Origin of the sequence: Serratia sp. BFP-2025, from assembly GCF_050880365.1 — a bacterium.
Classification (GTDB): domain Bacteria; phylum Pseudomonadota; class Gammaproteobacteria; order Enterobacterales; family Enterobacteriaceae; genus Serratia; species Serratia surfactantfaciens.
The window spans coordinates 1,383,334-1,498,676 of the sequence record NZ_JBPAFV010000001.1 but is presented as its reverse complement, the minus strand read 5'-3'; the positions used below and the strand labels follow the sequence as shown (position 1 = coordinate 1,498,676).

The following is a 115,343-nucleotide window of genomic DNA, read 5'->3' as shown; positions in this document are numbered from 1 at the left end:
AACCATCACCCGAGAAGGGTTGAAAATATCACCACCGGGCAAGAGCAGAATTATATCGAGATAACGGCTCAGGGCGACGACGGGCAACTATTTGGCATCACGGCCAGTATGGGGCACCCTTTCGTCACGGCAAACGGCATACTGACAGCCCGTGAATTAACGACGGGCATGCGCCTGAAAACATTACACGGGGAGTGTGAAATCACCGCCGTTTTAAATAAATCCGGTGAACTGCAGGTTTATAACCTGCAATTGAGCGCCGACCTGCCCTTGCAAAAAATACAGTGCAGCGTCAATACCTTTTACGCTAACGGCGTGCTGGTCGGCGACGCACTGGTGCAGCATCTTTATGAGGATGAATATCATCAACGCCCTCAGAATATCCTGCAGGCGCTGCCGGCCGAATGGCATACGGATTTCCACAATATGAACAGCAGAACGGGAAAATAAAATTATGTATGAGGGCCGTCCTGACTTTCAACACATTATGATTTTTGATAATCACCGCTTCGTCGCCGCCTATTTGCAAGACGACGCATATTATTTATACCCGGATGCGCTCAGCATTTTGGCCGCCGATCCCTTGGCCTTTTCGTTGGATATCGTCCGCAGCTACAGCACCGAAAGCCTGTATGGCTGGCTGAATTTCACCACGCAGCTGCAGTTCGCCGGCGAACAGAGCCTGAACGCCTTCAAACAGCAGTACCCGGATTGTGCGGTGAAAGCCCTGCCCGTTTTGCCAGGCAGCCTGGGGTTTGACGTGCCTATCGATTATCACAGCGACCTGTACGGGCAGCATTACGACGCCACCTGGTATACGACGCAGGATATTCAATTTATCATTTTACTCAATGCGCAGAGCACGCAGCTGATCGAACGTACCCTGCTCGACGACACGCTGGGCTTCAACGCGCGCATGGATGGCTTCGTCGAAGGCGTATCACCGCGCCTGGTCTATATGGCGGAGTGCGATGCGCGCGCCCTTATCCTGGCGCTGGCGGCCGGAGTGGACGGCGCACACCCGACGGATGACGGCGGGATCGCGTTTCCCTACGACGGGTTGACGATTTACCTGAGCCGCAATCTCTCCCGCCTGCCGCTGGAAATCAGTCCGCCGCTGCCGGTGAACGATCCCGCCAGCGATCTGCTGTTCAGCCAGACATTGCTCGACCGGCTATACAATCTGTACGGTGCGCCTTATGCCGGCCCTGCCGCCAGTAACGTCGCGCAAATCCGTCTGACACCGCCACCCAGCAGCGGGCGGACTCGTGTTGACCTGGCCGCGATCGCGCTGGCCCAGCGGCCGCTTTGTTTTATTTTGGATCCGTTCGCCGCCGCGCAGCAGATCGCCAAAGTGTCGCCCGACACCATCATCCACCGCACCACCACTCCGCCGCTGCCGTCGGGAGAGCGAGCGATCAACGTCTTTTACGCTTATCCGTTGGGCTTGCAGGCCGGTGTCTCGATCGATATACAGCTGACCGTGCCGCCCGGCAATCTCTATCCCATCGAGCAAACGCAAACCCAGGCGCTGCAGCCCGACCGCTCCTGGCTCACGTTCAAGTTCCGCAACAGCGCGCTAAACGCGCAGCCCTTTTTTTACCAGCTGCGCGTGAACTATCCGCATGACGGCGTCTATCGCACGCTGCCGGGCGATAGACAGCCAAGCGAAGAAGACCAACTGCTGTTGGACTATACCGCCTTACCCTGCCGATTCCTGACGCTCAATATCGACCCGGGGTTCGCGCAGCAAAGCCGGCTTGGCGGCATTTACCACTCCGCCGACTGGCGTCAGACGCTGGCGTTAACCGCCTCGGCGCCCTATTTCAGCGCGCCAGTCCTGGATGAAAATACCTTTGCCGAGGTGACGGCCTATTCGCTGTCAGGTACCGGTGCCGTCTCTCTGCCTGCGCCGATCGCGCAAAGCGCCACCATCGGCGCCTACAGCTTCCCACAGTTTGGCGCGCAGCAGGCGACGATCACCGTTCAGCTGCCGCCGCAGTCGCTGAGCGCCACGCTGACCTTCCAGCCGCAGGATAGCGAGCGCACCAGCGATCGCACTTTCACGCATTCGCAGCCGAGCTTCGTCTACAAATGGAACGTCACCTCCATTTACGCCGCCGGCTTTCGTTATAAACCCCCCGCAGGCTCCTGGTCGCCTTATGTGACCGGCAACCAAACGATCGATATCAAGGGTGATACACCATGACCGACGAATTGGATCCACAACGTACGTTGCAAAACTTCTTTCTTCTTGACCGCGCGCTGGCGTTTCACGATCAAACGCGCCCCAGCGGCTGTTACACCTACGGCAGCTATACGCCGCAGGTGGTGCAGGAGACGCCGGCCGGGAAGATCAGCTCGCTGCATCTGCTGACCAGCCCCGGCGGCGGCCTGGCGACCTTCATTGCACCGAAGCTGCCGGTCGACAGGGCGGCGATCGAGGACTATATCCGCCGCCATTTCGTCCCAGCGCCGCAAACCATCACCCTGGAGCAGGAAGAGATCCAGCAATCGCTGTGGCTGCACTTCGCACAGCGGCCTGCCGCCGCCGCTTACAGCGTCGAATTCGAGCAGTCCAAAATGGCGCTGACCCATGAAGAGGCAGCCCGGTTGGCCAGCGCCATCCAGGGCACCCAAGATCAGGTCTATTTTCTCACCCGCAGCCGCTTCAGCGTCGGCAGCCGCGTCAGCGCCAGTTTGCAGGCCGATTGGGTGGCGTTTGTCACCCTGGCCTTCAACGAGCAGGCGCGCCAACCTGAAGCGATCGCCAAACTGCTGAACCAGCAAATCGACGCCGGCGTCGTCATTCTGCAAGCGGAGTACGACAACGCCCCTTCGCTGCAGACGCAAGAACGCGTTCGCCAGGCGCTGGTGAATACCGCCTCGCTGCTGATCGCCAACACGCTGCGCAATATCTCCTCGCCGGAGCAGATCCCCAACAAACTGAATTACCAAATCGAATACGACGACACCGTGCCACAGCGCTACCTGTTGGAACAGCAACGAGACATCGCCGGGCTGCTGAGCCAACTGCCGGTCGACGGCATCATCTCCTTTACCGCCACGCCCCTGCCTGAGCCCAGCAGACCGGACAAGCCCATCGAGCCTCAACGCTGCACCGTCAGCCTGGGGTTTGAGCCGAAAGGCTTCAATATCATGGCGATCGAGCTGCGCTGGGCGGACCAGCTGACCCCGATGGCGTGGCCCAATTTTCCGCCGGTGACGCTGGAAACCACAACGGCGGCGAGCGACATCGCGCTCAAGGTGACATTCGCCGATTACACCAGTTTCGAGAGCCGGCTGGCGTGGCAGGACGCCATCGCGCTGACGCCGCAAGATTTGGGTTTCTACAGCCTGCTGTTCGACGCCGAGCATCTCAGAACCGAATTCAAGACGATCTCCGGCAGCGCCAGCTATATCCCGGCGGGCCAGGGCAAAAAACAGAATTTCACCTTCGCCTTTTCCGCCACGCAATGGCAAGCCAACTGGTGGATCAACGCCCACGCCGCCGGCCTCAACGGCCGGGTGGACTATCGCTGGCAAGGGAAAACGGCGGCGCTATTCCCCAAAAACTACGACTCCGGCCCGCTACAGGCCACCACCGGCCCGATCAAACTGCAATACACCAAGTGATACCAACAAGAGGACCGCCCTATGTTAACCACCGCTTTGCAGCAATCGATAAAGATCGACGTCACCGAATATTTGGGCGTCAAGGAATACGCATACACCTGCTACGGCGACAGCGAGAGCAAGGATATCTTCTACGTGGTGCCGGAGATCCCGGTGTTTGCCAAACGGGACGCCGACACCCCCAGCTTCATGTTCTACAAATACCGCAGTGAAGATACGCAAGGCGGTTACGCGCAATTCACCGTGCAGCTGCCGCAGCCGAATGCGGAAATGAAAGACCGCATCCGCCTGCAGCTGTATGACGGCCTCGGCAAGCAAAACGGGCCGTTGGATAAAAAATCCCAGCTGATTGTCGCCTACATCAAGGCGAAACAGGCCTATGAAGCCGACCCGGAAAACAACGCCAAGAAGACCGCGATGGACCAGGCGCAGAAGAATACCGGGTTGAGCGACGAACAGCTCAACCGGTTTGTCGCGCTCTACGACAGCAGCAAAGGCGACGATCAGTTCCTCAGAGAGCTGATGCCGGCGGACGCCGCGAAAATCGAACTGATGCAACCGCGCTACACCTCGGCGCAGGCCATGCTGATCCTCGACGGCAACGATAAATTCTATCGCCAGATCCCAACGCCGCTGTCCCCCTCCGGCCTCGGCGACAACAATACCGTGTTCAGCCTGTCGCTGACCGGGGAAGGCGCCACGCTGTTTGAGCAGGTGCTGAAAGGCACCGATAAAAACTCCAGCGTCGGCGTGCGCTTCGACCTCTCACTGGATGCCTCCATGTCGGCAGCCAAGGTGATCGTCACCTACAACAGCGAGCAGGCCAAGTCCGTAGCGCAAACCATCAACCGTCACACCTGGTCAGCCGACGAGAAAAAAATCGAGCAGGAGTTTTACTCCAAAGAGGCGATCAAGGTAGACGTGCAGATCGGGCTGACGGCGGCGGAGATGGGCATGGAACCCGCCGCCTATGATAAATGGAAGGAGAGTCTGCGGAACTGGGGGCAACAGCAGGTCGAACAGATCCTGAGCAGCCAAACCGGCATCGACATGAGTCTCAATTTGCTGAACGACGCCGACGGTTTCGACAAATTCGAGTCCAAAATCTCGCAAACGCAGAGCTTCACCCGCGAGTATGAAGAGAACGCCGTGGTGTCCTCCACCATTTACCCGCAAACGCAGCTGCCGTCGATACGCTCAATCGTCGGCGAAGCCGATTTGGATCAGTACTTCAAAGAGTACGACCTCCACGACCCGTTCTATCAGTACATTCAACCGGAATTCTTCGTCACCGAAGACCTGGCGAAGTATGACATCGCCAATATCGTGGTCACCGCGATATACGATAACGATCTCAAGAGCACGCTGACCTTTACCCCGACAGATTCGGGGCCGAAAAAAACCGACAAGTGGTTTATCAAACCCGAGCTCGGCCGCGCCTACCATTACCATTACACCGTCAACTTCACCGGCATGCAGGCCAGGCCTTACCAGTCTGGCGAGATCCAGGTCAAAGACGACCTCGTGGTCACCATCAACGCGGCGCAAAGCGGCATCGTTTATGCCGATATCTCCACCCTGCTCGATCCGCTGGGCTGGGCGGTCTTCAGCCAGGTGGTCATCAAAACCCAATATGAAGACAAAGAGCACAGTGTGCCGCTCAAGCAATACACCCAGGTGGTCAGCGACAAAAACCCACCGGTGCCGTTTATTTATCCGATCGGCACCAACGTGGACAAGCCGCTCTATTACTCAGCCGACTACTATGCGCTGGACGGCGACAGCCTGACCTATCTGCCGCCGGGGGTGGAAACCAACCCGCAGCTGCCCGGCTATGGCGAAACGCGCGCCAATCAGATCCTGATCGCCAACGCCCTGCCGAAACAGCAGAAATACACCATCATCTTCAAACCGTCGCAAAAAGACGTCTCGCTGATCACCTTCGAGATGACGGTGAACTACCCAAAATGGGACTTCTCGCAAACGCTGCCTATTGCGTTAACCGAGTTCGATACCAAGTCGCTCACCCAATACCTGACATTCAACATGATGCAGCAAGGCAACGAGGTGGAGATCAGCTACACCGCCACGGTCTATTACGGTGATAACCAGGAGAAAACCGTCGGCAAACCGGTCACCGGTGCCAGCACCATCGTGGTCGTGACCTTCTGACGGCCGATTCCGCCGGGGCAAGCCCGCCTTGCTCCGGCCCCCTCTCCGATGACGTGGGATTGCCGCCATGAACGATCAGGTAATCATGCAGGACATCTGTTTTATTCGGGCGGATCCGGATAGACCCGTCTATTACTACTGCGCCGCCGCGCCGAGCGTGCAGGTCGCCGAGGGCGATCGGCCCGACGTTCAACTGCAAATTTTCAGAAACCTCAACCAACCGGACGATCTCTACTACGCCACGTTGTCGCTGCAGACTCAGCTGGCCAGTACGCCCGCGGCGGCGCAGCGCGCCGCCAACGCCAGCCCGGACATCCCGCGCGATGCGATCTTATTGCCGCTGCAGGCGATCGCCTGCAGCGCGACGCTGAATATTCCCGGTCTGATCCCCGGGCAGACCAACAAAACCTCGCTGAGCGACCAGCAATACTGTTATCTGTCCGCCAAATTGAACGACGACGATGACATCCTGCTGCTGGCAAGCCTGATGCGCACGCCGGCCTCGACGCCGATCGCCGTCAGTTACAAAATCGACTATCTGCAGCAGCTGCCGCCGGCCACCTTCGAACTGGAAGCCAACTGGGACCAGGTGTATCGATATCTGCAGCGCGCTATCGGCTTTAACCTGCTGATTTTTTCCGTCGGCATCGAGCAGACCTCGGCCCAGTTGATCAGCGAAAAAATCGTCACCGTCAAGGTCAGGGATACCGATCCCGACGGCCATCTGGCGCAGGCCGCCGCCGAGCTGACGCAGATCCTCACCAGCCAGTTCTTCACGCCGGTTATCGCCAACGAACCGCAGCAGACCAGCCCCAAAGCCGGTTTCTATCTGCAACAAGTCTCGATTGAGAACATCGACCAGCGCCGCCTCAGCGGCAAGATCAGCGAAACCACCGTCGTGCAGCGCTCGCTCTATCCGCAGGCCCTGTTCGCCCAGCTGGTCGCTGGCACGGACTATCAGGCCGACAGCGCGATCGTCAAACGCGACCTGCAGGATGACTTTTTCGCCTACCGCGAGGTGCAAGTCAGCCTGCTGTCGGAGACGCTGGATGCCAATATCCTGCTGGTGACGGCACGGTTGCGCTATGGCTTAAACAGCCGCCAGCTGAAATTTACCCGCGACGACCTCGGCCCCAAACGCTTTAAGGAGCCCAGTCTGATCGACCCGAAAACGGGAAAAATGCTGTGGCCGGTCGAGTATGACTTCACCGTGTATTTCAACCAGTCGATAGGCGGCGTGACTTCGGTCAGCTCCGGCAGCCTGCAGACGGAGATGAGCGAGGTCTTTCTCGACATCGAGTCGCTCTATGGCCGTTATGATTTCGCGATCGAAGCGGCGCAGCAGTTCGACTGGCAGCGCTATCAATCCGTGCTGGTCACGCTGCGCTACCGCCACCGGCAACAGCCGAATAGCAGCGTGTCGCGCAGCTTCCAGCTTGACCCTGCCACCCCGCGGGCCCACTACCCGGTCATGCTGCCGGAGCCCGGCGAGTATCAGTTCGAGGTGAACAAAGCCTACAGCGCCGCCGTCAACTCGCCACATCTCTCCGCCGATCTGCAAGAGCCGACCGGCCAGGACGTGTACCTGTTCTCCACCCTCTATCACCAGCGCGAGCTGACGCTGTCGGCCGACATGGACTGGCGCCAGGTGGAAATGGTCATCGTGTCCGCCAGCTACGCCTGCACGCCGACGGAGACCTTACAGCAGGTGTTTCAATTTACCGAATCCGACGCCGCCCCCCAACGTTTCAGCGCCGATCAGCTCGATCCGGCGCAGCTGACCGTCGATCTGGATATCTGGTTTACCTATCAGCCGGGCGCGGGCGGCGATCGGCCCGAAAACGTGCAGTGTTCGACCGACGCCAACGCGATTGACCTCGCCAACCTCAGTTAATAAGGAAACGCCATGTTATTACTCAGAGCCAAAACCGCCACCATCAACAACATCACCTTCTTCGCCGACGATTCAGACGAAAACCAGTTCTGGTATCTGCCCGGGGACATTCATATCGCGCAGAAGTCGGGCGAACCGGTATTCTCGCTGATCAAATACACCGGCGACGCCAGCGACCCGCAAGGGGGGTACATCAACTTCGAGGTCAATACGGCGATCGACGAAGCGGTGCTCAACAGCGCCTTCAACGACTACCTGCGTAAACTGAAAGTTGATCCCAAAAACGCCCGCAAGGCCCAGGTGCCGTACGATAAAGGCACGGTGAACTTCTTCGTGCTCGACGCGGGCGCCACCAACGGCGAGCTGATCAGCGCCCCTTGCCCAAGCCTGTTCGGTAACAACAGCGCCATCTTCAGCGCCAAACTGACGCCGTCTCAGGCGGTGATCCTCGAGGCCGCATTCACCCAGGCCAAGGCGCCGGCCGCCGTCGCCTATAACCTCAGTTTCACCGGCATCACGCCGGCGCTGAAGGTCGAGGTCACCGCACAGTTCGAAAGCATCTACAAAGAGTTCGATCTGAAATTCGGCGCCAACATCCCCATCCCGGTGGAGACGCCCGCCAGTTTCTGGCTGGGCTTCGACAGCGTCATTAAAAAACTGCAGCAGGATCAGAAACTGGTGATCAAGGTCACCGAAAGCATGCCGGGTGACGAAGAGGCCAAAGAAAAAGAGTGGGCTCTGCAGTTCGTCAAGGAGGAGATCCTGAAAAGCTTCTTCAGCGCCACGCTCAAACCGAACGATGACAGCAACCCGCAGGCGAAATCCGCCAGTGACGCCATCCTGGACTCGCTGATCGCCAGCGACAAGAAAGAAGGCGAAGAAGCCGGCAAAGGCGGCCTGTTCCCCAGCGCTTCGCTGGAGATCAAGCTGGTGCGCATCGAAGAAACCAAGAGCCTGAACTTCAACTACACCTCGTCGAAAGCGCTTAGCCAGTCTGCGGTGCCGCAAAACTTTATCGGCAGCGATATCCTGCATGCCCAGAAGACCGCGCCTTACTTCATTCAGGTCAATGTCAACGATCCGTTCTTCCAACAGCTCGACCTGAGCGTATTGGGGCCGGACAGCTTCGAAGAGTACGGCATCAAGGCGGCCACGTTCAGCATCCGTTACAACGGCCAGGTTTACACCGGCGCGCCGTTCACCAACGATGACGGCACCTGGACCAAGCGCATCGCCCGCAGCAGCGACAAGAACGAGCTGTTCCAAATCACCAGCGAATTCGCCTTCAAGTCCGCCGCCGCCTCCGGCTGGGAAGGCAGCAGCAGCTACCAGCCGCAATCCAGATCGGCCTCGACCCTGCTGAATATGGATCCCGGCTCTGTACTGACGTTCAACGAAATCAGCATTTTCCTCGATCGCACGTTCTCGTGGGACAACTGTAATCAGGTGCTGGTAGAGCTGAGTTATCAGGATGACAAGGGCAGCCGCAAGAGCAAGAAATACCCCTTCACCTACGATAAGCACGATAGCCAAACCTTCAAGTACCGTTGCCTGACGGAGAAACCCTGGACGATCGCTTACAAGCTCATTTACTTCCTGGTCGGGGGCGAAACCGTCGAACGCGAAGGCAGCGAGAACCCGCCGGCCATCGTCATCTCCAATCTGGTTTAGGTGAACGCCATGGCCGAACGCAACGCCGTGTTACCTGCGACATGGAACGCCCTGGTCAGCGCTTTGTGCAAGGAAGCCCCTTACCTTGAAACCACGCTGGCCCCTGACATCGCACGCTTCGGCCAGGCGAAGATGGCGTCCGGTTTTTTATCCGCCGCGTTTACCTCCAGCCTGCTCGGTTATAACGGCAGCCCGCTGGAGTTCACCGTCTCGTCAGCCAGGCCGCGGGCGATTTCCTGCACGTTGGATCCTTTTTTGCCGCGTTATGCGGAACAGCGCGGCACCGAGGCATTTACGCAGCGCTGTCAGGAGATCGTCGCCGCGCCGCTCGCCGATCCCGCTCGGCGGCTGGCCACCGTACAGCGCGACGGCCAGCCGCTGCGTTTCGGCTCCTGGCTGGGGCGCAAATACACGCCGGATGGGGTTAAGACCAAGGTGTACTCCGAAACCCCTGCCGGCGCAGCCGATCTCCCCGGCGGCTTGCAAGGGCCGCTAGCCGCCGAGGCCTGCCGCGCGGCGGGGCTGACGTTACTGATGGTCGGTTATTACCCGGAGCAAGCCGACTCGCCGCAGGAATACTATTACCAGTGGCACAGCGCGCGGATAACGCATGACGATATCCGCACCGTCATGCGCCTTTTCTCCAGGGAAAACGAATTCTGCGCGCTGTTTCCGCTGTTGGATCGCGCGCTGGGGCAAACCTCTGCCCAGCGGGACTTTCCCGCGACCACCTACGGATTCAGCCTGGCGTATGCGCCGAACGGCCGCCTGGAAAACGTCACGCTGTTCACCATGGCGGCCAGCTTCTTTGGCGATAACCGCCGCGTCTACGACGGCGTCAGCGCCTTGTTGGCCTCTGGCGACCAAACGCTGCCGTTGCTGCACCGGGCGGTGGCCGAACGGATCCCGCTGCAGTATAACGTCGTCGGTTTCTCCAGCGACCGGCTCGGCAACGAAAGCATCAGCTGCACTTTCAGCCCGCAAAACACCCATTTCGAGACCGTGCCCACTACCTTGCCCCCGCCTGCGGGCGTCACGCCGTGGCGATTGGCGGATCTGCTCGCGCAGCAATCCGCCAGCGGCGCTTTTCCGGCGCAGGTCAGAACGCCGGACGGCCGTTGGCACCGGGATGAAAACGCGTTTGTCACCGCTCAGGTATTACGCACGCTGGACTACACCGCCCAGACCGCGCCGCATATCGAGAAGGCGCTCGATTTTCTGCTTGAGTGCGAAACGCGGCCCCATCATTTCAGCTTTTGGCCTGCTGCGGCGCACCCCGGCTGGATGGCGGGCCAGCGGATCGATGCTGACATCGACGACACCGCCATCATCACCGAATTGCTGTACCGATTTGGACGCCGCTCATTAGCGCACGCGCGACAAACGCTGGCGCACATGCAGGCCTACCAGGTACAGCGCGTCGAACGGCGGTTAACGACGACGCAGCACCAATGGGCGGAATGTTATGCCTTTCACAGCTGGATGAAAGACGATGGCGATATCACCCAGTTGGACTGCTGCGTCAATACCAACGCGCTGATTTTGATCCATATGCTCAACGCCAGGCACGGCGGCCTTCCGCCGGCCTACCCACGCATTATTCGCATGCTCAATCAGGCGGTGCGCTGGAGCGGCGGCGATTACGATCGGCTCAATGCGCTAACGCCCTACTATGCCCATCCGCATGAGTGGCTCACCGCCCTGGAGTACGCCCAGCGGCAAGGGGTGCCGCAGCTGTCGCCGGCGATCGAGGCGTTGGCGGTTTGGCGGATGCCGCCGGCCAACGCGGAAACCCCGCTCTATCGCCGCCACGACGGTCATTTTCTTTGGACTTCCGCCTGCCTGAACCAGTTCAGACATCTGGCACGCCTTTCTTACCAAGAGGAACGCTATGAATATCTTTCTCAATGATCTGGTGACGCTGAACAAAGTTATTTTGGACAACGCGCGCGAACAGTTTCCCGACGCCGAATCTCCCCGCCTGCGTTACCGCGCAGCGCCCGTGCCACTGGCCGACGAATTGCAGGCCGATGTCTGCACCGAAATCGTCTCGGGAGAGACGCGCTATCGCATCACCACCAGCAGCGACGGCAGCCATTGGCACATGATGGTAGATTTCGCGCTCAGCCGCCCGGTCGCACAGGTGCCTTACGTGGTTCTGACCTTCAGCACGTTCGGCAAGGTCGAAGAAATGATTTTCGAACAAGTGTTGCTGGACGCGCCGCCAACCCGCTACCGCGCGCAACTCGATCTGGATCGTCTGGAACAGCGTGACGCGCTGCTGCGCGCGCTGTCGGATTATGACTCGCAAACCACGCTGGTGGTCGCCATCGTCACCGATAACGGGCTGCTCAACACCATCACTTCGCCGAAAGTCTTCTACTTCGCCGAGAACTACTACCCCTATATCTATCAGGGCATCCTGCCGCCGCCGCCGAGTCTGCAACTGATCCTGACTCCGCTGGCCTTCGGGCAAGTGTGGTACAACTATTACCAGGACTATGTGCGAAAAAACTATCTTTACTACCTGCCGGATAGCTTCCTGTTGGCAACCAACGCCGCCGAGGACGACAAACCGATGCTGTCGATCTCGTTTACGGCGGCGCCGAACGCGACCTCACTCAACGATGTAGAGGTGACCTTCGACTATTTCCTGTCACCAAAAGTCAATCAAGCGCGCATCAGCGACGCCACCGCCCAGTTCACGCAAATGGAGCCGGGCGGCAAACTGGCGCCGTTCGCCAACGCCGATACTCTAACGCTGCTATTGAGCCTGCCGGACGGCAAGACGGAGGAGAAAAACGCGCTGATCAACCTGCAAAGCGGCATTGTGGATTCATTTACGCTGCCCGCCAGCCAGTTCGGCCTGATCTGGGATGCTCTGTTTGATCGATCACCGCAAAACCCGCTGCTCAAAGGCTACCTGTCCGTGCAGTTCACCGGCTTCAATCCGGACAATCTGCTGGTGATGCTGGCGCTGGACGCCAAATACCAGAACAGGTTGCCGGATTTCATCAAGCAATCCGCCCCGGCCGACATCAATAAAACCGTTGAGTTTCGCAGCGACAGCGGCGCCTACGATCCCACCGGGCCGCGGCCGATCAAACGCATGCTGGTCAGCATCGACAACCAGACCATTGAGCTGGATAAAGAACACCCTTCGCAATCGGTCAACGTAAAGATTTCCGTATTGGAACTGATCCTTCATCCGGACAAAAAGCTGGTCTACCGCTACGATTTGCAGGTTATTTATGTCGACGGCGGCAAAAAATTCTACAGCGATCTGACATCAAGCTTCGAGATCATTTACGTTCCCTGAAGGGAAAGAGAGTGGCGGCGCGCCAGGCGGGCTGGATACCGCCCGGCGCGCCGGAAGAGAGGGTCAGCGCTTTTTCTTCTTGTTGAAATCCAGCTCGAAAGCGAATACCGCGCTCTGGATTTTGCGCTCCATCGCCAGCCCCAACTTGAGGAAGCGGCATGACAGGCGCGAGAAGCGTACCGCCTGGTCGTTGTCGTCAGTTTCCTGATCGTCGTTGACCACCACCAGCTCCATGTTGACCTTGAAGCTGCCGTAGCTGCCCAGATCCAGCTCCGCTTTTTTGAGCTGCAGGCCAGGCTGGAAGAAATCCGGCAGCGGGCCGTCGAAACGCAAACCGACGCCGCCGGCGGAGAGATCGTGGATCCGCAGCTCATAAGGCGTGCCGTCCGGGTACTCGCCGGTGCAGAAGAATTGGCGCCAGTGCGGCGTAGTGATGCGGAATTGACGGCGGCGCTGGATATAGACCAGCTCCTGCGGCAGCCGGGTCGAACAGGCCTGTACGCCCTGATGTTCGGTCAGCTCCGCCTGGCCGACGGAAAACTCGATCTTGGCGTCGTTGCTTTCAATCACGATGGTGCAGGCGCCGTCGATGGCGCTTTCCGCTTCCTCACCGCTAAACACGATATTGTCCGGCCCGACGCTCAATAACAGACTTTGAAACCGGTGCTGCTGATTTTCTACGCGCAGCGGCGTGCGTTGTTTGCAAATTTCACGCAGAATCGCCAGAACTTCAAAACGCTCCCGTTTGATAAACAGTCCGTTATCGCTGTGCTCCACACGTCTCTCCTGACTTTTTTTCTAATGACGTCTTACGTATTCCTTACGGTTATCATCTCTGGGAATATTCCTAAAGTCAAATTTGCCAGCGTTGCCAGGCCTGCGGCAACAGGCGCGCGAAACGTTTCGCCCATGCCTGTTGCCCCTGTTCATCGGCGATCAGATCCTGGCGAATTTCGATGCCGACATAAGGCAAGCCGCGGCGCTCCGCATGCACCGGCAAGGTGTAATCGGTGGCGTCCGTCATGGCATAGGGTTGGTTTATGCCCACCTGCAGATCCCCTTCTTCGCGCAGCAGTTCGGCCAGCAGATGCGCGAATTCCGGGTAGCGGTTAAACAGCAGCCCTACCTGCCAGGGGCGCGACTCGCCCTTGAACACCGGCGTGAAGCTGTGCATGGCGATGACCGCCGTCGGCAGTTCGCGCAGCCGGCGCTGCCCCAGATGATCGTCGATGGCGCGGTGATACGGCAGAAACACCTCGCGCTCACGCGCCAGCGCGTGCTCGGCGTCGATGCCGATGTTGCCGGGGATCGGCGTCAGTTCAGACAAATGCGGGATCGAGCTGGCGATGCCGGGCGCCCGGTTGCAGTCGATCACCAAACGTGAGTAACGCTGATGAATCAGCGTAGCGTCCAGCTGGCGGCTCAGGTGGCGCGACACGCTCAGCGCGCCGATATCCCAGCCGATATGGCGCTCGATCTCCCCCGGCGGCAAACCGAGATCGCCGAGAGATTGCGGTATCGCCTTGCCGGCGTGATCGCACAGCAGTAAAAAAGGCGCGCCGCCGTGCGGGGTTTCAATGGCGACGGCGGGCGGCTCATCGGCGGACAATAGCGACGGGATAAACGAGTGAGGCATGCAAGGCTCCGGCGGTGGAAAGCAAAACGTTTATCGTAGCGCTATCCCGTCGCCGGCCCCAAGGTCGTGCTTAGATCAAAAAGGCATGAGTCAGACGCCGATCATGCCGTCTCGGCTTCCTGCGGCTGATGCACCGCAATGTAACGTTGATAACGCGACGGCTTGAGCCGCGAGGTATCCACCAGCACCAGCCCGTCAATGCAGTTGTTGAAGGCCGGATCGGTGCCGAAGTCGATAAACTGCACCCCGCCCGGCTCGCACAGTTCGGTGTACTGTTTGTACAGCGTCGGGATCGAACAGCCGATGTTGCTGAGCAGGCTCTTCAGCCGCACCAGATCTTCCTGGTAGTTATCTCCGGCAAACTGCGCCAGCACCTGCGGCAGCGATGCCGGATAAGGGCGACGCGACTGGGCGAAGGCGTGATCCGGCGAGAAATAGAGCCGATAAAAGGCGATCAGCAGATCGCGCGCTGCCAGTGGCATGCCGCCGGAGATAGACACCGGCCCGAACAGATAGCGGTACTGCGGGTATTTCGACAGATAGGCGCCGATGCCCAGCCACAAATAGTCCAGCCCGCGCTTGCCCCAATAGGCCGGCTGGATGAAGCTGCGCCCCAGTTCAATGCCCTGTGCCAGGATCGGTTCCATATCTCGGTCGTAATGGAACAGGCTGTTGCTGTAGATGCTTTCCAGTCCCTTGCGCGCGATTTGTTCGGCGGTGGGGATAAAGCGATAGGCGCCGACGATCTCCAGCTCTTCCTCATCCCACAGCACCAGGTGGTAGTAATCGTCATCGTAGCTGTCCAGATCGCGACGGCGGCCGGAACCTTCCCCCACAGCGCGGAAAGCGATCTCACGCAGACGCCCCAGCTCCCGCAGGATCGGCGTGCGCGCTTCATCATGGCGGCGATAGAGGTAGATGGTTTTACCGTCTGGCGTCACCCCCAGCCGTTCGCAGTTCGCCAGCGCCTTTTTCAGCTCCAGACGATCTTCCGGCAGCGCAATCGGCGATTCGCTGGCGAACAACCCCGGCTTGCCCTGGCCCAGTCGGTACACATGGCGGCGAAAGCGCTCCGCCAGATCCTTGGCGCTGGTGTGGCCGTCGTGCCAGTTGGCGAACGGCACGCGGCCGCCGATGCGGATCCGGATGCGCCCGCCGCGCTGCTGGAACATTTCGCGCACCAGCAGCAGCGTCGACAGCGGCCGGTAGACCAGCGAAGTAAAGTAGAACAGGTTGCTGTTGCGCGCACTGATATGAATCGGCACGATCGGCGCGCGCGCCTTGGCGGCCAGACGCAGAAAACCGGTATGCCAGTGGCCGTCGCGGATGCCTTTCGGGCTCATGCGCGACACTTCGCCGGCCGGGAACAGGATCAGCGCGCCCTGATTGTCCAACTGCTGCTGCATGCCTTCAATCTGTTTGCGGCTGGTTTTATAGGCGACGTTATCCACCGGCACGAACAGGTTGCGCAGCGGTTCGATATAGGTCAGCAGCTGGCTGGCCACCACCTTCACATCCGGGCGCACCGCCGCAACGGCGCGCAGCAGCACCAGGCCGTCGAGCGAGCCGATCGGATGGTTGGCCACGAGCACCACCGGCCCCTGGCTCGGGATGTTTTCCAGATCGCCGTCCACCAGCTCGCAGCTGAGGTTGAAGTAGTCCACCACCTGCTCGATCAGATCCAATCCTTTCAGGTGGGGATAGTCGGCGGCGAACTGTTTGAATTCTTTTTCGAAGAGTAAGGTTCTTAGCAGGCTGCGCTGCCAGGCAGGGGTATTGCGGTGTGGAAATGCATCTTGCAACAAAGAATCCAGGCTGAACATCGCGTTATCTCCTGACGTAGTCGCTGCAAACTTAAGCCAGAGCCGTGACCCTGACATGTCAGTTACATGACAATAAAATGAATCCCTCGACTATCAGGTATAGCAAAGTAATGGCGATTTGGGAGCGAAAGACGCATTTTCGCCCCCGTTTGCCTTCACATTGGCGCCAGAAGCGCTTCGATGCGGCGGTTCACCGCTTCGCGCAGGCGCAGCAGCGGCCCCGCCTGATGCGGATAACGCTTGAAGGTGATGCGCATGCCCAGCTCGCGTTCGATCAGCGCCTCCACCGCCGCCCGATCGCTCAAACTCTCCAACAGCTGCAGCGCGCGCATGTCCTGCAGCCCCTGATGCAGCACCCGCAGGCGCAGCGACTCCACCGGCTGCAGATCGTCGCCCGGATACACCACGAACGGGTCGCCGGAAGGAAACGCGTGGCCGCTGTCGGTCACCGCGTACGGATTGATGCGCTCGCGCGAATGGGCGCTGTTATAGAAGTTGAATCCCCAGTGCAGGAAGCCGGCGATGCGGTACAGATACAGCTGCACGCCCAATATGCGGTTGCGCGCCGAAGGCTGAGCGAAGAAGCGATTGGCGACCTCGGTCTTCTGCACGCAGCAATAATAGGCCCACAGCCCGGGCACCCGGTGTTCGATAAAGGGTTCGATATGGTCGGTCGCCGCCACTGGGGTCTCCACCAGGCCTTGCTGATAGAACGCGAAATCCGACAGCGCGTCGAAGGTGCGAAAACCGCCCAGCAACGGCCGCAGCGCGGCGCTGGCACGCTGGTAGGCCGTCAGGTTGTCCAGCGTCGGTTCATCGGAAATGTGGAACCACACCTGCCGTTCCAGCCCCCGTTCGCGAAACCAGGCGGTCAACGCCGGCAGCAGCGCGTGCAGGAAACGCTGATACGCTTCGCCCTGCGCATCGGTGTGCCAGCCGAACAGCGGCAGCGTCTCGCCCTGATCTTCTACCACTATCTTCGGCGCATGCGCCGCGCCCCACTGGGTAAACAGCGGCGCGATCTCGAAATGCTCGATGCCCTCTTCCTGTGCCAGCGCCACCCATTGCGCCAGACGGCTGAAATCGAAGCCGTACCCCTGCACCGAACGCGTCACTTTCACCAGCTGCACCGTGGTGCGTTCACCGCCGACGGCGGTATCCAGCGGCGGCGTAAACAGCGGCGTCAGCAGCATATTGACGCCGGCCTGCACCGCACAGCGCACAAAGTTGCGCACCGCGCGCCAGTACGCCGGGCTGAACACCGCCAGACGGTAGTAATCCGCCAGACAGTCGGTGTGCAGCCACTCGGTATGCAACAGGGTTTGCGGCGGCAACGCCGCCGGCACCAAGTGCAGCGTCAGTGCGGCTTCGGCCAGTGTCTCGCCGCTTTGCGCATCCAGCAGGCGCAGGGTCAACGGGACATCGCCGGCCAGTGTCATGGCGGCCGGCGGCGTCAGGGTGAGCCATAAGCTGCCGTAATAACCGCAGGCGGCGAAAAAACGCCGTTGCGGCAGCGGCATCAGCGGATCGGGAAATAATCCCGGTTCGGTGGTCAGGTAATTTTCATCGCTCTCGCGATAACAGGGAAATCCGCTCGGCACCGATCGCACCTGACGCACGCTGATATAATCCGCCAGCGGCCCGTCAAGTTGATAACACAGCTCATGGCGGGTCTCGTTACCGGGCGTTTGCAAACAGTATACCGCCTGCCAGGAAAGCACCTCGTTATTCAGCCCGCTCAGCCGATTTTCTACGGAAATGGATGGCATGCTGCGGCGATGAAATACTTTTTCCAGACTATGGGTAAATACCAGAGACAGGCGCATAATAATCAGCCCTCTTTATTTCTCATGAATAATCGGTGTAAAAATCAGGCTAGCGCCTTTTATCGCCACAAACAATAGCCAGTAATAAAAAACGTTCCTGCCCTCTCTTCTGACGGCGGCGGGAAGATTTTTTTGTTTATTTGCATCACAAAAATGAAAGAAGCTGGAGCTTGCACAATAAAAATGTTTTTAATCCCCATTGTGGTGCAAGGGTTATCAGTTATTCCTATGCCTGCGAAGACCGCTAAATGCCGCACTACCGGGGAAAAAACCCGCCACAAGGTTAATGAAATGTGAACAGATCGACCTTTCACTTAGGCGTAAAAGCCTTTCGATTTTAACAACAATGAAACATACATGCCCCATTTTTGGGCGTTCGGGGGTGTATTGACACATTGAAAGTTAAGGGATAGAAAGAATTTACGTTGCGAAAAACGTTATTCGTCGCTCACCGAGGGGAAAGCAATGTCACCGATAAAAAATACCGGCCGCCTGCTGGCGCACTCCATTCTTGCCAGCGCATTATTATTACCCACCCTGCTCCATGCAGCAGACAAAATAACATTACGCTATGCCGTTTGGGACAGGAATCAATTACCCGCCGAACAGGAGATCGCCAAGCGATTTGAACAGGTCAACCCGGATATAAAAATAGAAATAGAATTAACCCCTTCGGCGCAATATTTCGTTAAATTAGATTCCGCTGCCGCCGGCGGCGTAGCGCCGGATATATTCTGGATTAATATGCCTTATTTTGTGCAGTACGCCAAAAACGGCATTATGGAGCCGCTGGCGCCTTATATTAAGGAGAGCGGCCTTAAGCTGGACGACGTGGTCGCCAGCTCGGTGAAAGCCTACCAGTACGACGGTCAACAGATGGCCATCCCGCGCGACGTCGATTCCATCGCCGTGTGGTACAACAAAAAACTGTTCGATCAGGCTGGCGTCAGCTACCCCACCAGCGACTGGAGCTGGGACGATCTGAAGAGCAAGGCCACCGCCCTGAAAAACGGGTTGAAAGGCGCCGCCTTCCCGCTGGTGATGGACCTCAGCATCGACGGCCAGGACAGCTACATGAACCTGCTGTTCCAAAACGGCAATCACATCGTGCCCAAGGACGGCCAGCCTACCGACATCGCCAACGACAAGTCCATCTGGGTCTATCAGCAGCTGCAGGGCATGATGAAAGACGGCCTGATGCCGAGCGCCCAGCAGATGAGCGAAGTCAAAACCGAGAACATCTTCCAGTCCAACCGCGCCGCGATGGTCTATGCCGGCTCCTGGCTGGCGGCGCCGTTCGCCAATAACCCGCTGATCAACGATCACATCGGCGTGGTGATGATGCCGAAAATTGAACGTCAGTCCGGCGTGGCACACAGCCTGGCCTTCGCCATGTCGGCCAAAAGCGCCCACAAACAGGCCGCCTGGAAATATATCGCCTTCATGAACAGCGAAGCCTCGCAGGCGGAGCTGGCCAAGGTGGTGATCCCGGCCAACAAGACGGCGGCCAAAGTTTGGGCGCAGCAGATCCAAAAGGTCGACGTCACGCCTTACATCCAGACCCTGGAAGTGACCCAGGCTTATCCCACCGCCGGCACCAATACGCCGAAATGGCAGAACATGTGGATCGCCAGCCTGAAGAAGATCTTTATGGGCGCGGACGCCAAACAGGAAATGGACAAATCGGTCAAGAAGATCGCGCGCGTCATGGAGCAGTAATCGCCCCGCCGCGGCGCGCTGCCCCGAGCGCGCGCTGCGGTGGAACCCTGCTGAAAGTCATAGGTGAGGAATGGCAACATGTCGCTGGCAGAAACGGCTACGGTCACCCTGAAACCATCCCGGCGCACCGCCCGCCCCGCGCTCAATCGGCTCGAACGTGCCGAACGCTTCTGGGGCTGGGTGATGATCCTGCCGCTGCTGATGGGGGTGACGGTGTTTTACCTGATCCCCTTTTTGCAAAACATCTTTTACAGCTTTACCGATCTCAACCAATTCATGCGCTGGAGCAGCATCAGCGTCGATAACTATCTCAACCTGTTCGAAGACGACGACTTTTACACCGCCGCCGCCAACACCCTGTTTTACGTGGTGGTCTGCGTGCCGATCAGCCTGAGTCTGTCGCTGCTGCTGGCGATTGGCCTCAACCAGAATATCCGCGGCAAAGGCCTGCTGCGCACCCTGCTGTTCCTGCCGGCGGTCACCATGCCCGCGGCGGTGGCCATGGTGTGGCAATGGCTGTTCAACAAGGATTTCGGCCTGATCAACCAGGCGCTGAGCCTGTTGCACATCGCGCCGGTCGCCTGGCTGTCCGATCCGGACGTGGTGCGCATCAGCGTGTCCATCATCATCATCTGGTCGTCGCTGGCGCTGAAGATCATCATTTTGCTGGCCGGGCTGCAAAGCATTCCGCGCCAGCTGTACGAAGCGGCGGATCTCGACGGTATCGGCACCCTGCGCCGCTTCTTCTGCATCACGCTGCCGATGATGGTGCCGACGCTGTTCTTCGTGTCGGTGATGAGCTTTATCGAGATCCTGCAAATCTTTGACGTGGTGTTCCTGATGTTCGACCGCGCACTGGTGGAGAACGACGTGATGACCGTCACCAACCTGTTCTACAAGTACGCGTTTTACCTGCAGGAAAAAGGTTACGCCTCCGCCATCACCGTGGTGCTGTTCGCCGTCACGCTGGTGATCACCCTGATTCAAATGGCGATCGGCAAGCGCCTGAAAGTCAGCTGAGGAGCTGCACATGAACGCAAGCAAGAAAACGCTGGTGTACCTGTTTATGGGGCTGGCGGCGCTGGCCTCGGTGGTGCCTTTTATCTGGATGCTGGTGACCTCGCTGAAAACCCAGGCCGAGAGCATTCAGATCCCGCTGACGCTGCTGCCGGCGCATCCCAGCCTGCAGGCCTACGGTCGGGTGATGCACGAAATCCCGTTCGCCGGCTTTTATCTCAACTCGCTGCTGGCGACCTTCTTCACCGTCACCTTGCAGATGGCGATCGCCACCATGGCCGCCTACGGCTTCTCGCGCCTGCATTTTCGCGGCCGGGATGCGGTGTTTCTGGTGTGCGTATCGGTCCTGATGGTGCCCGGCCAGGCGTTTCTGATCCCGCAATTCCTGGTGGTGCAGAAGCTGGGGTTGGTCAACAGCATCACCGGGTTGGTGCTGCCGGGCATTTTCAGCGTTTACGCTACCTTTCTGCTGCGCCAGTTCTTTCTGGCGGTGCCGAAGGAAATGGAAGAAGCGGCCTTGATCGACGGTTACAGCTACTTCGCCATCTTCTGGCGCATCATGCTGCCGCTGATCCGGCCGGGCATTATCGCCTGCATCATCATCAACGGCCTGTGGAGCTGGAACAACCTGATGTGGCCGCTGATCGTCAATACCACCACCGAGAAGCTGACGCTGCCGGTTGGGCTGGCCTCGCTCTCCAGCCGCGCCGGGGTGGAATATCCGTTGCTGATGGCCGGGGCGCTGATGGCGGTGATCCCGATGCTGATGCTGTTCATTATTTTCCAACGCTATTTCATCCAGGGCATCGCCAGCGCCGGGGTGAAAGGCTAACGCGCAGACAAGGTAAACGACATGGCCGGAATTCAGTTAAACAGCGTTAAAAAAGTCTACCCCAACGGTTTCCACGCGCTGCACGGCGTTGATTTGGACATCGAGGACGGGGAATTTATGGTGTTCGTCGGCCCGTCAGGCTGCGCCAAATCCACCCTGCTACGGATGATCGCCGGGCTGGAGAGCGTCAGCGAGGGGCAGATCCTGATCCACGATCGCTGCGTCAACGACAGCATGCCGAAGGATCGCGGCATCGCCATGGTGTTCCAGAACTATGCGCTGTACCCGCACATGACGGTGTACAAGAACATGGCGTTCGGCCTGATCGGCAAAGAAAGCAAGGCCGAGATCGACCGCCGGGTGCGCGACGCGGCGGAAAAACTGGAGATCACCAACCTGCTGCAGCGCAAGCCGGGCCAGCTCTCCGGCGGCCAGTGTCAGCGGGTGGCAGTCGGCCGCGCCATCGTGCGTAAACCCAAGGTGTTTCTGTTTGACGAGCCGCTGTCCAACCTCGATGCCAAGCTGCGGGTGTCGATGCGCGTGCAGCTGATCGAACTGCACAATCAACTGAAGCAGGAAGGCGCCGCTGCCACCATGGTGTACGTCACCCACGATCAGGTCGAAGCGATGACCATGGGCGACCGCATTTGCGTGATGAACCGCGGCGCCATCATGCAGGTGGATAAACCGATCAACCTGTATCACCACCCCGCCAACCGTTTCGTCGCCGAGTTTATCGGCAGCCCGTCGATGAACCTGCACGATCTGGCGATCGTGCGCGACGGCCAAACGGTGCGGCTGCGCATCGGCCTGCAGCATCAGCTCGATCTGCCGCCCGCGCTGCAACGGCAATTGGCGGACTACCCGCATGCGCGGGTGTGCCTCGGCATCCGGCCGGAGTCCCTGCGGCTGTGCACGCCCGGCAGCGCCAACTGTTTCCCGGCGCAGATCGTCACTATCGAGCGCATGGGCAACGAAGAGCTGTTGCACTGCGAACTGGCCGACCTGCGCTTCGTGCTGCGCATGGCATCGCTGCCGGATTGGGAACCGCGCCTCGGCGAAAACATTCATCTGGCATTCGATCTGACGCGCGCACATTTGTTCGACGAGCTCAGCGGCCAAAACCTCAAATAACAACAGCGGAGTATCCAGCAATGTCGTCAACACAACCCAACAGCTTTGCCCATCGCCCGGTGCGGGTGCTGGTGGTCGGCGCCGGGGCGCGCGGTGAGATCTACTCGCGCTATGCGCTGGCGCATCCCGATTTGATGCAGGTGGTGGCGGTAGCGGAACCGCGCGACGCCTACCGCGAGCAGTTCGTGGCGCAGCATGCCATCGCGCCGGAAAACGTCTTCACCGACTGGCGCCTGGCCGCCGACGCCGGCAAGCTGGCCGACGCGGTGCTGATCTGCACCCAGGATCAGATGCATCTGGAGCCGGCGCTGGCCTTCGCCCGCCAGGGCTACGCCATGCTGCTGGAAAAACCGCTGTCGCCGGATGCCGACGAGTGCCGCGCCATCGTCGCCGAGGTGGTGCGCCAAAAGCTGATCTTCTCGGTCGGCCACGTGCTGCGCTATACCCGCTATACCCAGAAGCTCAAGCAACTGCTGCGCGACGGCGCGATCGGCGATATCGTCAGCCTGCAGCACTTGGAACCGGTCGGCTACTGGCACCAGGCGCACTCCTTCGTGCGCGGCAACTGGCGCAACGATCAACAGGCCGCTTTTATGCTGCTGCAGAAATCCTGCCACGATATCGACTGGATCCGCTACGTGATGGAGCAACCCTGTGAGCAAGTCAGCTCCTTCGGCAACCTGCGCCATTTCCGCCGGGAAAACCAACCGGCCGGCGCGGCGGACAACTGCCTGGATTGCGCGGTAGAGGCGTCCTGCCCCTATTCCGCCAAGCGCATCTATCTGGGCGACGACCACAAGGCCACGCCCGGTTTTCTGCGGGTGCTGACGCCGGAACCCGACCAGACGACGCTGCGGGCGGCGCTGCGCGACGGTCCTTACGGCCGCTGCGTCTACCGCTGCGACAATAATGTGGTCGACCATCAGGTGGTCAACATGCAGTTCGCCGGCGGCCGCACCGCGTCGTTCACCATGACGGCCTTTACCCGCCACGAAGATCGCCATACCCGCATCTTCGGTAGCCGTGGCTGCCTGGAGGGCGACGGCCGCCATATTCGCATCACCTCGTTCCTCGACGACGGCGAAACGCATTACGACACCGACGCCGGCCAGGATCTGCACGCCATGGCCGGGCACGGCGGCGGCGACTACTACCTGATGCAGCACTTTATCGCGGCCATTCGCGCCAACGATCCGAGCCAGGTGCTGGCCGGCCCGACGGAAGCGCTGGAGAGCCATCTGATGGTGTTCGCCGCCGAACGCGCGCGCCGCGAAGCGGCGGTGATCGCCCTGAACGGAGCCTGAAGCATGGCGATGAGAGAGATGCATTACGGTTTCGACATCGGCGGCACCAAGATAGAAATGGCCGCCTACGATCGCCGGCTCAATCAGGTGATGATCCAACGGGTGCGCACCCCAACCGGCGATTACGGCGAGTTCGTGGCCTGTATCGCCGGGCTGGTTGACCAGGCGGATCGCGAGCTGCATACGCGCGGCAGCATCGGCATCGGTTTACCGGGGATCACCGATCCCGTCAGCCGCCGCCAGTTAGCGGTCAACGTGCCTTGCCTGACCGGCCATTGCCTGGCGGATGACCTGACGCAGGCGTTGGCGCGGCCTATCGCCATCGAGAACGACTGCCGCTGCTTCGCGCTGTCGGAAGCCAGCACGCCGCAAACCGCGCACCTGCCGTTGGTGTTCGGCGCCATCATCGGCACCGGCGCCGGCGGCGGCCTGGTGGTGAACCGGCAACTGCATAAAGGGCGCAACGGCGTGGCGGGCGAATGGGGCCATATGCCGATATCGGCCCAGCTGGCGCAACGTTACGATCTGCCGCTGTTCAGCTGCAACTGCGGGCTGACCGGCTGCTTTGAACGCTACGTCTCCGGCAGCGGGCTGCTGGCGCTGAGCCGCCATTTTGCCCATCCGGCCGCCGACGTGCCGTCGCTGGTCGCCAGCTACCGCGCCGGTGATCCGCTCGCGCAGCAGCTGATGGCCCTCTACGTCGATATTCTGGCCAGCGCGCTGGCCGGCTTACAGCTGCTGTTGGACGTCGATGCCTTCGTGCTTGGCGGCGGGCTGTCGAACGTCGGTGAGCTGTACCGGCTGCTGCCGCCGGCGATGCGGCGCTGGCTGCTGCCGGGCGTGGAACCCGCGGCGGTGTTCCCGCCGGTGCACGGTGACAGCAGCGGCGTGCGCGGCGCGGCGCTTTTACACGCGGCAGCATAAAAAAACAGTGAAAGCCCGGCGGCTGCCGAACGATCGCTGCGGCTTTCGTCATCGACGGAGCGAATGAATAACCGCCGAGAATTGTCGACTGAAAAATAACGAATTTGCCGTTTTCGCTTTGCGTTAACCCCGCTTTCGGTTAGTGCTCAATCGAAAGCAAAATAAAATATAACCAACTGATAGATATAGATATTTTAAAATTAATCGATTGCATTTCAGTGTTTCGTTTGCTGTAATTCGCCACGAACAACTGAAAGCGCTCCGGTCAGCATCGCTGCGGCTTATTAAGCCGCGGACGGGCACGGCTACAGGTAAATCAGGAGTCTGCGTTAATGATCAATACCGCAAAACGCCGGGAATTAATTATCGACCAGCTGTGCCGCGAGGGCTCGGTGCGTGTGGAGCAGCTCAGCCAGCAGTTTTCGGTGTCCAGCGTCACCATCCGCAGCGATCTGCGTCAGCTGGAACAGCACGGCTGTGCGGTGCGCGCCTACGGCGGCGCCATGTTGAACAAACAGTTCGCCTTCGACCGCCCGCTGCAGGACAAGGGCCGCATCAACCGCGACGTGAAACACGCCATCGCCTGCGCGGCGGCGGCGCTGATCGAAGACGGCGACGCCGTCATCCTCGACTCCGGCTCCACCACCAGCCAGATGGCGCCGCAGCTGGCGGGGAAAAAGGATCTGGTGGTGATGACCAACGCGCTGAATATCGCCTTCGAACTGGCCAACAACGAGCAGATCGATCTGATGGTGGTCGGCGGCAGCGTACGCCGCAAAGCCTGGTCGTTGTACGGCCCCGCCGCTGAACAGCAGCTGCGCCAGTACCGCTTCGACAAACTGTTTCTCGGCGTCGACGGTTTCGATCTGGCGGGCGGCATCACTACGCCGGATCCGGGCGAAGCGCAGCTCAACCGGGTGATGTGTGAAGTGGCGCGCGAAGTGATCGCCATCGCCGACGCCAGCAAATTCGGCCGCACCAGCTTTTGCATGATCCGCGAAGTCGGCCAGATCCACCGCCTGGTCACCGACAGCCGTATTCCGGCGCACTACCTGCAGGCGCTGCACCATTTAGGGATCGACGTGATTATCGCCGACCGTTAACCGAGGCTTTTAAGGAGTTGTCATCATGAATGCGTATTTCTCTTACGAGGCGGATTGGCTGAAGCAGCGCAACGCCTGGCACACCGCCGCAGAGATTTGGCAGCAGCCGGACCTGTGGGCGGCGCTGCACCGGCAGCTGCAGGATCAACAGGCGCAGTGGCAGCCGTTCCTCGCGCCGCTGTTGGCCAATCCTCGGCTGCAAATCGTGCTGTGCGGCGCCGGCAGTTCGGCGTTCGCCGGCCGGGCTCTGGCGCCCTGGCTGCGCGAACGCACCGGCCGCGACGTAGTGGCCTACGGCACCACCGATATCGTCGCCAACCCGCTGCAGTTCCTCGACCCTGAACGGCCGACGCTGCTGGTGTCCTTCGCCCGCTCGGGCAACAGCCCGGAAAGCGTGGCGACGGTGGAACTGGCCGATCAGCTGCTGCCGGAAAGCTATCACCTGATGCTGGTGTGCAACCCGGACAGCCGGCTGGCGCAGTATGCGCATCAGCGCGATAACGTCTGTTCGCTGGTGATGCCGCAGGGCTCCAACGATCAGAGCTTCGCCATGACCTCCAGCTTCAGCTGCATGATGCTGAGCGCCGCGCTGCTGCTCGGCTCAATGTCGCTTGAGGCCGCCCAGGCGCCGCTGCACGCCATGGTGCAGCGCTGCCGTGAACTGCGCGAAACGCTGCAGCCGCAGGTAAAGGCACTGGCCGCCAGCGGCTTCCGCCGCTACATCACCCTCGGCGGCAGCTGTTTCACCGGCCTGGCCGAAGAGGCCTCGCTCAAGATGCTGGAGCTCACCGCCGGGCGAATCGTGACACGCTACGACTCGCCGCTCGGTCTGCGCCACGGCCCTAAATTTATGGTCGACGGCCAGACATTGGTGGTGCTGATGTTCTCGCACGACGACTACGCCCGTCAGTATGACCGCGACCTGTGGAACGAACTGCAGCGCGACGGGCTGGCGATGCAGTTGGTCGGATTGACCGGCGAACGTCAACCGCTATCCGATGCCCTGCTGAATCTGCACAACGCGGCAGACGATATCTGGCTGCTGTTCCCGTATCTGCTGTTCACCCAGATGCTGGCCTTCGAGAGTTCGCTGGCGTTGGGGCTCACCCCGGACAACCCGTGCCCGACCGGTGAAGTCAACCGGGTGGTGAAAGGCGTGACGATTTACCGTTTTCCCTCCCCTGAGCTGTAAGGAGATCCCATGTATCTGATAGCCAACCGAGAAATGCTGCTCAAGGCGCAGCGCCAGGGTTACGCCGTGCCGGCGTTTAACGTCCACAATCTGGAAACCGTGCAGGTGGTGGCGGAGACCGCCGCCGAACTGCGCTCGCCGGTAATCATGGCCGGCACGCCCGGCACCTTCAGCTATGCCGGCACCGACTACCTGATCGGCATCTGCCAATCTGCCGCGCACCGCTACGATCTGCCGCTGGCGCTGCACCTGGATCATCATGAAGAGCTGGACGACATTGAGCACAAGGTAAAAAGCGGCATTCGCTCGGTGATGATCGACGGCTCCCACTTGCCGTTCGAACAGAACATCGCCAAGGTAGCCGCCGCGGTCGCCCTGTGCCACCGCTACGGCGCCAGCGTGGAGGCGGAGCTGGGCCGGCTGGGCGGGCAGGAAGACGATTTGATCGTCGATACGGCGGACAGCTTCTATACCGATCCGGCCGCCGCGCGCGAGTTTGTTGCCGCCACCGGCATCGACTCACTGGCGGTGGCGATCGGTTCCGCCCACGGCCTGTACCACGGCGAACCCAAGCTGGATTTTGAGCGCCTGGCGCGGATCCGCGAGCAGGTGGACGTGCCGTTGGTGCTGCACGGCGCCTCCGGCATTCCGGAAGCGATGGTCAAGCGAGCGATCTCGCTCGGCGTCTGTAAGGTCAACGTCGCCACCGAATTGAAAATTGCCTTCGCCGATGCGGTAAAAAGCTACTTTTCGCAGCACCCGGACGCCAACGATCCGCGCAAATACATCGTCCCTGGCAAACTGGCGATGAAAGAAGTGGTGGCGGAAAAGATCCGCATCTGCGGCAGCAGCGGCATGCTGTAATCCCGCTATCGCCCCCGGTTCATACGGCCGCAACGCGGGGGCGAACACGCCGCACGCTTCCCGCCTTTCCTGAGAGAACGATCACAGCCTTTTCACCCACTCGCGCCGGAAATCATTAACTGGCCTTCACTATGATCCAAATCATGGTTTTACTCATCCTACCTCCCTATTATCAAATTCATTGGATGCAGGCAGTAGGATTTTTGCCCATTCGTTTTTATTTCGCCAGGCGAAATAGCTTATTTGATAAAAACAAGCACGCTTGTTTTTAATTGGCAGTGTTTTTACTCTGAAAGGAACAGCGTATGAACCATTACTTAGCCGTATTAAGCGCATTGGTCATTCTGCCCTTCGCTCTGCACGCAAAAGCACTCCCCGGAAGTCAGGTCGCTTCCGGCGTCGTACGCTTCACCGGCGCCATCACCACGCCGGCCTGCACCATCAAACATCAGGATGAACAACTCATCTCCAACTGTTTCGGTAAGGTGACGGAAAACCGCAACGGTTATATTTCCTCTTCGTTAAAAGAAATGCCAAAAGAATTAGTTTCCGCTGTCACCAGCGAGATAGTAAATAACGACCCACACTTGAAACGCGTGACCATCAGCTATAAATAACCCCAAAGAGTTAATGCTTGATTAAATAATCAACAAGTCATGCCTCGCCCCAATGACTTATAAATTTATTTTATAAATTTACTGAACAATGACTACCCGCCTTACCGTGAGCCGACTATTCGGGCAACTCCAGGGTTGCCCATCAGCATGTCCGAAATCCGCCATCGCTTCCTCCGCTTTCATGCAATAATCGCCTCACTAAACCGAGGAGTGATCCAGATGCAGACTTTTTTGATTGATCGTACCGCGACGCCGGTGGGAGAACTGGTGTTGATTGCCGATGAACAGGGGCGCCTGCGGGCGGTTGACTGGACCGATCACGAAGCGCGCCTGATGAAGCTGCTGAATACGCATTACCGCGCCGATCGCTTCACTCTGCGCGCCCAGCGCGATCCAAGCGGGTTGACCGACGCCATGCAGCGCTATTTCGCCGGGGAACTGAGCATTATCGATCGGCTGCCGGTGATGACCGCCGGCACCGAGTTCCAACGCACCGTGTGGCAACAGCTGCGCCAAATTCCCTGCGGCGAGATCCTGACCTACGGCCAGCTGGCGCAACGCATCGGTCGCCCGACCGCTTCGCGCGCGGTCGGCATGGCCAACGGTTCCAATCCGATCAGCATCGTCGTCCCCTGCCACCGGGTCATAGGCTCTCAGGGCGCGTTGACCGGCTATGCCGGCGGCGTACAGCGCAAACAATGGCTGCTGCAACACGAAGGTTACCTGCCGCAGGATCTGCTCTCGCGCTAACGCGGCACATAATCCGGCGGCACGCCATCCGCCGGGGCGGCGGGATAGTAGTCCGGCGGCACCGGCGATGAGCTGGCGTCACCGTAACCATAGGCCACCGGCACCTTGTTGCCTTTGGCGTACATGCATTGCGTATACACGGTATCGTAGCTGTCTTGCAGATCGTCGCTGCTGCGCCAGGCCGAGTTGTTGGCCATCGCGCTGCCGACCAACAACCCACCGCCGGCGCCGACCAACGCGCCGGGGCCGGCATGACCGGATGCAGCGCCGATCAACGCCCCCGCCGCCGCACCGACGGCCGTGCCCGCCACTGCGGTGCCCGCCGCCGAATTGGCCGCCGTTTGCGCGCCGCCGCCAAGGCTGTTTTGCGCATAGCCGCGGCAAATCGCCTCATCGCGATTGAACTGTTCGTAGCTTTTTCCCGTGCCGGGCAATACCGTCACCTCCGGCCCGGAAGGCGCAGAGACGCAGCCGGCCAACAGCCCGGCCAGCGCCACTATCGGGAAAGCAAAAGAGTGTTTCATCACGCACCACCTGGGATCACCGGGATAACGAACCGTCTGGCACCACTTTCATCCAACCGTCGGGACAACGCGGCACCTGCGGGTAATAGCCCGCCGGCCGGCGGCAGTAGTAAGCGTAACTCGGCGGCTTTTCGATATAGGTCTGCGGCGGCGGCGGCGTGACATACACTACCGGCGGCGGCGGATAGTAGAGAGGCGGCGGCCCCCAAGGCACGCCAATCACCACGCGCGGCCCACCATAGTAGTAACCGTGCCGGTAGTAACCGTGGCCGTAATAGCCGTGGGCGAAGGCGGCGGCGCTGGCCGTCATCAACACCCCCGCGGCCGCCATCAACAATATGCGCTTTTTCATCATCCACTCCCGAACAGGATGGTTCACCTGCCTTTCTGACCTTCAGCTTAACGCCGATGTGGCGCGGCTTTGCGGTTGGGATTCAGATGAATGCGACAAGCTTTCGCCAGCAGATGTGTCAAAGGATGATTGATTCACGCCGCTAAAATTCGCCGATGCGCGCAGCAGAACCGCCCCACGACGATCGCCACGCCTCGCGACGCCGAAAAGGCAACCGCACGTTGCGCATAAGTGCCAAATAAATCTAGCGACGTCAGCGTGATACAGAATAATCGGCGGCATGTGTGCGCAAAATTCGCACACAATACCCCTATTCATGCTAATGCCACCCTTATCAGCTGCAGCAAAAGATGTTAAAATTGACTCATATCAATTATTGAATGAGCGTAATCTATGATCCCGGAAAAACGCGTGATTCGTCGTATCCAGTCTGGTGGTTGTGCGATCCATTGCCAGGACTGCAGCATCAGCCAGCTGTGCATTCCTTTCACCCTTAATGCCCACGAGCTGGACCAGCTCGACAACATTATCGAGAGAAAGAAGCCCATCCAGAAAGGCCAGACTTTGTTCAAGGCCGGCGACGAGCTGAAATCGCTGTACGCGATCCGTTCCGGGACCATCAAAAGCTACACCATCACCGAGCAAGGCGATGAGCAGATCACCGGCTTCCATCTGGCGGGCGACCTGGTCGGCTTCGACGCCATCGGCGGCCTGAAGCACCCGAGTTTCGCTCAGGCGCTGGAAACCTCGATGGTGTGCGAGATCCCGTTCGAGACCCTCGACGATCTGTCCGGCAAAATGCCTAACCTGCGTCAGCAGATCATGCGGCTGATGAGCGGCGAGATCAAAGGCGACCAGGACATGATCCTGCTGCTGTCGAAGAAAAATGCCGAAGAGCGCCTGGCGGCGTTCGTTTATAACCTGTCGCGCCGCTTCGCGGAGCGCGGCTTCTCACCACGCGAGTTCCGTTTGACCATGACCCGCGGCGACATCGGCAACTACCTTGGCCTGACGGTGGAAACCATCAGCCGCCTGCTGGGCCGCTTCCAGAAAAGCGAAATCCTCAGCGTGAAAGGCAAATACATCACCATCGAAAACGCCGACGCACTGTCGGTGCTGGCCGGCACGCCGCGCATCAACGTGACCGTCAACGCCTGATCCCCCTGCCGGATCAACATTTCACCGAAATTGTTGATCCGGCACGCTTCTGTTGTTGTTCTGTTTTTCAATGTTGGGTTACTCTGTAAATTAACAGACTGTTGATTTCAGCTGTAAGGAGGCCCTATGGCGAAGTATCAGAATCTTCTGGTGGCTATTGACCCCAATCAGGACGATCAGCCGGCATTGCGTCGCGCCGTGTACCTGGTGAAACGGAACGGTGGGCGCATCAAAGCCTTCCTGCCCATTTATGACTTCTCTTACGAAATGACGACCCTGCTCTCCCCGGACGAAAGAACGGCGATGCGGCAAGGTGTGATCAGCCAACGCGCCGCCTGGATCAACGAGCAGTGCCGTTTCTATCTCAACGACGGCGTGCCGATCGAAATCAAAGTGGTCTGGCATAACCGCCCCTTCGAAGCCATCATTCAGGAAGTGCTTTCCGGCCAACATGACCTGTTGCTGAAAATGGCACACCAGCACGACCGGCTGGAGTCAGTGATCTTCACCCCCACCGATTGGCACCTGCTGCGCAAATGCCCTTGCCCGGTATGGATGGTGAAAGACCAGCCCTGGCCGGAAGGCGGTAAAGCACTGGTGGCGGTCAACCTGGCCAGCGAAGAGCCCTATCACGATCCGCTCAATATCAAACTGGTGCAAGAAACCGTCGAACTGGCGGAAAACGTCAATCAGACCGAGGTTCATCTGGTTGGCGCTTACCCCGTTACCCCGATCAACATCGCCATCGAGCTGCCCGATTTCGATCCCAGCGTCTACAACGATGCCATTCGCGGCCAGCATCTGATCGCCATGAAAGCGCTGCGGCAGAAATTCTGCATTAAGGAAGAGTTCACCCACGTGGAGAAAGGCCTGCCGGAAGAGGTCATCCCCGATCTGGCCGAGCACCTGCAGGCCGGCGTGGTGGTTCTGGGCACCCTGGGCCGCACCGGGATTTCGGCCGCCTTTATCGGCAACACGGCGGAACATGTGATCGACCATCTGAAATGCGATCTGCTGGTGATTAAACCGGAAAACTTCACCTGCCCGATCGAGGCGGATGAAGATGATGAACACGACGACGAAGATTAAGCTTCGCGCATAAAAAATGGGCCGCTTAGCGGCCCATTTTTTTGGTTGCCCAATTACTTCTGCAGCGCCCGTAGAATCGCTTCCACACTGTCTTTGGCGTCGCCGAACAGCATTTGGGTGTTCTCCTTGAAGAACAACGGGTTCTGCACGCCGGCATAGCCGGTGTTCATCGAGCGTTTGAACGCGATCACGTTCTGCGCTTTCCACACTTCCAATACCGGCATACCGGCGATCGGGCTGCGCGGATCTTCCAGCGCCGCCGGGTTCACCGTGTCGTTGGCGCCGATCACCAGCACGGTATCGGTATCCGGGAAATCGTCGTTGATCTCATCCATCTCCAACACCACGTCGTACGGCACCTTGGCTTCCGCCAGCAGCACGTTCATATGGCCCGGCAAACGCCCCGCGACCGGGTGAATGCCGAAACGCACCTTCACGCCGCGCGCGCGCAGTTTCTCGGTGATTTCCGCCACCGGATATTGCGCCTGCGCCACCGCCATGCCGTAGCCTGGGGTGATGATCACCGACGTGGAGTTCTTCAACTGCTCGGCCACCTCTTCCGCCGTGGTTTCGCGGTATTCGCCCATCTCTTCGGCATCGCCGGTGGACGAACCGTCGCTGCCGAAACCGCCAGCGATCACGCTGATAAACGAGCGGTTCATCGCCTTACACATGATGTAAGACAGGATGGCCCCCGAAGAACCCACCAGTGCGCCGGTGACGATCAGCAGATCGTTGCTCAGCATGAAGCCCGCCGCGGCGGCGGCCCACCCCGAGTAGGAGTTGAGCATCGAGACCACCACCGGCATGTCGGCACCACCGATCGACGCCACCAGATGCCAACCGAACGCCAGCGCGATCGCCGTCATCAGCAGCAGCGTCACTACCTGCCAGCCCACGCTGTCGGTACGCACAAATGCCACCAGCAACAGGAACGAGATCACCAGCGCCGCCAGGTTCAGTTTGTGGCGATTCGGCAGCATCAGCGGCTTGGAAGAGATGATGCCGCGCAGCTTGCCGAAAGCGACGATCGAACCGGTAAAGGTCACGGCGCCGATAAAGATGCCGAGAAACACTTCGGTCAGATGGATATTCGCCATCACCGGCTCCATCGGCGCGCCGTGATCCAGGTAGCTGTTGAAGCCGACCAGCACCGCGGCCAGGCCGACGAAGCTGTGCAGCACCGCCACCAGTTCCGGCATTTCGGTCATCTCGACCTTTTTCGCCAGATAGACGCCGATCGAGCCGCCGATGATCATGGCGATGATGATCCAGCCGACGTTGCCGGAATCCGGCCCGAGAATGGTGGCGATCAGCGCAATCGCCATACCGGCGACGCCGAACAGGTTGCCCTGTTTCGACGTTTCGTGGCGCGACAGGCCCGCCAGGCTGAAAATAAACAAAATAGCGGCAACAATGTATGCAGCTGTAACCAATCCTCCAGACATTTGCTACCCCTTAGTTCTTGCGGAACATCTTCAGCATGCGCTGAGTGACGGTGAACCCACCGAAAATATTGATGCTGGCGATCAGCACGGCGATAAAGGAGAGGAAGCTCACCCAGCCGCCATGGCCGATCTGCAGCAGCGCACCGACCACGATAATCCCCGAGATCGCGTTGGTGACCGACATCAGCGGGGTATGCAGCGCATGGCTGACGTTCCAGACCACGTAGTAACCGACCACGCAGGCCAGCGCAAACACGGTAAAGTGCGACAGGAACTCTTTCGGCGCCGCGTCCGCCAGCCAGCCGAACAGCAGGATCGCCAGGGCCATCAGGCCGTACTTCAGCCATGGCGAGGTCGGTTTGGCTTCAGGTTTGGCGGCCGATGCGGCGGCGGGTGCCGCTTTCGGCTGGGCGGAGACCTGGATCGGCGGCGCCGGCCAGGTGACTTCACCGCTGCGCACCACGGTAACGCCGCGGATCACCGTATCGTCGAAATCGATGTCGATCTCACCGTTCTTCTCTTTCGACAGCAGCTTGAGCAGGTTAACCAGGTTGGTGCCGTACAGCTGCGAAGATTGGGTCGGCAAGCGGCTCGGCAGATCGGTATAGCCGATGATTTTCACGCCGTTGTCGGTCACGGTGATGGTGTCGGCCACCGTCAGTTCGCAGTTGCCGCCGGTTTGCGCCGCCAGATCGACGATCACGCTGCCCGGCTTCATCGACGCCACCATCTCTTTGGTGATCAGCTTCGGTGCCGGTTTACCCGGGATCAGCGCGGTGGTGACGATGATGTCGACCTCCGCCGCCTGCGCGGCGAACAGCGCCATCTCGGCCTTGATGAAGGCTTCGGACATCACTTTGGCGTAACCATCACCGCTGCCCGCTTCCTCTTCAAAATCCAGCTCGAGGAATTCCGCGCCCATGCTCTGCACCTGCTCTTTCACTTCCGGGCGGGTGTCGAAGGCACGCACGATGGCGCCGAGGCTGCCCGCGGCGCCGATCGCCGCCAGGCCGGCCACGCCGGCGCCGATGATCATCACCTTGGCCGGCGGCACTTTGCCGGCGGCGGTGATCTGACCGGTGAAGAAGCGGCCGAACTCATGCGCCGCTTCGACGATCGCGCGGTAGCCGGCGATGTTGGCCATCGAACTCAGCGCATCCATCGACTGGGCGCGCGAGATGCGCGGCACAGAGTCCATCGCCAGCGCGGTGACGTTGCGCGCCGCCAGCTTGGCCATCAGCTCGGGATTTTGCGCCGGCCAGATAAAGCTGACCAGCGTACTGCCTTCACGCATCAAGGCGATCTCGTCGTCTTGCGGCGCGTTGACTTTCAGGATCAGATCCGACTGCCACACTTCGCTTTCGTCGACCAGCGCCGCGCCGACGGCTTCATAGGCGACGTCCTCAAAACTGGCCAGTTTGCCCGCCCCGCGTTCAATCGCGACGGTAAAACCCAGCTTCAGCAGTTGTTCCACCGTTTTCGGCGTGGCTGCGACCCGGGCTTCATTGGCCAACCGCTCTCTTGGTACACCAATACGCATAATGTTCCCTTCTCACCTGTCTTGGATGATGTTTATTATTTTCCTGCCCATAGCACGGCGCCGCCGGCGAGCGTTGCGTTAACTTGCTCGCACTGATTTCAGGCGCCAACTATAACCTACTGAAAATAAGGTCGATGATCCATAATTGCTTACGCATTCAGCCCTGTTTTTACATAAAAACGCCGCGCGCGATATGACAAATCGCAATTTACAGTGAAAAAATCCATACAGAACAGCACATTCTGCGCAACAAGAGGTTTACGCCCGGCGTAACGATTTATGGCCGCACGCGGCGCAAAAGCATAAAAGTTATCATTTTGTGAATAATTAACATTAATGACACCAAAGCCGTTATTATGGAAATTTATGACGGCGGCGCCATCCGTGCGACCCGCGTCACCTTCGGCGATTTGTCGCACGGGATAACATAAAATGCTGAGACAGTTTTCAGAATTACATGTAATAATCGACGGCTGAATTACACTTAAACAGTTCAGTACGTTATAAACGTTAATGCGCTAGGCGAAAGGATTTTTTATGAAGCTGAAGACCACGATCATCGCGTCAGCCTTGTTATCACTCACCGCGCTGTCTGCTCAAGCTGCGCAAGAGTTAACTCCTGAGAAAGCAGCGGCGCTGAAGCCGTTTGATCGCATCACGATTACCGGCCGCTTCAATGCCATCAATGAAGCCGTCGACGCCGTATCCCGCCGTGCAGACAAACTGGGTGCCGATTCCTTCTATATCCAGGACACCAACAACAGCAACAACGGCGGCAACTGGCGCGTCACCGCAGACCTTTATCATAAAGATGCGCCAGAAGTGAGCAAAACACCAAAATACCGCGTATTTAACGGCGTGAATGAACTGCCTAAAGATGAAGCCTACCTGCTGGAGCCTTACGATACCGTGAGCGTCAGCGGCTTCTACCGCAGCCAGCCGGACATCAACGACGCCATCTCCAAAGAAGCGAAGAAAAAAGGCGCCGCCTCGTTCTTTATCGTGCGCCAGGTTGACGCCAACTCCGGCGGCAACCAGTTCGTCACCGCGTACATCTATAAGGCCGATGCGCCGAAACGCCGTGTGCAGAGCCCGGACGCCATCCCGGCCGACTCTGACGCCGGCCGCGCCGCCCTGGCCGCCGGTGGCGCCGAAGCCGCGAAAGTCGAAATTCCTGGCGTCGCGTCTTCCGGTTCGCCAAGCCGCGACGTGGGCCGTTTCTTCGAAACCCAGTCCTCTACCGGCCAGCGCTATACCGTCACGCTGCCTAACGGCACCAAGATCCAGGAAGTGAACAACGTGACCGCCGCGCAGATGGTGCCGTTCGATTCCGTCACCTTCACCGGCCACTTCAACAGCATGACCGACGTGTCTACCGAAGTGGCGAAACGCGCGGCCGAGAAAGGCGCCAAGTACTACCACGTCACTCGCCAGTGGCAGAACAAGAGCGGCGGCAACCTGACCGTCAGCGCCGATCTGTTCAAATAAAACCCGCTTTTCGGTTTACCATCGGGCAGCCCTTGAGCTGCCCGTTTTTATTGCCGCTCTTTTCGCCCACCGTTGAATAGTTTTTTGTAAATTCCGCATATTCAATCATTGCATCTCTAATCATCCCTCCGTAGAATTTGCGCCAATTTTTAGGGCTATTGTCTATTCGCGCAGTGGTTGTTAACACATTGTTGCCGCCAAGCAGTTCCCTTCCAGTTGTTTATTCTGCGTTCAGGATCCGTCATTGGAAAAAAAACTCGGTCTTACCGCGCTAACCGCTTTGGTGCTCAGCTCAATGCTGGGCGCCGGCGTGTTCAGTCTGCCGCAAAATATGGCGCAGGTCGCCAGCCCCGCCGCACTGTTGCTGGGTTGGGGGATCACCGGCGTCGGCATTCTGTTTTTGGCCTTCGCCATGCTGCTGCTTACGCGTCTGCGTCCGGATCTGGACGGCGGCATCTTCACCTACGCTAAAGAAGGGTTCGGCGAGCTGATGGGCTTCTGCTCCGCCTGGGGCTACTGGCTGTGCGCCGTGATCGCCAACGTTTCGTATCTGGTGATCGTGTTCGCGGCGCTGAGTATTTTCACCGATCGCGGCGGCGACGTTATTCTCGGTGACGGCAATACCTGGCAGGCGCTGATCGCCGAATCCGCCCTGCTGTGGATCGTGCACGCGCTGGTGCTGCGCGGCGTGCAAACCGCCGCCAGCATCAACCTGGCGGCCACCCTCGCCAAGCTGCTGCCGCTAGGCATGTTCGCCGTTCTGGCGGCGATCGCCTTCAAAATGGACGTGTTTACGCTGGATTTCAAGGGTGTCGCCCTCGGCAAGCCGGTATGGGAACAGGTCAAGGACACCATGCTGATCACCCTGTGGGTGTTTATCGGCGTGGAAGGCGCCGTGGTGGTTTCCGCCCGCGCCCGCAATAAAAAAGACGTGGGCCGCGCCACCATGCTGGCGGTACTGTCGGCGCTGGCGGTGTATCTGATGGTCACGCTGCTGTCGCTGGGCGTGGTGCCGCGCAGCGAACTGGCCGAAATGCGCAACCCGTCGATGGCGGTGCTGATGGTGGAACTGATCGGCCCATGGGGAGACGTGCTCATTGCCGCCGGTCTGATCATTTCCGTTTGCGGCGCCTACCTGAGCTGGACCATCATGGCGGCGGAAGTGCCGCTGCTGGCCGCGCAGCACGGTGCGTTTCCACGCGTATTCGGCAAGCAGAACCGCCATCACGCCCCGTCCTCGTCGCTGTGGCTGACCAACATCGCCGTACAGCTGGCGCTGGTGTTGATCTGGCTGACCGGCAGCAACTACAACTCGCTGTTGACCATCGCTTCGGAAATGATCCTGGTGCCTTACTTCCTGGTCGGCGCGTTTCTGTTTAAGGTGGCGTACCGCCGCCGCGACAAACGCCTGATCTTCGCCGCCACCGGCGCCTGCATCTATGGTTTGTGGCTGCTGTACGCTTCGGGGCTGATGCATCTGCTGATGTCGGTGCTGCTGTATGCGCCGGGTCTGCTGGTGTTCATGTATGCCCGCCGCGGCCACCGCGATATCAATCTGCTGAACCGCCTGGAAAAAGGCAGCATCCTCTTGCTGCTGGTGGCCACGCTGCCTGCCGGCTGGTTTATGCTGCACTAAGATGACCTGCCAATGCGGCTGCCCGTCAGCCGCATTATTGCTTCTCTCCCTTCTACCTCTTTCCCTCGGCCTGTACATCATCAGCCATGCGCCGCGCTTGCGATCTTAAATGCAATTAATTATCATTATCATCCAAGCATTAACGGTAAAGACGCGAGTGCCCCACTGCCGAGAGGCGTCGGAGGCGGGTTAAGACAGGCTGAAAATGGAAGGCATTTCATGGCTGAAAAACTGCTGCACGCATTACCTTTATTTACCACCTGGGAAGCGCTGATCGCCGAGGGCAACGCGGCGTTTAATCAGCAGCACGATCGCCAGGCGATGGCGAGCTACCAACAGGCGCTCGAGGTCGCTCAGGCCATCATCGCCGAAAAACCCTGGCTGAATGCGGAATATACCGCCAGATTTGAAGCGCCCAATATTTTCGAATCTGCCCTTGCCGCGCTGATCGTCACATTCAACAACATCACCCATCTGCGCCTGCGGCAAAAGCCCCTTCGCGGCGTCGAACTGCACGTGCATCAGGCCCGAGTCGCCGTCGAAGGGCTGCTGGGCGATACCTCGCTGTGCGAACAGATGCAGCAGATCGCCGAACGGCACCTGCTGCGCTTCAGGATTGAAACCCTGCACTTACTGCGCGAACACCGGCTGCCGGAAACCAGCGTCTGCGCGTCTGCCGCCAGCCATTCCGCCACCGTGCATTAAAAACGTCACGCTGACATGAGGAGCGATCGGCAAATGAATGAATTGAATGACGAGATGAAAAAGATGCTGGCTAAGCAGCTGCCTGTGCAGGCGACCAGCAGCCCAAACGGCGTGCCGGATATCGGCCCCAAGCGCTCTTTGCGCCTCTATGATGACCGTACGCTGATTTATAACGAAAATACCGGCGGCCAAACGCTGCAAAACATCAAGGAAGGCTCGAAAATGGCCGTGGTGGTCATCGATCGCGAGGCGCTGGACGGTTACCGCTTCGTTGGCACGCCCGAACTGTGCCAGACGGGCAAGCCGTTTGACGATGCGCTGACGTTTGCAGAAAAAAACGGGATGAAACCGCCGAAATACGCGGTGTTAATTCATATAGACAGTATTTATACCCTGCGCTCCGGCCCCAATGCCGGAACCCGGCTCTAGAAGCCGCCGGGCATCACGCCGCGTGACACTTCACGCTCATAGTCAGGGCATCGCGGTGTGCCAATGGCCTGACCATGAGCGAGCGGCCGGGCCGATGTGCCCGGTCAGCTTTTAGGAGGAAGGGTAACGGTCATGCGCTCACCCACCAGGGCGATCGCAACGCCTTGCGCACACTCTTTCTGAATCGCCGCCAGCTGTTGCGTTTCCAGCGCATAAGGCAACTGAATGTCAAATACCGCCAGGCCCTGCTGCTGCGCCAGGTCAATCAGGCGAACGATGTTGGTTTCATCGCTGACCTGGGTCGACACCACCTGCAGCGCCAACTCTTTCAACTGCTCTTTGCGCGTTTGTGACGTGGTCACGCGCGATTTCAACACCATGCCGAAGATCGGCATCACACCATAAATAGCATCAACAAAGCGCCAGTGCTTCCTGCACGATGCGGACAGAAAATCCATGTAGTCGAAACAGATTTTCTCACTGCGCGCGATGGATGCAAGGTGATTGCTGTTCATCCCCTCATTCCTCTCATGGCCAGTGTTAACCCGTGGTCTTTCAAGCCGCCGCCGGACGGCAACCTGAAATGCATTGGGGATCTTACATCCAGAAATGGATAATCATGCGAAGCTTTAACGACTTTCCGCCGTATGATGGCATAATTCCCCTATTGTTTGCCAGTCTGTCCAGGAGCTTTAATCAATGGAACACCCCAACTCCGCCCCGGTGCTGATTACCGGCGGCGCGCGGCGCATAGGGCTGGCGCTCGCCAGAGCGTTTCTTCAGCGCGGCGTTCCCGTCATCATCGCCTATCGCAGTGAATATCCGGCGATGACCGAGTTGCAAGCCTTGGGCGCCTGCTGCATTCAGGGCGACTTTTCCACCCATGAAGGCATCTACCGTTTCGCCGACCAGGTGCGGCAGGTCGCGCCCAAGCTGCGCGCGGTGATCCACAACGCCAGCGCCTGGCAAGCCGAATCGCCGGAAGTGCCGCCGGAACAGGTGATGGCGGCGATGCTGCAAATTCACGTCTACACGCCCTATTTGCTCAACCAGCTGCTCGAACCCTGCCTGACCGGCCAGGGCCAGGCCGGTGCCGACATTATCCATCTGACCGACTACGTGGTGGAAAAAGGCAGCGACAAGCACATCGCCTACGCCGCCAGCAAGGCCGCGCTGGACAATATGACCCGCTCGTTCGCCCGCAAGCTGGCGCCGGAGGTCAAGGTCAACGCCATCGCCCCGGCGCTGATCATTTTCAATCCGGGCGACGATGAAGCCTACCGCCAACAGGCGCTGGCGAAATCGCTGATGAAGGTGGCGCCGGGCGAGAGCGAAGTGGTCAATCTGGTGAACTACCTGCTGGAAAGCCGCTACGTTACCGGCCGCACTCACGGCGTCGACGGCGGCCGTCCGCTGCGCTAAAGATCCGCATGGCGCATCTTCACGGGCCGCGCTATGCTGAAATCCGCTTTTCTTATTAAAACACGGGCATATGCATAAAATTGTTTTTGTGGAAGACGATCCGGAAGTCGGCAAACTGATTGCCGCCTATCTGGGCAAACACGATATCGAGGTGCTGATCGAACCGCGCGGCGACAGCGCGCAGGCGTGCATCGAGCGCGAGCAACCCGATCTGGTGCTGCTGGACATCATGCTGCCCGGCAAAGACGGCATGACGCTGTGCCGCGATCTGCGCCCCACTTTCCCCGGCCCAATCGTGCTGCTCACCTCGCTCGACAGCGACATGAACCATATCCTGTCGCTGGAGATGGGCGCCAACGACTACATCCTGAAAACCACGCCGCCGGCGGTATTGCTGGCGCGCCTGCGTTTGCACCTGCGCCAACACAGCCAGCAGCCGAAAGAAGAGTCGGTTCAGCCGCTCACGCAGCACAACGCGCTGCATTTCGGATTGCTGTGCATCGATCCGGTCAACCGTCAGGTCTCACTCGGCGAAGAAACCGTCACCCTGTCCACCTCGGACTTCGATTTGCTGTGGGAGCTGGCGACCCATGCCGGGCAGATCATGGATCGCGAGGCGCTGCTGAAAAACCTGCGCGGCGTGAGCTACGACGGTATGGACCGCAGCATCGACGTGGCGATCTCCCGCCTGCGCCGCAAACTGTACGACAACGCGCTGGAGCCGTTCCGCATCAAAACGGTGCGCAACAAGGGTTATCTGTTCGCCCCTAACGCCTGGGCATCGGTGCAACAATGAGAAAACTTTTCGTCCAGTTCTTCCTGTTGCTGTTCGTCTGTTTTCTGGTGATGGCGATGCTGGTCGGCCTGGTGTACAAAGTGACCGCCGAGCGCGCCGGCCGCCAGTCGATGGACGATCTGATGAAAAGCTCGCTGTACCTGATGCGCAGCGAGCTGCGCGAAATCCCGCTGAAGGACTGGAACAAAACCATCGCCACGCTGGATCTCAACCTGTCGTTCAAACTGCATATCGAACCGCTCGGCAAACAGGAGCTGAGCGAAGATCTGAAAAAACGGCTGCGGCTGGGGGAGATCATCGCCCTCGACGATCAATACACCTTCATGCAGCGCATCCCGCGCAGCCACTATGTCCTGGTCGTCGGCCCGATTCCTTATCTGTTCTACCTGCATCAGATGCGCCTGCTGGATCTGGTATTGCTGGTGTTTATCGGCATGTCGCTGGCGCTGCCGGTGTTCCTGTGGATGCGGCCGCACTGGCAAGATCTGCTCAAGCTGGAAAACGCCGCCCAACGCCTCGGCGCCGGGCATCTGGATGAGCGCACCCATTTCGACCCCACCTCCAGCCTGAGCCGGCTCGGGGTTGCATTCAACCAGATGGCGGACAACGTCAACACCCTGATCGCCAGCAAGAAACAGTTGATCGACGGCATCGCTCATGAGCTGCGCACGCCGCTGGTGCGCCTGCGCTACCGGCTCGAGATGAGCGATAACCTGTCCGAAAGCGAACAGCAGGCGCTGAACCGCGATATCGGCCAGCTGGAATCGCTGATCGACGAACTGCTGACCTATGCCCGTCTGGACCGCCCGCAAGTTGCGTTAAACATCGAGCCCATCGATCTGCCAAAGTGGCTCGAGGACAAGGTCGATGATATCCGTCTTATTCATCAGGAACGCGACATCCAGCTCGATATTCCGCACGTCGGCGACTTCGGCGGCGTCGATCTGCGCCTGATGGAACGCGTGCTCGACAACCTGGTCAACAATGCGCTGCGCTATTCCGAGCAGCGCCTGCGCGTTGGCCTGTGGTTTGACGGCGATCTCGCCTGTTTGCAAGTCGAAGACGACGGGCCGGGCATTCCGCCGGAAGAGCGCGAACGGGTGTTCGAGCCTTTCGTCCGCCTCGATCCCAGCCGCGATCGCGCCACCGGCGGCTGCGGGCTGGGGTTGGCCATCGTCCATTCCATCGCCGTCGCCTACCAGGGACAGGTGTTCGTTGAAGGCAGTTCGCTCGGCGGCGCCAGCTTCCGCTTCTGCTGGCCGGTGAAGCCGACATTCAGTTTAAAAGCCGATCTGGCGTAATACCGCCGGACCATTATCAATTGGGAGCCGAATAATAATGACATCTGCACATTCCAACACGTCTGCTTACGATCAACTGCGCGCGCTTTTTAGCCGGCTGTCGCGTTTCGGCCACCTGTCCGCCATCGCCGGTTGGGACATGCAAACCATGATGCCGCCGGGCGGCAGCAAGGCGCGTTCAGAAGCGTTGGCCGAACTGAGCGTACTGCAGCACCAGATTTTAACCGCGGAAAGCACCGGCGCGCTGTTGGATCGCGCGCAGCAAGAGACTCTGGACGAGCTCGACCGCGCCAATCTGCGCGAGATGCGCCGCCAATATGAGGACGCCGTGTTGCTGCCGGCCTCCCTGGTCGAAGCCAAATCGCTGGCCGGTGCGCGCTGCGAACACGCCTGGCGCGCCCAGCGCCCGGCCAACGACTGGGATGGCTTCGCCGAGAATCTGCGCGAAGTGGTCAAGCTCAGCCGCGAAGAAGCGCAAATCCGCGCGCAGGCGGCCGGCACCAGCCGTTACGACGCCCTGCTCAATCTGTATGAGCCGGGCATGCGCAGCAGCGATCTTGACCGTATCTTCGGCGATTTGAAAACCTGGCTGCCGGATCTGCTGCAGCGCGTGGTGGCCAAACAGGCCAACGAACCCTGCCAGGCGCCGCAGGGCCCGTTCAATGTGGACACCCAACGCCAGCTGAGCCTGAGCGTGATGAAACTGCTCGGCTTCAACTTCGACAATGGCCGCGTCGACGTCAGCGCGCACCCGTTCTGCGGCGGCGTGCCGGAAGATGTGCGCATCACCACGCGTTACAACGACAAAGAGTTTCTGACCGCGCTGCTCGGCATCGTGCACGAGACTGGCCACGCCCGTTACGAACAGAATCTGCCGCGCGATCTGCTCGGCCAGCCGGTCGCTCTGGCCCGTTCCACCGCCATTCACGAATCGCAGAGCCTGCTGTTTGAAATGCAGCTGGCGCGTGGCAATGAGTTCCTGAAAATCTTGCGTCCGTTGGTCACCGCGCAGTTTGGCGAGCAGCCGGCGCTGGAAGAAGCCAACTTCATTCGCCTCAATCAGCGGGTTAAACCGGGCCTGATCCGCGTCGACGCCGACGAGGTGAGCTATCCCGCTCACGTCATCCTGCGCTACGAAATTGAAAAGGCGCTGATCGAAGGCGACATTGAAGTGGAGGACATTCCGGCGCTGTGGAATGAAAAGATGCACGCGTATCTGGGCCTCGACACCATCGGCAACTATCGCAACGGCTGCATGCAGGATATCCATTGGACCGACGGCGCCTTCGGCTACTTCCCGACCTATACGCTCGGCGCGATGTACGCTGCGCAGCTGTTCCACAGCGTGCGTCAGGCGCTGCCATCGCTGAGTGAAGATATCGCCGCCGGCAATCTGCAGCCGCTTTTCCATTGGTTGCAGCATAACATCTGGCGCCACGGCAGCCGTTTCCCGACCGAAACGCTGATCGCCAACGCAACCGGCGAAGCGCTCAACCCGCGCTACTTCCGTCAACATTTGGAAAACCGCTACCTGTAATCCCCCCTGGCGCGGCCACGGTCGCGCCATTTTCCCCCTGCTAGACCTGATGGTGTTTCATAGCGCACGACTCTTGCCGACAGCACCTTGGCTACAGAGTGTCGGGTGGCTACTCTCCAGGAGTATGTTGTAACTAAAACAGTAAAAAGCACCAAACCGCTCCGCCTTTCATCCCAGCGCATGACGGGCGATCATCGCCGCCAGTTGCGGCCTCAACGACGCGGGCAGGTCATGCCCCATGCCCGGCATAATATGTAATTCGGCGTTGGCTACTGCGCGGGCGATCGCCACCCCGCCCGCCTTGCGCACCAGCCGATCGCGGTCGCCGTGAATGACCAGCGTCGGCGCGGCGATGCGTCGGCTGTAACGACGCAGATCGCCGCTGCCGAGCAGCGCGGAAAGCTGCCGCTGCATACCTTCCGGATCCACACCCCGCTTCAACAACCGCTTCACCAGCGCATCCAGCTCCGCCTCCTCCGGCGGATACATCGCGGTGCCAAGCGCGCGTAAAAAGGCTTTCATCCCCTCATGGCGCTGCTGCAGCGTCATATCCGCCGCGGGCCGGCGCACCAATAGCCACAGCAGCGAAGGCGCCGGCGGCGGCAACAACGGCTGGTTGGTGCTGGAGAACAAGATACACAACGAGGCGACGCGCTGCGGGTAGTCGGCGGCCAGCACCTGGGCGATCATTCCCCCCATCGAAGCGCCCAGCACGTGAGCCTGCGGAATACGCAAATGATCGAGCAGATGCGCCGCGTCCGCCGCCATATCCGCCAGGGTATAAGGCACCGGCGTTTGCCAACCGAGCTGGGCGCGCAACATCAGCAGCCACAACGGTTGCGTGCGCTGCCCCTGCGTCTTGCCGGAAAGCCCGACGTCGCGGTTGTCGTAACGGATCACCCGAAATCCCTTGGCCACCAGGGCGCGGCAGAAATCGTCAGGCCACAGCAAAAGCTGCGCGCCGATGCCCATGATGAGCAGCAACGGCGGATGCGTCTCATCGCCCCAGTCCTCATAGGCCAGCGGCACCTCACCCTGTTCAGTTACGCCACAACGAACCGTTATCTCGTTCATTTTAAATCCCTTTTATCGCGCCTGACGGTCATTATAGCAGCAATCCCCCCTGCCGCCGCTGCCCTGTACATTAGGTTACAAGCCGAAACCAATCACTCACGGAAAGCCGCGCGCCGTTTGCCTACTATCATCTCAACGGCCCCGCAGTGGGGTTGATACCCAAAAGTCATATTGAGGATTTTACGATGAAAAAAGTATTAGCTCTGGTTGTTGCCGCTGCAATGGGTCTGTCTTCTGTAGCTTTCGCTGCCGAGGCGGCCACCACCGCACCTGCGGCTACCGCAACCACCGCCACCGCTGCGCCGGCTAAAGCTCAGGTGAAACATCACGGCAAGAAAGCCCCGGTACAGAAAGCTCAGGCGGCCAAAAAGCATCACAAGAAAGCCGGCAAGAAAGCCCCAGCGCAAAAAGCCCAGGCGGCTAAAAAGCACCACAAGAAAGCCAGCCACAAAAAAGCGTAATGACGTGAGGGTCCCCTCACCGCTTCAGGCTTGACGTGTACGACACCCGGTTCGCCGGGTGTTTTTTCATCGGGGGGTTCTCATTGATGCTGCGCCGCTACCTGTTCGAGATCATTCTGACCGCCCTGATCCTTTGTGGACTGATCGCCGTCTTTTTTTATCTGTAGCCTGCCGCGCCGCCGGCGGGAAATTATTGAAAAATCAATTATTGCCCATCCACATGGCTGCTAAATCAGTCTATAGTTAGCATTCAGTGTGTTTATGGATGATCCGTATTTGTCAGGCAAGAGATCTATGCGCATATCCGTTTTACTGTTGCTGTGTTCACTCCCGTTCGTTGCCTCCCAGGCGGCACGCGCCGACGGCCCGTCCAAGGCCGAGCAAACGCGCCTGTTTTTTGGCAAAGATGAACGAATCAAGGTCACGGATACCGCCGCCCAGCCGTGGCAGGCCATCGGCCAGGTCGAAACCGCCAGCGGCAATCTGTGTACCGCCACGCTGATCTCCCCGCATCTGGCGTTGACCGCCGGTCACTGCGTGCTGGCACCGCCGGGGCAATTGGATAAGGCCGTCGCTCTGCGCTTCGTGGCGGGCGATAAATCGTGGCAGTATCAAACCGACAATATCGAGACCCTGGTCGACAGCAAGCTGGGCAAAAAGCTGAAGCCGGACGGTGACGGCTGGATCGTGCCGCCCGCCGCCGCCGCCTATGACTTTGCGCTGATCCGGCTGAAAGACAAGAAGCCGCTGCCGATCGCGCCGCTGCCGCTGTGGCAAGGCGACAGCAAAGCGCTGACCCAGGCGCTGAAACAGGCCAAAAGGCTGATAACCCAGGCAGGCTACCCGGAAGATCATCTGGATGATCTCTACAGCCACCAAAACTGCAAGGTGACCGGCTGGGCTCAACAAGGCGTGCTGTCGCATCAGTGCGATACCCTGCCGGGCGACAGCGGTTCGCCGCTGCTGCTGAAAACCGCCGACGGCTGGCAACTTATCGCCATCCAAAGCTCGGCGCCGGCGGCGAAAGATCGCTATCGCGCCGATAACCGCGCCCTGGCGGTACCCGGCATCCGCGAAGCCCTGGACGCCCTGGCGGCAGGCAAATAATCCCTACTCGGCGGCGCGTAAAGCGCCGTTTTTCTTGCACGGCAGATAACGCGCCGGCCGCTTGCCGACCGGCGCGCCAGCGTTTAGCCCGAAAGCTGCTCGATAGTTTGCAGAATGCGTTTGTCGGAGATCGGGTAAGGCGTGCCCAGCTGCTGCGCGAACAGGCTGACGCGCAGTTCCTCGATCATCCAGCGCACCGCTTTCACCTCTTCTTCCTGCTGCCGCTTCGGCGGCAGCTTGTTCAGCCACTGCTGCCATGCCTGCTGCACCTGCTCCACCCGCAGCATCTGCGCGCGATCGCGGTGCGGATCGATAGCCAGTTTCTCCAGCCGGCGCTCGATAGCCTGCAGGTAACGCAGCGTGTCCGGCAGGCGTTTCCATCCGTTGCCGGTGACGAAGCCGCGGTAGACCAGGCCGCCGAGCTGAGTCTTGATGTCCGACAGCGCCAGCGCCAACGACATGTCCACCCGGCCTTTCAGCCGCTTGTTGATGTTGAAGACCGCCGTCAGGATCTGCTCAACCTGCTTGGCCACCTCAACCACCGTGTCGTTCAGCTCGGCGCGGATCTGCTCTTGCAAACGCGCAAAGCCTTCTTCCTGCCAGACCGGGCCGCCGTGTTCGGCGATCAGCTTGTCGATGCCGCACGAAATGCAGTCGTCGATCAGCTCCAGCACCTTGCCGTACGGGTTGAAATAAAGCCCCAGCTTGGCCTTGTTCGGCAGCTTTTCATGCAGGTACTTAATCGGCGAAGGAATATTCAGCAGCAGCAGACGGCGCGTACCTTGCCACATCGCCTGTTGCTGCTCGCTTTCGCTGTCGAACAGACGGATCGCCACGCTGTCCTTCTCATCCACCAGCGCCGGGTAGGCCTTCATCGAATAGCCGCCGCGCTTCTGCTCGTAGAACGCCGGCAGTTGGCCAAAGCTCCAGACATGCAGATTGCTCTGCTCCAGCCCGTCATCGGCCACCGCCGACAGCGTCTCCTGCACCTTCTCTTTCAGCTGCAGGCGCAGAGCGGCCAAATCTTTGCCTTCACGCAGCGTCTGGTTCTTCTCGCCCACCACGCGGAAAGTCATTTTCAGGTGATCGGACACCTGATCCCACTGCCAGTCATCACGTGACACGGTCACGCCAGTCATGCGCCGCAGCTCGCGCTCCAGCGCGTCCAGCAGCGGCAATTCCAGCGCCGTAACCCGGCCGAGGAACGCTTCGGTGTAGTTCGGTGCCGGCACGAAGTTGCGGCGCACCGGTTTCGGCAGCGACTTGATCAGCGCGATCACCAGCTCACGGCGGATGCCGGGGATCTGCCACTCGAAGCCCTGCTCCTCCACCTGATTGAGGATCGGCAACGGAATGTGCACCGTCACGCCATCGGCGTCGGTGCCCGGTTCGAACTGGTAGCTCAGCCGCAGCTTGAGATTGCCCTGATGCCAGAAGTTCGGGTAGTCCAGCGCGCTGATCTTGTTAGCGCCATCCTTGATCAGCATCTCTTTTTCAAAGTTCAGCAGATCCGGCTGCTGTTTGGCCGCGCTCTTCCACCAGCTGTCGAAATGACGGCCGGAGACCACATCGTTGGGGATGCGGCGATCGTAGAAGCCGAACAGCGTTTCGTCGTCCACCAGAATGTCGCGGCGGCGCGATTTATGCTCCAGTTCTTCCACTTCGGCGCGCAGCTTTTGGTTTTCACGGAAGAAGGCGTGGCGCGTCTGCCAGTCGCCCTCCACCAGCGCATGGCGGATAAACAGCTCACGGCACAGCAATGGATCGATGGAGCCATAGTTGACCTGGCGCGCCGCGACGATCGGCAGACCGAACAGCGTGACCTTTTCGCTGGCCATCACCGCCCCTTGCGACTTCGACCAATGCGGCTCGCTGTAGCTGTGCTTCACCAGATGCTGAGCCAGCGGCTCGATCCATTCCGGTTCGATGCGCGCGGCGATGCGCCCCCACAGGCGACTGGTTTCCACCAATTCGGCCACCATGGTCCACTTCGGCGGCTTCTTGAACAGGCCGGAGCCGGGGAAGATCGAGAAACGGGCGTTGCGCGCGCCGGTGTATTCCTGCTTGTCCGCATCCTTCTGACCGATGTGCGACAGCAGGCCGGTCAGCAACGCGGTATGCACGCTGCGGTAGTCGGAAGGCGTGCTGTTGATCGGCAGCCCCAGCTCTTTCACCACCTGACGCAGCTGGGTATAGATATCCTGCCACTCGCGCACCCGCAGGTAGTTGAGGAAATCGTTGCGGCACAACCGGCGGAACTGGCTGGAAGAGTTCGCTTTTTGCTGCTCCTGCAGATAATCCCACAGATTGACGAACGCCAGGAAATCCGAGTCTTTGTCGGCAAAGCGACGGTGTTTTTCATCCGAAGCCTGCTGCTTGTCCATCGGGCGCTCACGCGGATCCTGAATCGACAGCGCGGCGGTGATGATCATCACCTCGCGCACGCTGCCGCTCTTCTGCGCTTCCAGCACCATGCGCGCCAGACGCGGGTCGATAGGCAACTGCGCCAGCTGCCGGCCCTGCGGCGTCAGCTGGTAATGGCCGTTGTCGGCGGTGGTGATCGCCCCCAGCTCTTCCAGCAGGCGCACGCCATCCTGAATGTTGCGCTTGTCCGGCGCTTCGACGAACGGAAACGCGGCGATGTCGCCCAGCCCCAGCGAGGTCATCTGCAGAATGACCGACGCCAGGTTGGTGCGCAGGATCTCCGGATCGGTAAACGCCGGCCGCGACAGGAAGTCCTGTTCGGAATACAAGCGGATGCACACCCCTTCCGACACGCGGCCGCAACGCCCTTTACGCTGGTTGGCGGAAGCCTGCGACACCGGCTCGATCGGCAGGCGCTGCACCTTGGTACGGAAGCTGTAGCGGCTGATGCGCGCGGTGCCCGGATCGATGACGTACTTGATGCCCGGCACCGTCAGCGAGGTTTCCGCCACGTTGGTGGCCAGCACGATGCGGCGGCCGTGGTGCGACTGGAACACCCGGTTCTGTTCGCTGTTCGACAGGCGCGCATACAGCGGCAGCACCTCGGTGTGCGGCAGATTGAGGCGGTTCAGGGCATCGGCAGTGTCGCGAATTTCACGCTCACCGCTCATGAAGATCAGAATGTCGCCCGGCCCTTCGCGCCCAAGCTCGTCCACCGCATCGAAAATCGCCTGCAGCTGGTCGCGATCGGTATCGTCGTCGTCGTCGACCACCGGGCGGTAACGCACTTCCACCGGGTAAGTGCGGCCGGAAACCTCGATGATCGGCGCATTGTTGAAGTGGCGCGAGAAGCGCTGCGGATCGATGGTCGCCGAGGTGATGATCACCTTGAGATCCGGGCGCTTCGGCAGCAGTTCACGCAGATAGCCGAGAATAAAGTCGATGTTAAGACTGCGCTCGTGCGCTTCATCGATGATCAGCGTGTCGTACTGCATCAGCAGGCGATCCTGCTGAATCTCCGCCAGCAAGATGCCGTCGGTCATCAGCTTGACCAGGGTGTTTTCCCCCACCTGATCGTTGAAGCGCACCTTGTAACCGACGCTGCCGCCGAGCGGGGTTTCCAGCTCGTCGGCGATGCGGTTGGCGACGGTGCGCGCTGCCAGGCGGCGCGGCTGGGTGTGGCCGATCAGCCCTTTCACCCCACGCCCCAGCTCCAGACAGATCTTCGGCAACTGGGTGGTTTTCCCCGAGCCGGTCTCCCCGGCGACGATCACCACCTGGTGATCGCGGATAGCGTTTAAAATGTCCTGCTTTTTCTGACTGACCGGCAGGCTTTCCGGGTAGGAAATGCGCGGGCAAGACGCGGCGCGCGCCTGCACTTTCTGCCGCGCCGCCGCGATGTCGCTTTCGACTTCGGCGGCGACCGCCAGCTGGGCATCGGGATTTTTGATTTTTCGTGCGCCCTGCAGGCGACGACGCAGGCGTTGTTGATCGCGGAGCATCAGCTCGCCCAGTTGGGCCGGCAGTGCCTCGAGCGGAGATTTCACGTTCGGTGTTCCTTGTTTCATCGCGGCCAAGACCAGGCTTAGCAACGGTTTAATGTTTTTTTAGCGATTTTTTTGCTTTAGCCGCACAGCGTATCACAAACGGCTTTTTCGCCCTACTTCCGCGAGCAAAGCCTCGGCATGTCATTCAATAAAATCGAACGAAGATCTCGAAATATTGCGCTATCACTGTCGGAAGAATGTGAATAGCATGTACTTCATGCAAGGGACGCTGAGTCCTGATGTCACTGTCACAACGTAAGGAATTATCGATGAGCAAAGTATTGGTTCTGAAATCAAGCATCCTGGCGACCTACTCTCAGTCTAACCAACTGGCCGATTTCTTCGTAGAGCAATGGAGCAACGCCCACAGCGGCGACACCATCACCGTACGCGATCTGGCCGCACAGCCAATCCCGGTGCTGGACGGCGAACTGGTTGGCGCGCTGCGTCCTTCCGATGCTCCGTTGACCCCGCGTCAACAAGAAGCGCTGGCGCTGTCGGACGAACTGATCGCCGAGCTGCAGGCCAATGACGTCATCGTGATTGCCGCCCCGATGTACAACTTCAACATCCCGACCCAGCTGAAAAACTATTTCGATCTGGTTGCCCGCGCCGGCGTAACCTTCCGCTACACCGAAAACGGTCCGGAAGGCCTGGTGAAAAACAAACGCGCCGTGATCCTGACCAGCCGCGGTGGTATCCATAAAGGCACCCCAACCGACCTGGTAGAACCTTACCTGCGTCTGTTCCTGGGCTTCATCGGCATCACCGACGTGGAGTTCGTCTTCGCGGAAGGCATCGCCTACGGCCCGGAAGTGGCCACCAAAGCCCAGGAAGACGCCAAAGCGGCCCTGTCTCAGGTGGTTGCCGCCTAAGATCCCGCGCAGGGGCGCCATGCCCCTGCCGGACAAGACGTCAGTCCTGTCAAACCTGCACTACCCTCATAATAATCATCTATCCGTATCTCTTGGCGCGCCAGACGGCGCGCTTTTTTTTATTTCTTCAGCCACTGGCCGTTGATGCCGCGCACATACTCGCCGCTCTGCGCACGCGTCACCAGCTTCTGCCCGGCCATGCGTGCCACTTCGTCGACGGCGATATGGTTGCCGTCCGCCACTTCCTGATACTTCTCGGCGCGGCCGGCGTTGATGCGCTTCACCAGCGCCAGCGTTTCCGCATCCTGTTTCACCGGCGCAATATAGCCGCTCAGGGTTTCGCCCACCCGCCCTTGCTGCTTCGCCTCATCCAGCGTCAGTGCCATCGCCACGCTGCTGAACAGCCAGGCGGCGCCAGCCAGCCACACATAACGTTTTTTCATGTCGGCTCCTAGAACAGACCGCTTTGGGTTTTCAGCAGGTTTTCGACGTCCTTATCCACCTTGATATGAATCTCATGCTCGATCTTGACGTTCATATTGATGGTGATCGGATCCTTCGGCGTCGCCACCTCGATGCGCGGCACGCAGCCGCTCAGCAGCGAAACGCACAGCACCGCTGCCAGCGCCGACACACTCATGATTTTCATTGTTGTTCCCCAGGTTGTGAGAGGGCCTGCTCCAGCCACTCCTGTAAATTGTCGCCGAAGCGCAAACTGCGCCACAGCTGAAACACGTTTTCCTGATGGCGATAGTTCAGGATCACCTCGCGCTTGGCGCTCTTCTGCGGGTTGATACCGTCGATGCGCGCGCTCAGCGTCAGCTCGCCCAGGTTATCGAGATCGACCCGGGCGTGCGAACGGTTGATTTCCATGTAGCGCAGCCAGTCGATCGCCGCGCCGGTCGCCAGGTTATTGCTGCCGATGGCGTCGGCCATGTCTTTGTCCAGCCGCAGCGTCAGTGTGCCGGCGTTGGCGATCCAGCCGTTTTGCACCAGCCATTTCGGGTGGTTCAGGAACAGCGGCAGCTCGCCGTCGACCCGGCCGGACATCGCGAACTGCTTGGGTTTCAGGGCGGTGAACAACGCGCTGAGATCGACCTTGTCCAGCTTCAGCACCGCGGCGTCATGCTGCGGCAACCGCAGCGCCGACAGGCTGATATGGCCGTTGAGCATGTCCACGCCGACGTTGCTCAACGTCAGCGGCCGCCCTTCGCTGTAAGGATAGGTGCCCTGCAGATCGGCGGAAATGTTCTGCATCTCGAACAGGTTGGTGAAAGACTTGATGCGCAGCGACACCGGCTGTTTAGCCCCCAATTGCCACTGATGCTGCTTGAACCGGTATGACAGGATGAAGTCCAGGCCGCTCATTTCCCCGTCTTTCAGCCACATGCCGCCGTTTTTCACCACCCAGTGGCCACCGGCCTCGAACCCTTGTTCGCGGGCGGCGGAGAACGCCGACTGGGCGTAAAATTCGCCGTCGCGCAGCGTGAGATTAAGATCCGGCGCCAGCAGCGGCTGGAAGACCTTCAGCGACTGTTTCGGCCACCAGCCCTCACCGCGCAGGCGTTCGCCGTCCCAACGGCCGCGCAGCGCAATCGGCCCGATCTGCTGCGCCTGCAGTTTGCCCTGCAACTGGAAACTGTCCGGCGAACGGCCATTCAGCTGCAGCGCCAGCACCGGCGCCGGCAGATGGCCGCCGTCGCTGAAGCTGACCTTATCCGCCGCCAGTTGTAATTCGCCGTTGAACTGCGGGTTTTGTTCATCACGCTGCCAGCGCAGCGGCTGATTGAGGCTCAAGCGCGGCGCGGCGACCGTCACCAGGCCATACTTCAATTTATCGAAGCCGGTGGAAAGCTTGTCGAGCACCAGCTCGCTGTCCTGCCAGCGGCCGCTGCCGGCGACGTCCCAGGCGGCCTGCAGCGGCGGCAAACGGCCATTACCCCAGTAACGCCATTGCCAGTCGCCCTTGTCTGGCCAGAAATCCTGCGCCTGGCCATCCAGGTGCAGCTTGAAACGCCCCCAGTAACTGTCGCTGGCGCTCAAAATAGCCTGCAGACGGCCGGTGATACCGGCGGCGGTCACTTTCACCCCCGCCAGCGGCAAGCGCGCCTCGTCCAGCTTCATTTCCGGGGACACTTTGCCCCACAGGCGCAGCAGCGAGCCCGGCTGCAGCACCAGCGTCGGGTTGAGAATGCTGCCGCCGATCACACCCGGGATCGACGCCGTGGTGGAGAAGTCGGCCAGATTGGCCTGGCCGGTCAGTTGGAAACGCAGATCGCTGTCGGTCAAGCCTACCTTGCCCGGCCCGAGGGTCAGCACCGCATTGCCCTTGCCATTGTGGCCGGCGGTGATCACGTTCAGTCGCGCGCTGATCTCTGTTTCATCCAGCCCTTTGCTCCAGTCGTGCAGCGCGACGCTCAGGCCGCCGTTCAACGGTTGCCCGCTGTACGGCCAGCGCCACTCGCCCTGCTTGATGCTGACGCGCTGCGGCGTCACTTCCCACGGCAACACCGCCAGCGGCCGATCGTCGCCTTTTTCGCTCACCGTCAACACGCCCTGCTGCTGTTGCCAGCGCATGTCCAGCAACACCGGTTTTTCCAGATAGGCGGTCTGCATTTCCCCCTGCAACGCGCCCTGCGTCGGCAGGCTGGCCAGATCCAGCGGAATGGTTATCTTGCCGGCGAGGTGCAGCGGTTGCGCACTGTTGGGCGGGAGGACGGTCAGGCTCTGCAACGTCAGCTGCTGTTTTTCATCCAGTTGCGCCTCGGCGCTGAGATTCGGCCCCTGATAATGCAGGCGTTGCCCATCAGTGCCGGAGGTAAGCTGCAGTTTGCCGGCATAGCGCTGCCAGGGAATGAGCGTCAGATCGTTAATCGTGAGATCCAGCGGCGGCAGCTGCCGCTGCAGCTGGTCGAGCGCCAGCGGCGTGCTGTTGTCGTCGCCGCCCGGCAGTTTTGACAAACAGGCGCTATCGACGCTGACCTTATCGCTCGACAGCTGCCAGCGGCCTTGCCGGTAAGCCAGTCGCGTCGGCCCGACGTTGGCCAGCAGGCAATCTTGCGCGCTGAAACGCGCCCCCGCCAACGCCAGACCGCCCTGGCGCCAATGCAATCCGCCCTGCAATTCCAGTCGGCTTCCCGCCGGCAACCAATGCGATAACACCCCCGGCAGCCAGCGCGGCAAGGTTTGCCACAACGCCAGCACCAGGATTGCGCCGCCCGCCACCGTCCCTATGAATACTTTCAATCGCCTGGTCATTAAATGATTGCTTCGTTCCTGAGTTAGGCATTCGTTAAGTCTATGCCTGAATTGACAATAATGATGGCACGAATTTGACATAGGGTGAAGCTGAGCGCGGTCGCAGAGGCGATTTGCACCCTTTTGGCGCAAACGTATGCGGGATTGTAGATTTTCGTTACATATACATCACATGAATGAGACAGTTTTCAGACTTTTGTTATTGTCGTTACCGTTGATGATTAATAGTCTTGCAAGCATTCTAATAAAAGTTTAGCTGCTAGCTAACTGTGTACTAGAGAAGCCATTCCCCACACCCCCGTGGGGATTTTTTTGTCACTCGCCACCACCGTCGCCTTCCCTTCACCGTACCAAGCCCCCAGCGCAGCCCGACAGCGGCGATTTTGACCCTGTCGGAAATGGCTAACCAATTGTCGAATTTACTAAAATCTGTTAAATTGATCACAAAATCACGGTGGAGAAACCACGATGAAATTGGCGATATACAGTACCAAACAGTATGACCGTAAATATCTCGAACTGGTGAATCAGCAGTTTGGCTATGAGCTGGAATTCTTCGACTTTTTACTCAGCAAAAAAACCGCCAAAACGGCCGCCGGGTGCAAGGCGGTGTGTATCTTCGTCAACGACGACGGCAGCCGTGAAGTGCTCGAAGAACTGGCGGCGCTGGGGGTCGAGATCCTCGCCCTGCGCTGCGCCGGCTTTAATAACGTCGATCTGGACGCCGCCAAAGAACTGGGCATCAAGGTGGTGCGCGTGCCGGCCTACTCGCCGGAGGCCGTGGCGGAACACACTATTGGCATGATGATGTGCCTGAACCGCCGTATTCACCGCGCCTATCAACGCACCCGCGACGCCAACTTCTCGCTGGAAGGGCTGATCGGTTTTAACATGCACAACCGCACCGCCGGCGTGATCGGCACCGGTAAAATCGGCGTGGCGACGATGCGCATTCTGAAAGGCTTCGGCATGAAGCTGCTGGCCTACGATCCATTCCCGAGCGAACAGGCGCTGGAGCTGGGTGCTGAATATGTCGATCTGAAAACGCTGTACGCACAGTCCGACGTGATCACCCTGCATTGCCCGCTGACGCCGGAAAACCACCATCTGCTGAATGCCGACGCTTTCGCGATGATGAAAAACGGCGTCATGGTGATCAACACCAGCCGCGGCGCGCTGATTGACTCGACCGCCGCCATCGACGCGCTGAAGCAACAGAAAATCGGCGCGCTGGGGATGGATGTCTACGAGAACGAGCGCGACCTGTTCTTTGAAGACAAGTCTAACGACGTGATTCAGGATGACGTGTTCCGCCGCCTGTCGGCCTGCCATAACGTGCTGTTCACCGGCCATCAGGCCTTCCTGACCGAAGAGGCGCTGACCAGCATTTCACAAACCACGCTGCAGAACATCAGCCAGTTGGATCGCGGCGAAACCTGCCCGAACCAGTTGAACGCCTGAACCTGATCTCAGGGCGCCGCCAAGGCGCCCTGTTTATTTGAGAGAGCGACGATGAGAAAAGTCACGACGACCGCCCTGGCGGCGTTGGCCTTAGCGGGGTGCAATATGAAACCGCACGCGACCGTCACGCCCGGCGACCTGCTGCATCATAATTTCGTGTTGCAGAGCGTGGATGGTGAAGCGGCAAAAGCCCCAACGGGCAGCGGCCTGCTCAATCTGGAGTTCGGCGAGCACCTGCACGTGTCCGGCACGATGTGCAACCGCTTCTTCGGGCAGGGGCAATTACGCGACGGTGTGCTGACAGTGAAACCGCTGGCCACGACGCGCAAGCTGTGCCCTGATGCGCAGCGCAACCGCTGGGATCACGTCATCGGCGCCGTGCTGGAAAACGGCGCCGACGTGACGCTAAACGCCCAACGGCTGACGCTAAGCGGCAGCGGCCACACGCTGGTTTATACCCTGCGCGACTGGGTGTATTGACCTGCGCGCCGGGTCAGGCGCCGCGGGCTTATCCGGCGCAGCTGCCCAGGCCCAGCGTGCGTTCCTCACACTGTTTGCCGTTCGGCATCTGGCACATGCGCAGCGCTTCGCCGTTCAAGTTGTGCGCGATGGTGGTGACGCCGCCGACCGCCGCGCAACCGGCGCTGGTCTGCAACGTATTGATTCTGGCACTGTTACCCTGCTGTACTGGCTCTTCGTTATTGCTGCTGCAGGCGGCTAAAAGCAGCACGGCGCTGGCAAGCAGCCATTTTGATGTCGTCATTATCCCACTCCTGAACCCGGAACTGCGCTGTGTAAAATCGCCATTGCTGATAACGCGCGTCACTTGGCGGACACGTTTCGCTATCTTTGATGCAAACTTGTTTAATCTAGCTCGATATATAAATAATGAAAATATATTCCGGCCATTATTTATCGTTTTTTTGCGCCGGCCGGACATTTATTTTGTTTGCAGAATATTTCCGCCGCGGCGCGAAGCGCCAAACGTGACGGCGCCACCCGCGGTCTGGGCCCGGAGGCAGGCAGAAAGTGATAACGTCACCGCTGCCGGCTGCGCCGCTTTTAGCGGCGATATGGGTATTAATTAGCCCCGCGTGCTTTCGCCATGACGGCGCATTTTTTGCTACCGGAGAGAACGATATTTACGTCTATGCTGACGGCGCTAACTAATTAGCATTCCACTATTTTCAGTGAATGATGGCTGAATTCTTCAACCGGCGCGGCTCGCTGCCACGCCGGCTTTTTTTTACATCAAAATAACACTCAGTGCACCGAGGCTTTCGACAGTAAATTAATCACCAGCACGCCGGCAATAATTAATCCCATGCCGACGATCGCCGGCCAATCCAATTTTTGCTGATAAACGAATACCGCAGCAACCGACACCAGCACGATCCCCATGCCCGACCAGATCGCGTACACGATGCCCAACGGCATGCTTTTCACCACCATCGACAGCCCCCAAAATGCCACGCCGTAGCCCAGCACTACCAGCAACGACGGCCACAGGCGGGTAAAACCCTCGGAGGCTTTCAACATGGTGGTGGCGATCACTTCTGCGACGATCGCCATCGCTAAATACATAAATGCGCTCATGGTTTTCTTCTGTCAGTTTACCGATAGGCAATTATGACCCGCCGGAAATAAATTGTCTTTAAACGGCGAAAACAATTTATTGGCGTGACGTTTCTCCACAGGGAAAATAGCCGCCCCCGGCCGCATTGCCGATTTATCGCTCGCCACACAAATGCGATAAAGCCACGTTCAAACCCTCTGTTAGACTTTTTCCATTACTGCGAAAGCGTGCTTTCGCGGCTTTGTGAGCAATGAAAAGGTAACGTCGATGATAACTACAGATGGTAATAATGCAGTCGCTTCCGTGGCCTATCGCACCAACGAAGTGATTGCCATCTACCCTATCACGCCAAGTTCTACCATGGCTGAGCAGGCGGACGCCTGGTCCGGCGATGGCCGGCAAAATATCTGGGGCGATATCCCCCGGGTGGTGGAAATGCAGTCGGAAGGCGGCGCGATCGCCACCGTGCACGGCGCTTTGCAAACCGGTGCGCTGTCGACCTCGTTCACCTCATCGCAGGGTCTGCTGCTGATGATCCCCACGCTGTACAAACTGGCCGGCGAGCTGACGCCATTCGTACTGCACGTCGCCGCGCGCACCGTGGCTACGCACGCGCTGTCGATCTTCGGCGACCATTCGGACGTGATGGCGGTACGCCAGACCGGCTGCGCCATGCTGTGCGCCGGCAGCGTGCAGGAAGCGCAGGACTTCGCGTTGATCTCGCAGACCGCCACCCTCAACGCGCGCGTGCCGTTTATTCATTTCTTCGATGGGTTCCGCACCTCGCACGAAATCAACAAGATCGTGCCGCTGAGCGACGATACGCTGCGACAAATGCTGCCTCAGGGAGCGATCGACGCTCACCGCAGCCGGGCGCTGTCGCCGGATCATCCGGTGGTGCGCGGCACTTCCGCCAACCCGGATACCTATTTCCAGTCCCGCGAAGCCACCAACCCGTGGTATGACGCCACCGGTCAGCACGTGATCGCGGCCATGGAAGCCTTCGCCGCCCTCACCGGCCGTCACTATCGGCCGTTCGACTATTACGGCCATCCGCAGGCCGAGCGCGTGGTGGTGGTGATGGGGTCCGCCGCCGGCACCTGCGAAGAAGTGATCGACACCCTGCTGACCCGCGGCGAGAAAGTCGGCGTGCTGAAAGTTCGGCTGTTCCGGCCGTTCTCCGCCAAACACCTGCTCGGCGCGCTGCCCGACAGCGTGCGCAGCGTCGCGGTGCTCGACCGTACCAAAGAACCGGGCGCGCTGGCCGAACCGCTGTATCTGGACGTGATGACCGCGCTGGCGGAAGCCTACAGCCAGGGGGAGCGCGCCACGCTGCCGCGGGTGATCGGCGGCCGTTACGGGCTGTCGTCGAAAGAGTTCGGCCCGGACTGTGCGCTGGCGGTGTTCCGCGAGTTGGCGCAGCCGCAGCCGCGCCCGCGTTTCACCGTCGGCATCTTCGATGATGTCACCGGCCTTTCGCTGCCGCTGAGCGACGAAATCCTGCCGCAGCGCGCCTCGCTGGAAGCACTGTTCTACGGTTTAGGCAGCGACGGCTCGGTCTCGGCCACCAAGAACAACATCAAAATCATCGGCAACGCCACGCCGCTGTATGCCCAGGGCTATTTCGTCTACGACTCCAAAAAGGCCGGCGGCCTGACGGTATCGCACCTGCGCGTCAGCGAGCAGCCGATCAACTCGGCCTATCTGGTCAGCCGCGCGGACTTCGTCGGCTGCCACCAGCTGCAGTTTATCGATAAGTACCAGATGGTCGAACGCCTGAAGCCCGGCGGCACCTTCCTGCTCAATACCCCTTACGGCGCCGACGAGGTCTGGTCGCGCCTGCCGCAGGAGGTTCAGGCACTGCTGCACCAACGCCAGGCGCGTTTCTATATCATCAACGCCGCCAAGCTGGCGCGTGAATGCCGGCTCGGCGCACGCATCAACACCGTGATGCAGATGGCGTTCTTCCATCTGACGCAGATCTTGCCGAGCGACGTGGCGCTGCAACAGCTGCAGGACGCCATCGCCCGCAGCTACAGCAGCAAGGGCCAGGAGATCGTCGAGCGCAACTGGCAGGCGCTGGGCGCCACCCGCAGCGCGCTGATTGAAATTCCGCTGCAGCCGGTCGACGGCAGCAGCCCGATGCGCCCGCCGGTGGTCTCGGACGCCGCCCCGGACTTCGTCAAAACCGTTACCGCGGCGATGCTGGCCGGGCTGGGTGATGCGCTGCCGGTTTCCGCCTTCCCGCCGGATGGCACCTGGCCGGTGGGCACCACCCAGTGGGAAAAGCGCAACATCGCCGAAGAGATCCCGGTCTGGCAGCCCGATCTCTGTACCCAGTGCAACCACTGCGTCGCCGCCTGCCCGCACTCCGCCATTCGCGCCAAGGTGGTTCAGCCGGCCGAGATGGAACACGCGCCCGCTTCTCTGCAGTCTCTGGATGTGAAAGCGCGCGATATGCGCGGGCAAAAATACGTTCTGCAAGTGGCACCGGAAGATTGTACCGGCTGCAACCTGTGCGTCGAGGTCTGCCCGGCGAAAGATCGCCAGAACCCGGAGATCAAGGCGATTAACATGGCTTCGCGCCTCGATAATCTGACGGCGGAAAAAGACAACTACGACTTCTTCCTGCAGCTGCCGGAAATCGATCCGGCGCAGCTGGAGCGCATCGACATTCGCACCTCGCAACTGATCACGCCGCTGTTCGAGTACTCCGGCGCCTGTTCCGGCTGCGGCGAAACGCCGTACATCAAACTGTTGACCCAGCTCTACGGCGATCGTTTGCTGATCGCCAACGCCACCGGCTGCTCGTCAATTTACGGCGGCAACCTGCCGACCACGCCGTATACCACCAACGCCGAAGGGCGCGGGCCGGCGTGGGCCAACTCGCTGTTCGAGGACAACGCCGAATTCGGCCTGGGCTTCCGCCTGACGGTCGATCAACATCGCGCGCGGGTGCTGCGCCTGCTGAACGCGCTGGCGCAGCAGCTGCCGGAGCAGTTGGTCAACGCTCTGCAGATGGCCGACGTGGCGCCGGAGCCGCGCCGTAAGCAAATCGCCGAACTGCGCACGCAACTTGCGAGTATTGAAGGCGCAGACGCGCGTCAGCTGGCGGCCGATGCCGACTATCTGGTGGATAAATCCATCTGGCTGATCGGCGGTGACGGCTGGGCCTACGACATCGGCTTTGGCGGTTTGGATCACGTTCTCAGCCTGACCGAGAACGTCAACGTGCTGGTGCTCGACACCCAGTGCTACTCCAATACCGGCGGCCAGCAGTCGAAGGCCACGCCGCTCGGCGCGGTGACCAAATTCGGCGAACACGGCAAGCGCAAGGCGCGCAAGGATCTGGGCGTCAGCATGATGATGTATGGCCATGTCTACGTCGCGCAAATCTCGCTGGGGGCGCAGCTCAATCAAACGGTGAAAGCGATTCAGGAAGCCGAGGCCTATCCGGGGCCGTCGCTGATCATCGCCTACAGCCCGTGCGAAGAGCACGGCTACGATCTGGCGCTCAGCCACGATCAGATGAAACAGCTGACCGCCACCGGCTTCTGGCCGCTGTACCGCTTCGATCCGCGCCGCAGCGCCGAGGGCAAGGCCGCATTGGCACTGGACTCCCGGCCACCGAACAGCAGCCTGGCTGAAACGCTGCTGAACGAGCAGCGCTTCCGTCGCCTGAACTCGCAGCAGCCGGAAGTGGCCAGCGCGCTGTACCAGGCCGCGGAAAAAGAGCTGAAGGAGAAATACGACTTCCTCAGCCTGCTGGCCGGCAAGGCGGAAAAATCCGCCGCCGAGTAACCCCATCAGGGCGCGAGCGATTCGCGCCCTGTTTTTTACCGCTGACGCAAGCCGTAGCGATAAAACCTGCTGGCATTCCTGCGCGCAATCCGTACCATACAGGCCTCGCGTCGGGTGTATGGATGCATGATGATGAATAATGATCAAAATCGACCGGTTGAATGGTAAACTTGCGGTCTAAAACGCCATGCCCCTAGTGCCCCCCATTGAGAATGAGCACGATTTAAATGTCAGAAAAGCAATCCGTTAGCCAAAAAGAGCAATACAACCTGAACAAATTGCAAAAGCGCCTGCGCCGCAACGTGGGCGAAGCGATCGCCGATTTCAATATGATTGAAGAAGGCGACCGCATCATGGTCTGCCTGTCCGGCGGCAAAGACAGCTACACCATGCTGGAAATCCTGCGCAATCTGCAGCAGAGCGCGCCGGTCAACTTCTCGCTGATCGCGGTAAACCTCGATCAGAAGCAACCCGGCTTCCCGGAGCATATTCTGCCCGCCTACCTGGAAAGCCTGGGGGTGGAGTACAAGATCGTCGAAGAGAACACCTACAGCATCGTCAAAGACAAGATCCCGGAAGGCAAAACCACCTGCTCACTGTGCTCGCGCCTGCGCCGCGGTATTCTGTATCGCACCGCCACCGAGCTGGGTGCCACCAAGATCGCGCTGGGTCACCACCGCGACGACATTCTGCAGACGCTGTTCCTCAATATGTTCTACGGCGGCAAGATGAAAGGCATGCCGCCCAAGCTGATGAGCGACGACGGCAAGCACGTGGTCATTCGCCCGCTGGCCTATTGCCGCGAGAAAGACATCGAGCGTTTCTCGATCGCCAAAGAATTCCCGATCATCCCATGCAACCTGTGCGGCTCACAGCCTAACCTGCAGCGCCAGGTCATCGGCGATATGCTGCGCGACTGGGACAAACGTTACCCGGGCCGGTTGGAAACCATGTTCAGCGCCATGCAAAACGTGGTGCCTTCGCATCTGAGCGATATCAACCTGTTCGATTTCAAAGGCATCCAACACGGTAGCGCCGTGGTGGACGGCGGCGATTTGGCCTTCGACCGTGAAGACATTCCGATGCAGCCGGTCGGTTGGCAGCCGGAAGACGCGGATGACGCAGCGCCTGCGCCGGAGCGTTTGAACGTGCTGGAAATCAAATAACGCCCTTCGCCGCTTGCCCCCTACAAGCGGCGACATTTCTCTCTCTCGACGATCTCGATCCTGTTCACAGTTTGCGCAAAATTTACTGGGCGATGCCGTTTTTACCCTATACTGTGTATTTATACAGTCATATGGAGATCGCGCAATGAATATCACCCCCTGCCTGTCCCACGTCTCGCTTGGCACCAACGATTTCGCTGCCGCCGCCGCCTTTTACGATCGCACGCTGGCCGCCCTGGGTTGCCGACGCGTGCTGGAGCATCCCGGCGCTATCGGTTATGGCCGCGACTACCCGGAGTTCTGGTTGCAGGTGCCGATCGACGGCCACCCCGCCTCGCTCGGCAACGGCACGCACGTCGGCTTTTTCGCCACCAGCAAGCAACAGGTAGATGAGTTCCACCGCCAGGCGCTGCTGGCCGGCGCCGTCGATGAAGGCGCGCCCGGTTCGCGGCCGCACTACGGCGAGGCCTACTACGGCTGCTTTGTCCGTGATTTGGATGGGCACAAGATTGAAGCCAGCTTCTGGGATGAAAGCGCGGCCTGAGGAAGCGAGAAAACGGAATAAAAAAATGCCGGTGATTAAACCGGCATTGTACGAATCAAATGTGCTATGCAGTAATTCAAAAATAAGAAAGTAAGACAATTATGGAGCGCAACGCCCATCGCTTGACGTTGCATTCACCTGCGAGAGAGATCATGCCCCATTTGCCCCGGCTAAATGTTGATATTGCTCAATGTTAACCGGGTTTTCATCATTTTTGCCTATAGCCAGCGGCTGCGCTTCAGCCACCAGGCTACGCCTCCTACCAGCGCCAACAGCATCAGGCAGAAAGTACCGAAACCAAATGACGCCGTGTTGCCCGGGATGCCGCCCAGGTTGACGCCGAACAGCCCGGTCAGGAAGGTGGTGGGCAAAAATACCATCGCCAACAATGACATGGTGTAAGTGCGGCGGTTCATCGCGTCGGCCATCACCGTGGTGATTTCGTCGGACAATATGGCGGTGCGCGCGATGCTGCCGTCCAGATCGTCCAATCCCCGACCCAGCCGATCGGCGATGTCCTGCATGCGGCGGCGATCGTCATCGCTCATCCACGGCAGGCGGTCGCTGGCCAGCCGCGCGAAGACGTCGCGCTGCGGCGCCATGTAACGACGCAACACGATCAGCTGTTTACGGATCAATGCCAGCTGGCCGCGCTCCGGCACCTGCTGCTCCAGCAATGCGTCCTCCAGGTCGATAATCCGGTCGTGCAGATCTTCGATGAATTCGCTGGTATGATCGGTCAACGCATCGGAAATTTCCACCAGCCAGTTGCCGCTGTTGGTTGGTCCGGCGCCGCTTTGCAGATCGTTCACCACCTGATCGATGGAATAGACCTTGCGATGCCGGGTGGAGAGAATCAGTTTGTCGGTGATGTACACGCGGATGGTGACCAGCTGATCCGGCCGCGAGTTGGCGTTGAAGTTGATGCTGCGCAGGGTGATCATGGTGCCTTCGCCCTGGCGACTGACGCGCGGCCGTGAGCTTTCGCCGGAGAGCGCTTCACGCACCGAGTCCGGCAATAACGGTGTGGTGCTCAGCCATTCGGCGCTGGCCGGGTGCGCGTAATCAAGATGCAGCCAGCACGGTGCGTCGCAGGTAATCTTGTCATCCTGCTCGATCGACGTTACGCCCCCCTTACCGTCCAACTGGTAGGCGTAAACCGCATCGGCGACCTGCAGCTCGCTCCCCTCAATCACATCCATTCATTTATCCCCTCAAGTCTTGCTTATGTTGCTGAGTCTAGCGTTAACGCCTTGGAGATCAAAGGCCAAGCTGTAACGCCAGTTTGCACAACGAACGAAAAGCGTGCTCTATACTTCAGTCGAGGAAACATCAGCGCAAACAGAGGAGCAAAAATGGCGGGAAGTACTGAATCAGGCGCGATACATTCTGCATCGATCCTGACGGCTCTGCGCCGCCTGCTCAGTACCGTGGTAGCGGCCACGCTGTTCACCAGCCAACCGCTGCATGCAGAACCGACGCTGGGGCGCATCTCCACGCCTTTTCACGTAACGACGGCGGCCGGCGATATCACTTACTATGTCGCCCATGAGCACAGCGCACAGCCGCGAAGCGCACTGGTGGTGATACACGGTCACCCGCGCGATGCCGCGAAAACGCTGCAGGCGGCGATCGACGCCGCGCAAGCAGCAGGAGCGGGAAGCGATACCCTGCTGGCCGCCCCGCTGTTCCAGGTACCGGAAAAACTCGCCACACACTGCCATTCCACCGGCCTGCCCCGGCCACAAGACGGCGATGCCCTGTGGCGCTGTGGCTCCTGGATCGAAGGCGGTTTGGATAATGGTGGGAAAACCGGTTCGTTCAACGCCATGGATAAGCTGTTGGCCGATCTGCACCGGCGCTGGCCGTCGCTGCAGACGATAACCCTGGCCGGTTTTTCCGCCGGCGCCCAGTTCGTGCAGCATTATGTTGGCTTCGCCAACCCGCCGGACGGAGTGCGTGTGCGCTATGTGGTGGCCGATCCCGGCAGCTGGCTCTATTTTGACAGCCTGCGGCCCCAGCCGACAAACTGGGAGAACTGCACCAGTGAAAAAACGTGCCGTTTTCACTGGCAAACGGCGGACGCCGGACAGTGTCCACAGGCCAACCGCTGGAAATACGGCCTGGAAACGCTTCCCGCTCACCTGCAGCGTAGCGCCGACGCGGCCCGCCGGCGCTACGCCGCCGCCGATATCACCTATCTGGCCGCCGCCGATGATACCGGCGCCGCACCGGGTGCCTACTATCGGATACTCGACAAGTCCTGCGCCGCCCAGCTACAGGGGCCCTATCGGCTGCAGCGCGCCCTGGCCTATGCCGACTATGACCGACGTTATCTGGCGCCGGATAAACCGCATCGGTTAACGATCGTACCCGGCTGTGGGCACAACGTCGCCTGTGTCTTTCCGGCTCCGGCGGCCAGGCCGGCGCTCTTTCCCATTAATGCAGACTAATAATAACGGCAATGAAATAAACCACCGCCGATAAATCAGACAATATCGCCGATAAAGCGCTGGCAATGCCGTTATTATTATGACTTAACATATTGCTATCAATTTTAATTCAAAATGATAATAATAAATCAACACAAAGCTGTTTCAGCGCAAATTTTAGGGGCATATACTTTTCTCACTACGAGGAGGTAGTTATGTTACGCGACCATTTAAAAATAAACGCCAGCGATACGTTGGAAAAAATCAGCAATATTCATTTGCAAAACCAGGGCCAGGAAGAGATCAGTGAGTTTGTCGTGAAAAACGCCGCCGGCCTGCAAATTGGCAAGGTTTCCGTTCACGATCGTTTCAGCACCCGCCGCTCTTACCCCACCAGCTACCGCATCACTCAAACCGATATGAGCGGCCGCGTGGTGGTGGATGCCATGCGGGACTGCCTATAAGCGTAGCCGCACTCTGAAATAGCGAAACAATAATGTGATGATAGCCGCCCTGTTTATTATTAAACGGGGTTTATCGCGTGGAAAAATTAATTACCTTCGCCATTGCAGCGCCGAAAAAATAAAGCCCCCGCATTAGCCGGGGGCGATAAATAAACCGGTTCAGTGTTTGATGATATACATCGTCTGGCTGTAGGCCACGTCTTCCGGATTGGTGATCGGGTAGCCTTTTACCCACGGTTTGATCAGGCGGCCGTTAGTGTATTGATATATCGGCGCGATCGGCGCCTGATCGGCAATGATCTGTTCCATCTTGTTGTAATCGGCGGTCACCGCCGCCGGGTTGGTTTCCCGCCCCGCCTGCGCCAACAGCTTGTCATAGTCCGCGCTCTTGAATTTGGCGATGTTGCCGCTGTGGGTTGAGGTCAACAGCGACAGGAAGGTCGACGCCTCGTTATAATCCCCCACCCAGGAGGCGCGGATCACATCGAAATTGCCGGTATTGCGGCTGTCGATATAGGTCTTCCACTCCTGGTTTTGCAACTTGACGTCAATCCCCAGCTTTTTCTTCCACATCGAGGCCACGGCGATGGCGATCTTCTGGTGGCTTTCCGAAGTGTTATACAGCAGCGTCAGCTTCAGCGGGTTGTTCGGGCCGTAACCGGCCGCCTGCAGCAACGCCTTGGCCTGTGCGTCCAGCTCCGCCTGCGATTGCTGTTGCAGCAAGCTCGCTTCCGGTTTGAACCCGGCGGTCACGTCCGGCGTAAAGTGGTAGGCCGGTTTTTCGCCGGTGCCCAACACTTTTTCCGCGATAATCTTGCGATCGATGGCGTAGGACAAGGCCTGACGCACCCGCACGTCGTTGGTCGGCGCGCGCTGGGTGTTGAACGCGTAGTAATAGGTGCCGAGCTGATCCGGGGTGTACACCTGCCCCGGAATGTCTTTCAGCAGCTTCTGATACATATTTTTCGGGAAGGATTCAGTGATGTCGATGTCGCCCGCCAGGTAGCGCTTGGTGGCGTTGGATTCCTGATTGATCGGCACGAAGGTCACTTTGGTCAGCACGGTGCGCGCATGATCCCAGTAATGGTCATTAGGCGTCAGCACCAACTTCTCGTTCACCACCCGCTCCTGCAGTTTGAACGCGCCGTTGCCCACCAGATTGCCGACCTTGGTCCAGTCGTTGCCGTATTTTTCCACCACCGCCTTATTCACCGGGAACAGGCTGAAATTGGCCGTCAGGCTGACGAAGTACGGCACCGGCTTATCCAGCTGCACCTTCAGCGTGTAGTCATCGGGCGCCGACACGCCCAAGCGATCGGCCGGCAGCTTGCCGCTGATGATCTGCTCGGCGTTCTGGATCCCCGCCAGCTGGGCGAACCAGGCGAACGGCGACAGGTTTTTCGGCTCGACCAGCCGTTGCCAGCTGTAGACGAAATCCTTCGCAGTGACAGGGTCACCGTTTGACCAGCGCGCGTCTTTGCGCAGATGGAAAATATAAGTCTGGTTATCGCTGGTCTGCCAGCGGGTGGCAACGCCGGGGATCACTTTCCCGGTGGCGTCCTGGTTGACCAACCCTTCGAACAGATCGCGCGCCAGCTGCGCCTCCGGCAAGCCCACCGCTTTAATCGGATCGAGCGAGGCCGGTTCGTCTTTAATGTGGCGCACGATTTCCTGTTTGTCCGCCAGCGCGGTGCCCGGGGGAACCTGCGCCGCCATGGCGCTGCTCATACAGGCGCCGATCGCCGCCGCGCACAGCGCCAAACGAAAACCCCGTTGCATTTTTTTTCCCGTCATTATGATTTGTCCCCCGTTAACCATCTGAATTTTTTATCATATAGCACAAGATCCGTCCGGCCTAGAGCCCGCGGCCGAGAAGTTGCAAAAAGTGCGATTCAGGCGATAAAAAACCCGTGCGGCGCAGGGCGGCACGGGTGGTGTTTACAACAGTGACCGTCAGTCGTACAGGTGGATGCTGTTGATGCGGTAGCTGAACTCTTCACCCTCTTCTTCATCGAATACGGTGAAAAAGCCTTTCTCGGCCAGCGGGCGGGCCGAGATATCGGTTTTTTGCAGCTGACGCGCGTCGGCGTCATCGTAGCCGTAGTCGAGATAGAAGGCATCTTTCTGATAATCGATGTGCAGGGTGAACGGATAGTTCGATTCGTCCCCGCGCCCGTCGTCGTTTTTCACCACGCCGAACCATTCCCCCTGGCGGATCTGGTTTTCAGCATCCACGCCACACAGCAGCGTGATGGTGTCATTTTCATTTTCGCTATAGCTGGCGATGATTCTGGCTACTGGCATGTTAAATCCTCTTGCGGGTGATTGGCTTAGCTCTGCCGTTAGTATAACAACAGCCTCAGGCCAGGTGCGGTTTAATTGGCGTTTTCGCCGCCGCGGCGTCACAGATCGCGCAAACGCCGCACAATTGCGATGGGAAAGATGCCGCAAAGCGTAATACACTGAATAAAATGACAATGACTCTCGAACTTTAACTCAGGGACAACACCATGACCGAACATCGACCGCGCAGTGAACGTGGCCAGTTGGCCGTCGCAGGAGAGAACTACGGCAGCTCGCTGCTGGGCGCGCCGCTGCTCTATTTCCCGGCGGCGGTCAGCGGCCCCGAGACCGGGCTTATCATCGCCGGCACCCACGGCGATGAGAGCGCCGCCATCGTAACCCTGTCCTGTGCGCTGCGCAGCATCGCGCCGAGCCAGCTGCGCCACCATGTGGTGCTGGCGGTCAACCCCGACGGCTGCCAACTGGGGCTGCGCGCCAATGCCAACGGCGTCGATCTGAACCGCAATTTCCCGGCCGCCAACTGGCGCTCCGGCGACACCGTCTACCGCTGGAACAGCGCGGCGCCGGTGCGTGACGTCAAGCTTTCCACCGGCGGGCGCCCCGGTTCCGAACCGGAAACCCAGGCGCTGTGCCATCTTATTCATCGCCTGAAACCGCACTGGGTGGTGTCATTCCATGAGCCGCTGGCCTGCATCGAAGATCCCGCCAGCTCGCGACTCGGCGTTTGGCTGTCGCACAAGTTCGAACTGCCGCTGGTAACCAGCGTCGGTTATGAAACCCCCGGTTCGTTCGGCAGCTGGTGCGCGGATCTGTCGCTGCCGTGCATCACCGCCGAATTCCCGCCGATCTCCGCCGATGCCGCCAGCGAGCGCTACATCGATGCGATGACCGAGCTGCTGACCTACCCGAATTAATCGCTACGGGGCGATATCGACGATCGCCCCGCATTCGAACGCCAGTCCCGGCTCGACGTCCCGCGCCAGCCAGGTCGGGCCGTCCAGATCGACGAAGCGCGCCGCCGGCGCCAGCGGCAAGGCGGCGGATATCGCCCGCGACGTGCACAACATGCAGCCGAGCATGATGGCGAACCCCTGTTCGCGCGCGGCCTGCGCCAGCGCCAGCGCCTCGGTCAAGCCGCCGGTTTTGTCCAGTTTGATGTTGACCATCTGATAGCGCTGAGCCAGCTGTGGCAGATCGGCGCGGGTGTGGCAGCTTTCGTCGGCGCAGATCGGCAGCGGATGAATAAAGTGCTCCAGCGCGGCGTCGTCACCGGCAGGCAGCGGCTGCTCCAGCATCGCCACGCCGAGATCGGCCAGCAACTGGCAGCGCGCCGCCAGCCCTTCCGCCTGCCAGGATTCATTGGCGTCGACGATCAGCGTCGCCTGCGGCACCGCGGCGCGGATCGCCACCAGCCGCTCGCTGATATAGTGATCGTCGAGTTTGATCTTCAGCAGCGTGGCGCCCTGCCGCGCCAGTTCGCGTGCGGCGAAGGCCATTGCCTCCGGCGTGCCGATGCTGACGGTCTGCGCCATGCGGATCTGCGCCGGCGCCATCACGCCGCTGCGCTGCCACAGGCTCTGTCCGTGCAGCCTGCACTCCAGATCCCACAACGCCGAGTCCAGCGCGTTGCGGGCGGCGCCCGCCGGCATCTGCGTCAGCAGTTGCTCGCGGGTCATGCCCTGCGCGATCGCCGGCGCCATCTCAGCCAGCTGCGCCATCACCGACTCCTCGCTCTCGCCATAGCGCGGATACGGCGTGCATTCACCGACGCCGCGCACCTCCTGCTGTTCGATTTCGACCACCACCACCCGGGCTTCGGTGCGGCTGCCGCGTGCAATCACGAAGGCAGTATGCAGCGGCCAGGCTTCCGGGTAAAAACGCATGTCTCTCATAACGGCTCCTGAGCGAAAACCGCGCATCCAGGCGGGTGGATGCGCCGGTGATGTTTTATAGAACAGCCTAATATATACAACTATTTAGCAAACTTTGATATCCAATCCGCCCCGGTTGTCATAAACTGTCGCCAGGGTGTGAACCTGATGTTAACTGCCGTTACCGGCGCACCGTTTCATCAGGTTCATACCCTTTGTATAAACACCTGTAAAAGGAATCTAGCAATGACTCAGACAGTACATTTTCAAGGCAATCCGGTCGGCGTAGCGGGCAAGCTGCCACAGCAGGGCGAACAGGCCAAGGCCTTCTCGCTGGTTGCCAAAGACCTGTCAGACGTAGCGCTGAGCAGCTTCGCGGGTAAACGCAAAGTCCTGAACATCTTCCCAAGCATCGATACCGGTGTCTGCGCGACGTCGGTGCGTAAATTCAATCAGTTGGCCAGCGGCCTGGATAACACCGTGGTGCTGTGCATCTCCGCCGATCTGCCGTTCGCGCAGTCGCGTTTCTGCGGCGCGGAAGGCCTGAGCAACGTGGTCACCCTCTCCACCCTGCGCGGCGCCGAATTCAAGCAGGCGTACGGCGTCGAAATCGCCGAAGGTCCGTTGGCGGGCCTGACCGCGCGTGCGGTCGTGGTGCTGGATGGCCAGGACAACGTGCTGTACAGCGAGCTGGTGAACGAAATCACCACCGAGCCAGACTACGACGCGGCGCTGGCTGCGCTGAAATGACAAAGCCGGCGGATGCCGGCTTTGAATACACGTTAAAGGCGCCGCAAGGCGCCTTTTTTATTCTTCGCCTTCAGCGCCGCCCTTGCGGCTGCTCAGGCCATACTCGCGCAGCTTGTTGGCGATGGCGGTATGGGAAACGCCCAGCCGTTTCGCCAACTTGCGGGTGCTGGGATAGGTGCGATACAGACGCGTCAGCACCGAGCGCTCGAAACGCTTGCTGATGTCGTCCAACGAACCGTCCAACACCTCGTCACCCAGCGACATCTCCACCTCGAACTCCGGCAGCACGATATCCTGCGGCCGCAGCTCGTAGCCTTCGGTTTGCGTCAGCGCGCGGTAGATGGCGTTTTTCAGCTGGCGCACGTTGCCCGGCCAGCCGTATTTGCTGAGGAAACCGCCCAGATCGCTCGCCAGCTTGGGCCGCGCTACGCCCTGCTCGTCGGCGAAGCGCGCCACGAACAGCTCGGTCAGCGGCATGATGTCCTGCGGACGCTCGCGCAGCGGCGGGATAGTGATGGTCAGCACGTTGAGGCGATAGTAGAGATCTTCGCGGAATTCGCCGCGCTGTACCAGCTCGGTAAGGTTTTTCTGGGTGGCGCAGATCACGCGCACATCGACATGCACCTCATGCTCTTCACCGACGCGGCGGAAGGTGCCGTCGTTGAGGAAGCGCAGCAGTTTGGTCTGCATGCGCGGCGACATCTCGCCGATCTCATCCAGCAGCACCGAGCCGCCGTTAGCCTGCTCAAAGAAACCCTTCTTGCCTTCCAGCGCATTGGGATACGCGCCCGGCGCATGGCCGAACAGTTCGCTCTCCACCACGTCATCCGGCAACGCGGCGCAGTTCAGCGCCAGGAACGGCTGTTTGCCGCGCGGGCTGCGCAGATGGCAGGCGCGGGCCAGAATATCCTTGCCGGTACCGGTATCGCCGACGATCAGCAGCGGCGCATCGAGCATCGCCAGTTTGCGCGCCTGCTCCAGCACATGGCGCATCTTGGCGCTCACCGCGACGATGTGATCGAATTCGGTATCGTCGTTCACCGACAGATTTTGCAGCTGGCGGCCCATGCGCGCGGTGGACTTCAGCATCACCACCGCGCCGACCGCGGCCGGCTGCTGCTGTTCGTCTTCCAGATAGATAGGCGTGATGTCCATCAGGAAGTCCTGGCTGCGGATCACCACCCGTTCCGAGTGCGGCGCCGTCTGCTCGCTCTCCAGCCAGCGGCTGAAGTTATAGCCGCCGATCAGCGCGCCGGCGGTCTGGTTACGGATTTTGTCTTCGTTCAGGCTGAACAACGCCTGCGCCGCCGGGTTGGCCAGCTCGACCTTGCCTTTCATATCGATGGAGAACACCGGTTCCGGCATCGACTCCAACAGCGCACGCAGCGCGCGATGTTCGCGTTCGGAAGGCATAAAGCTGACGGTGCGCACGTCGGTCACGCCGGCGATGCGGCGGATCTCCGCCATCAGCGCGCGGAAAGTATCGAAATCCAGCTGGGAGAAGTTGAGGTAAATGCGGCCGATGGGATCGATCTCGATACCACGCAGGTCAATGCTGCGCGATACCAAAAGATCGAGTAATTCTCGAGTGAGACCGAGACGGTCTTCGCAAAATACTTCCAAACGCATCAGTGTTGGCCTTATCTCTGCAGGTGCGGGGATCGTTGACGATGATGATACTCCCTCACACCGGGCGGTAGAAGCGATCTGTCAGCAAAAGTTGACAGAACTCTGATTTATTGCCGTGGCTGCTGATTTTAAACGCAAGTGAATAACAGCATCGGCGTCATTTTAGCCATCAAACAGAGAGTTATCACAACAAGAATTAATATGGCAGATATTTATCACGCATTCGCAGGGGGATCGACTATCGTCAAGTCTTGATTACGTCCCGCGCCGGTACCGCTCAGAAAACGGCGCTCTCGCGAGCGCCATAGCGAGGTTATTTGGCCTTGCCGTCGTTTTTTTTCAACGTGTCTTTCAACTGGCCGATCAGTTGGCTGCGGAAATCGCCGAGCTTCGGTTTTTCCCCTTCCAGCCACGGCAGCGGACGGCACAGTTCCATCGCCTTGATGCCCAACCGCGCGGTCAACAGCCCGGCGCCAATACCCTGCGCCGCGCGCGCCGACAGCCGCGCCGCCAGATCCTGCGACATCCAGTCCATCCCCACTTCGCGCACCAGCTCGGAGGCGCCGGCGAAGGCGATGTTCAACAACACCAACCGGAATAGGCGGATGCGGCTGAAGTAGCCCAGCTCGATGCCGTACAGCGCGGCGATGCGGTTGATCAAGCGGATGTTGCGCCAGGCGATGAACGCCATGTCCACCAGCGCCAGCGGGCTGACGGCGATCATCAGCGTCGATTCGGCGGCGGAGCGGCTGATTTCGCGCCGTGCCTGGTTGTCCAACACCGGCTGCACCAGTTTGGCGTACAGCTCCACCACTTCGCGATCGTTCTGCGTTTCATGCAGCGACGCTTGCCAGCGCTGCAGCGCCGGATGCCCCTGATCCAGCCCGGCCTGGCGCGCCAGCTTCTCGCAGAATTCGCGTCCTTGCCCCAGCCCGTGGCTGTGCAACAGCTCGCGCGCCACGTCGCGCTCCTCCGCACGCTGACGCAGCCGATACAAACGCCGCCACTCGGTGACTACCGAACCGACGCCGGCGAACACGATCAGGCCGCCGGCCACGCCGCCGCCCATGGCGATCCAGTCCTGCTGCACCCAGGCGGTATGCACCCACTGCACGCCCTGCGCCACCACGCTGACGCCGAACAGCGCCAGCCCGGCGGTGACCATTTTGCGCCACAGGCTGCGTTTCGGTTTTAGCGCAGCGTTAATGATGCCCTCGGCGCGCCCTTCTTCCTCTTCCTGCTGCAGCTCCGGCGCCGCCGGAAAGAAGCTTTCCGCCTGCTCGGCGTCAAAAGCGACGCCGGCGCGCAACGCCGGCTCCTGTGGCGGCTGCAGCGGCTCGTCAAAATCGATACGCGGTTTTATCGGCTCGCTCATCGCAATTTGTCTCCCAGTAAAAACTCCATCACCGCATCCAGCCGGATGTGCGGCAACGGGCTGTCCACGCTCATGGCGCGCGGACGAAACTCATCGAAGTGGAATCCCTGGCTCTGCCAGAACGCCGGCCCCGGCAGGCGCGCCGGCACTTCGCCGGGGAACACCGTCAGCGGCGCACCGTCGCTCAGGCGGTTACCCTTCAACGCCGGAATGCGCTGCCCCTGGTGATCGACGATGCCGCTCTCGGTCGCCTGCACCGAGGCCAGGCCGACGCAATCCATGCTGATGCCCTCGAACGCCGCGTTCTGCCACGCCTCTTGCACCAGCTGTTGCAGCAACGACACCAGATTGGCGTGCTGCTCGGCGGTGATATGGTCCGCCTTGGTGGCGGCGAACATCAGTTTGTCGATGGTCGGCGAGAACAGGCGACGGAACAACGTACGTTTGCCGTAATGGAAGCTCTGCATCAGTTGGGTCAGCGCCAGGCGCATGTCGTTGAACGCCTGCGGGCCGCTGTTCAGCGGCTGCAGACAGTCGACCAACACGATTTGCCGATCGAAACGAACGAAATGCTCTTTGTAGAAGTTTTTGACGATCGACTGGCAGTAGTAGTTGAAGCGAGCGCGCAGCATGCCGATGTTGGTGTGTTTGTCGGCCTGCGCCAGCTTCGATTCACCGACTGCGGCCACATCGGGCCACGGGAAAAACTGCAGCGCCGGCGCGCCGGCCATGTCGCCCGGCAGCACGAAACGCCCCGGCTGAATGAAGTGCAGCCCTTCGCTTTTGCAGCGCAGCAGATAATCGGTGTAGGCCTGGGCGATCGCCGCCAGGCGGTTTTCATCGGCCGGGGCCAGCGGATCGCAAGCCTTGCACAGCTCAAGCCAGGGTTTGGCCCATTCGGCGCGTTCGCCCTGCAGCAGCCCGGTCATCTGACGCGACCAAGCCAGGTAATCCTGCTCGAGCATCGGCAGATCCAGCAACCATTCACCCGGATAATCGACGATCTCCAGGTACAGCGTCGAGGTGTCTTTGAAGTGGCGCAGCAGCGAGTCGTTGGAGCGGTAACGCAGCGCCAGACGGATTTCGCTGACGCCGCGCGTCGGCGTAGGCCAGGCCGGCGGCGTGCCGTAAAGCTGCGCCAGCCCTTCGTCATAGGTGAAACGCTGGATGCCGAGATCGCGCTGCGGGATGCGTTTGACGCCCAGCAGGCGCTCTTCGCGCACCGGTGAAAACAGCGGCATGCGCGCGCCGCTGTGCACATGCAGCAGTTGGTTGACGAAGGCGGTGATAAAGGCGGTTTTGCCGCTGCGGCTCAGGCCGGTCACCGCCAGGCGCAGATGGCGATCCATTCCGCGGTTGACCAGCGAGGTTAACTCATTTTGCAGTCGTTTCATTGCTCTCCTTGACGTAACGCCCGAATGCCTTGTTCAGGCCTTTACGGAACAGCGGTTCCAGCACCAGCGCCAGCACGAAGCGCACCGGTTTGCGGCCGACGGTCTTCAACAGCCAGCCGGCGGCGCCCGCCGGGCCATAGTTCAATAACGCTATGATGATGACTTTAGCCAATGTCTTCAACATTGCCGCCGCTCCTCGTTTAAATCCACCCGTTCTGACGGTGTTCGCGACATCGATTTTATTCATGACAATGCCCTCCGGCACAAGACGATTAAGTTTACATTCAACGGGATAACGGCGGCGCAGATGCCCGGCCAGCGCAGGCCGGGTATCGCAAGAAGGGTTACAGCTTGCGGAAACGGCTCTGTACGCCGAAGGTATCGGACGTCACATAGCGCTCGACCTGACGCAGCTGCTGTTCGCCGCTGCCCAGTTCATACTCCAGCTGATCGAGCAGCTGGCGTGGCGTCTTCTGATGCTCGCCTTCAAAACGGCTGGCCGGCGCTTCGTCCAACACGAACACCAGCGCGATATAGGCCACCAGCGTGAAGAAGAACAGCCCGAAGAACAGCGACAGCACCACCATCACGCGGATCAGGCGCACCGGCACGTCGAAATAGTGGGCCAAACCGGCGCAGACGCCTTTCACCATGCCTTCTTCGGGAACGCGATAAAGCTTTTTACTGCCCAGCGTTGTGCTCATCAGGACTGTCTCCAGTTCGGGTGTTCCGCATCGAGGATCTCTTCCAGCGCCTGAATGCGTTCACGCATGCGTTTGGCGTCTTCCGCCAGCTGCGCCAGGCGCTGCATTTCTTGCTGACTCAGCTGGATGCCGGTCTGTTGCCGATTGCTGTAATGCAGCCAAAGCCAAATCGGCGCGACAAACAGCACGAAAATTGTCAGCGGAATGGCAAGTAATAAAGCACTCATTGTTATTCCTTCTTATCGGGTCCTGGGTAGCGGCCACCTCCGGCGTGTGGCCGCGGTTCGCCTTACTCGGAGCGGTTCATCTTGGCTTTCAGCGCCGCCAGTTGCTCACTGATGGCGTCGTCGGCTTTCAGCTCGGCAAACTCTTGCTCCAGCGACTTCTTTTTACCGATGCTGATGCTTTCCGCTTCAGCTTCCATGTGGTCGATGCGTCGTTCGAACTGTTCGAAACGCGCCATCGCCTCGTCCAGCTTGCCGCTGTCGAGCTGGCGGCGCACTTCACGCGAAGAAGACGCGGCCTGATGGCGCAGCGCCAGCGCCTGCTGCCGCGCGCGAGTTTCGGTCAGCTTGTTTTCCAGCTCACCGATTTCGCTCTTCATGCGCGCCAGCGTTTCTTCTACGGTCGCCACTTCCTGCGTCAGCGTGGCGATCAGATCGGCAACCTTCTGTTTTTCGATCAGCGCCGCGCGGGCCAAGTCTTCTTTATCTTTACGCAGCGCCAGTTCGGCTTTTTCCTGCCAGTCGCCAACCTGGTTTTCACCCTGCTCGATGCGACGCAGCAACTGCTTTTTCTCCGCCAGCGCGCGCGCCGACGTGGAACGAACTTCGACCAACGTGTCTTCCATCTCTTGGATCATCAACCGCACCAGCTTTTGCGGATCTTCTGCCTTGTCCAGCAGAGTGTTGATGTTGGCGTTCACGATGTCGGCAAAACGAGAAAAAATACCCATAATTCACTTCCTCTTGGTTCTGATGGCGTCTGAAGCGCCGCGTTAAGTCGTACAGCTTGCCCAAAGATATAATCAAAACCCGTGCCAACTTTTATTTGATTGAAAAACAACAACATTTTATTTTTGACTCTCTGTGAGCTTGCTGTAGAGTGATTATTTTCACCAAACATTGGCGAATTTCATCATGAACGAGCAGCCAGAGAATTTGTTGGGCGAAGCAAACGCCTTTGTCGAAGTGTTGGAGCAAGTCTCCCAGGTCGCCAAGTTGAACAAACCGGTACTGGTGATCGGCGAGCGCGGCACCGGCAAGGAGCTGATCGCCCACCGCCTGCACTACCTCTCCAACCGTTGGCAAGGGCCATTCATCTCGCTCAACTGCGCGGCGCTGAATGAAAACCTGCTGGACTCCGAGCTGTTCGGCCACGAGGCCGGCGCCTTTACCGGTGCGCAGAAACGCCATCTGGGCCGCTTTGAGCGCGCCGACGGCGGCACGCTGTTCCTGGATGAGCTGGCGACCGCGCCGATGTTGGTGCAGGAGAAATTGCTGCGGGTCATCGAATACGGCCAACTGGAGCGCGTGGGCGGCAGCCAGCCGCTGCGGGTGGATGTGCGGTTGGTGTGCGCCACTAACGACGATCTGCCGGCGCTGGCAGCCGCGGGCAAGTTCCGCGCCGATCTGCTGGATCGGCTGGCGTTCGACGTGGTGCAGCTGCCGCCGCTGCGCCAACGCCGGCCCGATATCATGCTGCTGGCCGAACACTTCGCCATTCAAATGTGTCGCGAGCTGGCGCTGCCGCTGTTTCCCGGCTTTACCGAACGCGCCAGGCACACGCTGCTCGGCTATGGTTGGCCGGGCAACGTGCGCGAACTGAAAAACGTGGTTGAACGCTCGGTCTATCGTCACGGCGACAGCGACCACCCGCTGGATGAGATCGTGATCAACCCGTTTGCACCGCGCGAGGCCCCGCCGGTCGCGCTCCCGCTTGAAGGAGCCGGCGCGCTGCCGGCGCTGCCGCTGGAGTTGAAAAATTGGCAGTTGGAGCAGGAGAAGGCATTGATCGAAGCGGCGTTGCAGCAAGGGCGGTTCAACCAACGCAAGGCGGCGCAGCTGCTGGGGCTCACCTACCACCAGTTGCGCGGCATGCTGAAAAAACATGCGCTGCTGCAAAACGGCGAAGCGGATGAGGAATAGTGGGCAAAAAAAAAAGCCAGCACCCGAGCTGGCTTAAAAAAACACTGGAAGCAATGTGAGCAATGTCGTGCCTTCCACATCAGAGCCGCAAACTGTGGCCTTCCGTGAACTGCCAGGCGATGATAATAGTTATCAGTATCGTCTGTAAAGCACTTTGTTGAGAATTTTTCTCATTACCACACGAAGATTGCGCAATTACCACTCAGGGAACGGGTCCGCCATATCCAGCCAATAGTCCACGCCGGCGGCCATTTCGTCGTCGCTCAGCAGGCAATCGTCCAGCAGACGCGCGATCGTCGCCTGCTGCAGATGCTGGCCGATAAACACCAGCTCCTGGCGCATGTCGCCGAACGGCTCCACCCATTTTTCCTGAATATGCGCCCTCGTTTCGGGATCCTGCGGCCAATTGTCTTGTGGAATGGCGCGCCAAAAGGTGCCCGCCAGACCATAGTGGGCGATGCCGCCGGCCTGGCTCCACTGCCCGGCCAGCCGCGGCCGCGTCGCCAGCCAGAAAAAGCCTTTCGAGCGCAGCAGCTGGCCGCCGCCCCAATCGCCGTTGATCACCCGGTAGAACTTGTCCGGCGCAAAAGGCCGCCGCGCCTGATAAACAAAGCTGCTGATGCCGTAGTTTTCCGTTTCCGGCAGGTGTTCGCCGCGCAGCTCTTTCAACCAGCCGGGTGCCTGCTGCGCCTTTTCAAAGCTGAAGCTGCCGGTATTCAGCACCGCCTCCAGCGGCAGTTTTCCCGGCGCGATCGGCACAATGCGGGCGTCGGGATTCAGGCTGGCCAACAGCGCCATCACTTCGCCCTGCTGCGTTTGCGTCAACAGATCGGTCTTGCTGACCAGAATCACGTCGCAGAACTCAATTTGCTCAATCAGCAGATCCGCCACGCTGCGCAGATCGTCCTCGCCCAGACTTTGGCCGGCCTCCTGCAAGCTTTGCGCCTGTTGATACTGCTGGATGAAATTCACCCCGTCGACCACCGTCACCAGGGTATCCAGCCGGGCGAACTGCGACAGGCTTTCGCCTTTTTCGTCCTCAAAGGTAAAGGTTTCCGCCACCGGCAGCGGCTCGGAGATACCGCTCGATTCGATCAGCAGGTAATCGAAACGCCCGTCCTGCGCCAACTCGCGCACCGATACCAGCAGATCTTCGCGCAGCGTGCAGCAGATGCAGCCGTTGCTCATCTCCACCAGCTTCTCTTCCTGGCGATCGAGATGCACTGCATTTTCCACCAGCGCGGCGTCGATGTTCACCTCGCTCATATCGTTGACGATCACCGCCACGCGCATGCCCTGCCGGTTGTTCAGGATATGGTTCAGCACCGTGGTCTTGCCGGCGCCGAGAAAGCCGGAAAGCACGGTCACGGGAAGTTGCTTCATGGGAACCTCATTAAAATTCATTGCGTAATGCCTGGTAACCGCGCACCAATTCGACGTTGGTGGCGGCCACTTCTTCGGAGAATTGCAGCGCGCCGCGATCGACCTGGCGATAACGCGACAGGTCGCTGTCCGGCCCCACACGCTCGGTTGACGGGATATAGCGGTTTTCCGGCAGCGTCACGCCGTCCACCACCGCGTTGTAACGCACTACGCAGCCGGACTGAATGTGGCAGTTGAACAGCACGCTGTTGAAACCGATAAACACCCGATCGTCGATGCGACACGGGCCATGGACGATGGCGCGGTGGGCGATAGAGCTGTAACGGCCGATGGTGACCGCCGCCCCGCTTTTGGAGTGGATCACCACGCCGTCCTGAATATTGGAATGCGAGCCGATGACGATCGGCTCCATGTCGCCACGGGCGTTCAGCTCGTCGGCACGGATCACCGCATAAGGGCCGACGTAGACGAAGTCTTCGACGATCACCCGGCCGCATAGAATGGCGGTGGGATCGATGTAGGCCAGCGGCGAGACCTGCGGCAGATGGCCGCTGGGATTTTTACGCAGCATGCTGCTCTCCCCGCCAGCTCAACTCCGCCACCGCATTGTGGGCATGCAGGCTCTCCTGATGTTCGACGCGCAGCGAGAAGGCGCGGTAGTCGCACTGGCTGCGCAGCATGCGATACAGACGCCGCGCCGCATCCTCGCAAAACATCAGGTTCTGGCCGTTAGCCAGCGCGAAGGCCTGCTCATCGCGGCGTTTCACCAGCGTTTGCACCGGCGTGCCCAGCGCGTGTTCGATGCGGTCGATCAGTTTTACCGGTTCGAACGCCCGGTCATTATCCGGCGTCACGGTGACCCAGGCCCAGCTGCGCTGGCTGTGTGGCGTGGCCGGCATGCCCTGCTCCAGCAGCCAATCGCTCACCTGCCGTTGGCTGACACGCTCCGCCGCCTGTTCAAAGTCAAACTGAAACTGTTGCTGCGCCAGCTGGCGGCTGAGCGCCGCCGAACTCGGGCAGGTGGAGGAGTAAGGCACGCCGACGGTCAGCGCCAGCGTCAGTGTGTTCGCCAGCGCCGCCTCGATGCGCAGCGGGTAGGCTTTCCAGCCGCGCTGCGGCGACAGCAGCGCCGGGCGCGACAACAACAGCTCGCCGCTGAGCGTCAGGTTGGCGCGATCGCTGTGCTCCGGCTGCGAATCCAGAAAGGCCTGCAGCGTCCGGCCGATGCGCTGCGGCGTCAGTTCGCCCTGCGTCAATTCGTCCAGCGCCAGATACAGCCGCGACATGTGAATACCGCGTTCGCCCGCTGCTTCGGCGCGCAGGTTGATGCCGGCGTCGACTTTGGCCATCAGTGGCTTGCCGGCCAGCTCCAGCGGCAGTGCGATCCCTTGCATCCCGACCCAATCGAGCCCGACATCACTCATTTCGCCGCGCCATGCCTGAGCGTCTGGCAGCGAACGGCGTGGTGGAAGTGCAACTTCGTTCATACATCCCCTTGCGTTATTGTGACTTTGCCGGGGAACGGTAACATGATTTTGTTATGTTATAACATATCAAATAAAATTTTTTTCACGTCGCGAACCGCCTTGCTTAATCAAGTAGCAGAAAACTCAGCGATTTTGCTCAATGGATTGGGCTGCTGGTCAGAGTGCGATACACTAACGCTATTGCTGATTAAACCCATGAGCCTCTATGCGTGGTTTACCCCTTTGGATACTGTCGTTGTGCCTGACGGGCTCTGCCCTGGCCGCGACCACACCGCCCGCGCCCGTCGCGGCGCCGCTGCCGGACATTCGCCAGAGCGGCTTTGTCTATTGCGTCAGCGGCATACTGAATACCTTCAACCCACAAATGGCCAGCAGCGGCCTGACGGTGGATACTCTGGCCGCCCAGCTGTACGATCGCCTGTTGGACGTCGACCCGTACACCTATCGTCTGATCCCCGAACTGGCGCAAAGCTGGGAAGTGCTGGACAACGGGGCCACCTACCGCTTCCATCTGCGTAAAGACGTGCCGTTCCAGACCACCGCCTGGTTCACGCCCACCCGCAAGATGAACGCCGACGACGTGGTGTTCAGCTTCGCGCGCGTATTTGACCAGAAACACCCGTATCACGACGTTAACGGCGGCGAATATCCCTATTTCGACAGCCTGCAGTTCGGCGATTCGGTACAGAGCGTGAGAAAGCTCGACGACTACACGGTGGAGATTCGTCTGCAGTCGCCGGACGCCTCGTTCCTGTGGCACCTGGCCACCCACTACGCGCCGGTGCTGTCCGCCGAATACGCCGACGTGCTGACGCGCGAGGGCCATCAGGAGCTGATCGACCGCGAGCCGGTCGGCAGCGGCCCGTTCCTGCTCAACGAATACCGCTCGGGGCAATATATTCGTCTGGCGCGTAACGCCGTCTACTGGAAAGGCCTGCCGCGCATGCCGCAGGTAGTGATCGACCTGGGGGCCGGCGGCACTGGCCGCCTCTCCAAGTTGCTGACCGGCGAGTGCGACGTGCTGGCCTATCCGGCGGCCAGCCAGCTGTCGATTCTGCGCGACGATCCGCGCCTGCGCCTGACGCTGCGCCCGGGGATGAACATCGCCTATCTGGCGTTCAACACCCGCAAACCGCCGCTCGACAACCTCAACGTGCGCCAGGCGATCTCGCTGGCGATCAACAATCAGCGCTTGATGCAGTCGATCTATTACGGCACGGCGGAAACCGCCGCCTCGATCCTGCCGCGCGCCTCCTGGGCTTACGACAACGACGCGCACGTCACCGAGTACGATCCGGCCAAATCGCGCGAGATGCTGCGGCAGGCCGGCGTCGGCCAGCTGAACCTGAAGCTGTGGGTGCCGACCGCCTCGCAATCTTATAACCCGAGCCCGCTGAAGACCGCCGAGCTGATCCAGGCCGATCTCGGCCAGGTGGGCATCAACGTCACCATCGTACCGGTGGAAGGCCGCTTCCAGGAAGCGCGCCTGATGGAGATGAACCACGACCTGACCCTGACCGGCTGGGCCACCGACAGCAACGATCCGGACAGCTTCTTCAGGCCGCTGCTGAGCTGCGCGGCAATCCGTTCGCAAACCAACTATGCTCACTGGTGTGACCCGGGCTTCGACGAGGTGCTGCAAAACGCGCTGCTGTCGCAGCAACTGTCTCAGCGCATCGATAACTACCGCAAGGCGCAGAAAATTCTCGAGCAGCAGTTGCCGGTGCTGCCGCTGGCCTCTTCCCTGCGCCTGCAGGCCTACCGTTACGACATCAAGGGATTGGTGCTGAGTCCGTTCGGCAACGCCTCGTTCGCCGGGGTGTACCGTGAATCCGCGCCGGAGGTGAAAAAGTGATTATCTTTACCCTGCGCCGCATCCTGCTGCTGCTGATCACGCTGTTTTTCCTGACGCTGGTAAGCTTCAGCCTGAGCTATTTCACGCCGCGCGCGCCGTTGAACGGCGCCGCCCTGCTGGACGCCTATCAGTTCTACTTCGTCAGCCTGCTGCACTGGGACTTCGGCGTTTCCAGCATCAACGGCCAGGCGATCAGCGAACAGCTGCGCGAAGTGTTCCCGGCTACCATGGAACTGTGCCTGCTGGCCTTCGCCCTGGCGCTGTTTATCGGCATTCCGCTGGGCATCATCGCCGGCGTGCTGCGCGGCAAGTGGCAGGACACCGCCATCAGCACCTTCGCGCTGCTGGGCTTCTCAATGCCGGTGTTCTGGCTGGCGCTGCTGCTGATGTTGTTCTTCTCGCTGCATCTGGGCTGGCTGCCGGTTTCCGGCCGTTTCGACCTGCTGTATCAGGTGAAGCCGATCACCGGTTTCGCGCTGATCGACGCCTGGCTGTCGGATTCGCCGTACCGCAACGAGATGATCGGCAGCGCGCTGCGCCACATGATCCTGCCGATCGCCGCGCTGGCGGTGGCGCCCACCACCGAAGTGGTGCGCCTGATGCGCATCAGCACCGACGACGTGCTGAGCCAAAACTACATCAAGGCCGCCGCCACCCGCGGCCTGTCGCGCTTCACCATCATTCGCCGCCACGTGTTGCACAATGCGCTGCCGCCGATCATCCCCAAACTGGGGCTGCAGTTCTCCACCATGCTGACGCTGGCGATGATCACCGAAGTGGTATTCAGCTGGCCCGGCCTCGGCCGCTGGCTGATCAACGCCATCCGCCAGCAGGACTATGCGGCGATCTCCGCCGGCGTCATGGTGGTCGGCACGCTGGTGATCACCATTAACGTCCTGGCCGACATTCTGGGCGCGGCAACCAACCCGCTGAAACATAAGGAATGGTATGCCCTTCGATAACGTATACCGCGAAAAAAAGATGCCGAGCCCGCTGCGCTACACCTGGCGGATTTTCTACGGCGACGCGCTGGCGATGATCGGTTTTTACGGGGTGATCGCCCTGCTGCTGCTGTCGCTGTTCGGCAGCCTGCTGGCGCCCTACGCGCTGGATCAGCAGTTCCTCGGTTATCAGCTGCTGCCGCCTTCCTGGTCGCGTTACGGCAATGTGTCGTTCTTCCTCGGCACCGACGATCTCGGGCGCGACATCCTCAGCCGCCTGTTGACCGGCACCGCCGCCACCTTCGGCTCGGCGCTGGCGGTGACGCTGGCCGCGGCGTTCTGCGGGGTGATCCTCGGCGTGTTCGCCGGCGTCACTCACGGGCTGCGCTCGGCGGTGCTCAACCACATTCTCGATACCCTGCTGTCTATCCCGTCTCTGCTGTTGGCGATCGTGGTGGTGGCGTTTATCGGCCCCAAACTCGAACACGCCATGCTGGCGGTGTGGCTCGCCTTGTTGCCGCGCATGGTGCGCACCATCTACAGCGCGGTGCACGACGAACTGGAGAAAGAGTACGTGGTGGCGGCGCGGCTCGACGGCGCTTCCACACTGCAAATCCTGTGGTACGCGGTCATGCCGAACATCGCGGCGGTGCTGGTGACCGAATTCACCCGCGCGCTGTCGATGGCCATTCTGGATATCGCCGCGCTCGGCTTTCTCGATCTTGGCGCGCAGCTGCCTTCGCCGGAATGGGGAGCGATGCTCGGCGATTCGCTTGAGCTGGTGTACGTCGCACCCTGGACGGTGATGCTGCCCGGCGCGGCCATCCTCGTCAGCGTGCTGCTGGTCAACCTGTTGGGCGACGGTATGCGCCGCGCAATCAATGCCGGGGTGGAATAATGCCGTTACTCGATATCCGCAATCTGACGATTGAATTTATGACCGCCGAAGGGCCGGTCAAGGCGGTCGACCGCGTCAGCATGACGCTGACCGAGGGCGAGGTGCGCGGCCTGGTGGGCGAATCAGGCTCCGGCAAGAGCCTGATCGCCAAAGCCATCTGCGGCGTGACCAAAGACAACTGGCGCGTCACCGCCGATCGTTTCCGCTTTGACGACATCGACCTGCTGCAGCTGAGCCCGCGCGAACGGCGCAGGCTGGTGGGCCACAACGTGTCGATGATCTTCCAGGAACCGCAGTCCTGTCTCGATCCTTCCGAGAGCATTGGCCGCCAGCTGGCGCAAGCCATCCCAGGGTGGACCTACAAGGGCCGCTGGTGGCAGCGCTTCAACTGGCGCAAACGCCGCGCCATCGAATTGCTGCACCGCGTCGGCATCAAGGATCACGACGACATCATGGGCAGCTTCCCGTACGAGCTGACCGAAGGCGAATGCCAGAAAGTGATGATCGCCATTGCGCTGGCCAACCAGCCGCGTCTGCTGATCGCCGATGAGCCGACCAACGCCATGGAGCCGACCACCCAGGCGCAGATTTTCCGGCTGTTGGCGCGCCTCAATCAGAACAACAACACCACCATTCTGCTGATCAGCCACGACCTGCAAATGATGAGCAAATGGGCCGACCGGGTAAACGTGTTGTACTGCGGGCAAACGGTGGAAAGCGCCCAGTGCGAAGAGCTGCTGGCGGCGCCGCACCACCCGTACACCCAGGCACTGATCCGCGCCATGCCGGACTTCGGCCGCTCGCTGCCGCACAAGAGCCGGTTGAATACGCTGCCGGGCGCCATTCCTTCGTTGGAACACCTGCCGATCGGCTGTCGTCTGGGGCCGCGTTGCCCCTACGCGCAGAAGAAATGTATCGAAACGCCGCGCCTGCGCCCGGTCAAGAACCACTTCTTCGCCTGCCACTTCCCGCTGAACATGGAGGAGCAATAACATGGAAACGCTGTTGGAAGTGCGCAACCTGAGCAAAACCTACCGCTATCGCACTGGGCTGTTCCGCCGCCAGCACGTTGAGGCGGTGAAATCGGTCAGCTTTACCCTGCGCGAAGGCCAGACGCTGGCGGTAATCGGCGAGAACGGCTCCGGCAAATCCACGCTGGCGAAGATGCTCTCCGGCATGGTGGAGCCGACCGCCGGCGAACTGTTGATCGACGATCATCCGCTGGAATTCGGCGACTATCGCTACCGCAGCCAGCGCATTCGCATGATTTTTCAGGATCCGAGCACCTCGCTCAACCCGCGCCAACGCATCGGCCAGCTGCTGGACGCGCCGCTGCGGCTGAACACCGATCTTGAGCCCGCCGAGCGCGAGCAGCGCATCAACCAGACGCTGCGCCAGGTCGGCATGCTGCCGGATCACGCCTACTACTACCCGCACATGCTGGCTTCTGGGCAGAAACAGCGCGTCGCACTGGCGCGTGCGCTGATCCTGCAGCCTAAAGTGATCGTCGCCGATGAGGCGCTGGCCTCACTGGACATGTCGATGCGCTCGCAAATCATCAACCTGATGCTGGAATTGCAGGAAAAACACGGTATTTCCTATATCTATGTCACCCAGCACCTCGGCATGATGAAACACATCAGCGACCAGGTGCTGGTGATGCACGAAGGGGAAATCGTCGAGCGCGGCAGCACCGCCGAAGTGTTGGCGGCGCCGCTGCACGAGTTGACCAAGCGGCTTATCGCCAGCCACTTCGGCGAAGCGCTGACCGCCGACGCCTGGCGGCGCGACGGCGGCCGTTTCTGAGTTACGGCCTCACTTCCAAACCCGCTGCGGCGGGTTTTTTATTGCCGCGCGCCTGCCGCTTAGCGAGAAAGCGCACATACAAATTACATTATTGTTATATATCCTTATATTTTATTCCTTTCAGTTATTGATTAGTCCGTAACATTATTTTATCTCGCCAGGGCGATCGGTGAGGATATCCCCTACGTTGCGCTTCTCATACGACAGGATATCGCACTGATGAACAGCATTCGCCATCGCCGCCTCACGCAGTTTCTGCTCACCCTGGCCGCCGGTTTCTCTGTTTACGGCCACGCCCTGTGCTGCGATGAGCTGCGCTAAATCCGCCTTTCGCCCCGCCTGCGGGCATGTTGCCTCTTTGTCCAGCCGTCGCTGCCAGCGCAGCGGCGGCTGTTGATCATGATTAAGGATTGACCCTATGGAACGACTCCGTCGACAACATAACGCCCAGTGGTATCACGAAACCCAAAGCAGCGTGCGCGGCGATGCGCCGTTGGAGCCGCAGGCGGCCACCCATCGCGATCGTTTTCTGCTGGGGCTGGGCGCCTTTGCCGATGAAGCATTAAACAATGCGCTCAGCGCCCGCTCCGGGGTGTTCAGCGCTTCGCTGGCCGGCTACCATGCCCTGTTTCCCGACCATGTGCCGCTATCGCGCTACGTGACATTGTCACCCTACGATCGCCTGAGCACCGCCCTGACCGTCGCTCAGGTGACGGGGGTGCAATCGCTTTGTAGCCACTACGCCGCCCGCCTCGCCCCGCTGCATAGCCCGGACGCCTCCCGGGAAAGCAATATCCGCCTCGCTCAGATCACCCAATATGCCCGTCAGCTTGCCAGTCAGCCCACGCTGATTTGCCGCAAGGCGCTGCAACAGCTTGGCGACGTCGGGCTGAGCCCGGCGGATATCGTTACCTTTTCGCAAGTCATCGGTTTTGTCAGCTATCAGGCGCGCGTGGTGGCAGGCATCGCAGCGTTGGCCGGCCGGCCGGCGGTGGTGGTTCCCGGTTTCCCTAACGTCGAAGACGCCGAGGGCGTCGCGTTCAGCGCCGAGGAACTGAATTGGACTGTGCGCCTGCCGCCGATCGACGCGGAAAACGCCGCCGCCGAACAGCTCGATGTGCTGGATCAAAGCCACCCGCAGGCGCGAGCCGAGTCTTATTACCTGCTGCTGGCCCACGACGCCGCCACGCTGCGCGAACGCAACGGCGTATTCAATGGCATCAATGCCGAAGGATATGGATTGTCGGCCCGCCTGAAGGCGCTGGCGACGCTGGCGGTCTCGCGCATCAACGGCAGCCGCTACTGCGCGGCGACGGTGGCGCAAGAGCTGCAGGACGACGGACTGGCCGAGGCGCTGTTCGCCGGGCTGCCTCAGGGATTGGCGTATACCGAAGACGCGGTAAAACGCGCGGTGATGCGCACCGCCGCCGAATTGACGCGCGCGCCGGAGAAGTTCACTCCGCAGAGCGTGCAGCCGCTGTTCAACAGCGGCCTGGATCAGGCACAGGCGCTGGAGGTGATCCTTACCACCGCGCTTTACGCCTGGGAAAACCGCCTGCGCCAAACGCTGGGCGATGCTGAAACCTTCACCGTCTCCGACTGAATAGCGCTTGCGGCCTTACCCTCGGCCGCAAGACAGCCTGTCCTCAGATATTCTGCCGCCGCAGCCACTCGCTGGCGGCGTCGAAAAACTTCTGCGCCAGCGGCGTAGCGCGCTCCGCCATATCGACCACCACCGCCGCATGACGCGGCATGGCGCCGATGGCCACCGGGCGCCGCTGCAACGCCGGCATCAGCGGTGATTGCAGTTGGCCGCGCGGGAACAAGCCGCAACCCAAACCGACGAAAATGCCCTCGAGCAATTGGAAGATCGAAGCGGTTTCCAGCCGCGGGTGCAGCGTCAACCCGGCGTCACGGAAGTGCTGATCGAGATAACGACGGAAGTAACGCGTCGGTTCGGCCAGGCACAGCGGTAACGCGGCCACCGCCTCCAGCGGCAACGGCGCATCGCCCACCAGCTTCGGAAAATGCTGCGGATGAAACACCAGCTCGACGCCAGTTTCCACCAGCGGTTGCGATTGGAAATGCAGTTCCTTCAAGGTCGACAGCTCGAAAAAGCCGATGCCGATGTCGACGGTATGCGCCGTCAGCGCCTCCAGCAGTTGATCGGCGCTCAGCACCGCCAGCCGGTAATCGAGATGCGGATAACGCTCGCTGACCGCCTTGAGCATTTCCGATACCGAGATACTGCACTGCGGCACCACGCCAAGGCGCAGCGTGCCGTGCAAGCCATGCTTGAGCGACTCCACCTCCAGCTTCAGCCCCTGGTAAACCGAGACGATCTCACGCGCCCATGCCAGCACCCGCTCGCCTTCGGCGGTAAAACCGCCGAAATGGTTGCCGCGGTTAATCAGCGAAACGCCCAGCTCTTTTTCCAGATTTTTCAATCGCATGGATAGCGTCGGCTGGCTAACGAAGCTAGCCTCCGCCGCCCGGCCGAAGTGGCGTTCTCGTTCTAAATTACACAAATAAATCAGTTGTTTAATATCCATAACGCGGCTCAATGATCGGCATTCGCACCAGTATACCACCGGGCGCCGCCGCCCGCCCGGTGAGTCAGAGTTTGAGCTTCACGTAATCCATCAGCCGTGAGAACACGCTACCTTGCGGCACCGCCTGCAGCGCCACCAGCGGCAGGGTTTTCACCACCTGGCCATTGTCGCTGATGCGGATCTCGCCGACGGTCTGCCCTTTATTGATCGGCGCTTCCAGCCGCGCGACGTTGAGCACGTACTGCGCCTTCAGCTTGTCCGCCTCGGTTTTCGGCAGGCTGAGCGACTGGTCCTGCGCGCTGCCGACCGGCAGGCGATGGCTTGCACCGTACCAGACCGGCTCATCCCCCAGGCTCTGGCCGGCACTGAACAGATGCGCGGTGGTAAAATCGCGCAGCCCCCAGGTCAACAGCTTACGCGCCTGCTCCTCACGCCCTTTCGCGCTTTTGCCGCCCATCACCACGGCGATCAAGCGTCGATCCCCTTCGGTGGCGGAGGCGATGATGTTGAAGCCGGCCGAGGCGGTATGGCCGGTTTTCAAACCGTCGACGTGCAAGGTTTTGTCCCACAACAGGCCGTTACGGTTCTGCTGCGTGATACCGTTCCAGGTCAGCGACTTCTCGCTGTACATGTGGTATTCCGCCGGTTCGCTCATGATGATGGCGCGCGCAATCACCGCCAGATCGCCGGCGGTGGTGAACTGCCCCGGCGCATCCAGCCCATGCACCGTTTCAAAATGGGTATTCTGCAACCCCAGCTGCGCGCTCTTCTCGTTCATCAGCTTGACGAAGTTGGCCTGGCTGCCCGCCACGTAGTCCGCCATCGCCACGCAGGCGTCGTTGCCGGAATCGATGATGATGCCGCGACTGAGATCGCGAACAGTGACCCTGTCACCCGGCTTCAGGAACATCAGCGAGGAACCTTTGAACACCGGGTTGCCCTGCGCCCAGGCATCCTTCCCTACGGTGACGACATCGTCGAGGCCAATTTTATGCTGATCGAGCGCGTGGTCGATCACCAACCCGGTCATGAGTTTGGTCAGGCTGGCCGGGTTGCGCCGTTCGTCGGCATTGCCGGCAGCCAACACCTGGCCGGTGGTGTAATCCATCAACACGTAAGAGGCGGCGTCTATCGCCGGCGGGGTCATGGTGGGAAAATTGGGCGACGTTTCCGCCGCCTGCGCCGCCAAAGGCAGTAAAATACCGCCGATCACCACTGATACTGAACGCTTCACGCTGTGTTCCTCAGGCCCGCAGGCTAAATAAAATACCAATATAATCCGCGAGATAGACTGCATTAATTCACATTCAGACGAAACCATTACTCTTTTGCAGCGGGTGTCTTTATGCAACCATTTGTTTACGTCACCGCCCGCCCGCGATAGATATGCTCTATGCCGCCATTGCCCCATTCGATTAGACGCCACCCCGCAACGCCCCTAAACTTGTGACATAAATACGCAAGACGCATAAAAAAGCGTTTACTTTTTAGCTACAACCACCTGCGAAGTGTCACCATGAAATTCAAACCGTCAATCAAGCCTTATACCGGCCCAGCGGGCGGCTGGGGTTCGCTTGAAGCCACCACCCGCTTTGTCCTCGACAGTAAACAAACGCTAAAAAACATGCGCAACCTGATGCGCGTCAACAAGGCACGCGGCTTCGACTGCCCCGGTTGCGCCTGGGGCGACGACAACCACAGCACCTTCAGCTTCTGCGAAAACGGCGCCAAAGCGGTCAGTTGGGAAGCGACGCGCAGCGCGGTCGAGCCCGAATTCTTCGCCGCCCACAGCGTCAGCACCCTGCAGCAGCAGAGCGATTATTTCCTCGAATATCAGGGGCGCCTCACGCATCCGATGCGTTACAACGCCCAAACCGACCACTATGAACCTATTCATTGGCCGGACGCGCTGGCGCTGATCGCCAAACACATCAACGGCATGGACAACCCGAACCAGATCGAGCTGTATACCTCGGGCCGCGCCAGCAACGAAGCGTCGTACCTTTATCAGCTGTTCGGCCGCATGCTCGGCACCAGCAATTTCCCCGACTGCTCCAATATGTGTCATGAAGCGAGCGGCGTTGGGCTGAAACAGAGCATCGGCGTCGGTAAAGGCACCATCCGCATCGACGACTTTGAAAAAGCCGACGCCATCTTCGTGTTCGGCCAAAACCCCGGCACCAACCACCCGCGCATGCTGCACAGCCTGAAAAATGCCGCCCGGCGCGGCGCGCGCATCGTCAGCTTCAACACCCTGCGCGAGCGCGGGTTGGAAAGGTTCGCCGATCCGCAGGATCCGGTGCAGATGCTGACGCCTAAATCCTCGCCGATCAGCTCGTCCTATTACCAACCAAATCTGGGCGGCGATATGGCGGCGGTGCGCGGCATGGTGAAAGCGCTGCTGGAAACCCACCGTCAGCGTCTGGCCGCCGGTGAACCCGCCCTGTTCGACCTGGCATTTATCGAACAGCACAGCGTCGGCGTAGAAGCTTACCTGGCGCAGGTGGACGCGACCGAGTGGCAGACCATTACCACGCAGTCGGGGCTGAGCGAAGCGCAACTGCGCCAGGCGGCGGCCACCTACCAGGGCGCCGAGCGGGTAATCTGCACCTGGGCGATGGGCGTGACGCAGCATAAACACTCTATCGCGACGGTGCGCGAAATCACCAACCTGCAGCTGCTGTTCGGGCAATTGGGCAAGCCGGGCGCCGGTCTGTGCCCGGTGCGCGGCCACAGCAACGTCCAGGGCAACCGCACCATGGGGATCGATGAGAAGTCGCCGAAGGCACTGCTCGACAGCCTGGAACGCCACTTTAACTTCACCGCCAATCGCGCGCTGGGCCACAACACGGTAGAAGCGATCGAGGCGATGCTGCGCGGCGAAGTGAAAGTGCTGATCGCGCTGGGCGGCAACCTGGCCGCTGCGGCGCCGGACACCGAGCGCACCGCCCGCGCCCTGCGCAACTGCGATTTGACGGTGCATATCAGCACTAAACTTAACCGCAGCCACCTGGTGACCGGCAAAGACGCGCTGATCCTGCCAACGCTGGGCCGCACCGAGTTGGATATGCAGGCCAGCGGCTCGCAGTACATCACGGTCGAAGACTCTTTCAGCATGGTTCACGCTTCGGAAGGCATCGGCAAACCGCTGGCGGATACCCAACGCTCGGAAACCGCGATCGTTTGCGGCATTGCCGACGCGGTACTGGGCACGCAACAGCTGGACTGGCTGGAACTGGCCGACGACTACTCGCTGATCCGCGATCATATCGCCGCCACCATTCCCGGCTTCGAGGATTTCAACCGGCGCTGCGACCAGCCCGGCGGGTTCTACCTGGGCAACGCCGCCGCCGAACTGCGCTTCGCCACGCCGAGCGGCAAGGCGGAATTCAGCGCCGCCGCGCTGCCGGCGACCCTGTTCCCGCAGCTGGGCGACGAGCAAGCGCCGTTTACCCTGCAAACCCTGCGTTCGCACGATCAGTACAACACCACCATCTATGGCCTGGATGACCGTTACCGCGGCGTATACGGCCAACGCGAAGTGTTGTTCATCCATCCGGAAGATCTGGCGGCGCTGGGCCTGCAGGATGGCGAACGGGTAGAGATAGAAACCCTGTGGAACGACGGCGTGGTGCGCAAGGTGGACGGGTTCAAGCTGGTGAGTTACGACATTCCGCGTGGCAACCTGGCGGCCTACTATCCGGAAACCAACCCGCTGGTGCCGCTGGCGAGCTTCGGCGACGGCACCGGCACCCCGACGTCGAAGTCAATCCCGGTGGTGATTCGCCGCAGCGAACAGCAACCGTCGCTGCGTATTGCCTGAAAACGTGCGCCCGGTTTACGCCGGGCGCGCCAATATCTCCAGGATGGTCTGCAATTCGTCAGACAGCTGATGCCTGCGCCAGACGAAGTAGAGATCGCTCACGCCCTCCTCGCCCATTTCCACCACCTTCAGCCCCGGCGCCGGCAAGATCTGCGGCAGCAAAGAGCCAGGCACGCAGGCGACGCCGCAACCGGCTTGCACGCAGGCCGCCATCGCGGCATAAGATTCCATTTCCAGCGTCATGCGCGGCTTCAGCCTGCGCGAGGCGAGCCAGTGATCGACCTTCAGGCGGAACGAACATTCGCGGCTGAAGGTGTAAAACTCCAGCGCCGCCAGGATAGCGGCGTCGGGTTGCCCGGCGTCGGCCGGCATCAGCAGCACCAGCCGTTCGTCAAACGCCTTTTGGCTGGCCAGCAGCGGATGTTCAATCGGGCCATCGCTGATCGCCAGATCGAGATCGCTGTCGATCAGCATGCGCTCCAGCACCAATGAATCGCGGCTCAGCACGTTGATCTGCAGATGAGGCTGTAAACGGCGCAGCCGGGCGATACGCGCCGGCAAATGGCTGACCAGCGAAAAATCCAGCGCCCCGAGGTTCAGCAGCCCGTGCTGGTACTCGCCGGCGAACAGTTGCTTGCTGCGCTCTGCCTGCGCCACGATGTCGCGCGCCTGCTGGTAGAACAACCGGCCTTTGGGATTGACGTACAGCCGGTTCTTGTCGCGAAAAAACAGTTCGCCACCCAACGACTCCTCCAGCTCGCGCAGCCGCAGCGTGACGTTGGAAGGCACGCAGTGCAGCTCGCGGGCGGCGGCGGCGATGGTTTTGTGTTCCACCACGGTGCAGAAAAACTTAAGTTGGCTCAGCTTCATGTTTCATTCACTTTTAGTAAGTGTTTTAGTTAAAAACAATCACTTTAGATTAGCATCGATTTCACCTACAGTCTGCCGACACCCTGAGGAGGATCACTGATGCCACTGAATGATTTATTGACGCTGCCCGGCGTGGCGGCCCAACCCGACGCGGTAACCGACGGTTACGTGTTCAACCACACCATGATCCGCGTGAAAGACCTGACCAAAGCGCTGGATTTCTACACCCGCGTGCTGGGCTTTACCCCAGTCTATCAGGAAGAGTTTAAAGAAGCCGCCTTCACCATCTGCTACCTGACGCGCAGCCCGCGCGAGCAGATCCCGCAGGATGACGACGAGCGCAAACGCTGGGCGCTGAGCCAGCCGGGCATTCTCGAACTGACCCATAACCACGGCACCGAAAATCAGGCGGATTTCCACTACCACAACGGCAACGGCGAGCCGCGCGGCTTTGGCCACCTGTGCGTCACGGTGCCGGACGTGCGCGCCGCCTGCGAGCGTTTTGAGCGCCTCGGCGTCACCTTCCAGAAACGCCTGCATGAAGGCCGTATGAACTACGTCGCGTTCATTCGCGATCCGGACGATTATTGGATTGAAATCCTGCAGCCGACGCCGCTGCAGGACTGATTGTAACCCCCCCTTCACCCCGGCCTGCGCGCCGGGGTTTTTCATCTATCGCACTTCGATTGACCGATCTTGCGCAAAAACGGGCGGCAACGCGGGGATCCGTGACGTTAGGCTTGCTCGCAGCGGGTGATTCGCGTAAAACTGTCAGCCGCAAATCTTGCCACTCACAACCCATTCACTGGACGATATGTTTCAAGATAACCCGCTGCTGGCGCAGCTAAAACAGCAACTTCACTCTCAGACCCCGCGCGTTGAAGGCGTCGTGAAAGGGACTGAGAAAGGCTTTGGCTTTCTTGAAGTAGACGGTCAAAAAAGCTACTTCATTCCGCCGCCGTACATGAAGAAAGTCATGCACGGGGATCGCATTATCGCCACCCTGCACACCGAGAAAGAACGTGAAATCGCCGAGCCGGAAACCCTGGTCGAGCCATTCCTCTCGCGCTTCGTCGGCCGCGTGCAAAAGCGCGACGATCGCCTGTCCATCGTGCCCGATCATCCGTTGCTGAAAGATGCGATTCCGTGCCGCCCGGTGCGTGAACTGACCCACAACTTCCAGGCCGGCGACTGGGCGGTGGCGGAAATGCGCCGTCATCCGCTGAAAGGCGATCGCAGCTTCAACGCCGATCTGACCCGTTTCATCACCGAGGGTGAAGACCATTTCGCCCCATGGTGGGTGACGCTGGCGCGCCACAATCTGGAGAAAGAGGCGCCGGAAATGCTGGCCCTCAGCGAGCCGAACGCCGCGCTGGCCCGTGAGGACCTGACCGCGCTCGAATTCGTTACCATCGACAGCGCCAGCACCGAAGACATGGACGATGCGCTGTACGTGACCGACAACGGCGACGGTTCGTTGCAGCTGACCATCGCCATCGCCGATCCGACCGCCTACGTTGAACAAGGCAGCAAGCTGGATGAGATCGCCCGCGTGCGCGCCTTCACCAACTACCTGCCGGGCTTCAACATCCCGATGCTGCCGCGCGACCTGTCGGACAACCTGTGCTCGCTGCGCCCTAACGAGCGCCGCCAGGTGCTGGCCTGCCGCGTGACCATCGCCGCCGACGGCGCGCTGGGCGACGATATTCAGTTCTTCGCCGCCGAGATCGAATCCAAAGCCAAGCTGGTGTACGACGAAGTCTCCGACTGGCTGGAAGGCATTGCCGGCTGGCAGCCGCCGAGCGACGCCATCGCGCAACAGGTCACCCTGCTGAAACGCGTTTGCGACGCACGCAACGCCTGGCGCCACCAGCACGCGCTGGTGTTCAAAGATCGCCCGGACTACCGCTTCGTGCTGGGTGAAAAAGGCGACGTGCTGGAGATCGTCACCGAGCAGCGCCGCAGCGCCAACCGCATCGTTGAAGAATGCATGATCGCCGCCAACGTCTGCGCCGCCATCGTGCTGCGCGATCGCCTGGGCTTCGGCGTGTACAACGTGCACACCGGTTTCGATCCTGCGCTGGTCGAGCAAGCGGTCACCGTGCTACAGGCCAACGGCGTGGAAGCCGAAGCCGAGAAGCTGCTGACCCTCGACGGTTTCTGCGAACTGCGCCGCCATCTGGATGCGCAGCCGACCCAGTTCCTCGACAGCCGCATCCGCCGCTTCCAGACCTTCGCCGAGATCAGCACCACGCCGGGGCCGCACTTCGGTCTGGGGCTGGAGGCTTACGCAACCTGGACATCGCCAATCCGTAAATACGGCGACATGGTCAACCATCGTCTGCTGAAGGCGATCATCAACCAGCAGCCGGCGGAAAAACCGCAGGATGACGTGACGGTGCAGCTGGCGGAACGCCGCCGCCTGAACCGCATGGCGGAACGCGACGTCGGCGACTGGCTGTACGCCCGCTTCCTGCAGGACAAGGCCGGTACCGATACCCGTTTCAACGCCGAGATCATCGACGTGACCCGCGGCGGCCTGCGCGTGCGCCTGCTGGACAACGGCGCGGTTGCCTTCATCCCGGCACCGTTTATCCACGCGGTGCGTGACGAGATGCAGTGCAGCCAGGAAACCGGCACCGTGCAAATCAAAGGGGAAGTGGTTTACCGCCAGAGCGACACCTTGCAGGTCACCATCGCCGAAGTGCGCATGGAAACCCGCAGCGTGATCGCCCGCCCTGCGGCCTGACGGCCGGATAGCGTGCGGTAACAAGCGTCAAGCGCCGGCGGTGAAAACCGCCGGCGTTTTTTTGTCTCGCACCCGCTATTGCAACTTATCGCCGCCGGTTTCGCGCAACAGCGGCAGCGCGGCCAGCGAGATTAGCGTCGCCAGCATCAGATAGCCGGCGGGCGCCAACAATGAACCGCTGAGCACGATCGACTGGGAAGCGATGTATTGGGCAAAGCCACCGAAAATTGCGACGCCGAGGCTATAAACCAGCGCAAACCCCAACGCACGCACTCGCTGCGGAAACAGCTCGGAAATCATCAACAACGTAGGAACAGAACCTAACGTTGTCAGAGCAACCATCAACGCCACCACGCTCAGCAACACCGCCGGATGCGGCGCCACCGTCAGCAGCCAGAAAACCGGCAATGCCAACAACAAAATGGCGATCCGCGCCCAGCGGATCAGCGGCAGGCGACCGTAGCGATCGCACCAATGCCCGACCAGCAGGCTGCCGGCGAAGGTGATGATCCCGGCCAGCAGCATCGCCGCATACCCGTAGGTCTGCGCCATCCCCAGATACTTGACCGCAAAGGTGCCCAGATAGTACATCGAGATATAGGTAGCGACGGTGGCGCCGATGGTCAACATCACGCCGAGCATCACCGCCCGGGAATGTTTGCGCAGTGGTACAGGCGGCTCATGGGTACGCTCCGCCGGCGGCCGGTCGCTTTCCAGCCCGAGACGCAGCCAGCAACCGAGCGGCGCCAGCGCCACGCCGATGAAGAAAGGAATGCGCCATCCCCAACTGGCCATGGCCTGTGGATCGCCCGTGAGCACCGGCAGCCAGCCGCTGAGCCCCAACGCCGTCACGCCGCCGATCACGCTGGCGATGCCCTGCGTCGCCAGCGCCCAGCTGGAGTAGAATCCTCGCCGGCCAGGCGGCGCCGACTCCACCAGAATCGACATGGAGGCACCCACCTCACCGCCCGCCGCCACGCCCTGGATCAGGCGCGCTGCCACCAGCGTGATCGTGCCCCAATAGCCGGCGCTGGCATAGGTCGGCGCAAAACCGATCATCGCCGTGCCCAGACTCATCAGGGATATCGTCAGAATCATCGCGGATTTTCGCCCGCAGCGATCGGCATAAGCGCCGATCAAAATGCCCCCCAACGGCCGCATGATAAAACTGACGCCGAATGTGGCGAACGCCAGCAGCAGCGCCAAATTGGGATCGCTGGAGGGAGGGAAAAACAGCACGCTGATATAAATAACGAAAAAATTGTAAATACCGAAATCGAAGAACTCTAACGCATTGCCGAAAGAGGCGGCGAATATCACCTTCTTGCCGCCGACTTTCGGTCGCGTCGTTATTTCCTGCCGGGCCGCAACCGTATTTTCACTCATTATGACCTTCCCTGTTATTATTCTTTGAGTTTATTTTAAATAGGCTTCCACCAGCGCTCCCCAATAATGGCTGCCCGCCGCCAGACATTCATCGTTAAAGTCGTATCCCGGGTTATGCACCATACAGCTTCCTTCACCGTCGCCATTACCGATCAGCAGATAACACCCCTGCGGCTGCGCCTCGAGCATGAAGGTGAAATCTTCGCTGCCCATCAGCGGCTTGGCGCCGTAGTGCGCGCGCGCGGCGCCAAACTGCTGTTCCGCCACCTGATGCGCGAAGCGCGTCATGGCCTCATCGTTGACCAATACCGGAGCGCCGTTGATGTGATTCACGATTGCCGTGGCGCCGAAGCTTTGCGCCTGCGCCTGAATCAGCGCAGGAATGCGCGTTAACAGCTCGGTTCGCCACTCGCGCCCCAGCGATCGCACGCTAAGCCGCATTTCCGCGCTGTCCGGGATCACATTAGCCGCCTCACCGGCCTTAATGCTGCCGACGGTGATCACCGCCGCCTCCAGCGGATCGGTATTACGCGAGACGATGCTTTGCAGCGCGACGACGATATGCGAGGCCACCAGCACCGGATCGACGGTCAGATGCGGCATAGCGCCGTGCCCACCGCAGCCTTGCACGGTAACGACGAATTGGTCCGTCGAAGCCATAAAGGCGCCGTGACGGAAGAAAAACTCGCCCACAGGCAGACCCGGCATGTTGTGCATGGCGAAGATGGCGTCACAGGGAAAGCGTTCGAATAACCCTTGCTCCACCATCAACGCGCCGCCGCCCAGCGTCTCTTCCGCCGGCTGAAAGATCAGGTGCAGCGTGCCGTTGAAGCGGCGGGTTTGCGCCAGGTAACGCGCAGCGCCGAGCAACATGGTGGTATGGCCATCGTGGCCGCAACCGTGCATGCAGTTGGGCACGCTGCTGCTCCAGGATTTGCCGTTGTTTTCTTCGATCGGCAGCGCATCCATATCGGCGCGCAGCCCGAGACGCTTCGCACCGGCGCCCGCTCGCAGCGTACCGACGACGCCGGTGCCCGCCAATCCGCGGTGCACCTCATACCCCCACGAACTCAGATAATCCGCCACCAAATCGCTGGTACGAAACTCCTCGAAGCCAAGCTCCGGGTGCTGGTGAATATCATGACGAATAGCCGTGAGCTGCGGTAAATATCCTGCAATGACTTTATCTATCATTATTAATTCCTTTTATTGACTTTATTATTTGTGAAATAAATGAATGGCGCCTCAAGCGCGAGCCAAGATATATCACGCAAAACGTTTATTGGTACCCCTCGCGTCGGCAATACAGAAAAATAATGCCAAAGGGATCGCGCAAGGGATGGGTTTAGATATTATCCGCCAGATAAAAATTAAAAATGCAGCAGGAAACGCTGCCGGGCCACATTGCGACGACAGCCTGCACCAATGGGGTTTCATCACGTTGTTTTTCCACCAAAACCCCACTTGCTTCACATTTCTCATCCGACCTGCCACGGTTCGGCGGCAAAACTTCTACTGTTAAAACGTCATTCCTAATAACAAGGTCGATTTTTACCTCTGCACGCCAAGGAGTTGTTTCATGAAAAACATCAGGTCCGGACTTATCTGGCTGCTGGTGGCGTTAGTCGGCGCTTTCGCCTTCGCCATGCTGGCGCTCAGCCGCGGCGAACACGTCAACGCCGTCTGGCTGGTGGTCGCCGCCGTCGCCTGCTACAGCATCACCTACCGCTTCTACAGCCGGTTCATCGCCGACAAGGTTTTTGAACTGGATGACCGCCGTCTAACCCCGGCCGAACGTCACAACGACGGCCTGGACTATGTGCCCACCAACAAATGGGTGCTGTTCGGCCACCACTTCGCCGCCATCGCCGGCGCCGGGCCGCTGGTGGGGCCGATTCTGGCCGCGCAGATGGGCTTCCTGCCGGGAACCATCTGGATCCTGGTCGGCGTCATGCTGGCCGGCGCGGTGCAGGATTTCCTGGTGCTGTTTATCTCCACCCGCCGCGACGGGCGTTCGCTGGGGGAGATGGCCAAACAGGAGCTGGGGGCGTTCGCCGGGGTGATCACCATGCTCGGCGCGCTGGGGGTGATGATCATCATCCTGTCGGCGCTGGCGCTGGTGGTGGTGAAGGCGCTGGCCGACAGCCCGTGGGGGCTGTTCACCATCGCCGCCACCATCCCTATCGCGCTGTTCATGGGCGTCTACATGCGTTTTATTCGCCCAGGTAAGATCGCGGAAATATCGGTAATCGGCTTCGTGCTGATGCTGCTGGCGATCATTTACGGCGGCAACGTGGCGCAAGATCCCTACTGGGGTCCGTTCTTCACGCTGCACGGCACCACCCTGACCTGGGTGCTAGTGATCTACGGCTTCGTCGCCTCGGTGCTGCCGGTGTGGCTGCTGCTGGCGCCGCGCGACTACCTTTCGACCTTTATGAAGATCGGCGTCATCATCGGCCTGGCCATCGGCATCGTTTTCGCCATGCCGGAGATGAAAATGCCGGCGGTTTCGCGCTTTATCGACGGCAGCGGCCCGGTGTTCGCCGGCGCCCTGTTCCCGTTCCTGTTCATCACCATCGCCTGCGGCGCCATTTCCGGCTTCCACGCGCTGGTTTCCAGCGGCACCACGCCCAAACTGGTGGAGCGCGAAAGCCACATTCGCTTTATCGGTTACGGCGCCATGCTGATGGAGTCTTTCGTCGCCATCATGGCGTTGATCTGCGCCTCCGTGCTGGATCCGGGCGTTTACTTCGCCATGAACTCACCGGCGGCGCTGATCGGCACCACGGTGGAAAATGCTTCACAGGTGATTAACAGCTGGGGCTTTATCGTCACGCCGGAAACGCTGGCGCTGATCGCCAAAGAGGTGGGTGAAAATTCAATACTGTCGCGTGCAGGCGGTGCCCCGACATTCGCCGTGGGCATGGCGCACATCATCAGCGAGGTGTTCAACAGCCGGGCGATGATGGCGTTCTGGTACCACTTCGCCATTCTGTTCGAAGCGCTGTTCATCCTGACCGCCGTCGACGCCGGCACCCGCGCCTGCCGCTTTATGGTGCAGGATCTGGTAGGCGTGGCGGTGCCGCAGTTGGCCAACAACCGCTCCTGGTTCGGCAACCTGGCGGGCACCACGGTGGCGGTAGCCGGCTGGGGCTTCTTCGTGTATCAGGGGGTGGTCGATCCGCTCGGCGGCATCAATACCCTGTGGCCACTGTTCGGCATCGGCAACCAGATGCTGGCATCGATGGCGCTGATCCTCGGCACCGTGGTGCTGTTCAAGATGAAGAAGCAGCGCTACGCCTGGGTCACCATTCTGCCGACCGCCTGGCTGTTCGTCACCTCGATGACCGCCGGCTGGCAGAAGATCTTCCATGAGAAACCGAGCATCGGTTTCCTGGCGCAAGCGAAGAAATTTTCAACCGGCATTGAGCAAGGCACGATCATTGCGCCGGCCAAGTCGCTGAAGGACATGGAGACCATCGTGTTCAGCAACCAGATCAACGCCGCGCTGTGCGGGTTCTTTATGCTGGTGGCGGTGACCATGCTGATCGCCGCTTTCTTCGCCATCCGCCGGGCGCTGCGTTCCGAACAACCGACGGCGCACGAGGTGGGCGCCGCGCTGCGGGAGGAGACCGGCCGCGGCTGAGTCTCGCCGTTAGGAGAAACGGCCGGCCTCTTGAGCAGTGCGCTGCTTAAGGGGTTGGGCCGTTAACGGACGACAGTTTGTCTGAAGATGTCTCCCCCAGGAATATTGTCTTCACCGACCCGCTTCTTGATTTCCGTCGCCAGGTACGGCGAAGCACCGCTCGCCAGTGCGCCCGCCAGGTTATTGCCCGCCAGCGCCGTCAGCGCCCCCGTTACCGCCTGCGCCGCCTTCTGCAGATCGCTGCCGGTACCGTATTGCCGCATCGCGTTGTCATACGCCTGCTTCATCACCGCCGCATCGTTCGTCGGTTTGCCGCTCTTCTCAAGCTGCTCTCTGGCCTGCGCCAGCGCCGCCGGGTCTCTCTGTGCCTTCAGCCCGGCGATATCGCCCTGCGTGCGGATGACGTCCATCGCCTGGCCGCCAATCTCGCCGATAAGCTGCGCCTGCTTCAACCGGTTCTGCTCCTTCTCCTTGTTGAATATCGGGCTGATGCTGCCGTCGTTGGCATGTTCGGTATCCCGGTTCAGCTGCACCACATCCTGCTGCTGTTTGTCGGTGTCACGGACTATCAGCATTCCCTCACTGACCCCGGCTTTTGTCGTGCCCTCGGCGTGCCCGCTGTTGTTGGCGCCCGACAGCATACCGCCGGCCGCGTTGGTCAACAGCTCTTTGCCCACCGGCCCGCCAGTGCTGAAGCTGCCGCCGCTGTGCGTCGCGCTGTAGTCCGCCTGGTTGTGGATGTCCTTCCAACCCAGCGTGCCGGTATCGAGGCGGTTGTTCTCTTAGTCTGCCGTGCTGGCTATCACCGCGCCGTCGAGCTGGGTATGCTCTTTGACCTTGACGTCATATCCGCCTTTGCCGGCAAACAGCCCGGTCGGCTCTTTTACCGAGTCGAAGTTGCTGTGCAGCTTGTCCTTGCTGGCACTTACGTTGGCGGAGCCGGTCATCGAGCCGAAGGTGAAACTGCCGCCCGCGCTGGCGTTTTGCTGTTTGGCATCATAGCGGTCGCTATCCTGTTCACTTTGCAGCGTCAGGTTGCGGCCCACGTCGACGGTAACCTTTTCGCCGCTGGCCTGCGCGCCTTTCAATTTGGTGTCGCGGCCGCTGGTCAGGCTGAGATGGCTGCCCGCATCCAGGGTAGTTTCGGTATGGGTCAGGCCGTTGCCGCTCTCATGCCCCTTGCCGGCATTGACGCCGGCCGAGACGATTCAGCATCCCACACTCAAGATCACTGTCGTCACTAACGAAGCCAGCTAGGAAAAACTCTGCAAGACCAGCCAAGATAGGCAGGATTTAGGAGCCTATTGGGCGCGGGAGAACTGTAAGCACACCCGAGGGGGTGTGGATCACCCTCGTCACCGATAACGCCACCTGGAAAGCGTTGTGCCAGGCCAGCCAGCAGCGGCAAGATTTAGGGGCGGACTGGGTGCGGGAGAACGGCGAGCTGATTATTGGCGGGGAGTGGATCACCGAGTCCGGCATTACCGACGCGGAACAACTGGAGATCATCGCCGCACCCGGGGTGATCCGGTTACGGCGGCGAGAAGGTGGGGGATTTTGGGCTTAAAAGCAGAGATCCCGGTCAGTTGGCCGGGATCTTTCAATGTTGCTAATTTTTCAATAAATGTCTTAATTTTTTTAAAGTTCCTTGAATATCAGGATCTTCAGGATCAATGCTTTCATTTCTAAATAATGCAACTGCATATACCTGCTCTAAGACAAACCAGTGTTCATGGAATTCATTTTTCCATTCCACATCAACTGATTGCAAACAAAACAATAAACCTTCTAAATTATCAATCAGCTTTTTAAGCGATATCTTATCCGATGAATACAGATCCAACATTTCCTCCATCAAGGAAAGTTGGCGTTGGTCATATTCGCTCAATGTCATATCAGAAAGTAAGATCATTGTTTTATTTTCCCATAATCAACAGTGACAACAGTTCCACTTTTGGTATCCGTAATCACTGTTATATTATTCTTACCATCGTAATACGCCGTTGTACCCGGCCTTTTACCTACCACAGCATTTTCTGGACGTATCGCATTTTCTACTGCGGTTGGTGTAATGCCTTGACGTTGCATACGATCCAGTGAGTGGCTGGAGTAATCCCGGTTGTTGATTATCGTCGGTTTATTCGAACCATCAATTACATTTAGCGGATTACCTTTCGACCCAGTTGGAGTTTTTGCGGATATTTCAGAACTAGCTTTATTAATCAGCTTCGACGCTTCAGCGACATCCCCCTTCTTCAGCGCTGTTTCGGCGGCCTTAATTGCCTTACCAGCTGCATCTCCAGCCCCAGGAATGATGCCTATCGCCGCAACCAAGTAATCCAGCGCGCTCTGCGCTTCTGCAAAGCTCTTGATATCCCCTACCACTGGCACAAAATCTGCACCTGTCGACAGGATATCTTTCAGTTCTTCCCGTCGTTCAGTATACATCTTCACCGAGCACGCTTCCGCGCTCATTCCGGCACAGTTTTGCTGCTTATAGCGCTCGTTTTCTGCATCGACACGCTCTTCGGCTACCTGCTGAGGAGTCTTACCCTGAGATACAGCGTCAACAATATCACTCAGTGCGTTATTCTCCACCGCATTCTTGCCGGCCTGCCCGCCGGTCACCGCTCCCGCAGTATCGCCCGTCGCCAACCCGCCTGCAAGCCCTGCAGCCAACTGGCTCAGCGCGCTGACCTGCTGTTTCTCGCTTTCGCTCAGCTGCTGCGCCGTTTTGCCCGGGAACAGTTCGCCGGCAATGTAGCGCGCCGCCAGTTCCCCGCCGCCCGCACCCAGCCCCCCTGCGGTGGCTGACTGGTTGTTCAGCTGCGCCGTTACCGCACCCAGCACAGCGTGTGCCATTGCGTTGGCGGCGATGTTGTCTTCACCGACCCGTTTCTTGATTTCCGTCGCCAGGTATGGCGAAGCACCGCTCGCCAGCGCGCCCGCCAGGTTATTGCCCGCCAGCGCCGTCAGCGCCCCCGTTACCGCCTGCGCCGCCTTCTGCAGATCGCTGCCGGTACCGTATTGCCGCATCGCGTTGTCATACGCCTGCTTCATCACCGCCGCATCGTTCGTCGGTTTGCCGCTCTTCTCAAGCTGCTCTCTGGCCTGCGCCAGCGCCGCCGGGTCTCTCTGTGCCTTCAGCCCGGCGATATCGCCCTGCGTGCGGATGACGTCCATCGCCTGGCCGCCAATCTCGCCGATAAGCTGCGCCTGCTTCAGCCGGTTCTGCTCCTTCTCCTTGTTGAATATCGGGCTGATGCTGCCGTCGTTGGCATGTTCGGTATCCCGGTTTAGCTGCGCCACATCCTGCTGCTGTTTGTCGGTGTCACGGACTATCAGCGTTCCCTCACTGACCCCGGCTTTTGTCGTGCCCTCGGCATGCCCGCTGTTGTTGGCGCCCGACAGCATGCCGCCGGCCGTGTTGGTCAACAGCTCTTTGCCCACCGGCCCGCCGGTGCTGAAGCTGCCGCCGCTGTGCGTCGCGCTGTAGTCCGCCTGGTTGTGGATGTCCTTCCAGCCCAGCGTGCCGGTATCGAGGCGGTTGTTCTCTTTGTCTGCCGTGCTGGCTATCACCGCGCCGTCGAGCTGGGTATGTTCTTTGACCTTGACGTCATACCCGCCTTTGCCGGCAAACAGCCCGGTCTGCTCTTTTACCGAGTCGAAGTTGCTGTGCAGCTTGTCCTTGCTGGCACTCACGTTGGCGGAGCCGGTCATCGAGCCGAAGGTGAAACTGCCGCCCGCGCTGGCGTTTTGCTGTTTGGCATCATAGCGGTCGCTATCCTGTTCACTTTGCAGCGTCAGGTTGCGGCCCACGTCGACGGTAACCTTTTCGCCGCTGGCCTGCGCGCCTTTCAATTTGGTGTCGCGGCCGCTGGTCAGGCTGAGATGGCTGCCCGCATCCAGGGTAGTTTCGGTATGGGTCAGGCCGTTGCCGCTCTCATGCCCCTTGCCGGCATTGACGCCGGCCGAGACGCTGATGCCATAACCGCCCGAGCCGGCGCCGATACCGACGCCAACGTTGCCACCTTTGCTGCTGTTCTTGCCGACGGTGCTTTCGCTGTTCTGCGCAGATTGCAAGCTGATGTCCCGCGCCGCATCGAGCGACAGGTCTTTGCCCGCTTTCAGCTGACTGCCGGTGATGGCGATATCGCCACTCTGTGCGTTGTGGTTTTTACCGGTCGCCGTTATCGACAGGTTTTGCCCGGCAGTGAGCGTGCTGCCCTGCGACTGGCTACTGTCGGTACGGGTTTCGCTCTTCGACGACTGACTGCCGTAAGAGGCGCTGATGCCCACTGTGTTGGTGGCGCCTTTCCCCGCATCTGTGTTGAGTTTGTCGAGTTCAACGGCCTGTGCCGCCTGCACGCCGGACAGCGCCGCCTTGGTGTTTTGCAGTGCGTTCAGACGCCCGTCGCCCTCTTTTCTTGCCTGTTGCGCCGAGCTGACGGCGGTGTTGAGTGCACCGCCCACGGTGCCCGACAGCGCCACGCTCAGGCCGCTTTGCTTCTGCTCAAAGGTTTCTTTGCGCGTGCGTTGATCGTAGCCGGGATCGATAGTCACGCTGTCGCCAGTCAGGGCCAGATCCTTGCCCGCCACCAGATCGGCACCGCCAATGTGCAGTTGGTTGCCCGCCGTGATATTGACGCTGCCCTGGCTGCTGCCGACGGTACTGACGCTTTGGCTCTGGGTGGTGGCTTTCTCGTCGATTTCGTGTTTGCTCGACTGCTTGCCTATCGTGAAGCCGATGCCGCCGCTACCCAGCAGGCCGCTCTTTTTCTTCTCTTCCAGCAGGTAATGTGTGTCGGTCTCGGTGGCCGCACCGATATCGACATTACGGCCGGCCTGCAGGTTCACGTCCCGGTCGGCGGCAATGGCCGAGCCGGTGACCGTCAGATCATTACCGGCGCTGACGCTGACGCTGTCGCCGCTCAGCAGCGTGCCTTTCTCACGCGTGGTGGCATCGCGCGCTACGCTGTGGCTGCTGCTTTTTTTCAGGAAGCCTTTTTTCTCCGAACGCTCCTCACTGTAGCGCGACTCTCGCTCGGTAGCCGTATTGAGGGTGACATCGTTTTTCGCCTGCAGGGCGATGGCACCCTGGTCGCTGTGCAGGGTGCTGCCGGTAATAGTGACGTCGCCCTCTCGCCCGACTACCGTCACGCCATCGCGCCCGCTGAAGGTGCTGCCGGTGCTGATTTCGCGCTCGGTTTGTTCGATGCGATGGCTTTTGGTTTTGCCCTCGCGTTTGTTTTCGCTGTCCAGATCTTGCGTGCGGCTGCGCGCGTCTTTAATGGTCACGTCCTGCGCGCTGATGCCAATACGCCCTTCTTTACTGTCAACCTGCGCGCCTTCGGCCAGCAGTTGGTTGCCCGCCACCAGGGTGACGCCCTGGTCGCCGCCGAGTGCACTTAATGTCAGGCGCTCTTCCTGGCGATCGTTGCTGACTGATGACGTACGGCTGTTGGCGGCCAGATGCGTGGTATTGGTGGTGTTCTCGGCCCTGATAGTGATATCGCCGCCGGCCTGTACGCGGGTGCTGCCGCCGGCCTTGGCCTGGCTGCCAGCGAACGTAACGTCCCGCCCGGCCGAAAGGTTAAGGTTGCCGCCGGCGTTAAGCTCGCTCCCCTGTGCTTGCTGCCATTCGCCGCTCACGCGCGCCATCCGGGAGCCTGCCGCTTCCGTGCCGCCACGGGTGCGGTTGCCCATTGCCCCCGAGATAACCTCAAGGTCGGCGATATGGCTGCTTTTCGCGGCGGTGATGGTCAGATCGTTACGCGCGCTCAGGCTGAGCGTATCGGTCGCATCCAGTTTCGCGCCCGTGAGCGTGATATCGGTGCCGCGCAGGCGAATGTCGCCGGCGCTCATGGTCGCCTGGCGCAGCGCCTCCTGCAGGTTGGTGCTCAAAGTCAAACTCTCTGCCTGCACGTCAATGCTACCGGCCTTGATATCACCGCCCTGATGCAGGAACTGCCCGGCATCAACGGTTAACGCCTTATCGGCAAACAGATTGCCGGCATTGGTGATGCTGTTTGCCGAGAGTTGCAGGTCGCCACCGCCAATCACCGCACCATCGCCGGTCAGGCGCAGCGTAGTCTGTGCCAGGTACACCTTCGGTACCCACACCGTTTGCGGGCCGCCTTCCGTTTGCACCGTCTCGCTCACCAGCCAGACGATATCCTGTTGCAACGCTGCAATTTGCTCCGGCGTCAGGGCCACGCCCGGCACCAGATGGAAGTCCTGGGCGACTTTGCTGCCGTTGTTCATCAGTTGCTGATACTGCTCCATCGCATCCCAGCCCTTGACGGACGGTTTGCCGGTCAGCGCCAGCACCTGCTCGCGCACCAGACGCTGCTCGTAAAAGCCATCGCCCAGGCGCTTATGGGCCTGCGCGGGGTCATACCCTACGCGTTCTAGCATATAGTCGCTGCTGATAAAGTTGTCGCGGCGGGTAAAGCGTTCATCGGTCACCACCAGGAACGGGCTGCCGGTCGCCGTATGCTGACTAAACAAGCCGTTATTGGGGATGGCGGTGGCCACATTGCCCAGGTGCTGTAACTGCGTCAGCGCCAGCTCAGACGGCAGCAGTGGGCGCCCCAGCGGCGAGGACGGCGCGGCGCCCGGTCTTGTCATTTGCTCGCCCGGTGCCAGCGTCGTATCGCCGTCAGGTCGGGCAGCGCCCTCTACCGTGAAGGCCAGCGGATTGCGCTCAAGCTCGGCGCGTTCGGCATCCACCGCCTTTAACGCCGCATCAAGTTGACTGATTTGCGCCTGATTGACCGTGGTGTTGGTGATGCGGGCTCCGTTGATGGTGACCGTGCCATTGCCGGTGATCACCCCGTCAACGGTCGCCAGCGCCGTGGTTTCATCCCGGTTGAACGTGGGGTACCAGTGATGCGTGTCCTTGTCATAATGGTCAACGATAGCCGCCTGGCGCCGCTCATTAACCGAGTAACCGCGGTTGTCCACGCTGCCGCCGCCGTCCTGCGTCAGATTGCCGTTGGCGGTAATGACGCTGGCGTCATTGAGCAACGCTCCCGTGATGCGCAGCACCATGTTGCCGCCCGCCAGAATACGCGCGCCGCTCCCCTCACTCACCAGCTTGTCGCGCGTCACCGTGCCGCTCTCGGTACGTTCGCGGAAGTTGTTGTAATCGGTGATGAACGGCGCGCTGTCGATATCGACATGCTTTTCGGGATCCCAGGTCATCACCTGCGTCCAGTCGTGCTCCCAATGGAAGCCGTTTTGGTACGGCGTCGGGATGGTCGCCAGCTGGTTTCCCCCCCGCGTCTCGTAGAACGTCATGGCATAGCTGCCATCGGCATTCGGCTTGAGCGCCAGGTAGTTGACCCACAGGTCGGTCAGTTGGCCCTTATTGTCCTTGACCCGCACCTGTGCGCGCTTGCCCGCCGCATCAATGGCCAGCAGAGTGCCGTAGCGGTTGGTTTGCGCCGCCGAATCATCCTGGAATGTCAGCTGTTGGGTAGTCGGCGCCAGGGTGCTTTTGTCGGGATTGACCGCCGAACCATAAGAGCGCCAGTAGTAATTGTAGCGGTGCCATTTGTAGTCGCTCTTCTCCGCGTCACGCTCAATCACCAGCCCTTCGCGCAGGTTGTTCAGGCGACGGGCCTCGACGGTGGCGTCACCGTCTGCTTCGATAAAGCTGGCCCGATTTTCAATCAGGTCATCGCTGTGCAACTGCAGGCGGTCGGCGCTGTAAATCAGCGCGCCCTCCCGATTGGTCAGTCGCTCACCGGCCTGCACCGTCAGGCTGTGGGTCGCCGCCATCACCGCAGGCGCACCGTGGTTGTAGATAATGCGCCCGTTCACGGTGATGTCGTCGCCCATCAGCGCCGCAGTGTTGTCCAGGGAATCGACGTTCAGCGTCATGCTGTCCGCCTCAAGGCGCCCGGTGTTTTGCAAGGCTCCGGTCGTCAGCTGCAGCGTTTTGCCCACCAGCGTCGCCGGATTGGTGATGCTGGCCGCAGTGAGCGCCAGATTGCCTGGCAGCAACCAATCCGCCAGGTTGGTAAAGGCGCCGCTCAGGGAGAACGTCACCGTGCCGTTACTGCTGATCGTTTCGCCGGCCTGATGGGTGTAGTCCTGCTGCGCGGACAGCGTCAGCGCCTGCAGCCCCAGCAGGGTACCGTTCTGATTATCCAAGGTACGCGCATGCACGGTGAGTTGCTCGGCGCTCTCCACGCGCCCGCCCTGGTTGAGCAGCGCCAGCGGCGAGTCGGTCTGTGACCGGTCAGTATTGATATTGAGGTTGCCGTTGGCCAGGATACGCCCCTGGCGGTTGCCCAGCTGCGTTACCCCCGCGAGGGTCATCTGGCCGCTACTCTGCAGGCGGCCTGCGGTATTGTCGATATCATGAGAGGTGATGTCGGCGCGTGTGGTGCCCAGTATCAACCCACCATCACGATTGTTCAGACGGTCGGCCTGTAGATTGAGAGCCGCCTGGCTGCTGAGCGTGCCCTGACCGCTGTTATCGAGCGTCCCGGCCTTGAGCGCCAGCCCCTGGGTTGACACTAATTGCCCACCCCGGTTGTTGACCTGCGCCCCCTCAAGGGTGAGCGAGTCGCCGCTGTGCACCTTGCCGTGCTGATTGTTAAGCCGGTCGAGTCGGTAGATGCCCGCCCCCTGACTGATGAGCGTACCTCCGGCGTTGTCCAGCTGCTTTGATGCCACCGCTATGCCGCCGCGGCTGCTGAATACGCCGCGTGTATTATTGATACCGGCGGCCGACACCTTCAGGTCGCCATTACTGCGCACGGCACCGTTGGTATTCTCCAGCAAGCCAAGAATACGCAGCGCTACGTGTTGCTGGCCGTCTATCGTCCCGCCGGCATTATTCAGCGTTTGTGCGTCAAGCGCCAGCGCACCACCGCCCTGTATTTTCCCGCCGCGGTTGTCCAGCCCACCGTTCAGATTGAGCCGCAGCTGCTTCTGGCTGTAGAGTTGCCCCGCCTGTGCGTTATCAAGGCTACGGGCGGCAATAGTCAGCGCCTGGCCCGCCAGCCACTGACCACCGGCGTTATTGATGGCGCCGGCATGTTCGCCCTCTTTGGCGCCTGCAACAGCAAGCTGCCCCTGCGCCGAGACCTTGCCGTTGCGATTATCGATATCCTGTTTGATGCGCAGTGCCAGGTTTTGCGCCGATTGCATCACGCCCCGGGCGTTATCCAACCAGTCAGCCGTAAACTGTGCTTCCTGCTGGCTCTGTACGCTGCCCTTCGTATTGTCAAAACCGCCGCTTCTGGCCCGCCAGCTCCCCTGGCTGCCCATCCAACCCTGCGCGTTGACGATATCCTGCGCCTGCAGCATTTGAGACGACTGACTAAAAATCCGCCCCTGGCCGTTATCCAACTTGCCGGTGAACTGCATGTCCAGGCTACCCAGCGCGTTGATGGCGCCCTGAGCATTGAGCAGACTGGCGGCGCGCACCTGCGTGCGGCCATTGCCGGTCAAGGTGCCACCCTGATTGTCCCAGCCGCCGGTCAGGTTCAGGGAAAGCGCCTGCCCGCCGAGCACCACACCGGCGGTGCGGTTGGTCAACTGGCCTCCCTGCAGAGACAGGTCGCCACCGCTCTGCAGGGAGCCGCCATCATTATCGAACAGGCTGGCTGCACCGCCTTTAACGGCAAGGGCTTGTTGCGCGGTCAGTTTGCCGGTGCGATTGAGGATATTGCCTGTAGCATCCAGCGTCAGGCCTCCGCCGGACTGCAGCCGCCCGCCGGTATTGTCGAGCGACTGCGCGCTGGCGGTGATCTGCCAGCCACCTTGTGCGGTGCCACCCTGGTTGTCCCAATCGCCATCGGTGTTGACGGCGAGTGTGCTGCCGCCTTCAAGCCAGCCGGCGGCGTTGCTCAACCCTTGCTTCGCCGTCAGGTTCGCATCCTGCCTGGCGACCACCTTGCCCTGAGCGTTATCGAGGCGCTGCGCCGTTAGCGTGAGCGACTCGCCGCTGATTTCCCCCTCGCGGTTGCCAAGCACGCCCGACGTAGTGAGAGAGAGCCTTTGCCCACCCAGCAACTTGCCGGCCTCGTTGTGGACGTCTCGCGCTGACACCGTGGTTTGCCCATTTCCCTGCACCCTACCGTGATGATTGTTCAGCTCGCCCTCACTGCTCACCGTCAGCATCTCACCGGCGCCCAGAAGCCCCTGCGTGTTGTCCAGCCCCTGACGGGCATGCAGTTCAAGCCGTTGTCGGCCAATCACCTTGCCCTGCGTGTTGCCGAGACGGTCAGACTTCACCGTCAGCACCGCGGCGCTGATTTCGCCGCCACGGTTACTGGCATTACCCGAGGTCGTCAGGGTTGATGCCTGGCCGGACAGCAGCTTGCCACCGTCGTTGTTGAGGGTCGTTGCCGTTGCCGTGACGGCCGTTTCGCCTTGCGCCGTGCCGCCACGGTTGTCCCAGTCGCCGGTATGGATATCCAGCGCCTTGCCGGCACCCATCAGGCCGCGTTGGTTATCCAGGCGGCTGGCCGTCAGGTCGAGATTGCCCTGACCGATGATCTGCCCCTGCGCGTTATCCAGCCGTTGTACCGCCAGACGCACGTCATCGCCACTCAGGGTGCCGGACTGGTTATTCAGATCGCTACCTGCCTCAAGCGTCAGGCCGTTCCCGGCCAGCAGGTTGCCCCCGGCATTATTCACCGCACCATCAGCATGGAGCGTGAAGCCCGCCTGGGTTTTTACCGTGCCGCGCTGATTATCGAGGCTGCCGGCGTCGAGGCGAAGAGCTCCGTTGCTGCCCATCGTGCCACCGCCATTGTCGAGCAGGCCACCCACTCGCCAGTGCTGCGCCGTTTCCCCCAGCGCCACCAGGCGACCACGCTGATTGACCAGCCGGCCGGCCGAAAGCAGAAGGCTCTGCGTCTCGATGGTGCCGTCACCGTTATCCAGTGCGCCTGCCAGGGTGAAACGGCTTTCACCGTCACCGGTCTGTGACCAGGTCGCCTGTTGGTTGAACAGGTTGTCGGCATCCACCGTCCAGCGCCCGGCCTTGAGCCTGGCCTGCTGCGCATCCACATTTCCCTTCGTGCTCACGGCCAGCTCACCGCTGTCTACGGTGGACTGGCGCAATGCCACCCCGCCCTCGCGGGCCGTCAGCGCGGTACGGCCGGCTCCGACCTGCGCGCCGCTGATATCCACCCGCCGCCCGGTCGCGTTGACGTTCTTTTTACTGAGCAGACTGCCACTGGCGCGAATTTCGCCCTGGCTATCAAGCTGCAGATTGGCATCATGGACCAGCGTGCTGTCGGCATTACTCCCCGCCAGCAGGTGGCCACTGCTTTGAATGCCGCGCGCGGCGTTCAGGTGCACATTCCCGGCCGCCGCCAACGTACCGGATTGCGTTAACATTCCCTCGCGACTCTGCACGGCCAGTTGGCCACCGCTATACACTTTCCCGTGCGTCTCGATGTCGCCTTTTGCCGCCAGCTGAATATCGCCGCCGGCCTGCGTGGCCGCATCCGGCGCATCAGAGCGCCAGCTGAGCTTGCCTTCGCTGCTCACGGTGAGCGTTTTGCCCGCCCGGACCTGTCCGCCCTGGTTACGCACACCGACGCCGGCTTCAGTGCCAATCATGCGGATACTGCCGCTGTACATGCCGCCCATCTGCCCCATATCGATGGCAAGCTCAGGTCTGGCGCTACCGTCGCCCGAAAGCGGCGCGGCGGTTTTGCCGTCCGCGCTCACGCGATTGCGGCCAGCCACCAGCGTCACGCCTTCTTTAGCCCAGACGCCGGCGTTGACCTCCACCGCGCGCGCCAGAATGTCGACGTACTCGGTATCATGACGGGTATCGCCGTTGAGCCCACCGCCCTCGATGCGCACCACGCCACGCTCGACCTGATAACCTGCCACGCTACCATCGGCATTCAGTTGCGGTTTACCGGTGGTCAGCGTCATGCGTCCGGCGTTGATGGTGCCGCAGCCGTTGCAGACAATGCCGGCGGGGTTGGCCACAATCACCTGCGCCTTGCCGCCGGCCACTTCCATAAAACCGCGCAGCTGGCTGGGATTGTTGCTGTTGACTTCGTTGAGGATGACGCGAGCCGGCGCGGAATTGGGATTGAGATTAGGGTTACCCTGGATCATCCCGGCCATCTGGGTCGCGGCCATCCCCGCCGAGTTGTTGAGGATGGCGCCTTTGGCGTCGACGTCGAACTGCTGATACTGATTATGTGAGACCCCAGCCTGGTTGGGGGCGGTGATGTTGACCTGCGGCAAGCCGTTCTGGGTATTGATGACCTCCGGCCGCTGTGAAGGATTGGCACCGCCGTCCGCGACAATGCCGTCTGCCATGACGGGGCCGGCGAACATCAACAGCCCAAGCAGCCACACTGACCGACGCACGGTGACCCACAGACGACTTCCACCTGTTATTCCTGAACCGATGCGTTGCCCCGGCTCGCTGCTGCAGCTGCGGGCCAGTTCGGACACCACCCGCAACTCCCCGTGGGTGCGGCTGAAGATAAGGCGATAGCAATGTTTGTTCATAGGTCACATCCGTGAGAAAAGTCAGTCCGTTCAGGTCAGCGCAGCAACGCTGCCGGTATCGCGATGTTCAAATTTCCAGATTTACGCTAAAACCCGCGGTCGCGCCGGAGGTGTGGAACCCTGCAGGCTTGTAGAGCGGAACGCCGGCAAACAGGTCATAGCTGAATCGCCCCCACAGCGCGCCGCGCACGCCGAGCGCGCTGCCCGCCAATTGATGG

The 115,343-nt window shown here is 60.2% G+C and carries 92 protein-coding genes and 2 pseudogenes (2 of these 94 only partly in view); 53 read left to right on the top strand and 41 right to left on the bottom strand.

What is annotated here, in order from left to right; all coding sequences use genetic code 11:
• The 8 genes from ACRAWE_RS06990 to ACRAWE_RS06955 form a co-directional block, all read left to right on the top strand.
• Window positions 1-450, top strand: the 3' portion of a protein-coding gene (locus ACRAWE_RS06990) for a Hint domain-containing protein (RefSeq protein WP_063919534.1). 1,158 nt of this gene lie to the left of the window's left edge; the window shows 450 of its 1,608 coding nt (coding positions 1,159-1,608); its start codon lies beyond the left edge, outside the window; its stop codon occupies window positions 448-450.
• Window positions 451-487: 37 nt separating this feature from the next.
• Window positions 488-2,209, top strand: a complete 1,722-nt coding sequence (locus tag ACRAWE_RS06985; RefSeq protein ID WP_432525159.1) for a hypothetical protein — start codon at window positions 488-490, stop codon at window positions 2,207-2,209.
• On the top strand, window positions 2,206-3,636 hold the full coding sequence (locus ACRAWE_RS06980; RefSeq protein ID WP_432525158.1) for a hypothetical protein: 1,431 nt from the start codon (window positions 2,206-2,208) through the stop codon (window positions 3,634-3,636). Before ACRAWE_RS06985 ends, ACRAWE_RS06980 begins: the two co-directional genes overlap by 4 nt.
• A gap of 21 nt (window positions 3,637-3,657) precedes the next feature.
• Window positions 3,658-5,808, top strand: coding sequence for a hypothetical protein (locus ACRAWE_RS06975; protein WP_063919537.1), 2,151 nt, complete (start codon window positions 3,658-3,660; stop codon window positions 5,806-5,808).
• A gap of 67 nt (window positions 5,809-5,875) precedes the next feature.
• The gene (locus tag ACRAWE_RS06970) at window positions 5,876-7,702 is read left to right on the top strand and encodes a hypothetical protein (protein WP_019452611.1); all 1,827 of its coding nucleotides are present in this window, start codon (window positions 5,876-5,878) and stop codon (window positions 7,700-7,702) included.
• Between the two features lie 12 nt (window positions 7,703-7,714).
• Window positions 7,715-9,373: a hypothetical protein gene (locus tag ACRAWE_RS06965; protein WP_019452612.1), complete on the top strand. Its 1,659-nt coding sequence runs from the start codon at window positions 7,715-7,717 to the stop codon at window positions 9,371-9,373.
• Window positions 9,374-9,382: 9 nt separating this feature from the next.
• Window positions 9,383-11,284 carry a hypothetical protein gene (locus ACRAWE_RS06960; RefSeq protein WP_432525157.1) on the top strand — a complete coding sequence of 634 codons (1,902 nt, stop codon included), beginning with the start codon at window positions 9,383-9,385 and terminating at the stop codon, window positions 11,282-11,284.
• A complete protein-coding gene (locus ACRAWE_RS06955) occupies window positions 11,265-12,692 on the top strand; it encodes a hypothetical protein (protein WP_432525156.1) in 1,428 nt (475 codons plus the stop codon). The genes ACRAWE_RS06960 and ACRAWE_RS06955 overlap by 20 nt, the downstream gene beginning before the upstream one ends.
• A gap of 63 nt (window positions 12,693-12,755) precedes the next feature.
• Here the strand turns inward: ACRAWE_RS06955 and ACRAWE_RS06950 are convergent, their stop codons facing one another.
• The 4 genes from ACRAWE_RS06950 to ACRAWE_RS06935 form a co-directional block, all read right to left on the bottom strand.
• Window positions 12,756-13,469: a flagellar brake protein gene (locus ACRAWE_RS06950; protein ID WP_432525155.1), complete on the bottom strand. Its 714-nt coding sequence runs from the start codon at window positions 13,467-13,469 to the stop codon at window positions 12,756-12,758.
• Window positions 13,470-13,545: 76 nt separating this feature from the next.
• Complete coding sequence (locus ACRAWE_RS06945; RefSeq protein WP_063919541.1) at window positions 13,546-14,328, bottom strand: N-formylglutamate amidohydrolase; 783 nt, start codon at window positions 14,326-14,328, stop codon at window positions 13,546-13,548.
• A gap of 101 nt (window positions 14,329-14,429) precedes the next feature.
• Window positions 14,430-16,151, bottom strand: a complete 1,722-nt coding sequence (locus ACRAWE_RS06940; RefSeq protein ID WP_019452617.1) for a lysophospholipid acyltransferase family protein — start codon at window positions 16,149-16,151, stop codon at window positions 14,430-14,432.
• Between the two features lie 155 nt (window positions 16,152-16,306).
• Complete coding sequence (locus ACRAWE_RS06935; protein WP_309530359.1) at window positions 16,307-17,977, bottom strand: DUF4091 domain-containing protein; 1,671 nt, start codon at window positions 17,975-17,977, stop codon at window positions 16,307-16,309.
• A 465-nt stretch (window positions 17,978-18,442) separates the two neighbouring features.
• Here ACRAWE_RS06935 and ACRAWE_RS06930 point away from each other — a divergent pair, with 465 nt between their 5' ends.
• The 11 genes from ACRAWE_RS06930 to ogt all read left to right on the top strand — a co-directional run bounded on the left by ACRAWE_RS06930 (window position 18,443) and on the right by ogt (window position 29,433).
• Window positions 18,443-19,696: an ABC transporter substrate-binding protein gene (locus ACRAWE_RS06930; protein WP_432525154.1), complete on the top strand. Its 1,254-nt coding sequence runs from the start codon at window positions 18,443-18,445 to the stop codon at window positions 19,694-19,696.
• A 78-nt stretch (window positions 19,697-19,774) separates the two neighbouring features.
• The gene (locus ACRAWE_RS06925) at window positions 19,775-20,716 is read left to right on the top strand and encodes a carbohydrate ABC transporter permease (protein WP_019452620.1); all 942 of its coding nucleotides are present in this window, start codon (window positions 19,775-19,777) and stop codon (window positions 20,714-20,716) included.
• Between the two features lie 10 nt (window positions 20,717-20,726).
• Window positions 20,727-21,545 (top strand): carbohydrate ABC transporter permease, encoded by an 819-nt coding sequence (locus tag ACRAWE_RS06920; RefSeq protein ID WP_019452621.1) that lies wholly within the window; start codon window positions 20,727-20,729, stop codon window positions 21,543-21,545.
• 21 nt (window positions 21,546-21,566) lie between these two features.
• On the top strand, window positions 21,567-22,679 hold the full coding sequence (locus ACRAWE_RS06915; protein WP_019452622.1) for an ABC transporter ATP-binding protein: 1,113 nt from the start codon (window positions 21,567-21,569) through the stop codon (window positions 22,677-22,679).
• 20 nt (window positions 22,680-22,699) lie between these two features.
• Entirely contained in the window at window positions 22,700-23,983 is a 1,284-nt protein-coding gene (locus ACRAWE_RS06910; RefSeq protein WP_019452623.1) for a Gfo/Idh/MocA family protein, read from the top strand.
• Window positions 23,984-24,001: 18 nt separating this feature from the next.
• Window positions 24,002-24,907, top strand: coding sequence for an ROK family protein (locus tag ACRAWE_RS06905; RefSeq protein ID WP_154746633.1), 906 nt, complete (start codon window positions 24,002-24,004; stop codon window positions 24,905-24,907).
• Window positions 24,908-25,239: 332 nt separating this feature from the next.
• Window positions 25,240-26,010: a transcriptional repressor AgaR gene (gene agaR / locus ACRAWE_RS06900; protein ID WP_019452625.1), complete on the top strand. Its 771-nt coding sequence runs from the start codon at window positions 25,240-25,242 to the stop codon at window positions 26,008-26,010.
• A gap of 25 nt (window positions 26,011-26,035) precedes the next feature.
• Window positions 26,036-27,202, top strand: a complete 1,167-nt coding sequence (locus ACRAWE_RS06895) for an SIS domain-containing protein (RefSeq protein ID WP_211130231.1) — start codon at window positions 26,036-26,038, stop codon at window positions 27,200-27,202.
• A gap of 9 nt (window positions 27,203-27,211) precedes the next feature.
• The gene (locus tag ACRAWE_RS06890) at window positions 27,212-28,066 is read left to right on the top strand and encodes a tagatose bisphosphate family class II aldolase (protein WP_063919547.1); all 855 of its coding nucleotides are present in this window, start codon (window positions 27,212-27,214) and stop codon (window positions 28,064-28,066) included.
• A gap of 305 nt (window positions 28,067-28,371) precedes the next feature.
• Window positions 28,372-28,683, top strand: a complete 312-nt coding sequence (locus tag ACRAWE_RS06885; RefSeq protein ID WP_019452628.1) for a hypothetical protein — start codon at window positions 28,372-28,374, stop codon at window positions 28,681-28,683.
• 219 nt (window positions 28,684-28,902) lie between these two features.
• A complete protein-coding gene (ogt, locus tag ACRAWE_RS06880; protein ID WP_063919548.1) occupies window positions 28,903-29,433 on the top strand; it encodes a methylated-DNA--[protein]-cysteine S-methyltransferase in 531 nt (176 codons plus the stop codon).
• Here the strand turns inward: ogt and ACRAWE_RS06875 are convergent.
• The gene (locus ACRAWE_RS06875; RefSeq protein ID WP_019452630.1) at window positions 29,430-29,957 is read right to left on the bottom strand and encodes a glycine zipper family protein; all 528 of its coding nucleotides are present in this window, start codon (window positions 29,955-29,957) and stop codon (window positions 29,430-29,432) included. The genes ogt and ACRAWE_RS06875 overlap by 4 nt on opposite strands.
• A 16-nt stretch (window positions 29,958-29,973) precedes the next feature.
• Window positions 29,974-30,309, bottom strand: a complete 336-nt coding sequence (locus tag ACRAWE_RS06870) for a hypothetical protein (RefSeq protein WP_019452631.1) — start codon at window positions 30,307-30,309, stop codon at window positions 29,974-29,976.
• Between the two features lie 393 nt (window positions 30,310-30,702).
• Between ACRAWE_RS06870 and ACRAWE_RS06865 the strand changes: the two genes are divergently transcribed.
• Both ACRAWE_RS06865 and uspE read left to right on the top strand, forming a co-directional pair.
• Window positions 30,703-31,467, top strand: a complete 765-nt coding sequence (locus ACRAWE_RS06865; protein WP_004938278.1) for an FNR family transcription factor — start codon at window positions 30,703-30,705, stop codon at window positions 31,465-31,467.
• 126 nt (window positions 31,468-31,593) lie between these two features.
• The gene (gene uspE, locus ACRAWE_RS06860) at window positions 31,594-32,556 is read left to right on the top strand and encodes a universal stress protein UspE (protein WP_432525153.1); all 963 of its coding nucleotides are present in this window, start codon (window positions 31,594-31,596) and stop codon (window positions 32,554-32,556) included.
• Between the two features lie 53 nt (window positions 32,557-32,609).
• Here the strand turns inward: uspE and pntB are convergent, their stop codons facing one another.
• The 3 genes from pntB to ACRAWE_RS06845 form a co-directional block, all read right to left on the bottom strand.
• Window positions 32,610-34,004, bottom strand: a complete 1,395-nt coding sequence (gene pntB / locus ACRAWE_RS06855) for a Re/Si-specific NAD(P)(+) transhydrogenase subunit beta (RefSeq protein ID WP_025159771.1) — start codon at window positions 34,002-34,004, stop codon at window positions 32,610-32,612.
• Between the two features lie 10 nt (window positions 34,005-34,014).
• On the bottom strand, window positions 34,015-35,544 hold the full coding sequence (pntA, locus tag ACRAWE_RS06850; RefSeq protein WP_432525152.1) for a Re/Si-specific NAD(P)(+) transhydrogenase subunit alpha: 1,530 nt from the start codon (window positions 35,542-35,544) through the stop codon (window positions 34,015-34,017).
• A 149-nt stretch (window positions 35,545-35,693) separates the two neighbouring features.
• Window positions 35,694-35,963 carry a hypothetical protein gene (locus ACRAWE_RS06845; RefSeq protein ID WP_432525151.1) on the bottom strand — a complete coding sequence of 90 codons (270 nt, stop codon included), beginning with the start codon at window positions 35,961-35,963 and terminating at the stop codon, window positions 35,694-35,696.
• Window positions 35,964-36,081: 118 nt separating this feature from the next.
• On the opposite strand from ACRAWE_RS06845, the gene ydgH reads away from it, so the two are divergent.
• A complete protein-coding gene (gene ydgH, locus ACRAWE_RS06840) occupies window positions 36,082-37,032 on the top strand; it encodes a DUF1471 family protein YdgH (RefSeq protein ID WP_019452635.1) in 951 nt (316 codons plus the stop codon).
• Here the strand turns inward: ydgH and ACRAWE_RS06835 are convergent.
• On the bottom strand, window positions 37,025-37,219 hold the full coding sequence (locus tag ACRAWE_RS06835; RefSeq protein WP_139285520.1) for a hypothetical protein: 195 nt from the start codon (window positions 37,217-37,219) through the stop codon (window positions 37,025-37,027). The two genes, ydgH and ACRAWE_RS06835, sit on opposite strands and share 8 nt — an antisense overlap.
• 57 nt (window positions 37,220-37,276) lie before the next feature.
• Here ACRAWE_RS06835 and ACRAWE_RS06830 point away from each other — a divergent pair, with 57 nt between their 5' ends.
• The 3 genes from ACRAWE_RS06830 to ACRAWE_RS06820 all read left to right on the top strand — a co-directional run bounded on the left by ACRAWE_RS06830 (window position 37,277) and on the right by ACRAWE_RS06820 (window position 39,802).
• A complete protein-coding gene (locus ACRAWE_RS06830; RefSeq protein ID WP_063919549.1) occupies window positions 37,277-38,668 on the top strand; it encodes an amino acid permease in 1,392 nt (463 codons plus the stop codon).
• Window positions 38,669-38,887: 219 nt separating this feature from the next.
• Window positions 38,888-39,373, top strand: a complete 486-nt coding sequence (locus ACRAWE_RS06825; protein ID WP_063919550.1) for a hypothetical protein — start codon at window positions 38,888-38,890, stop codon at window positions 39,371-39,373.
• A gap of 33 nt (window positions 39,374-39,406) precedes the next feature.
• On the top strand, window positions 39,407-39,802 hold the full coding sequence (locus tag ACRAWE_RS06820) for a pyridoxamine 5'-phosphate oxidase family protein (protein ID WP_019452639.1): 396 nt from the start codon (window positions 39,407-39,409) through the stop codon (window positions 39,800-39,802).
• A gap of 104 nt (window positions 39,803-39,906) precedes the next feature.
• Here the strand turns inward: ACRAWE_RS06820 and ACRAWE_RS06815 are convergent, their stop codons facing one another.
• Entirely contained in the window at window positions 39,907-40,317 is a 411-nt protein-coding gene (locus ACRAWE_RS06815; RefSeq protein WP_074054123.1) for a hypothetical protein, read from the bottom strand.
• A 184-nt stretch (window positions 40,318-40,501) separates the two neighbouring features.
• On the opposite strand from ACRAWE_RS06815, the gene folM reads away from it, so the two are divergent.
• The 4 genes from folM to ACRAWE_RS06795 all read left to right on the top strand — a co-directional run bounded on the left by folM (window position 40,502) and on the right by ACRAWE_RS06795 (window position 44,858).
• Window positions 40,502-41,224 (top strand): dihydromonapterin reductase, encoded by a 723-nt coding sequence (folM, locus tag ACRAWE_RS06810; protein ID WP_019452641.1) that lies wholly within the window; start codon window positions 40,502-40,504, stop codon window positions 41,222-41,224.
• A 70-nt stretch (window positions 41,225-41,294) separates the two neighbouring features.
• Complete coding sequence (gene rstA / locus ACRAWE_RS06805) at window positions 41,295-42,020, top strand: two-component system response regulator RstA (RefSeq protein ID WP_063919552.1); 726 nt, start codon at window positions 41,295-41,297, stop codon at window positions 42,018-42,020.
• Window positions 42,017-43,321, top strand: coding sequence for a two-component system sensor histidine kinase RstB (gene rstB / locus ACRAWE_RS06800; RefSeq protein ID WP_019452643.1), 1,305 nt, complete (start codon window positions 42,017-42,019; stop codon window positions 43,319-43,321). Before rstA ends, rstB begins: the two co-directional genes overlap by 4 nt.
• A 37-nt stretch (window positions 43,322-43,358) precedes the next feature.
• Window positions 43,359-44,858 carry a carboxypeptidase M32 gene (locus ACRAWE_RS06795; protein ID WP_063919553.1) on the top strand — a complete coding sequence of 500 codons (1,500 nt, stop codon included), beginning with the start codon at window positions 43,359-43,361 and terminating at the stop codon, window positions 44,856-44,858.
• Between the two features lie 168 nt (window positions 44,859-45,026).
• On the opposite strand, the gene ACRAWE_RS06790 is transcribed toward ACRAWE_RS06795, so the two are convergent.
• Complete coding sequence (locus tag ACRAWE_RS06790) at window positions 45,027-45,932, bottom strand: alpha/beta fold hydrolase (RefSeq protein WP_043128968.1); 906 nt, start codon at window positions 45,930-45,932, stop codon at window positions 45,027-45,029.
• 185 nt (window positions 45,933-46,117) lie between these two features.
• Here ACRAWE_RS06790 and asr point away from each other — a divergent pair, with 185 nt between their 5' ends.
• The gene (gene asr / locus ACRAWE_RS06785) at window positions 46,118-46,393 is read left to right on the top strand and encodes an acid resistance repetitive basic protein Asr (protein ID WP_025302975.1); all 276 of its coding nucleotides are present in this window, start codon (window positions 46,118-46,120) and stop codon (window positions 46,391-46,393) included.
• Between the two features lie 294 nt (window positions 46,394-46,687).
• Window positions 46,688-47,500, top strand: a complete 813-nt coding sequence (locus ACRAWE_RS06780) for a trypsin-like serine peptidase (RefSeq protein ID WP_019452648.1) — start codon at window positions 46,688-46,690, stop codon at window positions 47,498-47,500.
• Between the two features lie 83 nt (window positions 47,501-47,583).
• On the opposite strand, the gene hrpA is transcribed toward ACRAWE_RS06780, so the two are convergent.
• Window positions 47,584-51,471, bottom strand: a complete 3,888-nt coding sequence (gene hrpA / locus ACRAWE_RS06775; RefSeq protein ID WP_432525150.1) for an ATP-dependent RNA helicase HrpA — start codon at window positions 51,469-51,471, stop codon at window positions 47,584-47,586.
• Between the two features lie 269 nt (window positions 51,472-51,740).
• Here hrpA and azoR point away from each other — a divergent pair, with 269 nt between their 5' ends.
• Complete coding sequence (gene azoR / locus ACRAWE_RS06770) at window positions 51,741-52,346, top strand: FMN-dependent NADH-azoreductase (protein ID WP_019452650.1); 606 nt, start codon at window positions 51,741-51,743, stop codon at window positions 52,344-52,346.
• 119 nt (window positions 52,347-52,465) lie between these two features.
• On the opposite strand, the gene ACRAWE_RS06765 is transcribed toward azoR, so the two are convergent.
• Genes ACRAWE_RS06765 through ACRAWE_RS06755 form a run of 3 tightly spaced genes read right to left on the bottom strand, consistent with a single transcriptional unit; the run spans window position 52,466 to window position 55,604 of the window.
• Window positions 52,466-52,789: a YdbL family protein gene (locus ACRAWE_RS06765; RefSeq protein ID WP_015377995.1), complete on the bottom strand. Its 324-nt coding sequence runs from the start codon at window positions 52,787-52,789 to the stop codon at window positions 52,466-52,468.
• A gap of 8 nt (window positions 52,790-52,797) precedes the next feature.
• Window positions 52,798-52,995 (bottom strand): YnbE family lipoprotein, encoded by a 198-nt coding sequence (locus ACRAWE_RS06760; protein ID WP_004930472.1) that lies wholly within the window; start codon window positions 52,993-52,995, stop codon window positions 52,798-52,800.
• Complete coding sequence (locus ACRAWE_RS06755; RefSeq protein ID WP_432525149.1) at window positions 52,992-55,604, bottom strand: YdbH family protein; 2,613 nt, start codon at window positions 55,602-55,604, stop codon at window positions 52,992-52,994. Before ACRAWE_RS06755 ends, ACRAWE_RS06760 begins: the two co-directional genes overlap by 4 nt.
• Before the next feature lie 468 nt (window positions 55,605-56,072).
• Here ACRAWE_RS06755 and ACRAWE_RS06750 point away from each other — a divergent pair, with 468 nt between their 5' ends.
• Together ACRAWE_RS06750 and hslJ are read left to right on the top strand one after the other, a co-directional pair.
• Complete coding sequence (locus ACRAWE_RS06750) at window positions 56,073-57,065, top strand: 2-hydroxyacid dehydrogenase (RefSeq protein ID WP_019452652.1); 993 nt, start codon at window positions 56,073-56,075, stop codon at window positions 57,063-57,065.
• A 51-nt stretch (window positions 57,066-57,116) separates the two neighbouring features.
• The gene (gene hslJ / locus ACRAWE_RS06745) at window positions 57,117-57,545 is read left to right on the top strand and encodes a heat shock protein HslJ (RefSeq protein WP_063919555.1); all 429 of its coding nucleotides are present in this window, start codon (window positions 57,117-57,119) and stop codon (window positions 57,543-57,545) included.
• A 28-nt stretch (window positions 57,546-57,573) separates the two neighbouring features.
• Here the strand turns inward: hslJ and ACRAWE_RS06740 are convergent, their stop codons facing one another.
• Entirely contained in the window at window positions 57,574-57,828 is a 255-nt protein-coding gene (locus ACRAWE_RS06740; protein ID WP_015377999.1) for a DUF333 domain-containing protein, read from the bottom strand.
• A gap of 500 nt (window positions 57,829-58,328) precedes the next feature.
• The gene (gene ssmE, locus ACRAWE_RS06735; RefSeq protein WP_025159776.1) at window positions 58,329-58,661 is read right to left on the bottom strand and encodes a multidrug efflux SMR transporter SsmE; all 333 of its coding nucleotides are present in this window, start codon (window positions 58,659-58,661) and stop codon (window positions 58,329-58,331) included.
• A 247-nt stretch (window positions 58,662-58,908) separates the two neighbouring features.
• On the opposite strand from ssmE, the gene nifJ reads away from it, so the two are divergent.
• The 3 genes from nifJ to ACRAWE_RS06720 all read left to right on the top strand — a co-directional run bounded on the left by nifJ (window position 58,909) and on the right by ACRAWE_RS06720 (window position 64,152).
• The gene (nifJ, locus tag ACRAWE_RS06730) at window positions 58,909-62,442 is read left to right on the top strand and encodes a pyruvate:ferredoxin (flavodoxin) oxidoreductase (protein ID WP_432525148.1); all 3,534 of its coding nucleotides are present in this window, start codon (window positions 58,909-58,911) and stop codon (window positions 62,440-62,442) included.
• 227 nt (window positions 62,443-62,669) lie between these two features.
• Entirely contained in the window at window positions 62,670-63,608 is a 939-nt protein-coding gene (gene ttcA / locus ACRAWE_RS06725) for a tRNA 2-thiocytidine(32) synthetase TtcA (RefSeq protein ID WP_019452656.1), read from the top strand.
• A gap of 145 nt (window positions 63,609-63,753) precedes the next feature.
• Window positions 63,754-64,152: a VOC family protein gene (locus tag ACRAWE_RS06720; protein ID WP_019452657.1), complete on the top strand. Its 399-nt coding sequence runs from the start codon at window positions 63,754-63,756 to the stop codon at window positions 64,150-64,152.
• 218 nt (window positions 64,153-64,370) lie between these two features.
• On the opposite strand, the gene zntB is transcribed toward ACRAWE_RS06720, so the two are convergent.
• Window positions 64,371-65,354 (bottom strand): zinc transporter ZntB, encoded by a 984-nt coding sequence (gene zntB, locus ACRAWE_RS06715; RefSeq protein WP_019452658.1) that lies wholly within the window; start codon window positions 65,352-65,354, stop codon window positions 64,371-64,373.
• 153 nt (window positions 65,355-65,507) lie between these two features.
• Between zntB and ACRAWE_RS06710 the strand changes: the two genes are divergently transcribed.
• Together ACRAWE_RS06710 and ACRAWE_RS06705 are read left to right on the top strand one after the other, a co-directional pair.
• The gene (locus ACRAWE_RS06710; RefSeq protein ID WP_432525147.1) at window positions 65,508-66,605 is read left to right on the top strand and encodes a hypothetical protein; all 1,098 of its coding nucleotides are present in this window, start codon (window positions 65,508-65,510) and stop codon (window positions 66,603-66,605) included.
• 194 nt (window positions 66,606-66,799) lie between these two features.
• Window positions 66,800-67,048 carry a hypothetical protein gene (locus ACRAWE_RS06705; protein WP_004930507.1) on the top strand — a complete coding sequence of 83 codons (249 nt, stop codon included), beginning with the start codon at window positions 66,800-66,802 and terminating at the stop codon, window positions 67,046-67,048.
• 159 nt (window positions 67,049-67,207) lie between these two features.
• Here ACRAWE_RS06705 and ACRAWE_RS06700 read toward each other — a convergent pair whose 3' ends face one another.
• Window positions 67,208-68,842 (bottom strand): peptide ABC transporter substrate-binding protein, encoded by a 1,635-nt coding sequence (locus ACRAWE_RS06700; RefSeq protein WP_026036095.1) that lies wholly within the window; start codon window positions 68,840-68,842, stop codon window positions 67,208-67,210.
• Between the two features lie 159 nt (window positions 68,843-69,001).
• The gene (locus ACRAWE_RS06695) at window positions 69,002-69,352 is read right to left on the bottom strand and encodes a hypothetical protein (RefSeq protein ID WP_015378006.1); all 351 of its coding nucleotides are present in this window, start codon (window positions 69,350-69,352) and stop codon (window positions 69,002-69,004) included.
• 206 nt (window positions 69,353-69,558) lie between these two features.
• Here ACRAWE_RS06695 and mpaA point away from each other — a divergent pair, with 206 nt between their 5' ends.
• Entirely contained in the window at window positions 69,559-70,266 is a 708-nt protein-coding gene (gene mpaA, locus ACRAWE_RS06690; RefSeq protein WP_063919560.1) for a murein tripeptide amidase MpaA, read from the top strand.
• A gap of 3 nt (window positions 70,267-70,269) precedes the next feature.
• Here the strand turns inward: mpaA and ycjG are convergent, their stop codons facing one another.
• The gene (gene ycjG, locus ACRAWE_RS06685) at window positions 70,270-71,244 is read right to left on the bottom strand and encodes an L-Ala-D/L-Glu epimerase (RefSeq protein WP_309530368.1); all 975 of its coding nucleotides are present in this window, start codon (window positions 71,242-71,244) and stop codon (window positions 70,270-70,272) included.
• Window positions 71,245-71,469: 225 nt separating this feature from the next.
• Here ycjG and tpx point away from each other — a divergent pair, with 225 nt between their 5' ends.
• Window positions 71,470-71,973: a thiol peroxidase gene (gene tpx, locus ACRAWE_RS06680; RefSeq protein WP_019452663.1), complete on the top strand. Its 504-nt coding sequence runs from the start codon at window positions 71,470-71,472 to the stop codon at window positions 71,971-71,973.
• A 57-nt stretch (window positions 71,974-72,030) separates the two neighbouring features.
• Here the strand turns inward: tpx and tyrR are convergent, their stop codons facing one another.
• The 7 genes from tyrR to pspA all read right to left on the bottom strand — a co-directional run bounded on the left by tyrR (window position 72,031) and on the right by pspA (window position 78,030).
• Window positions 72,031-73,602: a transcriptional regulator TyrR gene (gene tyrR, locus ACRAWE_RS06675; protein WP_025159779.1), complete on the bottom strand. Its 1,572-nt coding sequence runs from the start codon at window positions 73,600-73,602 to the stop codon at window positions 72,031-72,033.
• Between the two features lie 313 nt (window positions 73,603-73,915).
• The gene (locus ACRAWE_RS06670) at window positions 73,916-74,977 is read right to left on the bottom strand and encodes a YcjF family protein (protein WP_019452665.1); all 1,062 of its coding nucleotides are present in this window, start codon (window positions 74,975-74,977) and stop codon (window positions 73,916-73,918) included.
• On the bottom strand, window positions 74,974-76,371 hold the full coding sequence (locus ACRAWE_RS06665; RefSeq protein WP_154746286.1) for a YcjX family protein: 1,398 nt from the start codon (window positions 76,369-76,371) through the stop codon (window positions 74,974-74,976). The genes ACRAWE_RS06670 and ACRAWE_RS06665 overlap by 4 nt, the downstream gene beginning before the upstream one ends.
• Window positions 76,352-76,618, bottom strand: coding sequence for a phage shock protein PspD (gene pspD, locus ACRAWE_RS06660; protein WP_025159780.1), 267 nt, complete (start codon window positions 76,616-76,618; stop codon window positions 76,352-76,354). Before pspD ends, ACRAWE_RS06665 begins: the two co-directional genes overlap by 20 nt.
• A gap of 97 nt (window positions 76,619-76,715) precedes the next feature.
• A complete protein-coding gene (gene pspC, locus ACRAWE_RS06655) occupies window positions 76,716-77,075 on the bottom strand; it encodes an envelope stress response membrane protein PspC (RefSeq protein ID WP_004930552.1) in 360 nt (119 codons plus the stop codon).
• Entirely contained in the window at window positions 77,075-77,302 is a 228-nt protein-coding gene (pspB, locus tag ACRAWE_RS06650) for an envelope stress response membrane protein PspB (RefSeq protein ID WP_004930553.1), read from the bottom strand. The genes pspC and pspB overlap by 1 nt, the downstream gene beginning before the upstream one ends.
• A 62-nt stretch (window positions 77,303-77,364) precedes the next feature.
• Entirely contained in the window at window positions 77,365-78,030 is a 666-nt protein-coding gene (pspA, locus tag ACRAWE_RS06645; protein WP_019452667.1) for a phage shock protein PspA, read from the bottom strand.
• Between the two features lie 184 nt (window positions 78,031-78,214).
• Between pspA and pspF the strand changes: the two genes are divergently transcribed.
• Entirely contained in the window at window positions 78,215-79,222 is a 1,008-nt protein-coding gene (gene pspF, locus ACRAWE_RS06640; RefSeq protein ID WP_063919633.1) for a phage shock protein operon transcriptional activator, read from the top strand.
• A 195-nt stretch (window positions 79,223-79,417) separates the two neighbouring features.
• On the opposite strand, the gene zigA is transcribed toward pspF, so the two are convergent.
• Genes zigA through folE2 form a run of 3 tightly spaced genes read right to left on the bottom strand, consistent with a single transcriptional unit; the run spans window position 79,418 to window position 82,092 of the window.
• Window positions 79,418-80,605, bottom strand: a complete 1,188-nt coding sequence (gene zigA / locus ACRAWE_RS06635) for a zinc metallochaperone GTPase ZigA (RefSeq protein ID WP_063919563.1) — start codon at window positions 80,603-80,605, stop codon at window positions 79,418-79,420.
• Window positions 80,606-80,615: 10 nt separating this feature from the next.
• Window positions 80,616-81,176, bottom strand: a complete 561-nt coding sequence (locus ACRAWE_RS06630; RefSeq protein ID WP_063919564.1) for a carbonate dehydratase — start codon at window positions 81,174-81,176, stop codon at window positions 80,616-80,618.
• On the bottom strand, window positions 81,166-82,092 hold the full coding sequence (gene folE2 / locus ACRAWE_RS06625; protein ID WP_432525146.1) for a GTP cyclohydrolase FolE2: 927 nt from the start codon (window positions 82,090-82,092) through the stop codon (window positions 81,166-81,168). The genes ACRAWE_RS06630 and folE2 overlap by 11 nt, the downstream gene beginning before the upstream one ends.
• 205 nt (window positions 82,093-82,297) lie before the next feature.
• Here folE2 and sapA point away from each other — a divergent pair, with 205 nt between their 5' ends.
• From sapA to ACRAWE_RS06595, 6 genes are all read left to right on the top strand, one after another.
• Complete coding sequence (gene sapA / locus ACRAWE_RS06620) at window positions 82,298-83,947, top strand: ABC transporter substrate-binding protein SapA (protein WP_063919566.1); 1,650 nt, start codon at window positions 82,298-82,300, stop codon at window positions 83,945-83,947.
• Window positions 83,944-84,909 carry a putrescine export ABC transporter permease SapB gene (gene sapB / locus ACRAWE_RS06615; protein WP_019452673.1) on the top strand — a complete coding sequence of 322 codons (966 nt, stop codon included), beginning with the start codon at window positions 83,944-83,946 and terminating at the stop codon, window positions 84,907-84,909. The genes sapA and sapB overlap by 4 nt, the downstream gene beginning before the upstream one ends.
• Window positions 84,896-85,786 (top strand): putrescine export ABC transporter permease SapC, encoded by an 891-nt coding sequence (sapC, locus tag ACRAWE_RS06610; RefSeq protein ID WP_004930580.1) that lies wholly within the window; start codon window positions 84,896-84,898, stop codon window positions 85,784-85,786. Before sapB ends, sapC begins: the two co-directional genes overlap by 14 nt.
• The gene (gene sapD, locus ACRAWE_RS06605) at window positions 85,786-86,778 is read left to right on the top strand and encodes a putrescine export ABC transporter ATP-binding protein SapD (RefSeq protein WP_019452674.1); all 993 of its coding nucleotides are present in this window, start codon (window positions 85,786-85,788) and stop codon (window positions 86,776-86,778) included. The genes sapC and sapD overlap by 1 nt, the downstream gene beginning before the upstream one ends.
• Before the next feature lies 1 nt (window position 86,779).
• Window positions 86,780-87,592, top strand: coding sequence for a putrescine export ABC transporter ATP-binding protein SapF (sapF, locus tag ACRAWE_RS06600; protein ID WP_004930589.1), 813 nt, complete (start codon window positions 86,780-86,782; stop codon window positions 87,590-87,592).
• A 418-nt stretch (window positions 87,593-88,010) separates the two neighbouring features.
• On the top strand, window positions 88,011-89,195 hold the full coding sequence (locus ACRAWE_RS06595; RefSeq protein WP_432525145.1) for a CMD domain-containing protein: 1,185 nt from the start codon (window positions 88,011-88,013) through the stop codon (window positions 89,193-89,195).
• A gap of 43 nt (window positions 89,196-89,238) precedes the next feature.
• Here the strand turns inward: ACRAWE_RS06595 and ACRAWE_RS06590 are convergent, their stop codons facing one another.
• Both ACRAWE_RS06590 and dacD read right to left on the bottom strand, forming a co-directional pair.
• Window positions 89,239-90,144: a LysR family transcriptional regulator gene (locus ACRAWE_RS06590; protein ID WP_025159783.1), complete on the bottom strand. Its 906-nt coding sequence runs from the start codon at window positions 90,142-90,144 to the stop codon at window positions 89,239-89,241.
• Between the two features lie 64 nt (window positions 90,145-90,208).
• Window positions 90,209-91,378 (bottom strand): serine-type D-Ala-D-Ala carboxypeptidase DacD, encoded by a 1,170-nt coding sequence (gene dacD / locus ACRAWE_RS06585; RefSeq protein WP_432525144.1) that lies wholly within the window; start codon window positions 91,376-91,378, stop codon window positions 90,209-90,211.
• Between the two features lie 282 nt (window positions 91,379-91,660).
• Between dacD and ACRAWE_RS06580 the strand changes: the two genes are divergently transcribed.
• The gene (locus tag ACRAWE_RS06580; RefSeq protein WP_432525143.1) at window positions 91,661-93,967 is read left to right on the top strand and encodes an FdhF/YdeP family oxidoreductase; all 2,307 of its coding nucleotides are present in this window, start codon (window positions 91,661-91,663) and stop codon (window positions 93,965-93,967) included.
• Between the two features lie 15 nt (window positions 93,968-93,982).
• On the opposite strand, the gene ACRAWE_RS06575 is transcribed toward ACRAWE_RS06580, so the two are convergent.
• Window positions 93,983-94,837: a LysR family transcriptional regulator gene (locus ACRAWE_RS06575; RefSeq protein WP_432525142.1), complete on the bottom strand. Its 855-nt coding sequence runs from the start codon at window positions 94,835-94,837 to the stop codon at window positions 93,983-93,985.
• 99 nt (window positions 94,838-94,936) lie between these two features.
• Between ACRAWE_RS06575 and gloA the strand changes: the two genes are divergently transcribed.
• Both gloA and ACRAWE_RS06565 read left to right on the top strand, forming a co-directional pair.
• Window positions 94,937-95,464 carry a lactoylglutathione lyase gene (gene gloA / locus ACRAWE_RS06570; RefSeq protein WP_432525141.1) on the top strand — a complete coding sequence of 176 codons (528 nt, stop codon included), beginning with the start codon at window positions 94,937-94,939 and terminating at the stop codon, window positions 95,462-95,464.
• A 187-nt stretch (window positions 95,465-95,651) separates the two neighbouring features.
• Window positions 95,652-97,586 carry an exoribonuclease II gene (locus tag ACRAWE_RS06565; RefSeq protein WP_432525140.1) on the top strand — a complete coding sequence of 645 codons (1,935 nt, stop codon included), beginning with the start codon at window positions 95,652-95,654 and terminating at the stop codon, window positions 97,584-97,586.
• A gap of 75 nt (window positions 97,587-97,661) precedes the next feature.
• Here ACRAWE_RS06565 and ACRAWE_RS06560 read toward each other — a convergent pair whose 3' ends face one another.
• The gene (locus ACRAWE_RS06560; RefSeq protein ID WP_063919572.1) at window positions 97,662-98,972 is read right to left on the bottom strand and encodes an MFS transporter; all 1,311 of its coding nucleotides are present in this window, start codon (window positions 98,970-98,972) and stop codon (window positions 97,662-97,664) included.
• 30 nt (window positions 98,973-99,002) lie between these two features.
• Entirely contained in the window at window positions 99,003-100,166 is a 1,164-nt protein-coding gene (locus ACRAWE_RS06555; RefSeq protein ID WP_063919573.1) for a M20 aminoacylase family protein, read from the bottom strand.
• Between the two features lie 385 nt (window positions 100,167-100,551).
• Here ACRAWE_RS06555 and ACRAWE_RS06550 point away from each other — a divergent pair, with 385 nt between their 5' ends.
• Window positions 100,552-102,618, top strand: a complete 2,067-nt coding sequence (locus tag ACRAWE_RS06550) for a carbon starvation CstA family protein (protein ID WP_432525139.1) — start codon at window positions 100,552-100,554, stop codon at window positions 102,616-102,618.
• Between the two features lie 104 nt (window positions 102,619-102,722).
• Here the strand turns inward: ACRAWE_RS06550 and ACRAWE_RS06545 are convergent.
• Window positions 102,723-103,823: pseudogene (locus ACRAWE_RS06545) on the bottom strand (hemagglutinin repeat-containing protein); the annotation flags it as partial.
• Between the two features lie 98 nt (window positions 103,824-103,921).
• Here ACRAWE_RS06545 and ACRAWE_RS06540 point away from each other — a divergent pair.
• A complete protein-coding gene (locus ACRAWE_RS06540; RefSeq protein WP_084799176.1) occupies window positions 103,922-104,185 on the top strand; it encodes a hypothetical protein in 264 nt (87 codons plus the stop codon).
• A gap of 42 nt (window positions 104,186-104,227) precedes the next feature.
• On the opposite strand, the gene ACRAWE_RS06535 is transcribed toward ACRAWE_RS06540, so the two are convergent.
• From ACRAWE_RS06535 to ACRAWE_RS06525, 3 genes and pseudogenes are all read right to left on the bottom strand, one after another.
• Window positions 104,228-104,530, bottom strand: a complete 303-nt coding sequence (locus tag ACRAWE_RS06535) for a hypothetical protein (protein ID WP_156785437.1) — start codon at window positions 104,528-104,530, stop codon at window positions 104,228-104,230.
• Window positions 104,527-115,125, bottom strand: a complete 10,599-nt coding sequence (locus ACRAWE_RS06530) for a hemagglutinin repeat-containing protein (RefSeq protein ID WP_432525138.1) — start codon at window positions 115,123-115,125, stop codon at window positions 104,527-104,529. Before ACRAWE_RS06530 ends, ACRAWE_RS06535 begins: the two co-directional genes overlap by 4 nt.
• A gap of 67 nt (window positions 115,126-115,192) precedes the next feature.
• Window positions 115,193-115,343, bottom strand: a pseudogene (locus ACRAWE_RS06525) (ShlB/FhaC/HecB family hemolysin secretion/activation protein); its annotated part runs 176 nt beyond the window's last position; the annotation flags it as partial.

Coding starts and splice junctions, on each gene's coding strand:
- ACRAWE_RS06910 (WP_019452623.1), top strand. CDS start 22,700: ATGTCGTCAACACAACCCAACAGCTTTGCCCATCGCCCGGTGCGGGTG.
- ACRAWE_RS06665 (WP_154746286.1), bottom strand. CDS start 76,371: ATGAAACGACTGCAAAATGAGTTAACCTCGCTGGTCAACCGCGGAATG.
- ACRAWE_RS06895 (WP_211130231.1), top strand. CDS start 26,036: ATGAATGCGTATTTCTCTTACGAGGCGGATTGGCTGAAGCAGCGCAAC.
- azoR (WP_019452650.1), top strand. CDS start 51,741: ATGAGCAAAGTATTGGTTCTGAAATCAAGCATCCTGGCGACCTACTCT.
- ACRAWE_RS06765 (WP_015377995.1), bottom strand. CDS start 52,789: ATGAAAAAACGTTATGTGTGGCTGGCTGGCGCCGCCTGGCTGTTCAGC.
- ACRAWE_RS06740 (WP_015377999.1), bottom strand. CDS start 57,828: ATGACGACATCAAAATGGCTGCTTGCCAGCGCCGTGCTGCTTTTAGCC.
- ACRAWE_RS06710 (WP_432525147.1), top strand. CDS start 65,508: ATGGCGGGAAGTACTGAATCAGGCGCGATACATTCTGCATCGATCCTG.
- folE2 (WP_432525146.1), bottom strand. CDS start 82,092: ATGAACGAAGTTGCACTTCCACCACGCCGTTCGCTGCCAGACGCTCAG.
- ACRAWE_RS06825 (WP_063919550.1), top strand. CDS start 38,888: ATGGCTGAAAAACTGCTGCACGCATTACCTTTATTTACCACCTGGGAA.
- ACRAWE_RS06670 (WP_019452665.1), bottom strand. CDS start 74,977: ATGAGCGAGCCGATAAAACCGCGTATCGATTTTGACGAGCCGCTGCAG.
- ACRAWE_RS06790 (WP_043128968.1), bottom strand. CDS start 45,932: ATGAACGAGATAACGGTTCGTTGTGGCGTAACTGAACAGGGTGAGGTG.
- ACRAWE_RS06760 (WP_004930472.1), bottom strand. CDS start 52,995: ATGAAAATCATGAGTGTGTCGGCGCTGGCAGCGGTGCTGTGCGTTTCG.
- rstA (WP_063919552.1), top strand. CDS start 41,295: ATGCATAAAATTGTTTTTGTGGAAGACGATCCGGAAGTCGGCAAACTG.
- ACRAWE_RS06530 (WP_432525138.1), bottom strand. CDS start 115,125: ATGAACAAACATTGCTATCGCCTTATCTTCAGCCGCACCCACGGGGAG.
- sapA (WP_063919566.1), top strand. CDS start 82,298: ATGCGTGGTTTACCCCTTTGGATACTGTCGTTGTGCCTGACGGGCTCT.
- folM (WP_019452641.1), top strand. CDS start 40,502: ATGGAACACCCCAACTCCGCCCCGGTGCTGATTACCGGCGGCGCGCGG.
- ACRAWE_RS06885 (WP_019452628.1), top strand. CDS start 28,372: ATGAACCATTACTTAGCCGTATTAAGCGCATTGGTCATTCTGCCCTTC.
- ttcA (WP_019452656.1), top strand. CDS start 62,670: ATGTCAGAAAAGCAATCCGTTAGCCAAAAAGAGCAATACAACCTGAAC.
- ACRAWE_RS06795 (WP_063919553.1), top strand. CDS start 43,359: ATGACATCTGCACATTCCAACACGTCTGCTTACGATCAACTGCGCGCG.
- tpx (WP_019452663.1), top strand. CDS start 71,470: ATGACTCAGACAGTACATTTTCAAGGCAATCCGGTCGGCGTAGCGGGC.
- ydgH (WP_019452635.1), top strand. CDS start 36,082: ATGAAGCTGAAGACCACGATCATCGCGTCAGCCTTGTTATCACTCACC.
- ACRAWE_RS06595 (WP_432525145.1), top strand. CDS start 88,011: ATGGAACGACTCCGTCGACAACATAACGCCCAGTGGTATCACGAAACC.
- uspE (WP_432525153.1), top strand. CDS start 31,594: ATGGCGAAGTATCAGAATCTTCTGGTGGCTATTGACCCCAATCAGGAC.
- rstB (WP_019452643.1), top strand. CDS start 42,017: ATGAGAAAACTTTTCGTCCAGTTCTTCCTGTTGCTGTTCGTCTGTTTT.
- ACRAWE_RS06925 (WP_019452620.1), top strand. CDS start 19,775: ATGTCGCTGGCAGAAACGGCTACGGTCACCCTGAAACCATCCCGGCGC.
- ACRAWE_RS06960 (WP_432525157.1), top strand. CDS start 9,383: ATGGCCGAACGCAACGCCGTGTTACCTGCGACATGGAACGCCCTGGTC.
- pntA (WP_432525152.1), bottom strand. CDS start 35,544: ATGCGTATTGGTGTACCAAGAGAGCGGTTGGCCAATGAAGCCCGGGTC.
- mpaA (WP_063919560.1), top strand. CDS start 69,559: ATGACCGAACATCGACCGCGCAGTGAACGTGGCCAGTTGGCCGTCGCA.
- nifJ (WP_432525148.1), top strand. CDS start 58,909: ATGATAACTACAGATGGTAATAATGCAGTCGCTTCCGTGGCCTATCGC.
- pspA (WP_019452667.1), bottom strand. CDS start 78,030: ATGGGTATTTTTTCTCGTTTTGCCGACATCGTGAACGCCAACATCAAC.
- asr (WP_025302975.1), top strand. CDS start 46,118: ATGAAAAAAGTATTAGCTCTGGTTGTTGCCGCTGCAATGGGTCTGTCT.
- ACRAWE_RS06940 (WP_019452617.1), bottom strand. CDS start 16,151: ATGTTCAGCCTGGATTCTTTGTTGCAAGATGCATTTCCACACCGCAAT.
- pntB (WP_025159771.1), bottom strand. CDS start 34,004: ATGTCTGGAGGATTGGTTACAGCTGCATACATTGTTGCCGCTATTTTG.
- ACRAWE_RS06980 (WP_432525158.1), top strand. CDS start 2,206: ATGACCGACGAATTGGATCCACAACGTACGTTGCAAAACTTCTTTCTT.
- ACRAWE_RS06815 (WP_074054123.1), bottom strand. CDS start 40,317: ATGAACAGCAATCACCTTGCATCCATCGCGCGCAGTGAGAAAATCTGT.
- ACRAWE_RS06890 (WP_063919547.1), top strand. CDS start 27,212: ATGTATCTGATAGCCAACCGAGAAATGCTGCTCAAGGCGCAGCGCCAG.
- ACRAWE_RS06550 (WP_432525139.1), top strand. CDS start 100,552: ATGAAAAACATCAGGTCCGGACTTATCTGGCTGCTGGTGGCGTTAGTC.
- ACRAWE_RS06700 (WP_026036095.1), bottom strand. CDS start 68,842: ATGACGGGAAAAAAAATGCAACGGGGTTTTCGTTTGGCGCTGTGCGCG.
- ACRAWE_RS06870 (WP_019452631.1), bottom strand. CDS start 30,309: ATGAAAAAGCGCATATTGTTGATGGCGGCCGCGGGGGTGTTGATGACG.
- ACRAWE_RS06575 (WP_432525142.1), bottom strand. CDS start 94,837: ATGAAGCTGAGCCAACTTAAGTTTTTCTGCACCGTGGTGGAACACAAA.
- ACRAWE_RS06750 (WP_019452652.1), top strand. CDS start 56,073: ATGAAATTGGCGATATACAGTACCAAACAGTATGACCGTAAATATCTC.
- tyrR (WP_025159779.1), bottom strand. CDS start 73,602: ATGCGTTTGGAAGTATTTTGCGAAGACCGTCTCGGTCTCACTCGAGAA.
- ACRAWE_RS06580 (WP_432525143.1), top strand. CDS start 91,661: ATGAAATTCAAACCGTCAATCAAGCCTTATACCGGCCCAGCGGGCGGC.
- ACRAWE_RS06905 (WP_154746633.1), top strand. CDS start 24,002: ATGCATTACGGTTTCGACATCGGCGGCACCAAGATAGAAATGGCCGCC.
- ACRAWE_RS06865 (WP_004938278.1), top strand. CDS start 30,703: ATGATCCCGGAAAAACGCGTGATTCGTCGTATCCAGTCTGGTGGTTGT.
- ACRAWE_RS06985 (WP_432525159.1), top strand. CDS start 488: ATGATTTTTGATAATCACCGCTTCGTCGCCGCCTATTTGCAAGACGAC.
- ACRAWE_RS06565 (WP_432525140.1), top strand. CDS start 95,652: ATGTTTCAAGATAACCCGCTGCTGGCGCAGCTAAAACAGCAACTTCAC.
- ACRAWE_RS06705 (WP_004930507.1), top strand. CDS start 66,800: ATGTTACGCGACCATTTAAAAATAAACGCCAGCGATACGTTGGAAAAA.
- ACRAWE_RS06875 (WP_019452630.1), bottom strand. CDS start 29,957: ATGAAACACTCTTTTGCTTTCCCGATAGTGGCGCTGGCCGGGCTGTTG.
- ACRAWE_RS06945 (WP_063919541.1), bottom strand. CDS start 14,328: ATGCCTCACTCGTTTATCCCGTCGCTATTGTCCGCCGATGAGCCGCCC.
- pspC (WP_004930552.1), bottom strand. CDS start 77,075: ATGAGCACAACGCTGGGCAGTAAAAAGCTTTATCGCGTTCCCGAAGAA.
- ACRAWE_RS06975 (WP_063919537.1), top strand. CDS start 3,658: ATGTTAACCACCGCTTTGCAGCAATCGATAAAGATCGACGTCACCGAA.
- ycjG (WP_309530368.1), bottom strand. CDS start 71,244: ATGAGAGACATGCGTTTTTACCCGGAAGCCTGGCCGCTGCATACTGCC.
- ACRAWE_RS06780 (WP_019452648.1), top strand. CDS start 46,688: ATGCGCATATCCGTTTTACTGTTGCTGTGTTCACTCCCGTTCGTTGCC.
- ACRAWE_RS06755 (WP_432525149.1), bottom strand. CDS start 55,604: ATGACCAGGCGATTGAAAGTATTCATAGGGACGGTGGCGGGCGGCGCA.
- sapC (WP_004930580.1), top strand. CDS start 84,896: ATGCCCTTCGATAACGTATACCGCGAAAAAAAGATGCCGAGCCCGCTG.
- ACRAWE_RS06955 (WP_432525156.1), top strand. CDS start 11,265: ATGAATATCTTTCTCAATGATCTGGTGACGCTGAACAAAGTTATTTTG.
- ACRAWE_RS06935 (WP_309530359.1), bottom strand. CDS start 17,977: ATGCGCCTGTCTCTGGTATTTACCCATAGTCTGGAAAAAGTATTTCAT.
- sapD (WP_019452674.1), top strand. CDS start 85,786: ATGCCGTTACTCGATATCCGCAATCTGACGATTGAATTTATGACCGCC.
- ACRAWE_RS06965 (WP_019452612.1), top strand. CDS start 7,715: ATGTTATTACTCAGAGCCAAAACCGCCACCATCAACAACATCACCTTC.
- zntB (WP_019452658.1), bottom strand. CDS start 65,354: ATGGATGTGATTGAGGGGAGCGAGCTGCAGGTCGCCGATGCGGTTTAC.
- zigA (WP_063919563.1), bottom strand. CDS start 80,605: ATGAAGCAACTTCCCGTGACCGTGCTTTCCGGCTTTCTCGGCGCCGGC.
- ogt (WP_063919548.1), top strand. CDS start 28,903: ATGCAGACTTTTTTGATTGATCGTACCGCGACGCCGGTGGGAGAACTG.
- ssmE (WP_025159776.1), bottom strand. CDS start 58,661: ATGAGCGCATTTATGTATTTAGCGATGGCGATCGTCGCAGAAGTGATC.
- ACRAWE_RS06915 (WP_019452622.1), top strand. CDS start 21,567: ATGGCCGGAATTCAGTTAAACAGCGTTAAAAAAGTCTACCCCAACGGT.
- ACRAWE_RS06930 (WP_432525154.1), top strand. CDS start 18,443: ATGTCACCGATAAAAAATACCGGCCGCCTGCTGGCGCACTCCATTCTT.
- pspD (WP_025159780.1), bottom strand. CDS start 76,618: ATGAATAAAATCGATGTCGCGAACACCGTCAGAACGGGTGGATTTAAA.
- ACRAWE_RS06555 (WP_063919573.1), bottom strand. CDS start 100,166: ATGATAGATAAAGTCATTGCAGGATATTTACCGCAGCTCACGGCTATT.
- hslJ (WP_063919555.1), top strand. CDS start 57,117: ATGAGAAAAGTCACGACGACCGCCCTGGCGGCGTTGGCCTTAGCGGGG.
- ACRAWE_RS06920 (WP_019452621.1), top strand. CDS start 20,727: ATGAACGCAAGCAAGAAAACGCTGGTGTACCTGTTTATGGGGCTGGCG.
- sapF (WP_004930589.1), top strand. CDS start 86,780: ATGGAAACGCTGTTGGAAGTGCGCAACCTGAGCAAAACCTACCGCTAT.
- ACRAWE_RS06820 (WP_019452639.1), top strand. CDS start 39,407: ATGAATGAATTGAATGACGAGATGAAAAAGATGCTGGCTAAGCAGCTG.
- gloA (WP_432525141.1), top strand. CDS start 94,937: ATGCCACTGAATGATTTATTGACGCTGCCCGGCGTGGCGGCCCAACCC.
- ACRAWE_RS06630 (WP_063919564.1), bottom strand. CDS start 81,176: ATGCTGCGTAAAAATCCCAGCGGCCATCTGCCGCAGGTCTCGCCGCTG.
- pspF (WP_063919633.1), top strand. CDS start 78,215: ATGAACGAGCAGCCAGAGAATTTGTTGGGCGAAGCAAACGCCTTTGTC.
- ACRAWE_RS06720 (WP_019452657.1), top strand. CDS start 63,754: ATGAATATCACCCCCTGCCTGTCCCACGTCTCGCTTGGCACCAACGAT.
- pspB (WP_004930553.1), bottom strand. CDS start 77,302: ATGAGTGCTTTATTACTTGCCATTCCGCTGACAATTTTCGTGCTGTTT.
- ACRAWE_RS06535 (WP_156785437.1), bottom strand. CDS start 104,530: ATGATCTTACTTTCTGATATGACATTGAGCGAATATGACCAACGCCAA.
- ACRAWE_RS06695 (WP_015378006.1), bottom strand. CDS start 69,352: ATGCCAGTAGCCAGAATCATCGCCAGCTATAGCGAAAATGAAAATGAC.
- ACRAWE_RS06590 (WP_025159783.1), bottom strand. CDS start 90,144: ATGGATATTAAACAACTGATTTATTTGTGTAATTTAGAACGAGAACGC.
- ACRAWE_RS06970 (WP_019452611.1), top strand. CDS start 5,876: ATGAACGATCAGGTAATCATGCAGGACATCTGTTTTATTCGGGCGGAT.
- ACRAWE_RS06560 (WP_063919572.1), bottom strand. CDS start 98,972: ATGAGTGAAAATACGGTTGCGGCCCGGCAGGAAATAACGACGCGACCG.
- agaR (WP_019452625.1), top strand. CDS start 25,240: ATGATCAATACCGCAAAACGCCGGGAATTAATTATCGACCAGCTGTGC.